General features: G+C 66.0%; 103 protein-coding genes, 5 tRNA genes, 1 pseudogene and 1 riboswitch (2 of these 110 running past the window's edge). Of the genes and pseudogenes, 76 read left to right on the top strand and 33 right to left on the bottom strand.

The features are described 5' to 3' along the window. The 3 genes in view from nadB to BACI348_RS12930 are tightly spaced (at most 4 nt apart) and all read left to right on the top strand, a layout consistent with a single transcriptional unit that may run on beyond the window. On the top strand, nucleotides 1–840 hold the end of the coding sequence (gene nadB / locus BACI348_RS12940; RefSeq protein WP_159826383.1) for an L-aspartate oxidase. The gene continues 1,074 nt to the left of window position 1, outside the view; 840 of the gene's 1,914 nt are visible here — the last part of the coding sequence; its start codon lies off the left edge, out of view; the stop codon is at nucleotides 838–840. Beyond that, the gene (gene nadC / locus BACI348_RS12935) at nucleotides 833–1,753 is read left to right on the top strand and encodes a carboxylating nicotinate-nucleotide diphosphorylase (protein WP_159826382.1); all 921 of its coding nucleotides are present in this window, start codon (nucleotides 833–835) and stop codon (nucleotides 1,751–1,753) included. Before nadB ends, nadC begins: the two co-directional genes overlap by 8 nt. A gap of 4 nt (nucleotides 1,754–1,757) precedes the next feature. Then, nucleotides 1,758–2,912, top strand: coding sequence for a cysteine desulfurase family protein (locus tag BACI348_RS12930; RefSeq protein WP_159826380.1), 1,155 nt, complete (start codon nucleotides 1,758–1,760; stop codon nucleotides 2,910–2,912). A gap of 28 nt (nucleotides 2,913–2,940) precedes the next feature. Here the strand turns inward: BACI348_RS12930 and BACI348_RS12925 are convergent, their stop codons facing one another. Together BACI348_RS12925 and BACI348_RS12920 are read right to left on the bottom strand one after the other, a co-directional pair. After that, entirely contained in the window at nucleotides 2,941–3,786 is an 846-nt protein-coding gene (locus BACI348_RS12925; protein ID WP_159826378.1) for a fumarylacetoacetate hydrolase family protein, read from the bottom strand. Between the two features lie 51 nt (nucleotides 3,787–3,837). After that, nucleotides 3,838–4,500 (bottom strand): DUF1684 domain-containing protein, encoded by a 663-nt coding sequence (locus tag BACI348_RS12920; RefSeq protein WP_159826376.1) that lies wholly within the window; start codon nucleotides 4,498–4,500, stop codon nucleotides 3,838–3,840. A 135-nt stretch (nucleotides 4,501–4,635) separates the two neighbouring features. Here BACI348_RS12920 and BACI348_RS12915 point away from each other — a divergent pair, with 135 nt between their 5' ends. Both BACI348_RS12915 and BACI348_RS12910 read left to right on the top strand, forming a co-directional pair. Further along, complete coding sequence (locus BACI348_RS12915; protein ID WP_159826374.1) at nucleotides 4,636–5,445, top strand: hypothetical protein; 810 nt, start codon at nucleotides 4,636–4,638, stop codon at nucleotides 5,443–5,445. Nucleotides 5,446–5,519: 74 nt separating this feature from the next. Then, nucleotides 5,520–6,326, top strand: a complete 807-nt coding sequence (locus tag BACI348_RS12910; protein ID WP_159826372.1) for a transglutaminase-like domain-containing protein — start codon at nucleotides 5,520–5,522, stop codon at nucleotides 6,324–6,326. A gap of 56 nt (nucleotides 6,327–6,382) precedes the next feature. Here BACI348_RS12910 and BACI348_RS12905 read toward each other — a convergent pair whose 3' ends face one another. The 8 genes from BACI348_RS12905 to bcp form a co-directional block, all read right to left on the bottom strand. Then, complete coding sequence (locus BACI348_RS12905) at nucleotides 6,383–6,853, bottom strand: MarR family winged helix-turn-helix transcriptional regulator (protein WP_159826370.1); 471 nt, start codon at nucleotides 6,851–6,853, stop codon at nucleotides 6,383–6,385. Further along, entirely contained in the window at nucleotides 6,853–7,992 is a 1,140-nt protein-coding gene (locus BACI348_RS12900) for an LLM class flavin-dependent oxidoreductase (RefSeq protein WP_159826368.1), read from the bottom strand. The genes BACI348_RS12905 and BACI348_RS12900 overlap by 1 nt, the downstream gene beginning before the upstream one ends. A gap of 112 nt (nucleotides 7,993–8,104) precedes the next feature. After that, nucleotides 8,105–11,323 carry an efflux RND transporter permease subunit gene (locus BACI348_RS12895; RefSeq protein ID WP_159826366.1) on the bottom strand — a complete coding sequence of 1,073 codons (3,219 nt, stop codon included), beginning with the start codon at nucleotides 11,321–11,323 and terminating at the stop codon, nucleotides 8,105–8,107. 68 nt (nucleotides 11,324–11,391) lie between these two features. Continuing rightward, a complete protein-coding gene (locus tag BACI348_RS12890) occupies nucleotides 11,392–12,894 on the bottom strand; it encodes a malate:quinone oxidoreductase (RefSeq protein ID WP_159826364.1) in 1,503 nt (500 codons plus the stop codon). A 79-nt stretch (nucleotides 12,895–12,973) separates the two neighbouring features. Continuing rightward, entirely contained in the window at nucleotides 12,974–14,644 is a 1,671-nt protein-coding gene (locus BACI348_RS12885) for an ABC transporter substrate-binding protein (protein ID WP_201298423.1), read from the bottom strand. 165 nt (nucleotides 14,645–14,809) lie between these two features. Beyond that, entirely contained in the window at nucleotides 14,810–15,484 is a 675-nt protein-coding gene (locus tag BACI348_RS12880; RefSeq protein ID WP_159826362.1) for a fasciclin domain-containing protein, read from the bottom strand. Between the two features lie 198 nt (nucleotides 15,485–15,682). Further along, nucleotides 15,683–15,764 (bottom strand) — tRNA-Leu (locus tag BACI348_RS12875). Between the two features lie 113 nt (nucleotides 15,765–15,877). Then, a complete protein-coding gene (bcp, locus tag BACI348_RS12870) occupies nucleotides 15,878–16,351 on the bottom strand; it encodes a thioredoxin-dependent thiol peroxidase (RefSeq protein WP_159826360.1) in 474 nt (157 codons plus the stop codon). A gap of 96 nt (nucleotides 16,352–16,447) precedes the next feature. Between bcp and BACI348_RS12865 the strand changes: the two genes are divergently transcribed. After that, nucleotides 16,448–16,906 carry a MarR family winged helix-turn-helix transcriptional regulator gene (locus BACI348_RS12865; protein ID WP_159830083.1) on the top strand — a complete coding sequence of 153 codons (459 nt, stop codon included), beginning with the start codon at nucleotides 16,448–16,450 and terminating at the stop codon, nucleotides 16,904–16,906. 261 nt (nucleotides 16,907–17,167) lie between these two features. Here BACI348_RS12865 and BACI348_RS12860 read toward each other — a convergent pair. The 3 genes from BACI348_RS12860 to BACI348_RS12850 form a co-directional block, all read right to left on the bottom strand. Then, a tRNA-Lys gene (locus tag BACI348_RS12860) sits at nucleotides 17,168–17,243 on the bottom strand. A 116-nt stretch (nucleotides 17,244–17,359) separates the two neighbouring features. Beyond that, on the bottom strand, nucleotides 17,360–18,457 hold the full coding sequence (locus tag BACI348_RS12855) for a PQQ-dependent sugar dehydrogenase (RefSeq protein ID WP_236557552.1): 1,098 nt from the start codon (nucleotides 18,455–18,457) through the stop codon (nucleotides 17,360–17,362). A gap of 10 nt (nucleotides 18,458–18,467) precedes the next feature. Beyond that, nucleotides 18,468–19,574, bottom strand: coding sequence for a sunset domain-containing protein (locus BACI348_RS12850; protein WP_159826356.1), 1,107 nt, complete (start codon nucleotides 19,572–19,574; stop codon nucleotides 18,468–18,470). Nucleotides 19,575–19,901: 327 nt separating this feature from the next. Between BACI348_RS12850 and ilvD the strand changes: the two genes are divergently transcribed. The 12 genes from ilvD to BACI348_RS12790 all read left to right on the top strand — a co-directional run bounded on the left by ilvD (nucleotide 19,902) and on the right by BACI348_RS12790 (nucleotide 36,696). Beyond that, the gene (gene ilvD, locus BACI348_RS12845; protein WP_159826354.1) at nucleotides 19,902–21,623 is read left to right on the top strand and encodes a dihydroxy-acid dehydratase; all 1,722 of its coding nucleotides are present in this window, start codon (nucleotides 19,902–19,904) and stop codon (nucleotides 21,621–21,623) included. A 374-nt stretch (nucleotides 21,624–21,997) separates the two neighbouring features. Then, nucleotides 21,998–23,905: an acetolactate synthase large subunit gene (locus BACI348_RS12840; protein WP_159826352.1), complete on the top strand. Its 1,908-nt coding sequence runs from the start codon at nucleotides 21,998–22,000 to the stop codon at nucleotides 23,903–23,905. A gap of 2 nt (nucleotides 23,906–23,907) precedes the next feature. Beyond that, a complete protein-coding gene (ilvN, locus tag BACI348_RS12835; RefSeq protein WP_079597732.1) occupies nucleotides 23,908–24,420 on the top strand; it encodes an acetolactate synthase small subunit in 513 nt (170 codons plus the stop codon). A 92-nt stretch (nucleotides 24,421–24,512) separates the two neighbouring features. Further along, a complete protein-coding gene (ilvC, locus tag BACI348_RS12830; protein ID WP_159826350.1) occupies nucleotides 24,513–25,538 on the top strand; it encodes a ketol-acid reductoisomerase in 1,026 nt (341 codons plus the stop codon). A 124-nt stretch (nucleotides 25,539–25,662) separates the two neighbouring features. Further along, on the top strand, nucleotides 25,663–27,252 hold the full coding sequence (gene serA, locus BACI348_RS12825; protein ID WP_159826348.1) for a phosphoglycerate dehydrogenase: 1,590 nt from the start codon (nucleotides 25,663–25,665) through the stop codon (nucleotides 27,250–27,252). A 204-nt stretch (nucleotides 27,253–27,456) separates the two neighbouring features. Continuing rightward, entirely contained in the window at nucleotides 27,457–30,255 is a 2,799-nt protein-coding gene (locus tag BACI348_RS12820) for an ABC transporter permease (RefSeq protein WP_159826346.1), read from the top strand. Next, nucleotides 30,252–31,007 carry an ABC transporter ATP-binding protein gene (locus BACI348_RS12815; protein ID WP_159826344.1) on the top strand — a complete coding sequence of 252 codons (756 nt, stop codon included), beginning with the start codon at nucleotides 30,252–30,254 and terminating at the stop codon, nucleotides 31,005–31,007. The genes BACI348_RS12820 and BACI348_RS12815 overlap by 4 nt, the downstream gene beginning before the upstream one ends. Before the next feature lie 33 nt (nucleotides 31,008–31,040). Further along, nucleotides 31,041–32,600: a methionine--tRNA ligase gene (gene metG, locus BACI348_RS12810; RefSeq protein WP_159826342.1), complete on the top strand. Its 1,560-nt coding sequence runs from the start codon at nucleotides 31,041–31,043 to the stop codon at nucleotides 32,598–32,600. A gap of 268 nt (nucleotides 32,601–32,868) precedes the next feature. Further along, on the top strand, nucleotides 32,869–33,483 hold the full coding sequence (locus BACI348_RS12805; protein WP_201298422.1) for a hypothetical protein: 615 nt from the start codon (nucleotides 32,869–32,871) through the stop codon (nucleotides 33,481–33,483). A 162-nt stretch (nucleotides 33,484–33,645) separates the two neighbouring features. Then, entirely contained in the window at nucleotides 33,646–34,365 is a 720-nt protein-coding gene (locus BACI348_RS12800) for a class F sortase (RefSeq protein WP_159826338.1), read from the top strand. Between the two features lie 61 nt (nucleotides 34,366–34,426). Continuing rightward, the gene (locus BACI348_RS12795) at nucleotides 34,427–35,479 is read left to right on the top strand and encodes a 3-isopropylmalate dehydrogenase (RefSeq protein ID WP_159826336.1); all 1,053 of its coding nucleotides are present in this window, start codon (nucleotides 34,427–34,429) and stop codon (nucleotides 35,477–35,479) included. A gap of 104 nt (nucleotides 35,480–35,583) precedes the next feature. Continuing rightward, a complete protein-coding gene (locus BACI348_RS12790) occupies nucleotides 35,584–36,696 on the top strand; it encodes a branched-chain amino acid aminotransferase (RefSeq protein WP_159826334.1) in 1,113 nt (370 codons plus the stop codon). Between the two features lie 84 nt (nucleotides 36,697–36,780). Here BACI348_RS12790 and BACI348_RS12785 read toward each other — a convergent pair whose 3' ends face one another. Further along, complete coding sequence (locus BACI348_RS12785) at nucleotides 36,781–37,377, bottom strand: hypothetical protein (protein ID WP_159826332.1); 597 nt, start codon at nucleotides 37,375–37,377, stop codon at nucleotides 36,781–36,783. Nucleotides 37,378–37,497: 120 nt separating this feature from the next. On the opposite strand from BACI348_RS12785, the gene BACI348_RS12780 reads away from it, so the two are divergent. From BACI348_RS12780 to BACI348_RS12765, 4 genes are read left to right on the top strand one after another with little or no spacing between them, the layout of a single operon-like run. After that, nucleotides 37,498–38,301 carry an MBL fold metallo-hydrolase gene (locus BACI348_RS12780; protein ID WP_159826330.1) on the top strand — a complete coding sequence of 268 codons (804 nt, stop codon included), beginning with the start codon at nucleotides 37,498–37,500 and terminating at the stop codon, nucleotides 38,299–38,301. Between the two features lie 41 nt (nucleotides 38,302–38,342). Next, a complete protein-coding gene (locus BACI348_RS12775) occupies nucleotides 38,343–39,119 on the top strand; it encodes a fumarylacetoacetate hydrolase family protein (protein WP_159826328.1) in 777 nt (258 codons plus the stop codon). A 49-nt stretch (nucleotides 39,120–39,168) separates the two neighbouring features. After that, nucleotides 39,169–40,683, top strand: coding sequence for a glutamate--tRNA ligase (gltX, locus tag BACI348_RS12770; protein ID WP_159826326.1), 1,515 nt, complete (start codon nucleotides 39,169–39,171; stop codon nucleotides 40,681–40,683). Next, nucleotides 40,683–41,420, top strand: a complete 738-nt coding sequence (locus tag BACI348_RS12765) for an HAD family hydrolase (RefSeq protein WP_159826323.1) — start codon at nucleotides 40,683–40,685, stop codon at nucleotides 41,418–41,420. The genes gltX and BACI348_RS12765 overlap by 1 nt, the downstream gene beginning before the upstream one ends. A gap of 69 nt (nucleotides 41,421–41,489) precedes the next feature. Here the strand turns inward: BACI348_RS12765 and BACI348_RS20705 are convergent, their stop codons facing one another. After that, a complete protein-coding gene (locus BACI348_RS20705) occupies nucleotides 41,490–41,804 on the bottom strand; it encodes a hypothetical protein (RefSeq protein ID WP_236557551.1) in 315 nt (104 codons plus the stop codon). A 336-nt stretch (nucleotides 41,805–42,140) separates the two neighbouring features. Here BACI348_RS20705 and BACI348_RS12755 point away from each other — a divergent pair. The 4 genes from BACI348_RS12755 (at nucleotide 42,141) to BACI348_RS12740 (ending at nucleotide 46,088) form a co-directional block, all read left to right on the top strand. After that, a tRNA-Gln gene (locus BACI348_RS12755) sits at nucleotides 42,141–42,212 on the top strand. 138 nt (nucleotides 42,213–42,350) lie between these two features. Continuing rightward, a tRNA-Glu gene (locus tag BACI348_RS12750) sits at nucleotides 42,351–42,426 on the top strand. Between the two features lie 270 nt (nucleotides 42,427–42,696). Next, nucleotides 42,697–44,478, top strand: a complete 1,782-nt coding sequence (locus BACI348_RS12745) for a dynamin family protein (RefSeq protein WP_159826321.1) — start codon at nucleotides 42,697–42,699, stop codon at nucleotides 44,476–44,478. Continuing rightward, on the top strand, nucleotides 44,475–46,088 hold the full coding sequence (locus BACI348_RS12740; RefSeq protein ID WP_159826319.1) for a GTPase: 1,614 nt from the start codon (nucleotides 44,475–44,477) through the stop codon (nucleotides 46,086–46,088). Before BACI348_RS12745 ends, BACI348_RS12740 begins: the two co-directional genes overlap by 4 nt. 12 nt (nucleotides 46,089–46,100) lie before the next feature. On the opposite strand, the gene BACI348_RS12735 is transcribed toward BACI348_RS12740, so the two are convergent. Together BACI348_RS12735 and BACI348_RS12730 are read right to left on the bottom strand one after the other, a co-directional pair. Beyond that, nucleotides 46,101–46,652: a DUF1697 domain-containing protein gene (locus BACI348_RS12735; RefSeq protein WP_159826317.1), complete on the bottom strand. Its 552-nt coding sequence runs from the start codon at nucleotides 46,650–46,652 to the stop codon at nucleotides 46,101–46,103. Nucleotides 46,653–46,705: 53 nt separating this feature from the next. Then, nucleotides 46,706–47,425 carry an IclR family transcriptional regulator gene (locus BACI348_RS12730; RefSeq protein ID WP_066292257.1) on the bottom strand — a complete coding sequence of 240 codons (720 nt, stop codon included), beginning with the start codon at nucleotides 47,423–47,425 and terminating at the stop codon, nucleotides 46,706–46,708. Between the two features lie 113 nt (nucleotides 47,426–47,538). On the opposite strand from BACI348_RS12730, the gene leuC reads away from it, so the two are divergent. From leuC to BACI348_RS12700, 6 genes are all read left to right on the top strand, one after another. Beyond that, a complete protein-coding gene (gene leuC / locus BACI348_RS12725) occupies nucleotides 47,539–48,993 on the top strand; it encodes a 3-isopropylmalate dehydratase large subunit (RefSeq protein ID WP_159826315.1) in 1,455 nt (484 codons plus the stop codon). 9 nt (nucleotides 48,994–49,002) lie between these two features. Further along, on the top strand, nucleotides 49,003–49,605 hold the full coding sequence (gene leuD / locus BACI348_RS12720; RefSeq protein ID WP_159826313.1) for a 3-isopropylmalate dehydratase small subunit: 603 nt from the start codon (nucleotides 49,003–49,005) through the stop codon (nucleotides 49,603–49,605). A gap of 149 nt (nucleotides 49,606–49,754) precedes the next feature. Next, entirely contained in the window at nucleotides 49,755–51,080 is a 1,326-nt protein-coding gene (murA, locus tag BACI348_RS12715) for a UDP-N-acetylglucosamine 1-carboxyvinyltransferase (protein WP_159826311.1), read from the top strand. 10 nt (nucleotides 51,081–51,090) lie between these two features. Continuing rightward, nucleotides 51,091–51,864: a lysophospholipid acyltransferase family protein gene (locus tag BACI348_RS12710; protein ID WP_159826309.1), complete on the top strand. Its 774-nt coding sequence runs from the start codon at nucleotides 51,091–51,093 to the stop codon at nucleotides 51,862–51,864. Further along, the gene (locus tag BACI348_RS12705) at nucleotides 51,854–52,903 is read left to right on the top strand and encodes an NAD(P)H-dependent glycerol-3-phosphate dehydrogenase (RefSeq protein ID WP_159826307.1); all 1,050 of its coding nucleotides are present in this window, start codon (nucleotides 51,854–51,856) and stop codon (nucleotides 52,901–52,903) included. The genes BACI348_RS12710 and BACI348_RS12705 overlap by 11 nt, the downstream gene beginning before the upstream one ends. A gap of 3 nt (nucleotides 52,904–52,906) precedes the next feature. After that, on the top strand, nucleotides 52,907–54,055 hold the full coding sequence (locus BACI348_RS12700) for a D-alanine--D-alanine ligase family protein (protein ID WP_159826305.1): 1,149 nt from the start codon (nucleotides 52,907–52,909) through the stop codon (nucleotides 54,053–54,055). A gap of 28 nt (nucleotides 54,056–54,083) precedes the next feature. On the opposite strand, the gene BACI348_RS12695 is transcribed toward BACI348_RS12700, so the two are convergent. Next, nucleotides 54,084–54,587, bottom strand: a complete 504-nt coding sequence (locus BACI348_RS12695) for a DUF3515 family protein (RefSeq protein WP_159826303.1) — start codon at nucleotides 54,585–54,587, stop codon at nucleotides 54,084–54,086. A 91-nt stretch (nucleotides 54,588–54,678) separates the two neighbouring features. Here BACI348_RS12695 and thiL point away from each other — a divergent pair, with 91 nt between their 5' ends. Genes thiL through rsmD form a run of 4 tightly spaced genes read left to right on the top strand, consistent with a single transcriptional unit; the run spans nucleotide 54,679 to nucleotide 59,651 of the window. Further along, nucleotides 54,679–55,725 carry a thiamine-phosphate kinase gene (gene thiL, locus BACI348_RS12690; RefSeq protein ID WP_159826301.1) on the top strand — a complete coding sequence of 349 codons (1,047 nt, stop codon included), beginning with the start codon at nucleotides 54,679–54,681 and terminating at the stop codon, nucleotides 55,723–55,725. Nucleotides 55,726–55,747: 22 nt separating this feature from the next. After that, nucleotides 55,748–56,734 carry a DAK2 domain-containing protein gene (locus BACI348_RS12685; RefSeq protein ID WP_159826299.1) on the top strand — a complete coding sequence of 329 codons (987 nt, stop codon included), beginning with the start codon at nucleotides 55,748–55,750 and terminating at the stop codon, nucleotides 56,732–56,734. Further along, the gene (locus BACI348_RS12680) at nucleotides 56,724–58,988 is read left to right on the top strand and encodes an ATP-dependent DNA helicase RecG (protein WP_159826297.1); all 2,265 of its coding nucleotides are present in this window, start codon (nucleotides 56,724–56,726) and stop codon (nucleotides 58,986–58,988) included. The genes BACI348_RS12685 and BACI348_RS12680 overlap by 11 nt, the downstream gene beginning before the upstream one ends. A gap of 45 nt (nucleotides 58,989–59,033) precedes the next feature. Beyond that, nucleotides 59,034–59,651 carry a 16S rRNA (guanine(966)-N(2))-methyltransferase RsmD gene (gene rsmD, locus BACI348_RS12675; protein WP_159826295.1) on the top strand — a complete coding sequence of 206 codons (618 nt, stop codon included), beginning with the start codon at nucleotides 59,034–59,036 and terminating at the stop codon, nucleotides 59,649–59,651. Here the strand turns inward: rsmD and BACI348_RS12670 are convergent. Both BACI348_RS12670 and BACI348_RS12665 read right to left on the bottom strand, forming a co-directional pair. Further along, a complete protein-coding gene (locus BACI348_RS12670; protein ID WP_201298421.1) occupies nucleotides 59,648–60,436 on the bottom strand; it encodes a spermidine synthase in 789 nt (262 codons plus the stop codon). The genes rsmD and BACI348_RS12670 overlap by 4 nt on opposite strands. Further along, the gene (locus tag BACI348_RS12665; protein ID WP_236557550.1) at nucleotides 60,436–61,665 is read right to left on the bottom strand and encodes an aminotransferase class I/II-fold pyridoxal phosphate-dependent enzyme; all 1,230 of its coding nucleotides are present in this window, start codon (nucleotides 61,663–61,665) and stop codon (nucleotides 60,436–60,438) included. The genes BACI348_RS12670 and BACI348_RS12665 overlap by 1 nt, the downstream gene beginning before the upstream one ends. A gap of 43 nt (nucleotides 61,666–61,708) precedes the next feature. Here BACI348_RS12665 and coaD point away from each other — a divergent pair, with 43 nt between their 5' ends. The 9 genes from coaD to ftsY all read left to right on the top strand — a co-directional run bounded on the left by coaD (nucleotide 61,709) and on the right by ftsY (nucleotide 72,294). Continuing rightward, nucleotides 61,709–62,209: a pantetheine-phosphate adenylyltransferase gene (gene coaD, locus BACI348_RS12660; RefSeq protein WP_159826291.1), complete on the top strand. Its 501-nt coding sequence runs from the start codon at nucleotides 61,709–61,711 to the stop codon at nucleotides 62,207–62,209. Between the two features lie 123 nt (nucleotides 62,210–62,332). Further along, complete coding sequence (locus BACI348_RS12655; protein ID WP_159830079.1) at nucleotides 62,333–62,857, top strand: YceD family protein; 525 nt, start codon at nucleotides 62,333–62,335, stop codon at nucleotides 62,855–62,857. Nucleotides 62,858–62,893: 36 nt separating this feature from the next. Beyond that, nucleotides 62,894–63,097: a 50S ribosomal protein L32 gene (gene rpmF, locus BACI348_RS12650; RefSeq protein WP_009356569.1), complete on the top strand. Its 204-nt coding sequence runs from the start codon at nucleotides 62,894–62,896 to the stop codon at nucleotides 63,095–63,097. Nucleotides 63,098–63,118: 21 nt separating this feature from the next. Beyond that, nucleotides 63,119–63,844, top strand: a complete 726-nt coding sequence (gene rnc / locus BACI348_RS12645; protein WP_159826289.1) for a ribonuclease III — start codon at nucleotides 63,119–63,121, stop codon at nucleotides 63,842–63,844. Nucleotides 63,845–63,849: 5 nt separating this feature from the next. Beyond that, nucleotides 63,850–64,821: a bifunctional DNA-formamidopyrimidine glycosylase/DNA-(apurinic or apyrimidinic site) lyase gene (mutM, locus tag BACI348_RS12640; protein WP_159826287.1), complete on the top strand. Its 972-nt coding sequence runs from the start codon at nucleotides 63,850–63,852 to the stop codon at nucleotides 64,819–64,821. 131 nt (nucleotides 64,822–64,952) lie between these two features. Then, entirely contained in the window at nucleotides 64,953–66,239 is a 1,287-nt protein-coding gene (locus BACI348_RS12635; RefSeq protein ID WP_236557549.1) for an MFS transporter, read from the top strand. Further along, nucleotides 66,236–67,333, top strand: a complete 1,098-nt coding sequence (locus BACI348_RS12630; protein ID WP_328699954.1) for a TolB family protein — start codon at nucleotides 66,236–66,238, stop codon at nucleotides 67,331–67,333. The genes BACI348_RS12635 and BACI348_RS12630 overlap by 4 nt, the downstream gene beginning before the upstream one ends. 134 nt (nucleotides 67,334–67,467) lie before the next feature. Continuing rightward, complete coding sequence (smc, locus tag BACI348_RS12625) at nucleotides 67,468–71,070, top strand: chromosome segregation protein SMC (protein ID WP_201298420.1); 3,603 nt, start codon at nucleotides 67,468–67,470, stop codon at nucleotides 71,068–71,070. A 24-nt stretch (nucleotides 71,071–71,094) separates the two neighbouring features. Next, a complete protein-coding gene (gene ftsY / locus BACI348_RS12620) occupies nucleotides 71,095–72,294 on the top strand; it encodes a signal recognition particle-docking protein FtsY (protein WP_159826285.1) in 1,200 nt (399 codons plus the stop codon). A gap of 15 nt (nucleotides 72,295–72,309) precedes the next feature. Here the strand turns inward: ftsY and BACI348_RS12615 are convergent, their stop codons facing one another. Then, nucleotides 72,310–73,551: an MFS transporter gene (locus tag BACI348_RS12615; RefSeq protein WP_159826283.1), complete on the bottom strand. Its 1,242-nt coding sequence runs from the start codon at nucleotides 73,549–73,551 to the stop codon at nucleotides 72,310–72,312. 226 nt (nucleotides 73,552–73,777) lie between these two features. Between BACI348_RS12615 and BACI348_RS12610 the strand changes: the two genes are divergently transcribed. Together BACI348_RS12610 and BACI348_RS12605 are read left to right on the top strand one after the other, a co-directional pair. Further along, nucleotides 73,778–75,133, top strand: coding sequence for an ammonium transporter (locus tag BACI348_RS12610; RefSeq protein WP_159826281.1), 1,356 nt, complete (start codon nucleotides 73,778–73,780; stop codon nucleotides 75,131–75,133). After that, nucleotides 75,130–75,468, top strand: a complete 339-nt coding sequence (locus BACI348_RS12605) for a P-II family nitrogen regulator (RefSeq protein ID WP_015937412.1) — start codon at nucleotides 75,130–75,132, stop codon at nucleotides 75,466–75,468. The genes BACI348_RS12610 and BACI348_RS12605 overlap by 4 nt, the downstream gene beginning before the upstream one ends. A 99-nt stretch (nucleotides 75,469–75,567) precedes the next feature. Here the strand turns inward: BACI348_RS12605 and BACI348_RS12600 are convergent, their stop codons facing one another. Then, a complete protein-coding gene (locus tag BACI348_RS12600) occupies nucleotides 75,568–77,001 on the bottom strand; it encodes a glucose-6-phosphate dehydrogenase (RefSeq protein ID WP_159826279.1) in 1,434 nt (477 codons plus the stop codon). A gap of 83 nt (nucleotides 77,002–77,084) precedes the next feature. Between BACI348_RS12600 and ffh the strand changes: the two genes are divergently transcribed. Together ffh and BACI348_RS12590 are read left to right on the top strand one after the other, a co-directional pair. Then, entirely contained in the window at nucleotides 77,085–78,668 is a 1,584-nt protein-coding gene (gene ffh / locus BACI348_RS12595; RefSeq protein WP_159826278.1) for a signal recognition particle protein, read from the top strand. A 101-nt stretch (nucleotides 78,669–78,769) separates the two neighbouring features. Beyond that, nucleotides 78,770–79,504, top strand: coding sequence for an alpha/beta fold hydrolase (locus tag BACI348_RS12590; RefSeq protein WP_159826277.1), 735 nt, complete (start codon nucleotides 78,770–78,772; stop codon nucleotides 79,502–79,504). 4 nt (nucleotides 79,505–79,508) lie between these two features. Here the strand turns inward: BACI348_RS12590 and thiC are convergent, their stop codons facing one another. Next, entirely contained in the window at nucleotides 79,509–81,335 is a 1,827-nt protein-coding gene (gene thiC / locus BACI348_RS12585) for a phosphomethylpyrimidine synthase ThiC (protein ID WP_159826276.1), read from the bottom strand. Next, a riboswitch (TPP riboswitch) is annotated at nucleotides 81,330–81,437 on the bottom strand. (Overlaps the previous gene by 6 nt.) A 78-nt stretch (nucleotides 81,438–81,515) precedes the next feature. Here thiC and BACI348_RS12580 point away from each other — a divergent pair. The 17 genes from BACI348_RS12580 (at nucleotide 81,516) to BACI348_RS12500 (ending at nucleotide 94,876) form a co-directional block, all read left to right on the top strand. Then, a complete protein-coding gene (locus BACI348_RS12580) occupies nucleotides 81,516–82,598 on the top strand; it encodes an amidohydrolase family protein (RefSeq protein ID WP_159826275.1) in 1,083 nt (360 codons plus the stop codon). 105 nt (nucleotides 82,599–82,703) lie between these two features. Further along, complete coding sequence (locus tag BACI348_RS12575; RefSeq protein WP_159826274.1) at nucleotides 82,704–83,579, top strand: VOC family protein; 876 nt, start codon at nucleotides 82,704–82,706, stop codon at nucleotides 83,577–83,579. A 120-nt stretch (nucleotides 83,580–83,699) separates the two neighbouring features. Next, a complete protein-coding gene (locus BACI348_RS12570) occupies nucleotides 83,700–84,140 on the top strand; it encodes a hypothetical protein (protein ID WP_201298514.1) in 441 nt (146 codons plus the stop codon). Nucleotides 84,141–84,338: 198 nt separating this feature from the next. After that, entirely contained in the window at nucleotides 84,339–84,755 is a 417-nt protein-coding gene (gene rpsP, locus BACI348_RS12565; protein WP_159826272.1) for a 30S ribosomal protein S16, read from the top strand. A gap of 1 nt (nucleotide 84,756) precedes the next feature. Next, nucleotides 84,757–84,999: an RNA-binding protein gene (locus BACI348_RS12560; protein WP_013601399.1), complete on the top strand. Its 243-nt coding sequence runs from the start codon at nucleotides 84,757–84,759 to the stop codon at nucleotides 84,997–84,999. Nucleotides 85,000–85,114: 115 nt separating this feature from the next. Continuing rightward, complete coding sequence (gene rimM / locus BACI348_RS12555) at nucleotides 85,115–85,660, top strand: ribosome maturation factor RimM (protein ID WP_159826271.1); 546 nt, start codon at nucleotides 85,115–85,117, stop codon at nucleotides 85,658–85,660. Next, nucleotides 85,661–86,473 carry a tRNA (guanosine(37)-N1)-methyltransferase TrmD gene (gene trmD, locus BACI348_RS12550; RefSeq protein WP_159826270.1) on the top strand — a complete coding sequence of 271 codons (813 nt, stop codon included), beginning with the start codon at nucleotides 85,661–85,663 and terminating at the stop codon, nucleotides 86,471–86,473. Nucleotides 86,474–86,737: 264 nt separating this feature from the next. After that, nucleotides 86,738–87,097, top strand: coding sequence for a 50S ribosomal protein L19 (gene rplS / locus BACI348_RS12545; RefSeq protein ID WP_050054723.1), 360 nt, complete (start codon nucleotides 86,738–86,740; stop codon nucleotides 87,095–87,097). A gap of 84 nt (nucleotides 87,098–87,181) precedes the next feature. Further along, nucleotides 87,182–87,859, top strand: coding sequence for a signal peptidase I (lepB, locus tag BACI348_RS12540; protein WP_159826268.1), 678 nt, complete (start codon nucleotides 87,182–87,184; stop codon nucleotides 87,857–87,859). Then, nucleotides 87,860–88,684, top strand: coding sequence for a signal peptidase I (lepB, locus tag BACI348_RS12535; protein ID WP_159826266.1), 825 nt, complete (start codon nucleotides 87,860–87,862; stop codon nucleotides 88,682–88,684). 2 nt (nucleotides 88,685–88,686) lie between these two features. Beyond that, nucleotides 88,687–89,508, top strand: a complete 822-nt coding sequence (rnhB, locus tag BACI348_RS12530; protein WP_159826264.1) for a ribonuclease HII — start codon at nucleotides 88,687–88,689, stop codon at nucleotides 89,506–89,508. Nucleotides 89,509–89,596: 88 nt separating this feature from the next. Further along, complete coding sequence (locus tag BACI348_RS12525; RefSeq protein WP_013601392.1) at nucleotides 89,597–89,923, top strand: DUF2469 domain-containing protein; 327 nt, start codon at nucleotides 89,597–89,599, stop codon at nucleotides 89,921–89,923. A gap of 123 nt (nucleotides 89,924–90,046) precedes the next feature. Then, the gene (locus BACI348_RS12520; RefSeq protein WP_159826262.1) at nucleotides 90,047–90,403 is read left to right on the top strand and encodes a YraN family protein; all 357 of its coding nucleotides are present in this window, start codon (nucleotides 90,047–90,049) and stop codon (nucleotides 90,401–90,403) included. Beyond that, on the top strand, nucleotides 90,404–91,948 hold the full coding sequence (locus BACI348_RS12515; RefSeq protein WP_159826260.1) for a YifB family Mg chelatase-like AAA ATPase: 1,545 nt from the start codon (nucleotides 90,404–90,406) through the stop codon (nucleotides 91,946–91,948). Continuing rightward, the gene (gene dprA / locus BACI348_RS12510; protein WP_159826258.1) at nucleotides 91,945–93,144 is read left to right on the top strand and encodes a DNA-processing protein DprA; all 1,200 of its coding nucleotides are present in this window, start codon (nucleotides 91,945–91,947) and stop codon (nucleotides 93,142–93,144) included. Before BACI348_RS12515 ends, dprA begins: the two co-directional genes overlap by 4 nt. Before the next feature lie 51 nt (nucleotides 93,145–93,195). Further along, on the top strand, nucleotides 93,196–94,122 hold the full coding sequence (locus BACI348_RS12505; protein WP_159826256.1) for a tyrosine recombinase XerC: 927 nt from the start codon (nucleotides 93,196–93,198) through the stop codon (nucleotides 94,120–94,122). Between the two features lie 250 nt (nucleotides 94,123–94,372). After that, complete coding sequence (locus BACI348_RS12500; RefSeq protein ID WP_041652118.1) at nucleotides 94,373–94,876, top strand: DUF3145 domain-containing protein; 504 nt, start codon at nucleotides 94,373–94,375, stop codon at nucleotides 94,874–94,876. Between the two features lie 143 nt (nucleotides 94,877–95,019). Here the strand turns inward: BACI348_RS12500 and BACI348_RS12495 are convergent, their stop codons facing one another. From BACI348_RS12495 to aceE, 6 genes and pseudogenes are all read right to left on the bottom strand, one after another. Beyond that, nucleotides 95,020–96,255 (bottom strand): beta-ketoacyl-[acyl-carrier-protein] synthase family protein, encoded by a 1,236-nt coding sequence (locus tag BACI348_RS12495; protein ID WP_159826254.1) that lies wholly within the window; start codon nucleotides 96,253–96,255, stop codon nucleotides 95,020–95,022. 162 nt (nucleotides 96,256–96,417) lie between these two features. Next, entirely contained in the window at nucleotides 96,418–96,663 is a 246-nt protein-coding gene (locus tag BACI348_RS12490) for an acyl carrier protein (protein ID WP_009359314.1), read from the bottom strand. A gap of 81 nt (nucleotides 96,664–96,744) precedes the next feature. Next, nucleotides 96,745–97,806 carry a beta-ketoacyl-ACP synthase III gene (locus BACI348_RS12485; protein WP_159826252.1) on the bottom strand — a complete coding sequence of 354 codons (1,062 nt, stop codon included), beginning with the start codon at nucleotides 97,804–97,806 and terminating at the stop codon, nucleotides 96,745–96,747. Further along, the gene (locus tag BACI348_RS12480) at nucleotides 97,803–98,732 is read right to left on the bottom strand and encodes an ACP S-malonyltransferase (RefSeq protein WP_159826250.1); all 930 of its coding nucleotides are present in this window, start codon (nucleotides 98,730–98,732) and stop codon (nucleotides 97,803–97,805) included. Before BACI348_RS12480 ends, BACI348_RS12485 begins: the two co-directional genes overlap by 4 nt. A gap of 88 nt (nucleotides 98,733–98,820) precedes the next feature. Further along, nucleotides 98,821–100,065, bottom strand: coding sequence for a PucR family transcriptional regulator (locus tag BACI348_RS12475; RefSeq protein ID WP_159826248.1), 1,245 nt, complete (start codon nucleotides 100,063–100,065; stop codon nucleotides 98,821–98,823). A 212-nt stretch (nucleotides 100,066–100,277) separates the two neighbouring features. Continuing rightward, nucleotides 100,278–102,495, bottom strand: a pseudogene (gene aceE, locus BACI348_RS12470) (pyruvate dehydrogenase (acetyl-transferring), homodimeric type). 424 nt (nucleotides 102,496–102,919) lie between these two features. On the opposite strand from aceE, the gene BACI348_RS12465 reads away from it, so the two are divergent. The 7 genes from BACI348_RS12465 to BACI348_RS12435 all read left to right on the top strand — a co-directional run bounded on the left by BACI348_RS12465 (nucleotide 102,920) and on the right by BACI348_RS12435 (nucleotide 107,886). Next, nucleotides 102,920–103,339 (top strand): DUF3052 domain-containing protein, encoded by a 420-nt coding sequence (locus BACI348_RS12465; RefSeq protein WP_159826246.1) that lies wholly within the window; start codon nucleotides 102,920–102,922, stop codon nucleotides 103,337–103,339. Next, entirely contained in the window at nucleotides 103,336–103,830 is a 495-nt protein-coding gene (locus BACI348_RS12460) for a peroxiredoxin (RefSeq protein WP_159826244.1), read from the top strand. Before BACI348_RS12465 ends, BACI348_RS12460 begins: the two co-directional genes overlap by 4 nt. Before the next feature lie 7 nt (nucleotides 103,831–103,837). Beyond that, a complete protein-coding gene (locus BACI348_RS12455) occupies nucleotides 103,838–104,755 on the top strand; it encodes an NAD-dependent protein deacetylase (RefSeq protein ID WP_159826242.1) in 918 nt (305 codons plus the stop codon). A gap of 95 nt (nucleotides 104,756–104,850) precedes the next feature. After that, nucleotides 104,851–104,923 (top strand) — tRNA-Val (locus tag BACI348_RS12450). A gap of 101 nt (nucleotides 104,924–105,024) precedes the next feature. Further along, nucleotides 105,025–105,315 carry a hypothetical protein gene (locus tag BACI348_RS12445; protein WP_201298419.1) on the top strand — a complete coding sequence of 97 codons (291 nt, stop codon included), beginning with the start codon at nucleotides 105,025–105,027 and terminating at the stop codon, nucleotides 105,313–105,315. Between the two features lie 270 nt (nucleotides 105,316–105,585). Further along, nucleotides 105,586–106,383, top strand: coding sequence for an IclR family transcriptional regulator (locus tag BACI348_RS12440; protein ID WP_159826240.1), 798 nt, complete (start codon nucleotides 105,586–105,588; stop codon nucleotides 106,381–106,383). Nucleotides 106,384–106,539: 156 nt separating this feature from the next. Beyond that, nucleotides 106,540–107,886: an MFS transporter gene (locus BACI348_RS12435; RefSeq protein WP_159826238.1), complete on the top strand. Its 1,347-nt coding sequence runs from the start codon at nucleotides 106,540–106,542 to the stop codon at nucleotides 107,884–107,886. A gap of 67 nt (nucleotides 107,887–107,953) precedes the next feature. On the opposite strand, the gene BACI348_RS12430 is transcribed toward BACI348_RS12435, so the two are convergent. After that, nucleotides 107,954–109,018 carry a D-2-hydroxyacid dehydrogenase gene (locus BACI348_RS12430; protein ID WP_159826236.1) on the bottom strand — a complete coding sequence of 355 codons (1,065 nt, stop codon included), beginning with the start codon at nucleotides 109,016–109,018 and terminating at the stop codon, nucleotides 107,954–107,956. 55 nt (nucleotides 109,019–109,073) lie between these two features. On the opposite strand from BACI348_RS12430, the gene BACI348_RS12425 reads away from it, so the two are divergent. Together BACI348_RS12425 and BACI348_RS12420 are read left to right on the top strand one after the other, a co-directional pair. After that, nucleotides 109,074–110,003: an NAD(P)-dependent oxidoreductase gene (locus tag BACI348_RS12425; RefSeq protein WP_159826234.1), complete on the top strand. Its 930-nt coding sequence runs from the start codon at nucleotides 109,074–109,076 to the stop codon at nucleotides 110,001–110,003. Then, nucleotides 110,000–110,473: an SDR family oxidoreductase gene (locus BACI348_RS12420; RefSeq protein ID WP_159826232.1), complete on the top strand. Its 474-nt coding sequence runs from the start codon at nucleotides 110,000–110,002 to the stop codon at nucleotides 110,471–110,473. The genes BACI348_RS12425 and BACI348_RS12420 overlap by 4 nt, the downstream gene beginning before the upstream one ends. A 17-nt stretch (nucleotides 110,474–110,490) precedes the next feature. On the opposite strand, the gene BACI348_RS12415 is transcribed toward BACI348_RS12420, so the two are convergent. Continuing rightward, the gene (locus tag BACI348_RS12415) at nucleotides 110,491–111,216 is read right to left on the bottom strand and encodes a FadR/GntR family transcriptional regulator (RefSeq protein ID WP_159826230.1); all 726 of its coding nucleotides are present in this window, start codon (nucleotides 111,214–111,216) and stop codon (nucleotides 110,491–110,493) included. A 200-nt stretch (nucleotides 111,217–111,416) separates the two neighbouring features. On the opposite strand from BACI348_RS12415, the gene gnd reads away from it, so the two are divergent. After that, entirely contained in the window at nucleotides 111,417–112,853 is a 1,437-nt protein-coding gene (gene gnd / locus BACI348_RS12410) for an NADP-dependent phosphogluconate dehydrogenase (RefSeq protein ID WP_159826228.1), read from the top strand. A 160-nt stretch (nucleotides 112,854–113,013) separates the two neighbouring features. Here the strand turns inward: gnd and epsC are convergent, their stop codons facing one another. Together epsC and cysK are read right to left on the bottom strand one after the other, a co-directional pair. Next, nucleotides 113,014–113,598, bottom strand: coding sequence for a serine O-acetyltransferase EpsC (gene epsC, locus BACI348_RS12405; protein WP_159826226.1), 585 nt, complete (start codon nucleotides 113,596–113,598; stop codon nucleotides 113,014–113,016). 40 nt (nucleotides 113,599–113,638) lie between these two features. Continuing rightward, nucleotides 113,639–113,872 carry the end of a cysteine synthase A gene (gene cysK, locus BACI348_RS12400; RefSeq protein ID WP_159826224.1) on the bottom strand. The gene runs 702 nt beyond the window's last position, so 234 of the gene's 936 nt are visible here — the last part of the coding sequence; the start codon falls outside the window, past its right edge; the stop codon is at nucleotides 113,639–113,641.

Raw genomic sequence — 113,872 nt, 5'->3', positions numbered from 1 at the left:
CCCACTCTCACCCAGCGGACGCTCGCCGCCGGCATCGACTGGACCCAGGACCTCGTCCCCGTAGCGCCGGCCGCCCACTACTGGATGGGCGGCGTCGCCACCGACCTCCACGCCCGCACCACCGTGCCCGGGCTCTACGCTGCCGGGGAAGTCGCTTGCACGGGCGTCCAAGGAGCAAACCGGCTGGCCAGCAACTCCCTCCTTGAGGGACTTGTCTTCGGCCGCCGCGCTGTTGAAGACTTCCTGGCCGGGGACTGTGGCTGGGTGTCGACTGATGGCGGTGGCTGGGGGGCGCCGTCCGAGGCTGTTCCTCCGCTCGCTGTCTCGGCCGCGGGCGGCCTCCCCTTGACGCTCGCTTCCGGAACACCCTCGGCCGACGTCGGGCAACCCACCACGGGCGCTGTTGCCTTCCCTGTTGCTTTAGATGGCGATACGGGCAAAACGCATGCTGAAGGCGGAACTCTGCTGGCCAACTTCGGTGGGGACGATGGTGGTGACGGCACTGACCCTACGTTCTCGCGGGATGCTCTCCGGCGGTTGATGACTGCCAAGGCCGGGGTGCTCCGCTCCGGGGAGCTGTTGGACTCTGCTGCCCAAACGCTGGGGCGGTGGGCCGGCGTCGTTCGTCCTGACACTGCTGGTGCTGGGATGGACTGCCACCTGCATGAAGACCGGAACCTGCTGCTCGCCGCGCAGCTGCTCGTGGCGGCCGCCCAGCGGCGCGCCGAGTCGCTCGGGGCCCACTACCGCAGCGATGATCCGGCCGATGCCGCCGGTGTCACCGCCGAACTTGAAGAACCTTCCCGAACCCGCCCGAAAGCGAGCCTCCTCCATGACTGACACCACCGCCCTGACCGCGCCCGTGCGGGCCGGCGTTCTCCGGCTGGACCTGACGCTGCCCTCCGCGCCGGTGCAGGACATCCTGGAGCGGGCGTTCGCCGAGGATGCCCCCGCCGGGGACATCACCTCGCAGTTGCTGATCCCCGCCGAAGCCCGCGCCACCGCCGTGCTCAATGCCCGCGTGCCGGGCGTCCTCAGCGGCGCCACGGTCTTCCGGGACGCCATGCTGCTGGTGGACCCGGAAACGGAGGTGGAACTGCTGCTGGCCGACGGTGAAATGTTCGACGCCGGCACGCACCTTGCGAGGGTCAGCGGCCGCGCCCGCTCGGTGCTGCTCGCCGAACGGGTGGCCCTGAACCTCGTCCAGCGGATGTCCGCCATCGCCACCAGGACCGCAGAATTCGTCCGGCTGACGGAGGGCACCTCCGCCCGGATCACCGACACCCGCAAAACCACCCCCGGGCTGCGGATCCTCGAACGCTTCGCCGTGCGCTGCGGCGGCGGCGCCAACCACCGGTACAGTCTCTCCGACGCCGTCCTGGCCAAGGACAACCACCTCGCCGTGATGACCGGAGGAGACCCTGCGCGGCTGACGGAACTGCTGGCAGCAGCCAAGGCCCAGCTGGGGCACACCACTCACTTCGAGGTGGAAGTGGACCGGATGGACCAGATCGAACCTGTCCTGGCCGCCGGAGTGGACACCATCATGCTGGACAACTTCAGCATTGAAGAGCTGAAGGCCGGGGTGGCCCTCGTGGCCGGGCGGGCCCGGGTGGAAGCCAGCGGCAACGTCAACCTCACTACCGCCGCAGGGATCGCCGCCACCGGCGTGGACGTCATCTCCGTCGGAGCCCTGACCCACACCGTGGCGGCCCTGGACCTCGGCCTGGACGTCGAACTGACGGTGGAGTGACCCCATGATCTTCCTCGACGCCGCCGCCACAACGCCCGTCCGCCGTGAAGTGCTGGACGCCATGTGGCCCTACCTCACCGGCCAGTTCGGCAACCCCTCCAGCCACCACACCCTGGGCGAGGCTGCAGCCACTGCGCTCGCGGACGCGCGGCGTACGGTGGTAGCGGTACTGGGCTGCCGGGCGGGCGAGGTGATCTTCACCGCGGGTGGAACGGAAGCAGACAACCTGGCGGTGAAGGGCATCGCCCTGGCCCGGCAGGCTGCCAACCCGCAGCTCAACCGGGTGGTGATCAGCGCCGTCGAACATCCTGCAGTGGAGGAGTCCGCACGGTACCTGGAACGCTTCCACGGGTTCGCCGTGGACGTGGTTCCCGTTGACGGGACGGGGCGTGTGACGCCCGAAGCCTTCCGCGCAGCCCTTCGGCCGGAGACCGCCGTGGCCAGCGTCATGTATGCCAACAACGAGGTGGGAACGGTCCAGCCCATCGCAGAACTGGCAGCCCTGGCCCGCGAACTGGGCATCCCCTTCCACACCGACGCCGTCCAGGCTGCAGGGTGGCACATGCTGGACACCAAAGCCCTGGGCGTGGACGCGATGAGCATCTCCGGGCACAAACTCGGGGCGCCCAAGGGCTGCGGTGTGCTGTTCGTCCGAGGCCGCACCAAGCTGGAGCCGCTGATCCACGGCGGCGGGCAGGAACGCGGCCGCCGCTCGGGAACAGAAAACGTGGCCGGCGCCGTTGGCCTGGCCACTGCCCTCGCGCTCGCCCAGTCGCGCCAGGAGGACGAACGACGCCGGGTGGCGGCGCTGCGGGACACGTTCATCCATGCTGTACTCACCGCTGTTCCCGGTGCGGTGCTGACCGGACATCCCGTTGAACGGCTGCCATCGGTGGCCTCCTTCTGCTTCCCGGGGACCAGCGGCGAGTCCGTGCTCCTCGAACTGGAACGCCAGGGCGTGATCTGCTCCAGCGGCTCAGCCTGCGCAGCCGGCTCGGACGCACCGTCACCAGTCCTCACGGCCCTGGGCATTCCGGCGGAGGTGGCGCAGACGGCGGTCCGGTTCAGCTTCGACTCAGCGGTGACCGGCGCGGACCTTGCAGCAGCGGCAGCCGCGGTGGAAGCCGCCGTCGGACGGGTCAGGGCGCTCGGCGCCTAACCAAAGCCGGCCTTAGTGCGGCGCCCCGTCAGATCGTCTGCCCGGGCCACGGCGAGGCGACCACCGGGTTCACGAGCTCGCCAATGCCCTGGACCCTGCACGCCACGGTGTCACCCGGGCTCAGCGGCGCACATTCGGCCGGGAACCCGGTCAGCACCAGGTCGCCCGGGTGCAGGGTCATAAAGGACGTCAGGTACACCAGGATTTCGTCGACCTTCCAGCCGAGGTCCTGCGTGCCGGCGGCCTTCAGGGGGGTGCCGTTGAGCACCACGTCCACGGCCAGGTCGGTTTCGTCCAGGCCGGTCACCACCCACGGGCCCGCCGGCGTAAACGTGTCCTGGCTCTTGGCACTGATCCAGAGTTCATCGCTCTCCTGCCGGTCACGGCACGTGACATCGTTCCCGATGGTGAATCCGAGGACAGCGCCGCGGGCATCCGCGAGGGTCAGGCCGCGCGCCGTGCTGCCGATGACGATGGCCAGCTCCGCTTCCGGATCCACCCGGCGCATCCCGTGCGCCAGCTCTATCGCGTCACCGGGCCCGATGACGCTGGTGGCGGCCTTGTGGAACGCCTGGGGAGGCAGGTCCCGGCCCGGCTGGCCGGTATTGTGCGCCATCCCCAGGACGTTCCTGGGCACGCTCGGAGCCAGGAAGGTGAAAGAGTCCTCCCTCACCAGGTCCCCGGGCTCCCACCCCTGCCGCGGCTGGCTTTCTGCGTTGGCCGGGGAGGCCGGAAACGGACTGTCCATGACCGTCCACGTGCTGCCGTCCACGCTGCCAAAGTCCAACGCCCCGCTGGCAACGAAAAACTGTTCCGCCGGTTGGGCAGCGGTCAGGGGACGGACGCGGGCTATGCGGCGGGGGAGGGCAGTCATGAGGGAATCCTACGGTGCTGCGGGAAGCCCTTCGGACCCGTCGCCGTTCGCTCAGTAGAGCTCGCCCACCGGAATCTCCACGGCCAGCCGGTTGGACGGCCCGGGAAGCGGGCAGGCCCAGGCCTCGTTGTAGGCGCAGGACGGGTTGTAGGCGAAGTTGAAGTCCAGCACGAACGTGGCGTCCGGACCTGTGCCGTGGACACCGTGGAACGCGCCCTTGATGGTGTCCAGCAGATACCGCCCCGCCCCGTAGCTGCCGCCGGGCTGGCCGGCAGTGGCGTCGCGGAACGGCACAAAGATGCCGCCGCCGTAACCGTGCAGCTTCCACACCCCGAGCTGGCCCATCTCGGGAAGGTCAAAGGTTCCCAGCCGGACAAACCGGACCACGCCGTCCGTGGCGGTCTCCACGCTCATCTCACGCCCCGCACCTTCCTTGGTCAACGGCACATGGAAGCGGTAGATGGGGTCGTAGTCTGCGGTCTTGAGCCCGGAGAAGTGCGTTTTGTCCTGCAGGGTCAGTGCCGAGGCCGGGTGCGTGGCGAACATCAGGTCGCGTTGGTGCCGCCAGTAGGAATGGGCCTCGGCAGGATTTTCAAGCGAAAGCTTCCGGACGTTGTCGTACAGGGCGAAGGTCCGCAGCCGCCAGTCGGCGATGTCGACGGCGGAGATGTTCGCCAGGGATTCTTCGGCTGCGCCGTGCTGCTCTTCCGCCATGTCCACCAGCCTAGTCCCCGGAAGGGACAGAACCCGTCCGACGGCGACACGGGCTTGGGTGTCTTCGCTGCGGGAGGACAGGAAACGCCCTCCGCCCAGACTTGGCTGCCGGTCACCTCCGGTTAGGCTGGCAGCATGAGAGGCAAGGCGACGACGACGGTGCTGTCCGGTGTATCTCTGTTGCTGGCCGGCGTCCTCCTGACGGGCTGCTCCGGCGGAGAGTCCGGCCAGCCGGGCTGGACAGCGCAGCCGGGCCCCTCCGGCAGTGCCGGCGCCGCCGCGCCCGTTTCGGCGGACGGCTCATCGTCCACGGCCCCGTCCAGCGGGTCCACTGCCACCGCATCCGGCGCGCCACAGGCAGTGGCCACCGCCGCTGCCTGGAAGAGTTTCTCGGACCCCGGTAAAACCGTAAGTTTCGACCTGCCGGAGGACTGGATCGCGCAGTCCGTCACGCCGGAGGAAGGCACCCTGCCCGGGGCGCTGAAGATCGAAGTGAAGAAGCCCGACGGAACATTTATGGCAGCGCTGCGGACCGGGCTGCCGCCGTCGTCCGTGGAATGCCCCGAACCGGCCCGGCGGGCGTACACGGTGGTCAGCAGCGTGCCGGTGGAACTTTCCGCCGCGGGCGGAGAGGGGACCATACCGCCCAGGGTGGTCTTCCGCGTGATCCAGGGATACAAATACTTTGGCTCCTACGGGGTCACGAACTTGGTGGGCGGCGCGGACGGCCAGGCCTGCGAGCTCCGCAACATCCTGCGGGGCCCGGCCGGAAAGGGCGACTACTCGTTCGGCGACGTCGTCTCCGTCCGGGCGTTCGCCCCGGACGAAAAAGTGGCGCCCGCCAAGGCCTTCGACACCCTTGACCAGGCCGCCCGCTATGTCAACGAAGGCAGCGAATTCGCCAACGTCCAGCGGATGCTAATGTCTCTGAAGATCAAAAACTAGTCCTGCGCCCGGCCCCATCCTGCGCCGCGGCAAACCAGGCCCCGTTCTACCGCCCACAACCACCCGAAAGAGCCATGGAACGCAGTGTTTCCGCACGACTGGTCTTCAAGACCGTAGCCAATACCAAGGTGGCGATGGCCGTCGCTGTAGCCAGGAACGGAGGCTACTCCACGTTTGACGAATCCCTTTCCGTTACGGCAGGCGGCGGCCAGGTTCCGCTGACAGAGGTGGAGGACCACCACGGAGGCCGGTTCCACTACATGGAGTTCGCCGAACCCGCAGAGGTGACGGTGGAATATGCCGCCACGGTGGGCGGTAAGGCCGACCCCGAAGAGGCAGAGTTGGCGGACAGGATCCGCTATGTCCGGCCCAGCCGGTATGCCGAGTCAGACCGGCTGCTGCCTACGGCCTATGCCGAATTTGGCGGCGTCCGGGGCGCGGAGCTGCTGCACGCCGTGCGGAACTGGGTTAATGGGGAGCTGCGCTATCTCAGCGGGTCATCGCGGGGAACGGACGGAGCTGTGGAAACCCTCCTCAGCAGGCGCGGCGTGTGCCGGGACTTTGCCCACCTGGCCATCGCACTGTTGCGCTCCAAGGATATTCCCGCCAGGCTTGCCGCGGTGTACGCGCCGGGCCTCAATCCCATGGATTTCCACGCAGTGGCCGAAGCGTACGTCAACGGGGCATGGCATGTCATCGATCCCACGGGGCTCGCGCCCAGGGAATCGATGCTGCGTATCACTGCCGGCAGGGACTCGGCGGATACCGCCTTCCTCTCCACTGTGGGCGGAAGCCTGATCCTTAACCAGCTGCAGGTCACCGCCGTAGTAAACGGTGACCTGCCTGCCGAGGACCCGGCCCGGCTGGTTCAGCTGGGCTGATTCCACAGAGGATTCCCCTCGCTGCGCTTGCCGGACCCTACGGCAACCGCGGGCTCCTACCGGAGGGGCCTGGGCCCCAGGGAGCTCCGCAGCTTCTCGGTGAGCCGCCGCAGCTCCTTCTGCTCTTCCGGGGTCAGTGCCGGCTCCATAAGGCTGGAGATGTCCCGGACGTGCTCGCGGCCGATCTCTTTCTGCAGCTCCCGGCCTGCCTCCGTGAGTTGCAGCAGGATGCCGCGGCCGTCGTCGGGTGCAGGCATCCTGGCCACGAGCCCGCGCTTCTCCAGCCGCTCCACCAGCCTGCTGAGGCTGGACTGGCTCAGGAGCACGTTGTCGTTGAGCTCGTTGAGCCGCAGCCACCCGGTGGGGCAGCGGGACAGCGTGAACAGCACGTCATACTCGTTCACCGCCAGTTTCCGGAACGCCGGACCTGCCTGCAGCTTGCGCATCACCGCCACCTGGGCCCGGAACAAGGACTCCCAGGTCTCTGCCGCCAGGCGGACAGGTGATTCGGAACTGTTGCCGGCCATCATGCCTCCGCGCGGGACTTTTCGGTGTCCTGGGCCCCGGCGTCCTGGCCATCCTGTTCCTGGGCGGCCAGTGCTGCGGCAACCCGGTTGGAGTGGGTGGGCGGTTCCGGCACCTGTGCCGGCTTGAGGGCCGCGTACTCCTTGCGCAGGACGGGCAGGACTTCCTCGCCGAACAGGTCCAGCTGTTCCAGGACGGTCTTCAGCGGCAGGCCGGCGTGGTCGATCAGGAACAGCTGGCGCTGGTAGTCGCCGAAGTACTCCCGGAACGTCAGGGTCTTTTCGATAACCTCCTGCGGGCTTCCGACGGTCAGTGGCGTCTGCGAGGTGAAGTCCTCCAGGGACGGCCCGTGTCCGTAGACCGGAGCGTTGTCGAAGTACGGGCGGAACTCCTTGACGGCGTCCTGCGAGTTCTTCCGCATAAAGAACTGCCCGCCCAGGCCCACGATCGCCTGGTCTGCCGTGCCGTGGCCGTAGTGCTCGTAGCGCTCCCGGTACAGGCCGATCAGCTGCTGGTAGTGCTCCTTGGGCCAGAAGATGTTGTTGGCAAAGAATCCGTCACCGAAGTACGCGGCCACTTCGGCGATCTGCGGCGTCCGGATGGAGCCGTGCCACACAAAGGGTGCCACGCCGTCGAGCGGACGCGGGGTGGACGTGAAGTTCTGCAGCGGGGTGCGGAACTTGCCGGACCAGTTGACGGTGTCCTCGTCCCACAGCTTGCGCAGCAGGCTGTAGTTTTCGATGGCCAGCTCCACGCCGTCCTGGATGTTCTTGCCGAACCAGGGGTAGACGGGCGCCGTGTTGCCGCGGCCCAGGACCAGGTCCACGCGGCCGTCGGCCAGGTGCTGGAGCATGGCGAAGTCTTCGGCGATCTTGACGGGATCATTCGTGGTGATCAGCGTGGTGGCCGTGGACAGGATGATCCGTTCGGTCTGCGCCGCGATGTAGGCAAGGGTGGTGGTGGGGGAGGAAGAGAAGAAGGGCCGGTTGTGGTGCTCGCCGATGGCATACACGTCCATGCCGATTTCCTCGACCTTTTTTGCGATGGCGACGGAGGCCTTGATGCGTTCGTTCTCGGTGGGGGTCCGGCCCGAGGTGGGGTCCGTGGTGATGTCGCTGACGCTGAAAACACCGATCTGCATGATGTGCCCTTCCGTTGCTGCTTGCTGACTTGGTTTAAGTGTAAACCAATTTAGATGCATTTGCATCTATCGCCGCATACAACGCTGCCGCGCCGGAAATATTCCGCTGTTTTTACCCGGGGTTTCCCGGTGCTGCGCGCCGCCCGCTGACCTTGGGGATCATGCCTGTGGTCCAGTCGCGGAACTCCTCGTCGACGTCGGCGCCGGCCCCGAACTCAGGACGCGCCTGCAGGTCCCGGAGCAGTGCTCTCTTTTCGCGGCGCCCTTCCACAAGCCGGTAGAGCACCGGAACCAGGATAAGCGTGAGGGCCGTGGAGGAGACGAGGCCGCCGATGACCACTACGGCCAGCGGCTGCGAAATAAAGCCGCCGCCGCCGGTGAGCCCCAGCGCCATCGGCGTCAGTGCGAAGACCGTGGCAAGGGCTGTCATCAGGATGGGGCGGAGCCGCTGGCGGGCGCCGTGGGTGATGGCGTCAGCAACGGTCATCCCCGGCCGGCCGTCCCGCGGCTGCCGGTACTGGTTGATGAGGTCGATCAGGACGATGGCGTTGGTGACCACGATGCCCACCAGCATCAGCATGCCGATCAGCGACGGCAGGCCCAGTGGGACCCCTGTCACCAGGAGCAGGGCCACCGCACCGGTGGCGGCGAACGGCACCGAAACCAGCAGGATCAGGGGCTGGATGAGGGACTTGAAGGTGGCCACCATAATCACGTAGACAATGGCGATCGCGGCCAGCAGGGCGAGCCCCAGCTGCTGGAACGACTCCTGCTGCTGGGTGGTGGCACCGCCGATTTCGGCGGTGACCCCGGCAGGCAGCCGGACCTCGGAGAGGCGCTTCTGGACTTCGGTGTTGACGGCACCCAGGTTGGATCCCGACGGCGTCACGGACACCCGGGCGGTGCGCTGGCCGTTGCTGGCGGTGATGGAAACCGGCACGTCCACCTGTTCCACCGCGGCGATGCTGCCGAGCGTCACGGGAGCGCCGGCGGCCGGCAGCGGGATTGCCCGAACGGCGTCGATGCTGGTGAACTTTGTTCCCTTGCCGATCTGGACCGGGAAGTCGTTGGTATCGATCCGTACGGTTCCGGCGGGGATGGGGCTGATAGTGGAGGCGAGGACGCCCGCCACCTGTTCCTCGTTGAGCCCTGCCGCCACTGCCTTGGCACGGTCAACCTTCACCTGGACCACCGGCTGGCTCGCCGCCAGGTTGGTGGCCACTTCGCTGGTTCCGGGGACGCCGGTCATGGCCTCCACCATGGCATCGCTGGCTGTCTGGAGGTCCGCGGTGGTGGCGGCCTTGATGGTGACGTCCACGGTGGAGGATGTCCCGAAGCCGCCCTGCTGGGTGCCCACGGAAATCTTGCCGGCATCGGGCACTTTTGCCAGTTCGTCCCGGACGGTTTCCTGCAACTGGTCCTGGTCCGCTTTTTCGTCCGTCACCACGGTGAAGGTGGAGTTGGAGGATCCCGTGGAGGTGAGCGCGGCAAAACCGGCCTGCGCGTTCCCGGACGTTACCTGCACGTCCCGGATGCCGTCGATCCCGCGCAGGACTTCCTCAAGGCGGATGGCGGCGGCGCTGGTGTCCGCGAGGCTGGTGCCGGCCGGCAGGACCTGGCGCACCGTGAGGCTGTTCTGCCCCGAGTTGCCCAGCAGGTTGGTGGCGAGCAGGGGTGCCATGGCCCCGGTGGCGCACAGGACCAGGGCGGCGGCAACCAAAGTGATGACTGGATGCTTCTGCGTCCTGGTGAGAATGGGAAGGTATCCGCGCTGGAGCCTGCTGCGTTGTTCCGCGTCCTGAGCCTTCGCGCGCGCGGCGGCGGCATCGCGTTGGGCTGCCCCGCCGTCGGGCGTGAGGCCGGGATTCCGCAGGAACCAGTAGGCAAGCACGGGAACGATGGTCAGCGAAACCAGCAGTGATGCCAGCAGCGCCATGGTGACGGTGAGGGCGAATGGCCTGAACAGCTCACCGGCGAGTTCGCCCACAAAGGCAATGGGCAGGAAGACGGCCACGGTAGTTAATGTGGATGCCGTGATGGCGCCGGCCACTTCCCGGATGGCGGTCAGGATGGCAGTCACCTTGTCTTCGCCGTAACTGAGGTGCCGCTTGATGTTTTCGATCACCACAATGGAGTCGTCCACGACGCGGCCGATGGCGATGGTGAGCGCACCAAGGGTAAGGATGTTCAACGAATAGCCGGTGGCTGACAGGCCTATGAACGTGATCAGGAGCGAAAGCGGGATGGACACCGCCGTCACCAGGGTGGAGCGGGTGGACATCAGGAAGACCAGGATGACGGCCACGGCGAAACCCAGTCCCAACAGGCCTTCGGTGGTGAGGTCCTTGATGGATTTTTCGATGAACGGGGCCTGGTCGAACACCGGCGTGAACTTGGCGTTGGATCCCAGTTCGGCCTCAAGCCCGTCCAGGGTGTCCCGGACCGCGTGCGAAATGGCCACGGTATCGCCCTCGGGCTTTTTGGTGACGGAGACGGCAAGGGTTTCGGCGCCGTTGGTCCGCGTGATGGAGGTCCGTTCGTCGTCCTTGACGGACACGTCGGCCACGCTGCCGACGGTGGCTGCGTTCTTTGCTCCGGTGAGTGGCAGGGCCTTGACGGCATCCAGGGAATCGACGGGGCTGCCGATCTGCAGCGACAGCGTTTTTCCCTGCTCCTCGAGCGTGCCGGCCGGGATGAGGGCGCCATTGTTCGCCAGGGCGTCCCGGATGGATGTGATGGTGGCACCGGAGGCCGCCATGGCATCGGGGCGGGGGAGGATCTCGATGTGCTGGCTGGCGCCGCCGGTCACTTCGGCGCCGCGGACGCCGTCGATCTTCTGCAGCCGGGGAACGCTCAACCGCTGGAGATCAGCGTTCAGTTCGCTGAGGCTCTTATCCGAAGACACCGCCAAAAACACGATGGGAAAATCGCTGATGCTGCCGGCGATGGCCTGCGGCTGGACGTCCTCCGGGAGGTTTCGTTTGGCGTTGGAGATGGCCCGGTCGATCTGGTTCCGGGCCCGGTCCAGGTTGGAGCCGTACGTAAAGACCATGGTGATCTGGGAAACGCCGTTGCGCGACGTGGAGGAGGTGGATTCCAGCCCCTCCACGCCGTTCAGCGCAGTTTCCAGCGGTCCGCTGACCTGCTTGTCCACCACCTCCGGAGAGGCGCCGGGCATGGCGGTCAACACCGTGATCTGGGGGAACTCGATCGACGGGATGAGCTCCTGCTTCAGCGACGACATGGTGATCACGCCGAACACCGAGGCGAAGACCGTGATGAGTGCGATCAGTGCCCGGTTCGCCAGTGAAAGTTGTGCCAGCCGGAACATCGCATGGTCTCCTGTGGTGTAGTGACTGACTGTTGCGGGCCAAGCAGCCGGCCACCGGCCCCGCAGGGTCAGTGGTTGGCGGTGACGCTTTCCAGCTGGAGGGACCTGGCGGTCGCCTTCTCAAGCTCCGCGGCAAGTTCCGGGTTGTCGTCGAGCTTAACGCCGTAGCCGGGCATCATGTCCTTGAGCTTGGCCTGCCAGCCCTTGAAGTTCTTGGGGAAGGCCTTCCGGAGCAGTTCGATCATGATGGGCACTGCAGTGGAGGCTCCGGGCGACGCACCCAGGAGCGCGCCGATGGAGCCGTCACGGCCGGCAATCACCTCAGTACCGAACTGAAGCACGCCGCCCTTCTGCGGGTCCTTCTTGATGATCTGTACACGCTGGCCGGCAGTAATGAGTTCCCAGTCGCCCGCTTTTGCCTCCGGGTAGTACTCCCGCAGGGCTTCCACCTTGTCCGCGTGCTTTTTGGCAACTTCCTTGACCAAGTAAGCGGTCAGGTCCATGTTGTCCTTGGCGACCGCCAGCATGGGGATGATGTTGCTCGGCCGGATGGACAGCGGCAGGTCCAGGTACGAGCCGTTCTTGAGGAAGTTGGTGGAGAACCCGGCATACGGGCCGAACAGCAGCGAACGCTTGCCATTGACGTACCGGGTGTCCAGGTGCGGCACGGACATGGGCGGGGCACCCACTGAGGCCTGGCCGTATACCTTGGCACTGTGCTGCGCAGCCAGGGTTTCGTCAGTGCAGCGGAAGAACTGCCCTGAGACGGGGAAGCCGCCGTAGCCCTTGCTTTCCGGAATCCCGGAAGCCTGGAGCAGGTGCAGGGCGCCGCCGCCGGCGCCCACAAAAACAAACTTGGCGTGGATCTTGCCGTGTTCGCCGGACTTGGGGTATTTCAGCGAAAGGTTCCAGCCGCCGTCGGACGCCCGGGAGATGCCGGTGACATCGTGGCCGTAGTTAATTTCGACGCCGTTGTTCCCGAGGTAAGTGGTCAGCTCGCGGGTGAGTGCCCCGAAGTCCACGTCGGTGCCCTCGGCGGCGCGGGTGGCAGCGATCCGCTGCTGCGGGTCGCGGCCCTTGACGATCAGCGGAGCCCACTTGCCGATCTGGCCGTGGTCCTCGGAGTATTCCATGCTCCGGAACAGCGGATGTGGCTTGAGGGCCTCGTAGCGGCTCTTCAGGAACCGGGTGTTTTCCTCGCCGATCACAAAGCTCATGTGCGGCACGGTGTTGATGAAGCCCTTGGGCGAACCGATCAGGGACTGGTCCACCAGGTGGGACCAGAACTGGCGGGAAAGCTGGAACTGCTCATTGATCAGCAGCGCCTTGGTTGGGTCCACGGAGCCGTCTTTGGCTGCGGGGGAGTAGTTGAGTTCACAGAGGGCGGCGTGGCCGGTTCCGGCGTTGTTCCACGGACCGGAGCTTTCCAGTCCCGGCTCGTCCAGCCGCTCGAACATGGAGATGGTCCAGTCCGGCTCCAACTGCTTGAGAAATGCCCCCAGCGTGGCGCTCATGATGCCGCCGCCAATCAGGACGACGTCGGCATGTGGGGTCTTGGAAATGAAGGTCACGATCAGTCTCCGATTGCAGCGGCTCTGGCTGTCACAGAATATCCCCGGGCAGCCCTACTACTGAAATTGGGCTGGCCCGTCAAGGCTTCAGTTGTACTTTGGTGAAAACTTCGTTTAAGACAGGCGACGCCGGGTAGCTGACCACACGGTCTGACAGGGCCAGCGCCGAGATGGGGAAGGCGATGGGAACGGCGGGAATGGTGGCTGCGATCTGGGCATTGATGGTGTGATATTGCTCATCGCGTTCCTTGCCCTCCGGCATTCCGCGCGCCCTGTTGATCTTCGAGAAGACTTGCGGGTCCTGGTACCCGAACTCACCGTTCTTCTCGCCGAAGAGGGGGCCCACAAAGTTGTCCGCGTCCGCGTAGGAGCCGTTCCAGCCCAGCAGGTGGAGCCCGTGGTCCCCGGGGGACTGGACCTTTTGCAGGTACCCCTCTGACCAGTCCACCGGGACAGGCCTGATGTTGAACCCCACCGCGGTGAGCTGCCGGCTGATTTCGGCGTAGACCTTCTCCGGGGTGGGGAGGTAGGGCCGGGTGACGTTCAGCGGGTAGTAGAACCTCAGTTCTTCCCCGGCGTACGCGGCCTCTTTGAGGTATTCCTTGGCCTTGGCGGGGTCGTGTCCCAGGGCCGGGGCATTGTTGTTGAACCCGCTGATCTTGGGAGGGACGAACTGGGTGGCAACAGCGGTGTTGTCAATGAAGAACTTGCGGATGAGGGTTTCTTTGTCGATGGCCAGTTCGATGGCCTGGCGTACTTTCTGGTTCTGCAGGATGGGGATTCCCTGGTTGATCCCCAGGTACATCACCGAGAACGGGTCACGCTGGACGATCTGCTTGCCGCGCTTCACCAGCTGATCGAAGTTGCCCACCGTCACGGCGTCATAGCCGTCGATCTTGCCGTCCAGCAGCGCCTGTAGGCGGGCCTGGGGGTGGTTGTACGCAACGAAGTTGATGGTGGCGATCTGGCCGCGGTCTCCCCAGTAGGAGGCGTTGCTGGCCAGGGTGACGCTGGCTTCGTCCCAGGACTTCACCGTGAAGGGCCCGGTGCCCACCGGATTGGCGCCGAAGGCGGAAATGGCCTGGCCGCCGCGGTTCTGGTCCAGGACGTCGGCCTTTCCCGCGGCCAGGGCAGCGGGCGAGGCGATGGCGAAGGCAGGCATGGTCAGGGCCTGCAGGAATGCGGTGAAGCGCTGGGTGAGGTCGATCTGTACGGAATCGGGTCCCAGCGCGGTGCAGCTTTTGAAGATGGACAGCTCCGGCTGGTCCGAGTGCGCCTTGAACACGCCTTTGAAGGAGCTGCCGGGCGCCTGCCGGCGCAGGTCCTCCGAGAACGCGAACCACCGGTTGAAGTTGGTGCACACGGCATCGGCGTTGAACGGGGTGCCGTCGTGGAAGGTCACACCACTGCGGAGCTTGAAGGTGTAGGAGCGGCCCTCGTTCGATTCAGTCCACTCGGTGGCCAGCAGCGGAGTGGGTTTGCCGGTGGTCTGATCCACCCCCACCAGTCCTTCCAGGATCTGCCGCGTGATGCGCTGGGACTCAACATCGCTGGACAAAGCCGGGTCCAGGCCCAGCGGCTGCACTGCGGTGCCGAAATTGAAGACGGCGGTGGGTTCCGTCGTCGTGCTCGGAGAAGGGGAAGCAGACGACGGCGACGGGGCCGGGCTCGCCGTGCAGGAGGTGACGCTCAGCGCCAGGAGGGCGGCGCCGGTCGTGAGGACCGTCCGCCGGGATGGACTGCTGGGCACTCGTTTATCACCTCGGGATCTTGCCGGCGCCGCCGACTGCGGGCCGGGACCAAGTCTAGTTGACCCGGCACTCCCGTTTCCGGTACCCGCGCGGCACAGGCGGACGCCAATTAAGAAGGCCGGGGCCCGTCCTTTGCGGACAGGCCCCGGCCAAGCTGTGCACGATTACTTGGGCATCAGCACTGAGTCGATGAGGTAGACCGTTGCGTTCTTGGTCTTGACGCCGCCGCAAATCACGTTGGCATCATCCACCTTCAGGGCGTCGCCGCTGCCGGTGACGGTGACAGAGCCGCCCTGGACCGTGGCGTGGGTGCCGGCGATCTTGTCAGGGGTGATCTGGCCGGGAACAACGTGGTAGGTCAGGATCTTGCTCAGGAGGGCATCATCGGTCTTCAGGGTTTCGATGGTGGCCGGATCGATCTTCGCAAAGGCGTCGTCCACCGGTGCGAAGACGGTGAATTCTCCGCCGTTGAGGGTGTCCACCAGGTCCACCTTCGGGTTCAGCTTGCCCGAGACCGCGGCGGTGAGGGTGGTCAGGATGGGGTTGTTGGACGCTGCCACAGCAACGGGGTCCAGTGCCATGCCTTCCACGGAGCCTGCGCCCGTGGGGACCTGCTGGGCGTAGGCGGCGCAGCCGGGGCCAACCAGGTTGGCGGCCGGATCCATGGTTTTGGCGGAGGAACTCGCCGACGGGGACGGGGCCATGCTGGTGGCGGAGGGCGCCGCGGCCGTTGCGGAGGAGCTTGAGGTGCCGGCTGAGCCGCCGCATGCTGTCAGGCTGAGCAGAGCTACAGCTGCAACGCCGGCGACGCTGAGAGAGGTGCGCTTGATGGTCTGCATTTCGGTTCTCCTTGGTTGAACATTTTCGCCTGGCCGTGGACGGATGACCGCGGCGCTGTTTCTTCTGGCTGGTGGGCACCTGCCCTTGGCTGGTGTCTCACTGGGTATTCGGCCGGTGCCGGAATGCGGATGGGTCAGATTCAAGGAGGAAATAAAAAAGATCCCCCGGCCTGGGCCGGAGGATCTTTTGCCGTTGAGTGCGCAAGGGGGGACTTGAACCCCCACGCCCGAAGGCACAGGAACCTAAATCCTGCGTGTCTGCCAATTTCACCACTCGCGCGTGGCTGTCCGCACTGTGCGTCAGGCACCTGATTCAGGGCTTAAAACGTACGACGGCGGATGCCAGTATTCATTGTAGCGTCGCCCAGGCGGGACCTGTGTCCGGGGGACGGGTCAGGCGTCCAGCTTCAGGTCCCGGCGAAGCTTGGCCACATGGCCGGTGGCGCGGACGTTGTACTGGGCCAGGGTCACTTTGCCCTCGGGGTCCACCACAATGGTCGACCGGATGAGGCCTTCGTATGTTTTGCCGTAGTTTTTCTTCTCACCCCAGGCGCCGTAGGCCTCGGCCACTGCATGGTCCCCGTCCGAGAGCAGTGGGAAGGTGAGTTCCTCGGTGGCGGCAAATTTTGCGAGCTTTTCCACCGGGTCGGGGGAGATGCCCAGGATGTCGTAGCCCGCCGATTGCAGTGAGGCCAGGTTGTCCCGGAAGTCACAGGCTTCCTTGGTGCAGCCCGGCGTTGCGGCAGCCGGGTAGAAGTAGACGATGGTGCTGCGGCCCGGCCGCGCCGCCAGGCTGACGTCCTTGCCGGTCGAATCCTTCAGGGTGAAGCCCGGTGCTTTGTCACCTGTTACGAGTCTGTCAGCCATTGTTTTTCTCCTTGTTGCGGGCGGGACACACCAGCCTAGTAAGCAGCCCGGAGCAGTGCTAATCGACACTTGGCTATACTTGCTGCTATGCCTGATATGGATCAATGGCCCACTGGGCGCCTCTTGTCCACCGCTGCGCGCCTCGTCGAACATTCCTGGAACGAAAAACTCGGCGCCATCGGTCTCACCCATGCCGGTGTTATTGCCATTGAGGTTCTCAACGCGCAAGGCCCCATGACCCAGGCGCAGCTGGCCCAATATGTGCGCGTGCAGGCCCAGACCATGGGCAAGACCCTGAGCAGGCTTGAGGCCCACGGCCACATCGCGCGGGTCCGCAGCACCTCCGACCGCAGGAGCCACGTGGTGTCCCTGACGGAGCGGGGCAAGGAAGCCGTTGCCGCCGCCGTCGAAATGGAACGCACTGTCCTGGCAGCCGCCACCGTCGATCCGGACGTCCTCCGCCAGGAACTCAAAGCCGTTGTCCGGGAACTTGCAAGCCAGTTCGGATCGTCCACTACAGCGGCGCTGGTAGAGAACCCGTCCATGACCCCGTAAAGGCCGCAAAAGCCATATCTGCCGGCACAGCCGGCCCAGGCGTGATCCCAGCTTCCGGCTGTGGTCACGCTTTATTTTTTCGTGCGGCCCCCTGTGACGCGCACTCACTTGTGGCCGCCGCAAAACGAACGCGCGCTCACGATTGGCGGCAGCACCGCCGTCGAGCCCAGCAATTCAACCCAGCCAGTCACCTTTTACTACACGGGCAAAACAAAACAGCCCCCGGTTTGCGTTTCCGCAAGCCGGAGGCTGTTTTCCCAGTGGTGCACCCCCCGGGACTTGAACCCGGAACCCATTGATTAAGAGTCAATTGCTCTGCCAATTGAGCTAGAGGTGCATCTTTTGTTTCGATCGTTTGGGGCTTTTTCTTTCCCCGTTGATCTCCGCAACGACATGAAACTCTACACGAACTTTTGATGCATGTGAAATCGAGGGCGCCGGGCAGGGTGCTGGTCAGCCTGGAGGGGGCAAAACCAGCACAAAGTCGGGGTTTTCATTGTTTGTCAGCAGCCAAAAACCGCCGTCGGGCGTGTGGATCACGTCCCGGATCCGCCCGAACTCCCGTGTGAAATAGGCCACAGGAGTGCCGGCTTCCTCGCCTGCCAGTGGCACTGTCCACATCCGCTGGCCGCGCAGGGCGCCCAGGTAAGCCGTGGAGCCCACAATTTCCAGGCCGCTGGGAGAGGATTCGCTGGTTGCCGGCCAAACGACTTTTGCGTCGCGGAACTCCGTTCGGTGCGGGGCGCCGGTGACGGCTGGCCAGCCGTAATTTCCGCCGGGCACAATCAGGTTCAGTTCGTCATTGACATCGGGCCCGAATTCGCTGGCCCACAACCGCCCGTCACCGTCCCACGCCAGTCCCTGGACGTTCCTGTGTCCCAGGCTGTAGACGGCGTTGCCGAATGGATTGCCAGGGGCGGGATCGCCGTCGGCTGTCAGGCGAAGGATCTTACCGCCCAGCGCCTCGGGATCCTGCGGCTGCTCCCTGCGCTGGGAGTCCCCGGTTCCGACGTACAGGAAGCCATCCGGGCCGAAACGGATCCGGCCGCCGTTGTGCGTGGAGGCTTTGGGAATCCCGGTAAAGATCACCTCCGGCTCTCCCAGCGAGAGCGTGCCGTCACCGGACGCCGCCAGTTGGAGGCGTGCAATCCTGTTGTCGGATGCGGAGGTGAAGTAGGCGTAGAGGTACCGGTCGGTGGCGAACCCGGGGGAGAGAGCCAACCCCAGCAGGCCGCCTTCGCCGCCGGGAACCACGCCGGGCACTGCACCCAGTTCCCTGGCAGCACCGGCCCGGAATGATTTGAGCAGGGCCGTGTCGCGCTCCGAGATGACCGCCGTACCATCCGGCAGGAATACCGCGGCCCAAGGGATGTTCAGCTGAAGATCCAGGCGCTGCGGCGTTCCCGGCGCCGGATCCGAGGATGCGCTCAGGGACGGACTGCTTCCCGTGGGAGTTTCGTCGGGGTGGCCCGTGCAGGAAGCCAGGAAAAGGGCGGCGCAGGCGGCAACGGCGGCCAGTGCGGATGCACCCGGGGGTAACCGCCGACGCAAACCTGCTGTGCTAGATCCGCCTCCGCCGCGGCGCCCTGAACCCGGCAGCCTCGGCATGGGCGGGCGACTCGAACCACACGTCGGCCCTGGCCTGCTCATACTCAGCGTGTCCCTCCTCGTAGTAGACCATTCCGCCGGCGTCGCCCTTCACGGTGTAATCGGCCGGCCCGCTGCCATCAGCAGCTGCCGACGCCGAGCCCGCACCATAGGGCTCTTCGGCGGCCAAGTGCCCGGTCGATTCCGTGGATCCCTGTTCCGTTGGTGCCTGTACCGCCGGTGCCATCTCCGTGTTAACCGGCCGCGTTTGTGCCGACATCGCCGCAGGGGCCTGGCCCTCTGTCCTGTCCGCTCCCGTTTCCACCAGAGCAGAGGATTGCGTCCGGTCCTGTGTTTCCGCTGCCGCGGCGTCGGTGGGGAGGGCTATGCCTGCGCCGCCGGCCACGGCCGGGGACGCCGTGGCTTCGGTCCGCTTGTCCTCCGGTTCCTCCAAGGCGGCCGTTTCGGCCCCCGGGAGGGTAGGTGCCTGCGGCGCGGTGTACTCGGGGTGGTGAACCACCGGCTGCGGGGCGCCCCCGGCATCATCCTGGTGCGCCGCTCCTTCCCGAAGCGCTGCTCCTTCACGAAGCGTCGCGCTGTCGCGATGGGCCGCGCCTTCAGGGGAGGGGGCTGCGCCCGAGGCTTCAGACCACTGGGTCTCCCATTCAGCGTCGTCCTGCACCCGGTGGTCCGTCCGGGCGGCAGCTTCCGGGCTGCCCGCGGCCCCTGCCGTGCCGGGTGCGTGCGGTCCTTCGCTTCCGCGCTCCGCCCCAGCGGCAGCAGCGTCAGCGGTTGCCCGGGCGGCTGTTTCCGCCGGCTCATCGGCCGTGGTGGGCGCCGCCGGTTCTGCCGGGCGGCCGAAGCCTGCCGCGCTGGCTATGCCGGACGTGCCGGCAGCCTCGGCGGACGCTGCAGCGCTGCCCCCGGAAAGAGCACCGTCGGCCCGGGTTCCCGAGGTGCTGCGGGTCCCTTCAGGTTGGCCGGCGGCCCGGCCGGCATCGGCGGACTTCCTGGCGTTCAGCCTCCACCACACAACACCCACCAGAACAGCGAGCAGAATGATCAGGAAGACGGCTTCCATGGCAATCCCTTCAGACGGTTTGACAAGGTCCTTTGCCCCGACGCTACGTCGGGTCAACATCACTGTCCAGCACTTTGACCTGCCGGGACGCCGTATTTTGGCGGCGCCCGTTCACCCGCTGCTGCCATGGGCCGCGCTAAGGGGGCCCACTGCGGTCCGCATGCGTGACTGACGGGTAACGCAAGCCACAGAAGACAAAGGAGTCGCGGGCCGTCATCTCAATATTCGGGATCGCTGTCCGCCTTTGGTCTGAAATATTCCCGGTTTCCTGCTTAACCGGCCCGAGCCTGTCGTCGCGCTGTTCTGCGGAGCCATAGACTTTCCCCTATGAGTGAGGACACCCAGACCGCAACGGACAGCAAGCCTGACATCAAGCCGCGCAGCCGGGTAGTGACCGACGGCATCCACGCGGCCCCCGCGCGGGGCATGTTCCGGGCTGTGGGCATGGGCGACGACGACTTCGCCAAGCCGCAGGTGGGTGTCGCCAGCTCCTGGAACGAAATCACGCCGTGCAACCTCTCCCTGAACCGGCTTGCCCAGGGTGCCAAGGAAGGCGTCCACGCGGGCGGCGGCTTCCCCATGCAATTCGGTACCATCTCCGTCTCGGACGGCATCTCCATGGGTCACGAAGGCATGCACTTTTCACTGGTCTCCCGCGAAGTCATTGCCGACTCCGTGGAGACCGTGATGCAGGCCGAGCGCATCGACGGCTCGGTCCTGCTGGCCGGCTGTGACAAGTCCCTCCCGGGCATGCTGATGGCGGCAGCCCGCCTGGACCTGTCAAGCGTCTTCCTCTACGCCGGATCCATCATGCCCGGCTGGGTCAAGCTCGAGGACGGCTCCGAAAAGGAAGTCACCCTCATCGATGCCTTCGAAGCTGTGGGTGCCTGCGCCGCGGGCAAGATGAGCATGGAAGACCTGACCCGCATTGAAAAAGCCATCTGCCCGGGTGAAGGCGCCTGCGGCGGCATGTACACGGCCAACACCATGGCCTGCATCGGCGAGGCACTTGGTATGTCCCTGCCCGGCTCCGCCGCTCCGCCCTCGGCAGACCGCCGTCGTGATGAATTCGCACGCAAGTCCGGCGAAGCGGTAGTCAACCTGCTCCGCCAGGGCATCACCGCCCGCCACATCATGACCAAGAAGGCCTTCGAAAACGCCATCGCCGTCACCATGGCTTTCGGTGGCTCCACCAACGCCGTCCTGCATCTGCTGGCCATCGCCCGCGAAGCGGAGGTGGAGCTCACCCTGGACGACTTCAACCGCATCGGCGACAAGATCCCGCACCTGGGCGACCTCAAGCCCTTCGGCCGTTATGTGATGACCGACGTAGACAGGATCGGCGGCGTGCCGGTGATCATGAAGGCGCTGCTCGACGCCGGATTGCTGCACGGCGACTGCCTCACCGTCACCGGCAAGACCGTCGCGGAGAACCTTGAGGCGATCAACCCGCCGGACGTTGACGGCAAGATCCTGCGCGCACTGGACAACCCGATCCACAAGACCGGCGGCATCACCATCCTGCACGGCACCATGGCGCCCGAAGGCGCGGTGGTGAAGAGCGCGGGCTTTGACGCCGACGTCTTTGAAGGCACGGCGCGCGTCTTCGAGCGTGAGCAGGGCGCACTCGACGCGCTGGACAACGGCAAGATCCACGCCGGCGACGTCGTGGTCATCCGGTATGAGGGCCCCAAGGGCGGGCCGGGCATGCGCGAAATGCTCGCCATTACCGGGGCTATCAAGGGTGCGGGCCTGGGCAAAGACGTCCTGCTCCTCACCGACGGGCGCTTCTCCGGCGGCACCACGGGCCTGTGCATCGGCCACGTTGCGCCCGAAGCGGTGGACGGTGGCCCCATCGCATTCGTCCGGGACGGCGACAGGATCCGCGTGGATATCGCAGCCCGCAGCTTCGACCTCCTGGTGGACGAGGCCGAGCTCGAAGCCCGCAAGGTGGGCTGGGAGCCGCTGCCAGCCAGATATACCAAGGGCGTCCTGGCCAAGTACGCCAAGCTGGTGCACAGCGCATCAACAGGCGCATACTGCGGGTGACGTCTTCCCCTTGCGTGGGGCGCTGAGCGCCCGATGCAAGGGCCCCTCGGCATCACCCTTATCAAGCCGTTCCCGGCGTGGGTGGGTCGCTGAGGGTTGATCCCTTCGCTGCTGGGATCAATTAGTGGACAATGGAGTCCACATGGTGAGATCGTGCGATGCCTCGTTGACACGTATCTTGCCCAGAGGGAAAACTGAACGCATGACTTTCGTTACCGCCGGCACCGTCGTCGTCCTTACCAAGCGCGTGGCACATTAGCCTCCACTGGTAACGAACCGTCACGCGCAAACCCCTCGAAGAGCCGCCAGGCTGAGGGGTTTTTTTATTTCCCGCAGTTTCGATGAACCACAGATGATCCACAAGGAAGAGTCCGATGAGCAAAGGATCGCCGATCAGCCCCTCGCTGATGGCTACCAAGTCCGCTGGAGCCCCCAAGGCTCCGGAACGCGCCGACCGCACGGCAGACCACGCCGTCGTCGTCGCCGACCTTGCTGCTGCCTCTCCTGTCCTTGGGCCGAACAACGTTGTACCCCCAACGGTGATGACCGGCTCGCAAGCTATTGTCCGCTCGCTCGAAGAACTCGGCGTCGACGATATTTTCGGTTTGCCCGGTGGCGCGATCCTGCCCACCTATGACCCCTTGATGGCCTCCAGCATGAATCACGTCCTGGTCCGTCACGAACAGGGAGCCGGCCACGCCGCGCAAGGCTACGCCATGGTGACCGGGCGGGTGGGCGTTTGCATCGCCACCTCAGGCCCCGGCGCCACCAACCTCGTAACCGCCATCATGGATGCCCACATGGACTCCGTGCCGCTGGTGGCCATTACCGGCCAGGTGTCCAGCGGTGTGATCGGCACCGATGCCTTCCAGGAAGCCGACATCGTGGGCATCACCATGCCCATCACCAAACACTCTTTCCTGGTGACGGACCCCAACGACATCCCGCATGTGATGGCTGAAGCCTTCCACCTTGCCTCCACCGGACGTCCCGGTCCGGTCCTGGTGGACGTTGCCAAGGACGCCCAGGTTGGCCAGATGACCTTCTCCTGGCCGCCGCGGGTGGACCTGCCCGGCTACCGCCCTGTCACCCGCGGGCACAACAAGCAGGTCCGCGAAGCCGCCAAGCTGATCGCCGCTGCCAGCAAGCCCGTACTGTACGTGGGCGGAGGCGTGGTCAAGGCCCACGCCTCGGCCGAACTGCTGGCCCTCGCCGAGGCCACCGGGGCTCCCGTTGTCACCACCCTGATGGCCAAGGGCGTCTTCCCCGACTCGCACCCGCAGCACGTGGGCATGCCCGGCATGCACGGAACTGTGTCCGCGGTGACCGCCCTGCAGCAGTCCGACCTCCTCATCACGCTCGGCGCCCGGTTCGATGACCGTGTGACCGGTGTCCTGAAGACATTTGCACCCATGGCCAAGGTCATCCACGCGGACATCGACCCCGCGGAAATCTCCAAGAACCGTGCGGCCGATGTGCCCATCGTGGGCTCGGTCAAGGAAATCATCCCGGAACTGACAGAAGCAGTGCGTACCCAGTTCGAGGCCTCCGGCACCCCGGACCTCACCACCTGGTGGGCTTTCCTGAACAACCTGAAGGAAACCTACCCGCTGGGCTGGACCGAGCCGGAAGACGGACTCACCGCCCCGCAGAAAGTCATCGAGCGGATCGGTGCGCTGACCGGACCGGAAGGCATCTACGTAGCAGGCGTTGGCCAGCACCAGATGTGGGCGGCGCAGTTCATCAAGTACGAGCGCCCGCACGCCTGGCTGAACTCGGGCGGAGCCGGCACCATGGGCTACGCCGTCCCGGCCGCCATGGGCGCCAAGGTGGGCGAGCCGGACCGGGTAGTGTGGGCCATAGACGGCGACGGCTGCTTCCAGATGACCAACCAGGAACTGGCCACGTGCGCCATCAACAACATCCCCATCAAGGTTGCCGTCATCAACAACTCCTCCCTGGGCATGGTGCGGCAGTGGCAGACCCTCTTCTATGAGGGCCGCTACTCAAACACCGACCTCAATACCGGCCACGACACCGTCCGCATCCCGGACTTCGTCAAGCTGGGGGAGGCCTACGGCTGCGCGTCCTTCCGCGTTGAGCGCGAAGAGGACATCGATGCCACCATCCAGAAGGCCCTGGAAATCAATGACCGCCCCGTGGTCATCGACTTCGTGGTGAGCCCCAACTCCATGGTGTGGCCGATGGTGCCCGCCGGCGTGAGCAACGACCAGATCCAGGTTGCCCGCAACATGACCCCGGAATGGGAAGAAGAGGACTGACCATGAGCCGCCACACACTTTCCGTCCTGGTTGAAGACAAGCCGGGCGTGCTGACCCGGGTTGCCAGCCTCTTCGCCCGCCGGGCCTTCAACATCAACTCCCTGGCCGTTGGCCCCACCGAAGTTCCGGGCATCTCCCGGATGACGGTGGTGGTCGACGCCGATGGCGACCTCATCGAGCAGGTCACCAAGCAGCTCAATAAACTGATCAACGTCATCAAGATTGTTGAGCTGACCCCCGAATCTTCCGTACAGCGTGACCACATCCTGGTTAAAGTACGTGCGGATGCCGCAACTCGTCTGCAGGTGACCCAGGCCGCAGACCTGTTCCGCGCCTCAGTGGTGGACGTGTCCACCGATTCCGTCGTCATTGAGGCAACCGGCCACCCCGAAAAGCTCACCGCGCTGCTCTCAGTGCTTGAGCCCTTCGGCATCCGCGAAATCGTGCAGTCCGGCACCCTGGCCGTTGGACGGGGATCCCGCTCCATGAGTGACAGGGCGTTGCGCTCCGCGTAGGAACCTGCCGGGCATGCCGCCCGGCAGGGCGCGACGCCCGTAACCGCACCACCGAACACCTATCTACAATCCACTCAAGAGGAGTTACGCAAGTGACTGAAATGTTTTACGACGACGACGCCGACCTGTCGATCATCCAGGGCCGCAAGGTTGCCATCGTTGGCTACGGCTCCCAGGGCCACGCGCACGCGCTGAACCTGCGCGATTCCGGCGTCGAGGTTGTCATCGCGCTAAAGGACGGTTCCAAGTCCGCCCCCAAGGCCGAAGACGCAGGCTTCTCCGTCAAGAACGTCGCGGACGCCGCCGAATGGGCCGACGTCATCATGATCCTGGCGCCGGACCAGCACCAGCGCTCGATCTACAACGACTCCATCAAGGACAAGCTGACGCCCGGCAAGGCCCTCGCCTTCGCGCACGGTTTCAACATCCGGTTTGGCTACATCCAGGCACCGGAAGGCGTTGACGTCATCCTCATCGCCCCGAAGGCTCCCGGCCACACGGTCCGACGCGAATTCGAAGCCGGCCGCGGTATCCCGGACATCATCGCCGTGGAGCAGGACGCTACGGGTTCAGCGTGGGAGCTGGCCAAGTCCTACGCCAAGGCCATCGGCGGCACCCGCGCCGGCGTCATCAAGACCACCTTCACCGAAGAGACCGAAACCGATCTCTTCGGCGAGCAGGCAGTCCTCTGCGGCGGCGTGTCCCAGCTGGTCCAGTACGGCTTCGAAACCCTGACCGAAGCCGGCTACCAGCCGCAGATCGCCTACTTCGAGGTACTCCACGAGCTCAAGCTCATTGTGGACCTCATGTGGGAGGGCGGCATCGCCAAGCAGCGCTGGAGCGTTTCCGACACCGCTGAGTACGGCGACTACGTCTCCGGCCCGCGCGTCATCACCCCCGAGGTGAAGGAAAACATGAAGGCTGTCCTCGCCGACATCCAGTCCGGTGCCTTCGCCAAGCGCTTCATCGAAGACCAGGACAACGGCGGCGTTGAGTTCAAGGAACTGCGCGCCAAGGCTGAGCAGCACCCCATCGAGGCCGTTGGCCGCGAGTTGCGCTCCCTGTTCTCCTGGCAGCAGCAGGACGTGGACTACGTCGAAGGTTCCGCCGCCCGCTAAAGGCCGCCACTGAGGCGCCATCAAGGCAACGTGAGGCCGGGTTCACTCTTAACAATGTGAGCCCGGCCTTTCCGTGGGCCTAGACTTGTTTCCATCCCCAGGACTGCAACGCAGAGGATCAGCCGTGTCAAAACCCGTAGTACTGCTCGCCGAAGAACTTTCTCCCGCCACCATCGAGGCCCTCGGCCCGGACTTCGAAATCCGCCAGACCGACGGCGCTGACCGCGCCCAGCTGCTCTCTGCGATCGGTGACGTTGACGCGATCCTGGTCCGCTCCGCCACCCAGGTGGACGCCGAGGCAATCGCCGCCGCGAAGAACCTGAAGGTCATCGCCCGGGCAGGCGTGGGCCTGGACAACGTGGACATCAAGGCCGCCACCCAGGCCGGCGTGATGGTGGTGAATGCTCCCACGTCCAACATCGTCTCCGCTGCAGAGCTCACGGTAGGCCACATCCTCAGCCTCGCCCGCCACATCCCGCAGGCCAGCGCCGCCCTCAAGGACGGCGAATGGAAGCGCTCCAAGTACACGGGCATTGAACTGTTCGAAAAGAAAATCGGCATCATCGGCCTCGGCCGCATCGGTGCGCTCGTGGCAGCCCGGCTCAAGGGCTTCGACACCAGGATCCTCGCCTACGACCCCTACATCACCTCCGCCCGGGCAGCGCAGCTCGGCGTGCAGCTGGTCACCCTGGACGAACTCCTGGCCCAGTCCGACTTCATCACCATCCACATGCCCAAGACCCCTGAAACCGTGGGCATGCTCGGCGCCGACGCGTTCAAGAAGATGAAGAGCACTGCGTATGTGGTGAACGTTGCCCGCGGCGGCCTGGTGGACGAGGAAGCCCTCTTCACCGCCTTGCAGGACGGCGAAATCGCCGGTGCCGGCGTGGACGTCTTCGCCAAGGAGCCCAGCACGGACCTGCCGTTCTTCAAGCTGGACAACGTGGTGGTCACCCCCCACCTCGGCGCATCCACCGACGAAGCGCAGGAAAAGGCCGGCGTGTCGGTGGCTAAGTCCGTCCGCCTCGCCCTCGCAGGCGAGCTGGTTCCCGACGCCGTCAACGTCGCCGGCGGCGTCATCGCCCCGGACGTCCGCCCGGGCATCCCGCTGATCGAGAAACTGGGCCGGATCTTCACCGCGCTGACCCACGACTCCCTGACCCAGTTCGACGTCGAGGTGGCCGGCGAGATCTCCTCCCTGGACGTCAAGGTCCTGGAACTGGCGGCACTGAAGGGCATCTTCGCCGACGTCGTCACCGAGCAGGTCTCCTACGTCAACGCCCCCGTCATCGCCGAGCAGCGCGGCATCAACGTCCGCCTGATCACCACCCCGGAGACGGAGTCCTACCGCAACGTCCTGACCTTGCGCGGAGCCCTCAGCGACGGCAGCCAGATCTCAGTGGCCGGCACCCTGACCGGACCCAAGCAGATCGAGAAGCTGGTGGGCATCAACGGCTTCGAAGTTGAAATCCCCATCAGTGAGCACCTCGTGGTGGTCGCCTACACCGACCGCCCCGGCGTCATCGGTACCATCGGCCACATCCTGGGCATGAACAACATCAACATCGCCGGCATGCAGGTGGCACGCCACGACCAGGGCGGCCAGGTCCTCGCGCTGCTCACCATCGACAGCTCCGTGCCGCAGCAGGTGCTGGATGCCATCAAGGCAGGCATCGGCGCCGAGATGGTCCGCGAAGTGGACCTGGAGGACTAGGTCCAGCGGGAAACGCCGTAGCGTCGGCCTCCGCTCGGCGCGTCCCGGCGAGGCCACGTATGATTGGCCGGTCTGCTTACAATGGCACGGTCCTGGTTCAGGACCGTGCCGGCAGGCCGGCCAATACCTTTTGCACATCCGTCCGTAATCGTCTACGTCCGCGGACTCGAATGTGCGCACGCAATCCAGGTTTCAGGGAGTTCCATGAACGCCGTCCAGAGGTTCATCAGAAGCAGGGTGCTGCTGTTGACCGCGGCCATCTTGATCGCAGCAATGTGCTTGTCGGTCGTCGTCCAAAGCCAGTCGCAGGCTGCACTCAGCCGGACCGTCGATGAAAATTCACGGGGACTCTACGACGTCCTGGTCCAGGCAAAGGCGCCCTCGGGTGCGCTGCTGCAGCCGGAGATTGCCAACGGCACCGGCGGCATCAGTTTCGAGCAGCTGGACGCCATCAAGAAGCTGTCCGGCACCTCGGTGGCCGCTCCCATCAGCCTGGTGTCCCGCGTGACGCAGAACCTTGAGGCCCCGCGGCTGGACGCCATGGACTACCTGGGCTACAACGCCGGGTTGGCAGGAACCGCGACGGCGGACCAAGCCGCAGGTGCCACCGCTCCGGCCCAGTGGCCCGCGGCAGAGTCCGTGCTGAGCGACCAGACGAAGAAGTACCGCCTCACGGCCAGCGCCGTGAGTTCAGACGGCGTTTCCGAGCAGACGCTGTTCAAGTCCACCGCCGAGGGCAGCCTGGGCAAAGCCAAACTTGTCGAGGAGAAGGCTGCCGGCGGCAGCAGCATCCGCATCGCTGCACCCGAAGGTGAAACGGGCATCAAGTTTGCTGCACCGGCGGGCGGTTCCGAGCACAACCTCTTCAACCTGTCGGTGTCGCTGCCCCTCGCCCCGGAAGTGACGGAGTCTGTGGTGGCCGTCGATCCCGCCGCCGAGCGCGCTCTGCTGGGATCGTCCGGTGATTTCCTGGCTCCGCTCGAAAAGGCTCCGCCTGCCGACGCCCGCAACGCCGGGGCCGTCGGCCGGTACCTGGAAGGCCTCTTCACCAATGGAATCGGGCTGGACCAGCTGGAGGAAGGACCGGACTTTCTGGGCGTGAAGCTCAAATACTGGGCACCGCTGATGACCCAGTACCAGCAGGCCAAGCGCACCGGCCAGCTCACCGCCGATTCCCAGGCCATCCCGCTGGTGGTCCGCTCGGGCACGTCCCTGGACCTTAAGTACAACGTCAAGATCGAGGAAATCGACGACGCCGGCAAGGTAGTCAAGGACGTCGGAACAGTTTCCAGGTCCTTGGGCAAGGACTACCTGCCGTTTGTTTCGAAGGACCCCTTTGTCCTCTCCTGGCCCGGTTCCACCGACCACACCTCACTCCTGGGCGCCACCGGAAACTTCAACCAGGGCCTCTACACCCCGACCACGTGGAGTACCGACTTCGCGGCCGCGCCGCAGTACACCGATGGCAAGACCGAGGCCAACGGTGCCGTGGACAAGACCGCCGTGCCCGGCGAATGGGTCACCGTGAACCGACTGCCCGAGAAGAGCGCCAACGGTGCCCCCGTGGACCAGACCCAGCGCGAACCCGTGGACGAGCGGTCCTACCGGGAAAACCTGGCGACCGGCGGGAAGAAGGCCGCAGCGCCGCTGGCCATGGTTTACGGAACATTCGACCCCTCCGCAGTGGCGCAGGCCGCCGGTGATGTCAACAAGCTTCCCCTGGGCGGCTACGACCCCACCCCCTTCAGCCTGGTCAAGGACGCCGGGGGCAAGGACGTTCCAGCCGCTGAGCTTAAGCCGTCCCTGAGCGCCACCGGGCTCGCCAGCCAGTCCGCCGGTGCCATCACCGATTACTACGGCCTCGCCGCCGCCCGCGGCTACACCCAAAACGCCGCGGTCATCGACGCCGTCCGTGTCCGTGCAGCCGCCCCCGGCAGCTGGAAAGAGGCCCAGCCGGAGGTTGAAAAGCTTGCCGCCGAGATCCGCGGCATGGGCCTGGAATCCACCATTGTGGCCGGCTCCGCCCGCGAGGACGCCAGCATCTTCGTGCCCGGATACTCGAAGGACGGCGCCGGCAAGGAGTCGGCCCTGGGCACCGTCCAGCAGTCCTGGGTCCGGCAGAACGCCGCCGACGCCGTGGCCGGCTCCCTCTCCGGAACCAACATCACGCTGCTGTTCCTGACGCTGTGCGGTGCTGCGCTCCTTACCGGAGCCTCCACAGTCAGCTACATCCGCAAACGGCGGTCCGAAGCTGGAACCCTCCGGGCGATGGGCTGGACCCAACGCCGGATCCGCAGCTGGGTGCTGGAGGAATTCGGGGTGGGCGCTGTCCTCCTTGCCGTGGCCGGCCTGGTCCTGAGCCTGGTCAGCTGGAGCGTGTCCACCGCCCTGGTGTCCGTTTCCGTCCTGGTCCTTTACGCGGCTGCGGCCTTCTTCGCCGCGCAGCAGCTGCGCCACCGCGACGAGATTGACCAGGAACCGCAGCACGACGAGAGGCTCATCCCGGTGGACTCGCCGCTGACCTTCGCGAACCGGCAGCTGGGCACCAATAAGTTCAACACCTTGTCCCTCGCCGTTGCGGTGGGTGTCTTCGGCGCCGCCGTGGGCGGGCTGATCGCACTGCTCATCGACATTCCCCGGGCAGCCGGCGCCAGCGCACTGAGCGGACTCGCCGCTGCCAGCGTTGCCCTGCCCAGCATCCTGCTGGCGCTCTCCGGTGTGGTGGTGGGGCTGGTGCTCACCCTGGTCACCGGGCGTTTTGAACTCAATGCCAAGCGCCAGTACCTTGGCATCCTCGAAGCCATGGGCTGGAACCCGGACATGCTCCGGCAGGTCCGGCTGTTCGAGAATGCGCTGGTGGGAACCGTGGCCCTGCCGCTGGGAGTGCTGGGCGCCTTGGGCATCGGCCTGCTGCTGGCTCCATACGCCGCCCTGTGGGCAGGCGTGGCCGGGCTTGTGGCTGTACTTTGCTGGATACCGATTGCAACGAAAGTGGTCCAATGACAAACCAGACGAATGTCCAGCGGAGCCGCCGGTCCGGCTCCGGCGACGTCCCCCTGCAGACGCGCGCCAACACCATCGTCAAGGCCGCTGACCACGGGACGCCGCTGGAACTGAGCGACATCACCATCCGCTACGGTGGCGGCAAGGGCGGTGCCGAAGCCGTCAGCGTGGTGGAAGGCTTCGACCTGACGCTGCACGCGGGGGAGATGCACTGCGTCGCCGGCCGGTCCGGCTCCGGCAAGACCAGCATCCTGACCGTCAGCGCGGGACTGACCCTGCCGACGTCGGGCCGTGTCTTCTGGGAAGGTGATTCCCTCGAAAGCATGGGCGATGACGAAATCGCCGACCGCCGTCGTGGGCTCATCGGCTACGTGGACCAGGGCGGCGCGCTGATCGACGGAATGAGCGCCCTCGAGAACGTGCTGTTGCCGGCCGTTCCCGACGGCGAAGTGGACCAGCGCCGGGACATGGCCAAGGACCTGCTGGACCTGGTGGGCCTGGGCCGGCGCATGCGGCACCGCCCCGCCCAGCTGTCCGGCGGTGAACGCCAGCGCGTTGCGATCGCCCGCGCACTGATCCTGGGAACCAGGGTCCTGGTGGTTGACGAACCCACCGCGAGCCTGGACCGCGCCTCGGCCAACCGCATCATCAGCATCCTGAAGGACACCACGTCCGACGGGATCGCAGTGCTGGTGGCCTCGCACGACCACGAACTCGTCCGGCTCAGCGATACCCTGACTGAACTGATCTAGCCTGTCCCTCCGCACCGAAGGTAACGTCCGCCCGTGACTGCTTCAGAGAAAACGCCGTTCTACATCACCACGGCCATCACCTACCCCAACGGCGTGCCCCACATCGGCCACGCCTACGAATACATAGCCACCGACGCCATGGCGCGCTTCAAGCGCCTGGACGGCTATGACGTGATGTTCCTGACGGGCACGGACGAGCACGGGATGAAGATCGCGCAGACCGCGGAGAAGGAAGGCATCACGCCCAAGGAGCTGGTGGACCGGAACGCCGAGGTCTACAAGGCTGCGCATTCAGCCCTGGGAATCACCTACGACCGCTTCATCCGCACCACCGACCAGGACCACTACGCCGCCTCGCAGGCCATCTGGAAGAAGATGGAGGCCAACGGGGACATCTACCTTTCCAAGTACGAGGGCTGGTACTCCGTCCGGGACGAGTCGTTCTACGGCGAGGATGAGACCGTGGTCAAGGACGACGGCGTGCGCTACTCGAAGGAGACGGACACCGAGGTCACGTGGACGGCGGAGGAGAGCTACTTCTTCCGGCTGTCGGCCTACCAGGACAAGCTCCTGGCGCTCTACGAGGCACAGCCTGAGTTCGGCGCCCCGCAATACCGCTTCAATGAAGTCATCAGCTTCGTTAAGCGCGGCCTGGAGGACCTGTCCATCAGCCGCACCACCTTCGACTGGGGCGTCCCGGTGCCCGGTAACGACAAGCACGTGATGTACGTCTGGGTGGACGCCCTGACCAACTACCTCACCGGCGTGGGTTACCCGGACATCGACTCGGAGAAATTCCGGAAGTTCTGGCCGGCCGATGTCCACGTCATCGGCAAGGACATCTCCCGCTTCCACGCCATCTACTGGCCGGCCTTCCTGATGAGCGCCGGCCTGGAGCTGCCCAAGCGGGTCATGATCCACGGGTTCCTGAACAACAACGGCGTCAAAATGTCCAAGTCGTTGGGCAACGTGGTGGCCCCGGCCGACTTCGTGGCGCAGTACGGCCTGGACCAGGTGCGTTTCTTCTTCCTGCGGGAAGTCCCGTTCGGCGCGGACGGCAGCTACAACCATGAGGCAATCGTGGGCCGGATGAACGCCGACCTCGCCAACAACTTCGGAAATCTCGCCCAGCGTTCACTGTCCATGGTGGCCAAGAACTGCGAAGGGAAAGTGCCCGTTCCCGGGGCCTTCACTGCTGAGGACAACGCCATCCTTGCCCAGGCGGCCGGTTTGCTGGACGCCGCACGGGCAGCATTTGAAAAGCAGGAGTTCAGCCGCGCCCTCGAAGCCATCTGGGGTGTGCTCGGCGACACCAATGCCTACTTCGCCGAGCAGGCCCCCTGGGTGCTGCGGAAGACCGACGTCGAACGCATGAACACCGTACTGTACGTAACGCTGGAAGTCCTGCGCATCGTCGCTGTCCTGGCCCAGCCGGTAATGCCCACGGCCACCGGCAAGCTGCTGGATGCGTTGGGCCAGGCCGAAGGGGAGGCCCGGCAATTCGCTGCCATCGGCACGCCCATTGTGGCCGGGACTCAATTGCCGGCGCCGACTCCGGTGTTCCCGAAATACGAGGAACCGGCCGAGGCCTAGGCCCGCTGCCCGGGCGGGGGCTTCCCTGCCCGGGCCGCCGCTCCCTCCGTCCAAGTGGTAAGCCCGTCCTGATATGAGTACCGGCTACTGGAGACTGCGAAACAGTACCCAACATAGCCTGTTCCTGTTAGCAAACTGACGATTCGCATCTGGGAGAACCGTCCGCCCCGATGCCGTCTGTTTGCGTTTTTTGGCCGTCACCAGGGGCGGGCGCTTTTCTCCCTTACGTCTGATCAGTTTGACGCAGACGAAGGACGGAGACGGAGAAATGAAACGGATCCTTGCGGTCATAGGTGTCAGCGGCCTCGCATTACTCGGTGCCACGGCTCCCGCCGTAGCGGGTGACGACGAAGAATCTGACCACAAAATCACTATTTGCCACGCGACCGGTTCGGAAAGCAATCCGTATGTATCGGTGACTGTTGACAAGCACTCGCTGAAGGGCCATCTGGACGAGCACGGCGGCGACATCATCCCGTGGCGGCAGAACTGGGACGATGCAGGACGCGCGATCTTCGACAACGGGTGCGAGCCTTGCCCGGTGCCACCGGTTGAAGAACCGGAACCGCCGGTTGTCACACCCGAGGAGCCTCCGGTTGTTGTACCGCCGGTTGTCACACCGGAGCAGCCTCCGGTTGTTGTACCTCCCGTTGTTGTACCGCCGGTTGTCGCTCCCATCGGCGCTGTGGTTGCGCCTCCGGCCGCCCCCGCCAGGGTGGTCAACAACCCGGGGTTCAACGTCCAGACGGCGGTAGCGCCTTCTTCCGGCCCGGCGATTGCTCCTTGGGCCGCGGGCCTGGCGGCGATGTTGCTCTCGGTTGGCGGCTTAGCAGCCCGCAGGGTACTGCTGGCCGGCAGAGGTTCCCTGGCCAGCAAGGTCTGACCCCGGGACCCCGCCCCGGCCAAGGTGCCGGGTAACAATGCGGCAGGCGGTGCACCCCACAAGGCCCGCCGCCTGCCAACAACACGTAAAGTTCCCACCAACGCAGGAGGGAATCAGATGGTCAGCAAACACCAGACACAGCAAGAGGGTGCGCCCCCGACCATGCACCTTCCACTGTCCGATCCTGCCGAGGTGTCCGCTGACGTCCGGCGGGGGAGGATATTGTCTGCCAGGAGCATTCTGTTCGTGTTCCTGTGCGGGTTGCTGGCATATGTTGTCTTCGCTGCCCCTGCCCTCCTCAGCGGGCAAAGTGCGGGACCCGCGGCACCTACCGTCGCGGAGACGCAGTTGCCCGCCGCCACTGCACCGGCGGGCAACACGCCGCTGGCCTCGCCACCGACGGCGACGCCTTCGACGGCACCCGTTCCCGCAGGGCCGCCGGCTGCATCTCCGCAGCACCTTCTTTACCCTGCAGCGGGCATCGACGTAGTGGTCAATCCGCTCGAGCCCACGGCTGAAGACAAGGAAACGCAGACCATCGTTCCCCCGGCCACCATGGACGGGTACTGGCTGACGCCCTACGGAAGCCCCGGGGCAGGGTCAACGAACACCACCTACATCGTGGGCCACAGCTGGCAGGACCGCGATGCGCCTTTCAACCACCTCAGTACGCGCGCCGCCGCCGGAGACAGGCTCACGGTGGCAACCGGCACAGGGGAACTGGTGTACCAGGTGGATTCGGTGACCACCTATGTTAAGTCCGGGTTGAAGGACAGCCCCATCTGGGAAGTCGCGCCCAACAGGATTGTTTTGATCTCCTGCTACACGGACGACCCGTGGGGGACCAACGTGGTGGTGGTGGCTTCGCCCGCCGCCGGGTAGTGCTTGTTCGGATAATGAGACGGCTTGACCAGCATATGGATGACTTGGCTACCCTGAAAGTATGAGCGCATCCTCCATCGATCTTGCAGTTATCCCCGGCGACGGCATTGGCCCTGAGGTCATTGCGGAGGCACTGAAGGTGCTGGAAAAGGCTGTGGCCTCGGAGGGTGTTGAGCTCAAGCAGACGCACTACAAGCTCGGTGCGGAGCATTGGCTGGCCACGGGGGAGACCCTTCCGGACGAGGTCCTGGCGGACCTCCGCACCCGGGACGCCATCCTGTTCGGCGCGGTGGGCGCAGCCCCCGGCGACACCCGTATCCCCTCGGGCATCATCGAGCGCGAAATGCTGCTCAAGCTCCGCTTCAGCCTGGACCACTACGTGAACCTGCGGCCTTCACGGCTCTACGGAACAGTGGGCAGTCCGCTGGCCAATCCCGGCGTCATTGATTTCATCGTGGTGCGCGAAGGCACCGAAGGCCCGTACGTCGGCAACGGCGGTACGCTCCGCGCCGGCACTGCCCACGAGGTGGCCACGGAAGTTTCGCTGAACACCGCCCACGGTGTGGAGCGTGTGGTCCGGGACGCCTTCCGCCGCGCCAGCGCCAGGGAGCGCAAGCACGTCACGCTCGTCCACAAGCACAACGTCCTGGTTTACGCGGGCCACTTGTGGAAGCGCACGGTCGAAGCCGTGGCGCAGGAGTTCCCCGAGGTCACGCACGACTACCTGCACGTTGACGCCGCCACGATCTTTATGGTCACCGACCCGTCCCGCTTCGACGTGATCGTCACGGACAACCTCTTCGGCGACATCCTCACCGACCTCGCCGCAGCCATCACCGGCGGTATCGGCCTGGCCGCCTCGGGGAACATCAACATGGACCGGACCGCGCCGTCGATGTTCGAGCCGGTCCACGGCTCAGCCCCGGACATCGCCGGCCAGGGCAAGGCTGATCCCACGGCCGCCATCCTCTCGGCGGCACTCCTGTTGGACCACCTCGGATACGCGACGGCGGCCCGCAGGATCGAAGCGGCAGTAGTTGCCGACGTCGAAAAGCGCGACGGCAGCGCACGCAGCACAAGCGCCGTAGGCGACGCCATCGCCGCTGACCTCTAGCCGCGCCCGGGACCTGCCGGCAACGGGCGTAAGCTTGTCTCGAATCACCAAATGCCGCCTTGCCGTTCAACGCTGAAACCAAGGCGGCCGATCGTGGAGGAACCATGACTCAGACTGCCCATGGCGTCGAATTTAGCCAGCAGCCCTCGGCCAACCCGAAGTCTGCTGAAGAGCGTGCAGCCATCCTGGCGAACCCGGGATTCGGCAATTACTTCACCGACCACACCGCCATCGTCGACTACAGCGTGGACGAGAACGGCAACGGCGGCTGGCACAATGCCCGTATTGAAGCGTACGGCCCGATCGTCCTGGATCCCTCCGCCGCTGTCTTCCACTACGGCCAGGAAATCTTTGAGGGGCTCAAGGCCTACCGCCACGCGGACGGCTCCATCTGGACGTTCCGCCCCGAGGCCAACGCGGCGCGCCTGAACAAATCCGCCCGCAGGCTGGCGCTGCCGGAACTGCCGGCAGAGTACTTCCTCGGAGCGATCCGCGAACTGGTGGCCGCCGACAGGGAGTGGGTTCCCGGCGGCGACGGCGAGGCGCTGTACCTGCGGCCGTTCATGATCGCCACGGAGGCTTTCCTGGGCGTCCGCGCGGCCCGCGAGGTGTCCTTCCGCGTGATTGCCTCACCCGCGGGCAACTACTTCGGCGGCGAACTGACGCCGGTCTCCATCTGGATTTCCCGCGAGTACGCCCGTGCGGGCCGCGGCGGCACCGGCGACGCGAAATGCGGTGGCAATTATGCCGCATCGCTGATCGCGCAGCAGGAAGCCGAAGCCAACGGCTGCAAGCAGGTTCTTTTCCTCGACCATTTCAATGACGACGCGGTTGAAGAACTGGGCGGCATGAACGTGTTCTTCGTGATGAAGGACGGTTCGCTGGTGACTCCGGCCCTGACCGGCACCATCCTGGAAGGCGTCACCCGGATGTCCGTGATCCAGGTAGCCAAGGACATGGGCCGTGAGGTGACCGAACGCAAGATCACGCTGGATGAGTGGCGCGACGGCGTTGCCTCCGGTGAGATCGCCGAGGTCTTCGCCTGCGGCACCGCGGCCGTGATCACCCCCATCGGCGTGCTCAAGGACACCACCGAGTTCATCGGCTCCGAGGATGCCAAAGCGGGGGAGACCACCATGGCCATCCGCGAGCAGCTGCTCGGCATCCAGACCGGCGCTGTGCCCGACACCCACGGCTGGCTTACGCGCCTCGCCTGATCCGGGGCACTCCTGACGTACGACGGCGGCTGCCGGGCTTTGGTCCCGGCAGCCGCCGTCTGCGTCCATACAGGGAGCGTGGAGTCAGCGGCGGGACGCCTTCCGGGCAGCGTTCTTGAGGGCCTTGCGGGAGACCGGCTTCAGGGCTTTCCGGGCGGCTTCGTCAGCCAGGGCCCTGGTGCGGCGGGCATCGATGATGTCGTTCCACAGGGCTGTTGCAAAGACGCCGCCGTCCTGGGCGTAGACGTCGTAGGGATAGTCGGCCAGGAACGCCGGGGTACTGGAGCCGGTAGCCAGCTCCTTGCCCGTGGCCTTCGCGACGGCGTCACTTACCGCCCAGGTCCGGGTCAGGTGGTGCGTGAGGTTCCCGCCCGCGAACACGGCGGCATCCGGGGACTCCGCGGCACGTTTCAGCAGGGCGTCGAGTTCTTCGGCCAGGAGGGCGGCCGCCTGCTCCTCAGCAGTAACCGGAGCCGCGGACAGGCCCTCCGCAACGCCCTCCACAGCTTCCGTCCAGTCAGCCGTCTCACGGAATTTCTTCCAGGTGGGAAACCAGACGATGCCTCCCGTGGCGTGGTTGTGGATGTGCTGGAGCCCGCTGTTCTTTTCTGTCACGGCATGGTCGTGGCCGGCGGCATCAGCGTGGGCGAGGAGGTCTGCGAGTGTTGTTGTTGCGCTCATGGTGTGCGGGTCCGGCTTCCTGGTGGAGTGATGTGGTCTTCAGTGGAGACAACCCGGCAGGTTGACTGTTCTATTCCAGCCGGATTTCGACGGCGGGCGGCCAGCCGGTGCAAAGATGGGATGGTGACTTCAGCTTCCGGCCCCGTCCTCCAGCGCAGCTCGGCCCTGACGCAGTTCATCCTGGCACCCAACCCGGGGCCCATGAGCCTGGACGGAACGAACTCCTACGTCTTGCGGGCGCCAGGCCATGCAGGTGCGGTGGTGGTGGATCCGGGGCCGCTGGACGAAGCCCACCTCCAGGTCCTTGCCGGCGCCGGATCGGTGGAACTCATCCTCGTCACGCACCGCCACGCCGACCACACCGCCGGTTCTGCCCGGCTGCACCAGCTGACCGGGGCTCCCGTCCGCGCCGCGGACCCCGCGCACTGCCATGGAACAGGGGAGCCGTTGGTGGACGGCGAGGTGATTTCCGCCGCCGGCCTCAAGGTCAGCGTTGTGGCCACGCCGGGGCATACCTCGGATTCCGTGTGCTTCCACCTCCCCGGCGACGGCCCGCACGGTTCAGTTCTTTCCGGTGACACCATCCTGGGCCGCGGCACCACCATGCTCGACTATCCTGACGGGACCCTCGCGGACTACCTCGCCTCGCTGGACACGCTCGAAGCGCTGGGACGTGCAACCGTCCTTCCCGCGCACGGGCCGGTGCTGCCGTCCGTGGCGGACATCGCGCAGGCCTACCGCAGCCACCGCATGGAACGGCTGGCCCAGATCCGCGAGGCCTTGGACGGGCTGGGCCGGGACGCAGCCGCAGATGACGTCACCGACGCCGTCTATGCCGACGTCGACCCTTCCGTCCGGCGTGCCGCTGAGACCTCCGTAGCGGCGCAGCTTGACTACCTGCGCCGGGAAGCGGCCAAGGAGTAGCTTGCCCGGCCGCTGCCGGTCGGGAAGGTAGGGTAGGAGCCATGCGTATTGCCAGGTTTGTCGTCGATTCTGATCCCCTCTACGGCGTTGTTGAAGGTGACACGGGCAGTGAAGTCGTCACTGTCATCCATGGAGACCCCTTCTTCAGCGGGGTGGAGCGTACCTCCGTCCGCCACAAGCTGGAAGACGTCCGGCTGCTCGCCCCCATCATTCCGCGCAGCAAGGTGATCGGCGTCGGCCGCAACTTCGTGGAGCATGCACACGAACTCGGCAACGAAATTCCGGCCCAGCCCCTCCTCTTCCTCAAGCCCAACACCGCCGTCGTTGGCCCGAATGATCCTGTGGTGCTGCCGGAGTTCTCCGAGGAAGTCTCCTTCGAAGCGGAACTGTGCGTAGTCATCGGCCGGATCTGCAAGGACGTGCCCGAGGACCGCGTTGACGACGTCATCTTCGGCTACACCTGCGGAAACGACCTCACCGCCCGGGACGTCCAAAAGAGCGACCTCCAGTGGACCCGCGCCAAGGGCTTTGACACGTCCGCGCCGCTCGGTCCGTGGATCGAGACCGAGCTGGATCCGGAGGACATCCGGATCCAGGCCCGGCTCAACGGCGAACTGCGGCAGGACGGCAGCACCAGCCAGATGATCAGGGGAGTGCGCGAGCTGGTGTCCGTGGTCTCCCAGGCCTTCACCCTGCTGCCCGGCGACGTCATCATGACCGGGACGCCGGCAGGTGTAGGCCTGGTGAGCCCGGGCGACCGCATCGAGGTGGAGATCGAGGGCATCGGACGCCTGTCCAACCCCATCGTCCGCCGCTGACCCCCTGCCGCGGTGGCGGCAGGCGGCAGACGGTAAAGTTGAAGCCACTATGACTATTGCTTCTGCGTCGAATGCTGCCTCCATCCCGCCCGTCACCGCGGAGACGCCCGTCAGGGTGCGCTTCTGCCCTTCGCCTACCGGCACCCCGCACGTCGGGCTCATCCGTACCGCCCTGTTCAACTGGGCCTACGCCCGCCACACCAAGGGCACCATGGTGTTCCGGATCGAGGACACCGACGCGGCTCGGGACAGCGAGGAAAGCTACCACCAGTTGCTGGATGCCCTGAAGTGGCTCGGCATCGACTGGGATGAGGGCGTCGAGGTGGGCGGCCCGCACGAGCCCTACCGGCAGTCGCAGCGCAGCGGCATTTATCAGGATGTGATTGCCCGCCTGCGGGAGGGCGGGTTCATCTACGAGTCCTACTCCACGCCGGATGAAATCGAGGCCCGCCACCGCGCGGCAGGGCGCGACCCCAAGCTGGGCTACGACGGCTTCGACCGCCACCTGACCGAGGAGCAGCTCGCCCAGTACAAGGCCGAGGGCCGCGAAGCTGTACTGCGCCTCCGCATGCCGGACGAGGACATCACCTTCACCGACCTGGTCCGCGGCGACATCACCTTCCGCGCCGGGTCCGTGCCGGACTTCGCCGTGGTCCGCGCCAACGGCGCGCCGCTGTACACGCTGGTCAACCCCGTGGACGATGCCCTCATGGGCATCACCCACGTGCTCCGCGGGGAAGACCTGCTCAGCTCCACGCCCCGGCAGATCGCCCTGTACCGGGCCCTGTATGCAGTGGGTGTGGCGCAGTACATGCCGGAGTTCGGCCACCTGCCGTACGTGATGGGGCAGGGCAACAAGAAGCTCTCCAAGCGTGATCCGGAGTCCAGCCTGTTCCTGCACCGGGAGCGAGGCTTCATTCCCGAAGGCCTGCTGAACTACCTGTCCCTGCTGGGCTGGTCGCTGAGCGCGGATGAGGACATCTTCACCGTTGAACAGCTGGTGGAGCACTTCGACATTCACGATGTGCTCGGCAACCCGGCGCGCTTCGACCTGAAGAAGGCAGAAGCGATTAACGGAACGCACGTCCGGATGCTGGCACCGGAGGTTTTCCGCGACCGCCTGGCCCCGTATCTGCGCGCCGCCGGCCTGGTGGGTGAAATCCTGACCGACCGTGAAGAGCAGATCCTTACCGAGGCAGCACCCCTGGTCCAGGAGCGCATTACCCTGCTGGGGGAGGCGCCCGAAATGCTGGCCTTCCTCTTCAAGGCCGATGACGCCGTCGATGTAGCCGCCGATGCCCTCAAGGGCCTGCCGGAGAACCTGGCGGAAGTCCTGGATGCCGCCATCGCGGCCCTCGAACCCCTTGAGGACTGGTCCCCGGAGACCATCCAGGCCGCCTTGAAGCAGGCCCTCGTCGAGGACCTGGGGATCAAACCCCGCCTTGCCTTCGGGCCGGTGCGCACGGCGGTTTCCGGCCGCCGCATCTCGCCTCCGCTGTTCGAGTCCATGGTGATCCTCGGCAAGGAGTCATCCCTGCGCCGGCTCAAGACGTTGCGCGGCTGATGACGGCTCCCAGCCAGGCAGAGGGCGCCGTCCTGGAGACACCCTTCGGCGCGGTCCGGGGGGTACTCTTCGACATCGATGACACCCTGGTTGACCTCGAATACTCGATGACCACCGCCCTGCGGGAAGTCAGTGAGCACCTCCTCCCCGGCCTGGACCAGGCCGGGTGGGAGCGGTTCGGGCGGATCTTCACCCATGAGACGACGCATTACTACGACCGCTACCTGGCCGGTGAGCTGACGTTCAACGAACAGCGCCTGCTCCGCGGCCGCGCGGCCCTGGGACACTTCGGGGTTGAACTGGCCGAAGGTGAGCAATCACATCAATGGCTCAGCGCGTATATGGAGAAGCAGCCCGCCTACGTGAAGCCGTTTCCGGATGTAATGCCGTTGCTGGACAGGCTGGACCGGGCGGGCATTCCTTACGGCGCGGTCAGCAACAACGTGCACGACTACCAGCGCGCGAAGCTGGACGGGGCGGGACTGGAGCGTGTCCGCCGCCTGGTGGGAACGGACACCCTGGGCGTGGCCAAACCGGATCCGGCCATCTACCTGGAAGGGGTTCGCCTGCTGGGCACGGACCCCGCCCACACCCTGTATGTGGGTGACAACCGGCTGCTGGATGCAGAAGGCTCGACGGCGGCCGGCCTCCTGGGTGTTTGGCTCAACCGCGTGGGGGAGCCGGTAGAGGGGTTCGACGGCGGCATGGTCGCTTCCCTCGCCCAGCTGCTGGGCTGACCTTCGGACCGCAGGGCCGCGGCCTTCATGAAGGGCCGCTGCGCCCGCGTCCACCGGATCGGGTGCTGTTCAGCCGGCCCGCAGCGCTATAGCACGCCGGCGAATGGCCAGGTAGGCCACGACGGCGACGCCCAGCAGGAGTGCCATCAGCAGCAGCGCGATTGCCGGGTTGTCCAGCCAGGACGACGGCGATACGGCAGCCACCTTCGTAGGGAGTTCGCGGGTACCGGCAGCGATCCGTGCATTGCCGTCCGCCAGCATGGACGTGCCCAGCACCACGCCCGGGTTCTGCAGGTCCGTCGCATTGAGCTTCTCAGCCAAAGCCGCGAAGCCCGCCTTCCGCAGGCCCACACCGTCGTTCAACTGGCCGGCACCGGTGTTCAACCTTTCCGTTCCGGCCTTCAGCTGCCCTCTGCGCCGCCGTTCAGCTTTGCTGCCCCTGCATCGGGTTGCCCCGCCCCTGCATAGGCCGGCCGCCGCCGTCGGCCAGCTCGGCGATCTGGTCCTTTGATCCTCGTGGGTGTGTTACCGATGGGTAACGTCTCGAGAGTAGCCATAGGGAGGATGGTGGGCAAGGGTTCGGGTGTATCGCCCGCCGGCTCTGCGCCGGCCCCGGACGACGCCGATTTGTGCGACGGGGAAGTCTCGGGTAAAGTAATTTCTCGTGCTGAGGCGCACGGAGCAGGGAGAACGCCCTGAAAACCGGCCCGAAAGTGCCATTGGGATATGGTGTAATTGGCAACACTACGGTTTCTGGTACCGTCATTCTAGGTTCGAGTCCTGGTATCCCAGCTCTGTTGAGAGCCCAATTATTTGGGACAAAGCAGAAGGTTTCACCCGGTCCGCCGATTTGAAACTGCAGCGAAGTGTGTGAAACAATCATTGAGCTTGACCAGCGGAAACGCCGGTCAGACGTACGGTAAAGTACACGGCCCCATCGTATAGCGGCCTAGTACGCCGCCCTCTCACGGCGGTAACGCGGGTTCGAATCCCGCTGGGGTCACCAGCAAGATGGTCCCGGGCAAACGCCCGGGACCATTTTTTTGTTACCGCCCAACATTCAAAATTTCCTTCGCTCTATTACAACCGCCCGCTCAATTGGTGCGGCTTTTCCTGCGACGCGCGCTCACTGACTGTGCGCTGCCAGGCAGCCGAGAGCGCGCCTCTGGCAAATCCCGACCGGGAGTGCGCGAGCGTTTATCAGATCCGGACCAAAAGTGACCGCGCGTCCGCGGGAAACGGTACCCCCGCGGCCCTGAACTGGCATGATGATCCTGTGACCTCCCGGAACGAGCAGGACCCACCGCACGGCGGACAGCCGGCCCCGCCCACGCTGGCGGCGGTTGCCTTGCTGGAAGAGGTGCGCGGCGACCTTGCAGCCGCGGCGCTGCCGCTGGCCCTGCCCGAAGCGGAACAGGCCCGGCGTGATGCCGCCGGCGCTGTTGCGCAGCTGGACGACTACATCCTCCCGCGGTACCGCAGCCTGGATGCCCCCCTGCTCGCCGTCGTCGGGGGCTCAACAGGAGCGGGCAAGTCAACGCTGGTCAACGCACTGGTGGGCCACCCGGTGACCAGGTCCGGGGCCCTCCGCCCCACCACCCGGCAGCCCATCCTCCTGCACCACCCGCCAGAGGCGGCCTGGTTCGAGGGCCAGCGTGTCCTGCCCACCCTCAGCAGGATCCGCGGATATGTCGCCGCCGGCCCGGTACCGGCAAACAATGCAGGCCCCATCCCTGACCCCGGCGCAATGTCCTCCCTCGTCCTCGTGGCCGACCCTGCGGTTCCAGCCGGAATCGCGCTCCTGGACGCCCCCGACGTCGACTCCATCTCGGATGACAACCGAAAGCTCGCCGGACAGCTCCTCGCCGCTGCCGACCTGTGGATTTTCGTCACCACCGCCAACCGTTACGCAGACGCCGTTCCCTGGAAACTGCTCCTCGACGCCGCCGCCCGGGACATCATGGTGGCAGTGGTGCTGGACCGTGTCCCCGCAGGGGCCGAACAGGATGTGAGCGAGGACCTCCGGGGCCTCCTGGACCGTGAAGGCCTGGGCTCCGCCCAGCTGTTCATCATCCCGGAAACGCCGCTGGACCCGCTGGGCATGCTGCCCGCCGGCACAGTCCTCCCGCTGCGGACCTGGCTGGGGGAACTTGCTGCAGATTCCGCCGGCCGGTCCGCCATCGCCCGGCGCACCCTGAACGGAACCGTCAGGGCACTGTCCGGCCGCGTCGCCGCGGTGGCCCAGGCAGCCCGGGAGCAGCAGCGGGCCGCCGACAACCTCGAAGCCGCCGCTGTTTCGGCCTACAGCGCCGCGGTTGACCGCATCCTCGAAGCCACCAAGGACGGCTCGCTGCTTCGCGGCGAAGTCCTGGCCCGCTGGCAGGACTTCGTGGGCACCGGAGAGTTCTTCCGGAGCCTCGAACAGAACGTTGGCCGCTTCCGCGACCGGCTGGGAGCCTTTTTCCGCGGAGAACCGCCGCCGGCCATCCGGGTCGAAGCGGCCATCGAGACCGGTCTGCAGGCGGTCATCGTGGACGAAGCCGCAATTGCCGCCGAGGACACGGACCAGCGCTGGCGGACCGACCCCGCCGGACGCCACCTGCTGGGAACGGACGACCTCTCCGGAACCACCGCGGGCTTCGAGGAGCGGACAGCTGCTGAAATCAGGGCCTGGCAGGAAGCCCTGATGGAACTGATCCGCACCGAGGGCCAGGGAAAACGCACCCAGGCACGCTGGCTGTCGTTCGGGATCAACGGACTGGGCGCCGCCCTGATGATCGTGGTGTTCTCGATGACCGCCGGGCTGACGGGACTCGAAGTGGGGGTGGCGGGCGGAACCGCCGTGGTGGGCCAACGGCTGCTGGAGGCGGTCTTCGGTGAGGACGCGGTCCGGCGGATGGCCGAAAAAGCGCGCGGGGACCTGCACCTCCGCTGCCAGCGGCTGCTGCAGGATGAACAGCAGAAATTCCTGTCCCGCCTGCCGGAGAGCGCCGACGCTTCCGCCGGGTCCCTCGCCGCCCACGCCGAGGGGCTGGCCCGGCTGGCGGACACCGCGTGAGCCGCCACAGCGACACCCGGGACGCGTCCCGGCTGGACCGGCGGCTTGTTGCCCTCAACGACGCCCGGGAGCTTGCCGAAGGCATCCTTCCCGATGAATCGCTCCAGGAAGTCTTCGACGTGCTCGAGCGTGCCAGCTCCCGGCGGTCGCTGTCCGCGGACCACACAGTGGTGGGATTCTTCGGTGCCACCGGCAGCGGCAAGTCCTCCCTGTTCAATGCGGTGAGCGGCGCGGAAATCGCGACGGCAGCCGCCCGCCGTCCCACCACATCGGAACCTTTGGCGGGGGTATGGGGAGCGGAGGGCAGCGAGCCGCTGCTGGACTGGCTCGACGTCCGCACCCGGCACCATGCGGTACCCGTGGACGGGTTCGCCGACGAGGACACGGGCTTGATCCTGCTGGACCTTCCCGACTTCGATTCCACCAAGGCAGCCAACAGGGAAGTGGTCCAGCGGATGGTGGGACTCGTCGACGTCCTGGTCTGGGTCCTCGATCCCCAAAAGTACGCAGACGCGGCAGTACACAATGACTTCTTGTCGCGCCTGGCCACGCACGGGGCCGTCACGCTGGTGGTCCTCAACCAGGTGGACCGCCTGCCGGCCCACGATGTGCAGCCCGTCCTGGAATCCCTGCGGTCCATCCTCGCCCGCGACGGCCTGGCCAACGTTAGGGTGCTGCCGGCCTCCGCCGTGGCTGGAACCGGCGTGGACAAGGTCCGCGACGCTATCCGGGGCGTTGCGGTGAAGCGCAAAGCCCAGTCGCAGCGGCTCGCTGCGGACATTACCAGGGCTTCTGCGGAGCTGGCCGCAGCGTCCGGCGGCGGAGACGCGGCCGGGGTCCGGTCCGGCGCCAGGTCACGCCTGGCGGAGGAGCTGGCCGTTGCGGCAAATGTGCCCGCAGTGGTCCGGGCCGTGGGCCAGTCCTACCGGCTTGAGTCAGTGAAACGGACAGGCTGGCCCGTCACCCGGTGGCTTTCCCGGTTCCGCCCCGACCCGCTCCGCCGGCTTAGCCTGCGCAGCACCGCACCCTCCGGGCTGAACCGCACCTCGCTGCCTCCTGCCGGCGCGCCGGAACGCGCGCGGACTGATGCGGCGGTACGGGAATTCGCCGACGCCGCCAGCGCCGGCGCGCCGGGTCCCTGGCGGGCAGCCATCCGGAGCGCGGCGAGGGAGGGACGGGAGCGGCTGCCGGATGCGCTGGACCAGGCGATTGCCGGCACCGACCTGGCTGCCAACCGCAAATCATGGTGGTGGGCCCTGTTCAACGTGACTCAATGGCTTGCCCTGCTCGCCGTGCTGGGGGGCCTGGGCTGGCTCGGTGTGCTGGCAGCCCTCGGCTATTTCCAGTTGCCCGTACCGGAGGTGCCCCGGGTGGAGGGCTGGCCGGTGCCTACGCTGATGATCGCTTCCGGGGTGGTCATGGGGATCTTCCTGGCCATCACGGGACGCTTCATTGCGGCGGCCGCCGCCAACGCCCGGGCGGCACGGGCACGGAAGCGGCTGAACACGGCGGTGGCGGCGGTGGCCGGCGAGCTCATTGTGGAACCGGTGGAGGTTGAAGTCAGCCGGCTTGCTGCCTTTCATGCGGCGCTGAAGGCCGCTGCCGGGTAGGAAGCACCGCGGTCAGCTGCCCGCGGCGGCAAGTTCGGCAGCGGCGTCCCTGACCTTGATGAGCGTGCGCAGGTTCCGTGTTGTGGTGGAGGCCTTGAATCTGGTCCTGGCCGTGATTTTGCTGAAGGGGCTGTCGAGCGTTCCGCCGGCGGGTGCCAGCCAGGCAAGCGCTTCCGGGCCCAGCCTCGTTTGCTCTGCCCCCTCGATGGCCGCTCCGGCCGCATGGAGTTCGTCCAGCATCGCCTCGTCCGAGGAGAGCGTGATGTACGTGTGGGTGGTCTTGTCGTCGTCCGGGTAGGGGCAGGCGGCCACCAGCTCAGCCACCCGGGCTGCCTCGAGGACCACCACCCACGCGTCGTAGCCGAAGGCGTCCCGGAGGAATTTTTCGCATGTCCGTTTCAGGGCTGCGGGTTCGAGGCTGCTGGTCAGCACTACGTTGCCGCTGGCAAGCAGCGTGCGGGCGTCCGCGAAACCGGCCGCTTTGAGGCCCTCCCGGAGGTCCGCCATCTTGATGTTGATGCCGCCCACGTTGATGCCGCGAAGAAACACTGCAAAGCTGCCCATGGCGAAATCCTAGCGTCCGCGGAACGGCTGAGAGGGTAAGGCGCTTGGGGACGTCAGTCGTTGTTCTTGCGCAGCGCCTCGGTGAGGATGCGGCCGGCGTTGCAGACCACTTCGGCGTGCAGCCGCCCGGGCTGGCGGGTGAGGCGCTCAATCGGGCCGGAGATGGACACCGCCGCAATCACCCGGCCGGACGGTCCGCGGACCGGTGCCGAGACTGAGGCGACCCCAGGCTCACGTTCGCCGAGGCTCTGTCCCCAGCCCCGCCGTCGTACTCCTGCCAGGACGGTGGGCGTGAAGCGGGCGGACTGCAATCCTTCGAGCAGGCGGTCGTGGTCCTCCCAGGCGAGCAGCACCTGGGCGGCGGACCCTGCTTTCATGGACAGCTGCGTGCCCACCGGAATGGTGTCGCGCAGGCCGATGGGGCGCTCGGCGGAAGCAACGCAGACGCGCCAGTCACCCTGGCGGCGGAAGATCTGCGCGCTCTCGCCCGTGGCGTCGCGCAGCTGCATCAGCACGGGGCCGGCGGACGCAATTAAACGGTCCTCGCCGGCAGCCGACGCCAGTTCAACCAGGCGGCTGCCCAGGACGAAGCGGCCCTGGATGTCACGGCTGACCAGCCGGTGGTGAACCAGCGCCAGGGCAAGGCGGTGGACGGTGGGGCGGGCCAGGCCCGTAGCCGCCACCAGCTGCGCCAGCGTGGTGGGTCCCGCCTCCAGCGCATCAAGCACATGGGCCGCTTTATCTATGACACCGACTCCACTAGAATTGTCCATGTAATGATATTGCCGTCTCATTATCTGAGATGCAAATCTTTCGGCTGGCGCAGTGCGAAGCCGTACTGGTTCAGTGGAACTCATCAGCCAAACAGCAGTGAAGGGAGATGGCCATGGCAAAGACATTGGCCGAGAAAGTCTGGGACGCGCACGTGGTGCGCAAAGGCGACGGCGAAGGCGCCAACGCCCAGCCCGACCTTCTGTTCATCGACCTCCACCTCGTCCATGAGGTCACGTCCCCGCAGGCGTTCGAAGGCCTGCGCCTGGCCGGCCGCAAGCTGCGCCGCGCTGACCTGACCATCGCCACGGAGGACCACAACACTCCCACGCTGGACATCGACAAGCCTATCGCCGATCTCACCAGCCGGACCCAGATCCAGACGCTGCGCAACAACTGCGCCGAGTTTGGCGTGCGCCTGCACTCCCTCGGAGACGCGGAGCAGGGCATCGTCCACGTGGTGGGTCCGCAGCTGGGCCTCACCCAGCCGGGCATGACGGTGGTCTGCGGCGACTCCCACACCTCCACGCACGGCGCCTTCGGAGCGCTGGCCATGGGCATCGGAACCTCCGAGGTGGAGCACGTGATGGCCACCCAGACGCTGTCGCTCAAGCCGTTCAAGACCATGGCCATCAACGTTGAAGGCACGCTCCGTCCGGGCGTTACGGCCAAGGACATCATCCTGGCCGTGATCGCCAAGATCGGCACCGGCGGCGGCCAGGGCTATGTCCTGGAATACCGGGGCTCCGCTATCCGCGCCCTGTCCATGGACGCCCGCATGACCATCTGCAACATGTCCATCGAGGCCGGCGCCCGCGCCGGCATGGTGGCCCCGGATGAGACAACGTACGCATACATGAAGGGCCGTCCGCACGCTCCGCAGGGCGCTGACTGGGATGCCGCCGTCGAGTACTGGAACACGCTGCGTACCGACGACGACGCCACCTTTGACGTCCAGGTGGACCTGGACGCCAACACGCTGGAGCCGTTCGTCACCTGGGGCACCAACCCCGGCCAAGGCGTTTCCCTGTCTGAGGCGGTACCGTCCCCCGAGGACTTCGGCGACGAAAACGCCAAGGCCGCCGCCGAGCGCGCACTGCAGTACATGGGGCTTGAAGCCGGAACACCGATGAAGGACATCCGGGTGGACACCGTCTTCCTGGGCTCCTGCACCAACTCCCGGATGGAGGACCTGCGCGCCGCGGCGGACATCATCCGCGGGCGGCAGAAGGATCCCAACATCCGGATGCTCGTAGTTCCCGGCTCGGCCCGCGTCCGCCTCGAAGCCGAGGCCGAGGGCCTGGACAAGGTTTTCAAGGACTTCGGCGCCGAGTGGCGATTCGCCGGCTGCTCCATGTGCCTGGGCATGAACCCGGACCAGCTGGACGTGGGGGAGCGTTGCGCCTCAACCTCCAACCGCAACTTCGAGGGCCGCCAGGGCAAGGGCGGCCGGACGCACCTGGTGTCGCCGGTAGTGGCAGCGGCCACGGCCATCCGCGGAACCCTGAGCTCGCCGTCGGACCTTGATCCGGCTCCCGAATCCGCCGCCATCCGCACCGACGCAGCCTAGGAGACCGCCATGGAAAAGTTCACCACCCACACCGGAATCGGCGTCCCGCTGCGCCAAAGCAACGTTGACACTGACCAGATCATCCCCGCTGTCTACCTCAAGCGCATCACCCGCACGGGCTTCGAGGACGCCCTGTTCTCGGCGTGGCGCAAGGATCCTTCCTTCATCCTGAACCAGGAGCCCTTCAACGCCGGCTCCGTCCTGGTGGCAGGCCCGGACTTCGGCACCGGCTCCTCCCGCGAACACGCCGTCTGGGCGCTGAAGGACTATGGTTTCAAGGCTGTGCTCTCGTCCCGGTTCGCCGACATCTTCCGCGGCAACTCGGGCAAGCAGGGATTGCTGGCAGCCCAGGTGGCGCAGGACGACATCGAACTGATCTGGAAGGAGCTGGAGAACGCTCCCGGCACGCAGGTCACCGTGGACCTCACCTCCAAGACCGTGGTGTGCGGCAACATCGTGGCGCCGTTCGAGATCGACGACTACACCCGCTGGCGCCTGCTCGAAGGCCTGGACGATATCGGGCTGACCCTGCAGCACGAGTCGGACATCACTGCCTACGAGGCCACCCGCCCTGCCTTCCTGCCGAAAACCCTGCCGGCGCGCCTTTCCTGAGCGGGCGGAAGTACCTCTGACTGTGCGACGGCGGTCCGCCACGCCCTGCCGCCGTCGCCGGCGTATTTCGGTTCGGTAACGCGACCTCCTATGCTTGGTTGGAGCCTTTGCAAGGTTTTGGGGGCTAGTTATCGTGAGGAAACCGGTATATGAGTAGTGTTCTGACAATCCGCGGCGGAGTCCCGCTTACTGGCCGCGTCACGGTCCGGGGGGCCAAGAATCTCGTCCCCAAGGCCATGGTGGCAGCGTTGCTGGGCAACGAACCGTCGGTGTTGCGGAACGTGCCGGAAATCAAGGACGTGGAGGTTGTTACCTCGCTCCTCCAGCTGCACGGCGTCACGGTGGTCAAGGACCCCGTCAACGGGGATCTCACCCTGGACCCGAAGGCAGCCAAGACCGCGTCCAGCACCGCGATCGACGCCCACGCCGGCGACTCCCGGATTCCCATCCTGCTCTGCGGACCCCTGATCCACGCGATCGGCGAAGCGTTCATCCCGGACCTGGGCGGCTGCAAGATCGGCGACCGGCCCATCGACTACCACCTGGACGTCCTGCGCCAGTTTGGCGCCGTGGTGGAAAAGCGTCCCGGCGGCATCCACATCTCCGCGCCCAGGGGACTGCACGGAGCAAAAATTTCCCTCCCGTACCCCTCCGTGGGTGCCACGGAGCAGGTGCTGCTCAGCGCCACCCGTGCCGAAGGCATCACTGAGCTCTCCGGAGCTGCCACCGAACCGGAAGTCATCGACCTCATCGCGGTGCTGCAGAAGATGGGCGCAATCATCAGCGTCCAGACAGACCGCACCATCCGCATCGAAGGCGTCCGCGACCTCGGCGGCTACAACCACAGGGCGCTCTCGGACCGCAACGAATCGGCGTCGTGGGCCTCGGCCGCGCTGGTGACCAAGGGCGACATCTTCGTTGAAGGCGCCTCACAGCGGGACATGATGACGTTCCTGAACACCTACCGCAAGGTGGGCGGCGGCATGGACATCGGTGAAGACGGCATCCGTTTCTACCACCACGGCGGCAAGCTCAACCCCCTGGTGCTGGAAACGGACGTGCACCCGGGCTTCATGACCGACTGGCAGCAGCCGCTGGTGGTGGCGCTCACCCAGGCCGAAGGCGTCTCAATCGTCCACGAGACGGTGTACGAAAACCGGTTTGGCTTCACCGACGCACTGATCCGCATGGGCGCCGGCATCCAGGTGCACCGCGAATGCCTGGGCAGCGTGCCGTGCCGGTTCGGCCAGCGGAACTTCCTGCACTCCGCAGTGATTTCCGGGCCCACCCAGCTCAAGGGAACCGACATCGACGTGCCTGACCTCCGCGGTGGATTCAGCCACCTGATCGCGGCCCTTGCCGCCACGGGAACCTCGCGGGTCACCGGAATCGACATCATCAACCGGGGCTACGAGCGCTTCACCGAAAAGCTGGCCGGCCTGGGCGCCGACTTCGACATCACCACCACGAAGTAGCGGCACCGGCATGAAAGAGTCTGCGAAAAGCAAGGCCACATTCGTGTTCATCGCCGGCGTTGTCCGCCCCCTGATGAACGCCATGATGAACAAGAAGTGGGAGGGGACCGAAAAGCTTCCCGCCGGCGGCTTCATCGCGGCTCCGAACCACTGCACGGAAATCGATCCCCTGGTTGTGGGCCACATGCTGTACAACCAGAAGCGCGCCCCGCACTTCCTGGCGAAAGCGGGCCTGTTCAAGGTGCCCGCCCTGGGATGGCTGCTGCGCGCCACCAAGCAGGTCCCGGTGGAGCGTTCGACGGCGGGAGCGAACCGCTCGCTGCAGGTTGCCCAGGAGATCGTCGCCGAGGGCGGCGCCATCATCATCTACCCCGAGGGCACGCTGACCCGCGACCCGGACCTGTGGCCAATGAAGGGCCACACCGGCGCGGCGCGCCTGGCCCTTGAGGGCGGCATTCCCGTGGTGCCGATCGCGCACTGGGGTGCGCACGAGGTGTTCCCGCGCTACGGCAAGCGGTTCCACCTCTTCCCGCGAAAGACCTCCCGCGTTGTGGTGGGAGACCCGGTGGACCTGAGCGCGTTCACGGGCCGCCCCCTGGACAAGGCAACGCTGAGCGGGGCCACTGACGCCATCATGGACGCCATCACTGCCCTCCTGGCGGAGCTCAGGGGAGAAAAGCCTCCGGCGGTGCGCTGGGATCCGGCCAAGCAACAGCAGGCAAAGCACGGGCGCTTCGTGGAGCGCGGGCAGCAGGCCGGCGAACGGACCCCCGGTGAATCCTGAGGGAAAACAGGCCGGAGCAGCCCGTTCCGTTGCTGTGCTCGGGGCCGGTTCGTGGGGGACCACGTTTGCGAAGATCCTGGCCGACGCCGCTGCGGCCGGCGCGCCGCGAGCCATCCGGCTGTGGGGGCGGCGTGCTGAAGTCGTGGAGGAAATTAACACCTTCCACCGCAACAGCCAATACCTCAAGGACATCGCCCTGCCGGAAAGCATCACGGCGTCCACCGAGGTGGGCCACGTCCTGGCCGGGGCTGACCTGGTGGTCCTCGCCGTACCGGCGCAGTCCCTGCGGCCGCAGCTGCGCGACTGGAAAGACATGATCGCCCCCGGTGCCATGGTGGTTTCCCTGATGAAGGGCCTGGAACTGGGCACCGACGCCAGGATGAGTGAGGTCATCAGCGAGGAACTCGGCGTTCCCACCGAGCGGATCGCCGTCGTTTCCGGTCCCAACCTGGCCATGGAGATCGCCCGCGAGGAGCCCACGGCATCCGTGGTTGCCTGCACCGATTCCGCTGCGGCCGGCTGGATTGCGCGCAGCTGCACAGCGCCTTACTTCCGGCCCTACACGACGGCGGACATTGTGGGCGTGGAGATCGGTGGCATCGTGAAGAACGTGATCGCCCTGGCGGTCGGTATTTGCGAGGGCCGCCAAATGGGCGACAACACCAAGGCCTCCGTCATCACCCGGGGCCTCGCCGAAACGTCCCGCCTGGCGCTGGCGCTGGGCGGCGACGCGAAAACCATGGCCGGGCTGGCGGGCCTGGGCGACCTCGTGGCCACCTGCTCGTCGCCCCTCTCACGGAACCACACCGCCGGGCGGCTGCTGGGCCAGGGCCTGACGCTGGAGGAAGTGGGCCAAAAAATGACCCAAACCGCCGAAGGCATCAAATCCGGCCAGGCCGTGCACGAACTGGCAGCAAAGCTCGGCGTCGAGATGCCCATTACGGCCGCCGTCGTCGCTGTGCTGGCCGGCAAGCTGTCCGTTGACCAACTGGGCCCCGTCCTGCTGGCCCGGGAACTGAAACCTGAAGGCGAAAACTGACCCATGTCCCACCACAAACTGACCGCAGCAGAGCCGGCCGGCGGGGCAAAGCCCCGGGTGGCAGTACTTTTCGGCGGACGCTCCAGTGAACACGCCGTAAGCTGCGTGACCGCTGCCGGCGTCCTGGGCGCCATCAACAAGGACAAATACGAGGTGATCCCGATCGGGATTGCCAAGACGGGCCAGTGGGTCCTCGCCGCGGACGATACCGCGCAGTGGTCCCTCTCCGGGACATCGCTGCCCGAGGTGGTCCCATCGCAGCAGACCGTGACGTTGGCCCAGATCGGCGGTGAACACCAGCTGATCGTGGCTGCCCCGAACGAGGTCCCGCAGGAGCTCGGGGCCGTGGACGTGGTCTTCCCTCTGCTGCACGGCCCGTTCGGGGAGGACGGCACCATCCAGGGGCTGCTGGAACTCTCGGACACCCGGTACGTCGGAGCCGGCGTCCTGGCCTCCGCAGTGGGCATGGACAAGCACTACATGAAGGTGGTTTTCGCAGCCGCCGGCCTGCAGGTGGGCCCCTACATCGCCGTGACCGACAGGCAGTGGCAAAACGACGCCGAGTCCGTGCGCAAACAGGTTGACCGGCTCGGATTCCCCGTCTTCGTCAAGCCTGCCCGGGCGGGATCCTCGATGGGAATTTCCAAAGTGGACTCGCTGGACGGGCTGGACGCTGCCATCGAGGAAGCCCGGCGGCACGACCTCAAACTCGTGATCGAGGCGGGAATTGTTGGCCGCGAGATCGAGTGCGCGGTGCTGGAAGGCAGGGGTGCCGACGCCCCCCGTACGTCCATGCCCGGCGAGATCTCCGTTGCCGGCGGCACCCACGAGTTCTACGATTTCACCGCCAAGTATGTTGAGGACGACGCCGCAGCACTCAGCTGCCCCGCAGACCTTCCTGAGGAAGCGATCACCCGGGTGCGCGAACTTGCGGCGGCTGCTTTTGACGCGGTAGGTGCCGAAGGGCTGAGCCGGGTGGATTTCTTTTACACCCCTGACGGCCAGCTGATCATCAATGAGATCAACACCATGCCGGGCTTCACCCCCAAGAGCATGTACCCGCAGATGTGGGCTGCCTCAGGGCTGGACTACGCGGACCTGATCGACGAACTCATCCACCTGGCGCTGAACCGGAAGACCGGACTCCGCTGAATTTTCGGTGGTCGAACCCGTCGAAACCCTACTGGCTTTGCGGCAGGTTCTGCAGGTCTTCCTGGCCCACGCAGTTCCTGCTGGCCGGAACTTTGGCAGCGCTGGCGGCAAGGTCGGCCAGTACCGTGGCTGAAGAGATCTTGTCCGGGTCCATCAGGATTTCCGTGGCGGGTTCCCGGCCGTAGGTGGTCAGCGTCCACACCGGGTCGCCTTCCTTGATGACCCAGTCGATCCCGTTGACCGTCACGCAGCGGTCCGTGGTGGGGCCGGGCACGTTCACGCCGCAGCGAAGCACCACCAAGGAGGGGTCTCCCCAAGCGGCGGTGGCTTGGCTGTTCGTTTTCCGCAGCCCGGAGTCCCCGATGGCTTCGGGCAGCGCCACCATCATGGGGGCGCACGCCGGGTTCGCGGCATCGGCGGCCGGCGGCACGTCCACCGCCGGCGAGCAGGCAGCAAGCGGGAGGGCTGCGAAAGCCCCGATAAGTGCCATCCTGGCAGCGCGGGCAGTCAGGGAAGCATGGGGGCGGTGCATACTCCAAGCCTATCGCTGCATCCACGCCGCCCGGGACACGGGACGGATGCTGCGGGCAGCCAATGTCGGGGGCCCGCTGTAGCGTAGTGGCGTGCCTGAGAATCGTTTGACCGTCCACCGGCAGCCAGCCTCCGTCGCTGCCCTTTCCGAAGCCGACCTGCTGGCACGGATATTTCCCCGCCTGGCCATGGCAGGGGCCCACTCCGAGGCCACGCTGCTGGGCCCGGGGGATGATGCCGCCGTGGTGGCCGCTCCGGACGGGAAAACCGTCATCAGCATCGACACGCAGGTCCAGGACCAGGATTTCCGCCTGGAATGGCCCAACGGCTATCGGACCACCGGGTTCGACGTCGGCTGGAAGGCCGCCGCACAGAACCTCAGCGATATCAATGCCATGGGCGCCACGGCAACGTCCCTCGTTGTGAGCCTCACCCTTCCGCCCGATACCCCGGTCAGTTGGGTGGAGGACCTGGCGGACGGACTCACGGCCGGGATCACGGGCCTCGGGGCCGCCAGATGTTCAGTGGCCGGCGGCGACCTCGGCCGGGGCCGGGAAATTTCCGTCACCGTTGCCGTCCTCGGCACCCTTGAAGGGAACGCCGCGGTGCTCCGGTCCGGAGCGCGTCCGGGTGACGTCCTGGCACTGGCCGGCACAGCCGGACATGCTGCCGCCGGCCTGGCCCTCCTGGAATCCACCGTCAACGTTGATGCCCTGGGTGAAAGCGAACGGGTCTTCCTGGATTTGCAGTGCAGGCCACGGCCGCCACTGGCGGCAGGCCCCGCCGCTCGGGCAGCCGGAGCCACTGCCATGCTGGACATCTCGGACGGACTGCTCCGGGACGGGTTGCGGCTGGCAACTGCCAGCAAGGCCACCGTCGATCTCGATCCTGCCCGGCTGCAGGCCCTGGCGGAAGTGCTGCGGCCGGCGTCGGTGCTTCTAGGAGCCGATCCGATGGCGTGGGTACTCGGCGGCGGGGAAGACCACGGCCTGCTGGCCACATTCCCTGCCGGCGTTCAGCTGCCTCCCGGATTCGCTGCGATAGGCTCAGTATTAGCATTGGGAAGCAATGAAAGCCCGAGCGTAATGATTGCGGGCCGGCCCGCGGACGCCGGGGGATGGGATCACTTTGCACACTAAGGTTGCCGCCAACGCGCAAGCGATGAAGAGGTGGTTGGGCAAGGCTGAGACCGTTATTGGAAACCACAGCGACCGCCTTAACGCCATCAATATCTTCCCTGTAGCGGACGGGGACACAGGCACCAACCTGTATCTGACCGTCCGCGCGGCCGCCCGGTCTGCGGCCGCAGCTGACCACGAGCCCGCCCAGCTGGATGTCGGCGTCGTCCTGGCCGCCGCCGGGCAGGCCGCCATGGAGGAGGCCCGCGGCAACTCGGGAACGCTGTTGTCCGTGTTCCTGTGTGCCGCGGCGGAACCCCTCGCGGGCCACACCCGGCTGACCTCCACCCTGCTTGCCGCAGCGCTTAACCGGGCCCAAATCAGGGCGTGGTCGGCCCTCAGCGAGCCTGTTCCCGGAACCATGCTTTCCGTGATGGAGGCTGCGGCCCGGGCGGCGGCCGCGGTGGATGCCGGGCAGAACGGCGATGACAGCAACCACGCGCTGGGACTGGCGCTCGACGCCGCCGTTGAAGGGGCCTTGGCCGCTGTGATCCGCACCGAGGACCAGTTGGACGCGCTCACCTCAGCCCGCGTGGTGGACGCCGGCGGTGTGGGGATGCTCCTGATCCTGGATTGCCTCCGTTCGGCAGTCCTGGGCGAGGAACTCCAAAGCGAACTGCTTGACGGACTGCACGGCTATGACGTTTCCGATCCCCACATCCATGCGGCCTTGCCGGATGACGACGGCGTTGAAGTCATGTGCACCATCAACCTGTCGCCGCTTCATGCTGCCACCCTCCGGCAGCAGCTCGACGAGATCGGGGAGTCCGTGATCATGAGCCAGGTGGGCGGCAACGAAGACGCGGACGGAAACTACCGCTGGCGGGTGCACGTGCACGTTCCGGACCCGGAGCCGGCCGTCAGCATCATCAGGGCCCTGGGCGAGCCGTCCCACATCAGTATCAGCGACCTCGCGCTGCCGCGCGAACCCCACACAGATGCAGTGAACTCCAGTGGGCATGACCGCTGAACTTGATCTTGCGCTGGAACGGCGGATCGGCAGGAGTTCCGCAACCGTCATCGAAAAGCACCTGGGCATCACCACGGTTGACGGGCTGCTGAACTACTTCCCGCGCCGTTACATGAGCCGCGGCGAGCTTACGCCCATCAGCGGGCTCCCCCTCGACGAAGAGGTCACCCTCATCGCCAGGGTGCTCTCCAGCACCACCCGGAACATGCAGGCGCGCCGCGGGACCATCACCGATGTCATTGTGTCCGACGACGACGGGAAGCAAGGGCTCCGGCTGGTCGGCGGGACGGACTACCGTGGGAAAGTCCCCGGTACCCTCAAAATCACTTTCTTCAACGGGTTCAAGGCAAAAAAGGATCTCCTGCAGGGGCGCCGGGCCCTGTTCTCCGGAAAAGTGACCAAGTTCAAAGGACAACTTGGCCTCACCAACCCCGACTTCCAGCTCCTGGATGACGACCCCTTCAGCGAGGACAGCCAGGATCCGGAGAAACTCGCCGCCATGCCCATCCCGGTCTACCCGGCAACTGCCAAGCTGCCCAGCTGGAAGATCCAGAATGCCGTTCACGCGCTGCTGGAAACGCTGGACCTGGACGCTTTGCCTGATCCGGTTCCGTCCGCCGTCGCCCGCCGCGAAAAATTCCTGCCCCTGGCCGAGGCATACCGCCTCATCCACGCACCGGAATCCGCCGAGGACTGGCGCCGGGCGCGGGACCGTCTCCGGTACCACGAAGCGCTGGTGCTGCAGTCCGCTTTGGCCCGCCGCCGGGCGCAGCTGGCCGCGGAGGAAGCCACCGCACGGCGCCGGATTCCCGATGGGCTGCTTGCCGCCTTTGACGCGAACCTGCCTTTCACCCTCACTGCCGGGCAGGACGCCATCGGAAAGACGCTGGCATCCGAACTCTCCCGCGACTCGCCAATGAACCGGCTGCTGCAGGGCGAAGTGGGGTCCGGCAAAACCATCGTGGCGCTGCGCGCCATGCTGCAGGTGGTGGACGCCGGGGGACAGGCCGCGCTGCTGGCACCCACCGAAGTCCTCGCCGCCCAGCACTACGAATCCATCCGCCGTTCCCTCGGAGCGCTCTCCAGGGACGGACTGCTGGGCGGCTTCGGCGGCGCCTCGGTACAGGTCACGCTGCTGACAGGTTCCATGCCGGCGTCTGCCCGCAAGCAGGCCCTGCTTGATGCTGCTTCCGGGACGGCGGGGATCATCATCGGCACCCATGCCCTGCTCAGCGGCAATGTGACGTTCTACGACCTCGGCCTGATTGTGGTGGATGAGCAGCACCGCTTCGGTGTGGAGCAACGGGACGCGCTCCGGGCCAAGGCGCGCAAGCCCCCGCACCTGCTGGTGATGACAGCCACTCCCATCCCGCGGACCGTTGCCATGACCGTTTTCGGGGACCTTGAAACGTCCGTGCTGGACGAACTGCCGGCGGGCCGCGCCCCTATCAGCACACATCTGGTGGGGCTGGCCGAAAACCCCGCATGGGCCGGACGCATCTGGGCCCGTTCCCGCGAGGAAATCAACAACGGACACCAGGTGTACGTTGTCTGCCCGAAGATCGGGGCCGACGACGACGGCGACTTCAGTCCGGAGGAAGCTGACGCGGCCGAGGGCCTCGACGGCGAAAACGGGCGCGAACTTGCTTCGGTGACGGCCGTCGTCGAACATCTCCAGTCCGAGCCGGCACTCTCCGGTGTCAGCCTCGCACCTCTGCACGGGCGCCAGCCGCCGGAGGTGAAGACTGCTGTAATGGCAGGGTTTGTTGACAACCAGGTCAAGATGCTCGTCTCCACCACGGTGATCGAGGTGGGCGTTGACGTCCCCAACGCCACGCTGATGGTGATCCTTGACGCCGACCGGTTCGGCATCTCCCAGCTCCACCAGCTGCGCGGCCGGGTGGGCCGGGGCGGGCTCCCCGGCACCTGCCTGCTGGTCACTGCCCTGGAGCCCGGCCACCCGAGCCGGAAGAGGCTGGAGGCGGTGGCTGCCACCACTGACGGTTTCGAGCTTTCCCAGGAGGACCTCAAGCTGCGCCGCGAGGGCGACATCCTGGGCGCGTCCCAGTCCGGCGGCCGCTCCACGCTGAGGCTGCTGCGGGTGCTTGAGCATGAGGCCGTTATCGGCCGGGCCAGGGACGATGCCCAGCAGATCGTGTCCCAGGACCCGTTACTGGCTGCTCACCCGGAACTGGCCGAAGCAATCCACAAGTACCTCAACCCCGAAAAGGAGGCGTTCCTTGAACGCGGTTAGCACGGCGGGACCCCTACGGCGCGGCGGCGGAAACGCAGGCATCCAGTGAGCCGGATCATCGCAGGCGCGGCGGGCGGCACACCGCTGCAGAGCGTCCCGGGCTCCCTGACCAGGCCCACTACGGACCGGGTTAAGGAGGCGCTCTTTTCGCGGCTTGATGCCTTTGACGTCATCAGTGGCGCCAGGGTGCTGGACCTCTACGCCGGCTCAGGATCCCTGGGGGTGGAGAGCGGCAGCAGGGGAGCCCGGTCGGTGGACCTGGTGGAGTCCGACGCGAAAGCGAGTGCCGTCTGCCAGCGCAACGGTGACCTGATCAACGGAGTCCTCGGCCGCAAGGCGGTGACGGTGCACAGGTCCAAGGTGGAACCTTTCCTGGAGCGCGCGGCTGCGTCGGCCGCCTGGGACCTGGTGTTTCTGGACCCGCCCTATCCGCTGGAGGAGGTGGCGTTGTCAGCCGTGCTCGAAAAGCTGGCCGCCCACCTGGCGCCCGCGGCTGTGGTGGTGGTGGAGCGGTCCTCCCGCTCGCCTGAACCGGGGTGGCCGGGCGGGCTGGCGCGGTTTGCGGAGAAGAAGTACGGCGAAACCCGGCTGTGGTTCGCTGAGCCTTTTGTGCCGGACGCCATCGATCCGGAGGCCCTTGGAAGCGAGGACGTGGAGGCTTAGGGTGCGAGGACGTCCAGGTCCACTCCTGCCAGGACCCTGGCCGGATGCGGCCCCCTCATGGCCAGTTCTTCGGACCAGCCGGCAGGCCAGGCTTCCTGGGTACCGGCCAGGATGATGTTCCCGGGGTAGCGGCCCTCGAACATGCCGGCTTCGGCGACGGCGGCCACGGCACCCATGGCCCGCCGCATCGCCGCCACCTGGCTGCGGACGAGGGTGAGGCCGGGCTCGTCGCCCACATTGACGATGAGGATTCCCTGTGGGGCAAGCCGTTCCCTTAGCTCGCCGTAAAACTCCGCGCAGGCAAGGTGTGCGGGGGCTTCCGGGCCGGAGAAGATGTCCAGGATGACGACGTCGAAGCGGAGGCCGGGATTAAGCCCGGTCAGTGCGTCCCTGGCATCCCCGATGATGGTGTGCAGGTCTGTCCCCTCGGGGAGGGGCAGTTGCCGCAGGACGAAATCGAGCAGTTCACGTTCCAGCTCCACTGCGTACTGTAGGGATCCGGGCCTGGTGGCCTGGATGTAGCGTGCCAACGTCAGGGCCCCGGCGCCCAGATGAAGCGCTGTGATCGGTTCCCCTGCGGGGGCCGCCAGATCAACCACGTGCCCGATCCGCCGCAGGTACTCGTAGAAAATCTCTTCCGGGCGCACCAGGTTTACATGGGACTGCTCGGCGCCCCCGATGCTGAGTACGTAACTGCCCTCGGTGAAAGCGTCCGGCTCGATGGAAGCGTGCTGTCCGGTGGTGCGGAGGAACCGCGCAGCGCGCCCCTTGCTGACCGGCTCCATCAGACCAGCCCGCCAAGGGTGGCCAGCCGGGCGGCAGCCTCCTCAAGGACCTCCGTCTTTTTGCAGAACGCGAAGCGAAGCAGGCTTCGTGTCCTCTCCGCGCCTCCCGGGTGGCAGAACACCGGGACCGGGATGGCGGCAACGCCCACCAGGCCCGGAAGCCTGCGGGCCAGGTCCACGGAATCATGGATTCCCAGCGGTGCGGTGTCCACGTTGACGAAGTAGGTACCTTGCGGTGAGAAGACATCGAACCCTGCGGCCTTCAGCCCTTCGCTGAGGATGTCCCGCTTGTGTTTCAAGGTGGCGGCAACCTCGTCGTAAAAGGCATCCGGCAGCCCCAGTGCTGTGGCAATGGCCGATTGGAACGGGGTTCCGGAGCTGTAGGTGAGGAACTGCTTGACCGTGCGGACGGCGGCTACCAGATCCTCCGGACCTGTCACCCAGCCGATCTTCCAGCCCGTGAGCGAAAACGTCTTCCCGGCGGAGGAAATGGTAAGGGTCCGGTCTGCGGCTCCCGGCAGGGAGGCCACCGGTATGTGGCGCGCGCCGAAAGTGAGGTGCTCATACACTTCGTCGCTGATGATCAGGCAGTTGTGCCTGCGGGCCAGTTCAACGATCCGCTCCAGGACGCTCCGTGGAAAGACGGCGCCTGTGGGGTTGTGCGGGTTGTTCAGCAGCACAATCCGTGTCTGCCCGGTGAAGGCCGTTTCCAGGGCGGCCAGGTCCGGCATGAAGTCAGGGGCCAGCAGGGGAGCCGTCACGTGGGTGGCGCCGGACAGCCCGATCACCGCACCATAGGAATCATAGAACGGCTCGAAGGTCAGGACCTCGTCACCGGGACCGGCAAAGGCCAGCAGGGCGGCAGCGATGCCTTCGGTGGCGCCGGTGGTGATGAGGACTTCGGTCTGCGGGTCGGGGGAGAGGCCGTAGAACCTTTCCTGATGCTGAGCCACCGCTTCGCGCAACTGCAGGATTCCCTTGCCGGGCGCATACTGGTTCGCGCCGGCGGCGATGGCGGCGCGGGCAGCTTCCCTGATGTCCAGCGGCCCGTCCTCATCCGGAAAGCCCTGGCCCAGGTTGATGGCACCGGTTTGCGCTGCGAGGGTGGTCATCTCTTCGAAGATGGTGACGCCCAGGCCGCCGTCGGAGCCGAGGAGGTTGGCTCCGAGCGCGGTCCGCTGCCAGGGGGCAGGGGCCGTGGGGGTGGAAAGTTCCCGTCGAGGATGCATCCAGTCATGGTATCCCGGCCTTTTGATGGGGTAGGTTCGGAGCATGAGACGAGCTGTCTGCCCCGGATCCTTTGACCCCATCCACAACGGCCATCTCGAGGTCATTGCACGGGCGGCCGGCCTGTTTGATGAAGTCATCGTCGCCGTTTCCACCAACCCGGCCAAGAACTACAGGTTCGCGCTTGCCGAGCGCCTGGACATGGCACGGGAAACCCTGGCGTCGCTGAAGGGCATTGTGGTGGAGCCTGTCGGGGAAGGACTCCTCGCGGAGTATTGCCGGCAGCGGGGTGTCTCGGCAATCGTCAAGGGCCTTCGTTCCTCCTCTGATTTTGACTATGAACTGCCCATGGCCACGATGAACCGCCAGCTGAGCGGCGTGGAAACGGTCTTCCTCCCGGCGGAGGCCAACTACATCCACCTGTCCTCCACCTTGATCAAGGAAGTCGCCGGCCTGGGCGGCAGCGTGTCCGACTACGTCCCCAGATCCGTGCACCGGCGGCTGTTGTCGGGCGGGTCGGCGGCCGATCAGCAGCCAAGAGGGTAGGCTGTTCAGGTACTTCGGCGGCCACCGCCGGCTGGTTTGAGTCCCCACGGGTCTTCAGGCTAAGATGGTACGTCGGTCATATGTTCAACAGGAGTTCTCATTAAAAGAGATGCTGGTTCGCCCCTGGCGTTCGACGTCAAGGACCTCGGACGCAGTCCGGGAAGCATGCGGACACTGAAGGAACATGTACCCGCACCGGGTGATCTTGGTGTGGCGCTCATTGGTGTTCAGGAAGGCTCGGAGATCGAGCTGGACCTGAGGCTTGAGGCCGTACACGAAGGAATTCTGGTATCTGGAACCGCGCTTGCCGAAGTAACCGGTGAATGCGGCCGATGCCTGGATCCCCTTGCGTATGACCTTGAGGTCAATGTGCAAGAACTTTTCTTCTATGAGGGCGTTGAGCTTTCGGACGGAGAAGATGATGAAGAGCAACGTCGAGTCGAGCACGATGTAATCGATCTTGAACCGGTGTTGCGGGACGCGGTTGTCACCAATCTGCCGTTCCAGCCGGTGTGCCGGGAAGACTGCCAGGGCCTTTGCTCCGAATGCGGAGCTCGCCTGGAAGACGAGCCGGGGCACCACCACGAGGTCTTGGATCCTCGCTGGGCTGCCCTAGCTGATATGGCTAAGCCTGACCGGCAAAATTGATTTGTACGTGTTTGTCTAGAGAGAAATGAGTTAGCCGTGGCTGTTCCCAAGCGGAAAATGTCTCGCTCGAATACCCGCGCCCGCCGCTCGCAGTGGAAGGCGACCGCCCCCCACCTGGTGAAGACCGTGGAGAACGGCCAGGTTACCTACAGCCTGCCGCACCAGGCCAAGGTCGTCACCGACTCGGCCGGTACCGCGCTGTTCCTTGAGTACAAGGGCCGCAAGGTCGCGGACGTCTAATCGGCCCCTCAGGCTGACATGATGTCTTCAACTGAAGAGCTTTTGAAGCGTCTCGGTGTCTCCATTGACGCCGGGACGCTTCGTCTTGCGCTCACACACCGTTCCTACGCCTACGAAAACGGCGGCATCCCCACGAACGAGCGGCTGGAATTCCTGGGTGATTCCATCCTCGGGTTCTCGGTGACGGACGCCCTGTACCGGGACAACCCGGACCTCCCCGAAGGTGATCTCGCCAAGCGCCGCTCGGCGGTGGTCAGCACCCGTGCCCTTGCCGGCATCGGGCGCAGCCTGGGCATCGGCGAATACATTTACCTCGGGCAGGGCGAAAAGCTCACCGAGGGCAAAAACAAGGCGTCCATCCTGGCCGATACCATGGAGGCCCTGATCGGTGCCACCTATGTGTCCAACGACATCGAGACGGCGCGCCAGCTCGTGATGCGGCTGATCGGACCCCTGCTGAAGGACGCGGCTGCCCTGGGCGCCGGGACCGACTGGAAAACCAGCATCCAGGAACTCGCCGCGAGCCGCCAGCTTGGAACCATCCACTATGCCGTGGAGGGCTCCGGCCCGGACCACGCACGGGTGTTTACAGCCGTCCTGCACATCGGCGGTACGGCTTATGGCAGGGGAACCGGCCACTCGAAAAAGGAAGCGGAACAGGAAGCTGCCGCTGACGCCTGGCGGGCACTTTCCGGCACTGGTTCCACCGTGCAGGGCAAGTCCACCGGCTCCGTAGCCGCCAAGTAGGCATTGTGCCCGAACTTCCCGAAGTTGAGGTGGTCCGCCGCGGCCTGGTCAGCTGGGTCCGCGGCCGGACCATCGAATCGGTGGACGTCCTGGACCCACGCTCCATCCGTCGCCACGCGCTCGGGACAGAAGACTTTATAGGGAACCTCGAAGGCGCCACCGTCGCCGACGTCGTACGCCGGGGCAAGTTCCTCTGGCTGCCTTTGCTGGACGCCTCCGCCGGCCCTGCTGCCGGAGGGGCGCCGGCGAACGGACGTCCCGCCATCGCGCTGATGGCCCATCTCGGCATGAGCGGCCAGTTGTTGGTGCAGGACGGCGCCGTCCCGGACGAAAAGCACCTCAAGGTGCGGATCCGGCTGAGTCCCGGCGACGGCCTGCCCGGACAACTGCGGTTCGTGGACCAGCGGATCTTCGGCGGGCTGTTTGTCACCTCCCTGGTGCCGACGGACGACGGCGGCCCCGGCGGACTCGCCGAATCACCCCTCCCGCTGATAGCCGAGGAAGCGGCGCACATCGCCCGCGATCCCTTGGACCCTGCCTTTTCGTTTGACCTTTTTTATCGCCGCCTGCGCAAACGCAAAACGGGATTGAAGCGGGCCTTGCTGGATCAGGGCCTCGTATCCGGCATCGGCAATATCTACGCCGATGAAGCTCTGTGGCGTGCCCGGCTCCACTTCGCCCGGCCCACGGACACCCTCCGCCGGGCTGAAGCGGAAAGGGTGCTGGGCAGCGCCCGCGACGTTATGCTCGATGCCCTTGCCGCCGGCGGGACCAGTTTCGACTCCCTCTATGTCAACGTCAACGGCGCTTCCGGGTACTTCGACCGGTCCCTCAACGCCTACGGCCGGGAGGGGCAGCCGTGCCAGCGGTGTGCCGCTGCGGGAATCCACTCAGTCATGCGCCGGGACCAGTTCATGAACCGTTCCTCGCACACCTGTCCGGTGTGCCAGCCCCGTCCCCGCAACGGCCGCTGGTAGTCCCGCCGCGGCTTATTCTGCGGTTTCTTCGGTTCCGCAATGTGGACCTGGCTGCGACACTTTGTCGATGAAGGCCTGTCGCGGCCCGGCCGCGTATGGCTTCCCTTGGCGGACAAAGGAACGGGCAGCCCTTGTACATCTCAATGTCGGACCGCAAAGGCGGCCAGCAGGACCTTCAGGAAACGGATGGCCGCGCTGCCCTGACAGCGTTCAGGCTGTCTCCGGTGATCATCTGGCTCGGCATCGTGAGCATGCTGACCGACATTTCCTCAGAGTCGGCGGCCGCCATCCTTCCGCTGTATGTCACGGGATTTCTAGGGCTGTCCACCATAGCTTTTGGTGTCATCGACGGCATCAACCAGGGAGCCAGTGCCATTGTGCGGATCGGGGCGGGATGGGTGTCGGACCGTACCGGCCATCCCAAGCGGGTTGCCGTGGCCGGTTACGGCCTCTCTATGGCGGCCAGGGTTGGCTTCCTCTTCGCCGGCGGATTTTGGGCCATCGCCGGAATAGTGACCGGAGACAGGATCGGCAAGGGGATCCGGACCGCCCCCCGTGACGCCCTGATATCGGCAGCCGCGCAACCCGAATACCTTGCGAGGTCCTTCGCGATCCACCGGATGCTGGACAACATCGGCGCCGCCGCCGGACCGCTGATTGCCTTCCTCATCCTGATGCTGATACCCAACGGGTTCAACACGGTCTTTGTGGTGTCCCTGGCTTTCGCCGCGATCGGTGTGGCCGTGCTGGTGCTGGTGGTGCCGGACAAAATCAAGGTCACGGCAAGGCGGGCCGGGGCGACGTCCCGGCCCGCCTTCCGCTGGTACCGGCTGAAGTGGACGTACCTGAAGAAACAGGGCCTGGGCCGCCTGGTGGCAGTCACAGGTCTGCTGGGCCTGCTCACCATTGGCGACGGGTTTGTCTATCTTCTCCTCCAGAACCGGGAAGCCTTTGCCGTCCAGTGGTTTCCGCTCCTTTATGTGGGAACGAATGTGGCGTTCCTGGTCTTCGCGGTTCCCCTGGGCCGGTTGGCTGACCGCTGGGGACGGGTCCCGGTCTTTTTGGCCGGCCACGTCGCACTACTCGTGTGCTACGTACTGGCCGTACTTCCGCTGGGCGGGACCGCCGCCACGCTTGGCTGCCTTTTGCTGCTGGGAGTGTTTTACGCCGCCACGGATGGTGTGCTGTCGGCGCTCGTCAGCCAACTGGCGCCGCCGGAACGGCTGGGAACCGCCCTCGGAACCGCCCAGACAGTGGTGGCACTCAGCAGGATGGCGGCAGCTGCCTGCTTCGGCCTGCTTTGGTACTTGCTGGGGCCCGGTGCCGCTGCGGCCTGCGTGGCAGGCCTGCTGGCGTTGGCAGTACCGGCCGCAGCGGTTGTCCTTCGCGGGTCGGCCGGAAGGCCGGTGGCACCTTGAGCAGGTCCACGGCAGAAACTGCCGCCCGCGTCCCCGAGGCCACAGAGGACAGCAGCCTCAGCGATACACAAGTGTCCGGCACACCCCGACGCCGGCTGCTGCTCCTGCTGGTTGTAGCCGCACTCGCCGTGGCCGGGGCAGGATCCTACGGATTGTCGGCGTTCCTTCAGGAACGGGCCAGCCACGAGGCCGCATCAACGGTGAAGGTGGTTTTGGCCACGTCCTTGCCCGGGGAACCTTTTGTGATGTTCCGCAACACAGCGCCTGGCCAGGGCTACGGGCAGGCTGCCACTGTTGCCCTGGCCGATCCATCCGGCGAACGGGCCTTGAGCGGCCAGGCCTGTGACCGTGTCTACGCTTCAAAGGAGCTGGTCAGCTGCCTCCGGACCATCAACGGGATTCCGACGAAGTACGAAGCGGAAACCTACGATGCGTCGCTGCGGCGCCTTGATTCCTGGACACTGGGAGGCATCCCCAGCAGGACGCGGCTGAGCGGAGACAGTTCGTTGATCGCCACCACGGTCTTTGTTGCCGGGCATTCCTATGCCTCCGCCGGCTTTTCCACCGAAACCGTTATCCGCGGCAGGGACGGTACCGCCCACGGCAACCTCGAAGAGTTTGCCCTGATCTCTGACGGAACACGGATCAAGGCCTCGGACCGGAACATCTGGGGCGTCACCTTCGTACCCGGTGCTCCCACGGGCTTTTACGCCACGGCGTCATCCCAGGGCCACATCTGGCTGGTCCGTGGTGACCTCGCCGCCAGGACCCTGACGGTACTGGCCTCGGGGGTCGAGTGCCCGTCGATTTCACCTGACGGAACCCGGATCGCTTTCAAAAAGAGCACCACCGGCACGCTGGTGGGGCACCGGAACATCGCCGTGCTGGAACTCGCATCCGGGACCCAGACAGTCCTGGCTGAAGAGCGCGACATCGACGACCAGCTGGAGTGGCTGGACAACAGCACAGTTGTCTACGGGGTACCCCGGGATGACGCAGGCCAGGACAGCGATGTCTGGGCAGTTTCCGCCGAGGCCGGGGCAGCTCCCCGGCTGTTCATCGAACACGCCTGGTCTCCCGCAGTGGTGCGCTGAGGGTCAATCCCCCGCCACGGATCCCGGTATCCGGCGGGGAGCGCCCGTAAATCCGGGCCATTCCGACGCGACGCAGTAGATTTGGTGCAGGGAAGAAGCCTTCGCCCCACGCCATCCAGGAGATCCGAAAAGCCTTGCACCTCAAAAGCCTGACCGTCCGGGGGTTCAAGTCCTTTGCGTCCGCCACCACCTTCGAGTTCGAACCGGGTGTCACCGCGGTGGTGGGCCCGAACGGCTCCGGCAAGTCCAACGTGGTGGATGCCCTGGCTTGGGTCATGGGGGAGCAGGGCGCCAAGACCCTCCGCGGCGGGAAGATGGAGGACGTCATCTTCGCCGGAACCTCGGGCCGGCCACCGCTCGGGCGCGCCCATGTTTCGCTGACCATCGACAACACCGACGGCGCCCTGCCCATCGAGTACAGCGAGGTGACCATCTCGCGGACGCTCTTCCGTGCCGGTGGGTCCGAATACGCCATCAATGGGGCAAGCTGCCGCCTGCTGGACATCCAGGAACTGCTGTCCGACTCCGGCCTCGGCCGCGAGATGCACGTGATCGTGGGCCAGGGCCAGCTGGACAGGGTCCTGCACGCCACCCCGGAGGACCGCCGCGGTTTCATCGAGGAAGCCGCTGGCATCCTGAAGCACCGGCGCCGCAAGGAACGGACAGTCCGCAAGCTGGAAGCCATGCAGGCCAACCTGCAGCGCCTCACCGACCTCACCGGAGAGATCCGGCGCCAGCTGACCCCGCTGGGCAAACAGGCTGAGGTGGCCCGCCGTGCCCAGCGCGTCCAGTTCGACGTCCGCGACGCCCGTGCGCGCCTCCTGGCGGACGACCTTGTCCAGCTGCAGCAGGCCCTGGAGCAGGATGTAGCGGACGAAGCCGCACTGAAAACCCGGCGGGCCGCCGTCGAACGCGACCTCGAAAGCGGCCGCCGGCAGCAGGCCGCCCTGGAACAGCTCGCGGCGGAGGCGACGCCGAAACTTAACGCCGCACGCGACACCTGGTACCGGCTCACAGCCACGCGTGAGCGGCTTCGCTCCCTCGGATCCCTTGCCCAGGAACGCAGCCGCCTGCTCGGTTCCACAGAACCCGCCCCCTCCGGCCGGGACCCGGAACAACTGGAACGCCAGGCCGCCCGGGTCCGCGAAGAGCTCGCCGAACTCGAACGCCACATCCTGGACAGGCGCAGCGCCTTGGCGGCCGCCACCGCAGCCAAGGCAGACGCCGAAGCCGCAGCGCTCGCCGAAGACAAGCGGCTGACGGCCGTACTGCGGGCTGCGGCGGACCGGCGCGAAGGACTGGCGAGGCTGGCCGGGCAGGTTTCCGCCGCGCGGTCACGGGTGGAATCCGCGCAGGCCGAGCTGGGCAGGCTCCGGGAATCCCAGGCCGCCGGGCTGGAGCGGCGGGCCCGGGCGCAATCCGAGTTCACGGCGCTCGAAAACCAGGTGGCCGGGGTGGAAGAGGGCGAGGAATCCCTGGATGCCGACTACGAGGCCGCCAGTGCCGCCCTGGACGCCATACTGCAGGAAATCGCCGGGCTGAACGCCGCCGTCAGCGAGGGAATCCGGAAGCGTGACGCCCTCGCGGCGCGGCTGGACGCCCTGAAGCTCGGCCTCACCCGGAAGGACGGCGCCGGGCATGTCCTGCAGGCGGGCGTGGACGGAGTGATGGGAACCCTGGCCGCCGAGCTCACCGTGGAACCGGGCTATGAAACAGCAATAGCCGCCGCCCTCGGCGAGGCGTCGGAAGCGCTGCTGGTCCGCGACGGGCAAGCCGCTGCCGCAGTGGTTCAGGTTCTTAAGGATGACGACGCCGGCCGGGCGTCGCTCCTGCTGGCTTCCGCAGGTGCCGCGTTCCCGGCCGGGGCCCGCCCCGCGGAGGCCCTCCCGGCGCAGGCCCTCCCCGGGGGAGCCGAGTGGGCAACGGGACTCATCAGGAACGCGGGCGGCTTCACCCCTGCGGTGCGGCACTTGCTGGCCGGCGTCGCCGTCGTTGACGGCATCGAGGCGGCCGCCGCCGTGGTGTCGGCCCACCCAACTGTCACTGCGGTGACCCGGGGAGGGGATATTTTCACCGCGGTGTCCGCCGCCGGCGGATCAGCCAAGGCGCCGTCGCTCCTGGAAGTCCAGGCGGCAGTGGACGACGCCGAGGGGCAGCTTTCAGCCGTCACGGCCGGGCTCGAGCGGAACAGGTTCGCCCTGGCCGGCGCGGAGGCCCGGCGGTCTGAGGCCCAGGAACGGGCCGACGCCGCCCTTGACCGGCTGCACGAATCAGATGCACGGCTGGCGGCTGTCGCAGAGCGGCTTGGGCACCTCAATTCCGTCCTCCGCAGCGCCGTGGGTGAAAGCGAACGGCTCGCGGCGTCGCTGGACCGGGCGGAACAGAATGTTGCGGCGGAGGAGGAAGCGCTCGCCGCCGTTGCCACGCGGCTGGCCGCTGCGCAGGAAGCCCCGCTGGAGCAGGAGCCTTCCACCGAACACCGGGACGCCCTGGCCGCGGCAGCATCAACGGCCCGCACCGCGGAGGTCGAAGCCCGCCTCTCGCTGCGCAGTGCCGAAGAACAACTCACCGCCACCCAAAACCGGGTTTCGTCACTGGAACGCGCGGCGGCCACGGAGCGCCGTGCACGTGAAGAAGCAGCCGAGCGGGCCCGCCGCCGCCGTGCCCAGGCCACACGGGCCGCGGCCGTTGCGGCCGCCGTCGAGCTCGCCCTCCGGTACATGGACGTGTCCGTGGACCTGGCACGGCATGAACGCGACCTGGCAGAGGAGAACCGGGAACAAAGGGACCGCGAACTGCTGCAGCTCCGGACCGCCAACGACGCCTTGGCCAAGGAACTGGCTGAGCTGACGGACAACGTCCACCGGGATGAACTGGCCCGCGCACAGCAGCTGGCCAGGATCGAAGCCTTGGAAAGCCGTTCCATTGACGAACTCGGGATCACTCCGGACGCGCTGGTGGCCGATTACGGCCCGGACGTGCCCGTACCCGTTCCGGCCGAAGAAAACGGCGACAAGTGGGCCGCCCTGCGGGCCCCCGTGGACGCCGGCGGAACGGAAATCGTCGAGGGCAAGCCCTACGTCCGCGAGGAGCAGGAGAAAAGGCTTCGCAAAGCCGAACGGGACCTCGCCAGCCTGGGCCGCGTTAACCCCCTGGCACTGGAGGAATTCGCCGCGCTCGAAGAACGCCACCAGTTCCTCAGCACCCAATTGGAGGACCTGAAAGCCAGCCGCAAGGACCTGTTGGACATCATCAAGGAAGTGGACGACCGCGTCCAGCGGGTCTTCACCGAGGCCTTCGAAGACACCCAGGCGCAGTTCATCCGCGTCTTTGCCCGGCTTTTTCCCGGCGGGGAAGGACGGCTGGTGCTCACGGACCCGGCGGATATGCTGACCACCGGCATCGAAGTGGAGGCCCGCCCCGCAGGCAAGAAGATCAAGCGGCTCTCCCTCCTGTCCGGCGGTGAGCGCTCGCTGACGGCTGTCGCCCTGCTGGTGGCCATCTTTAAGGCGCGTCCCTCGCCCTTCTACGTGATGGACGAGGTGGAAGCTGCCCTGGATGACACCAACCTGGGCCGGCTCATCACCATCTTCGAGGAGTTGCGGGAGTCCAGCCAGCTCATCGTCATCACCCACCAGAAGCGCACCATGGAGGTGGCCGACGCACTGTACGGCGTAACCATGAGGGGCGACGGCGTCTCCACAGTGATCAGCCAGCGCCTCGGCGCAGAGGTGTAGACAGCCGTGTGAGAAGCTAGGGGAGTGAATGACATCCTCCCCATAATTCTGTCCATTGTTGCTGCCTTGGCGGTTATTGGCGGGCTGATTCCGGTCCTGCTCAAGACCCGGAAAAACATCAACCAGTACCCGGGGACCCGGGATGCCAACGATCCCGTACTGCCCCGGAGCGGCGGCACTGCGGTTGAGGACAGGGCGGCAACCACAACGGATATCCCGCCCGCCGGCACGGCGGACGTGGACACCGCTACGGTGCCGGACGATGCGGCCGGGCTGGAAGTCATCCCGGTGGAGACACCCCTGCCGGTGGCCGGACGGCTCATGCGCCTCCGTGAACGGCTGGTCCGCTCCAACAACATCATGGGCAAGGGGCTCCTGGCGCTGCTGTCCAGCGACAGGATCGACGAAAACGTCTGGGACGAAGTCGAGGAAACCCTCCTCCTGGCAGACCTGGGAACCGAACCCACCATGCAGCTGGTGGATGCGTTGCGTGAGCGCGTCAAGGTGCTGGGCACCCGGACCCCCGAGCAGGTCAAGGTGCTGCTCCGCGAGGAACTCATCAAGCTCGTTGACCCCTCGATGGACCGTACCCTCAACACCCGGCGCCACGACGACAAGCCGGCTGTGATGATGGTGGTGGGCGTCAACGGCGTCGGCAAGACCACCACCGTGGGCAAGCTTGCCCGTGTGCTGGTGGCCGAGGACAAGGACGTGCTCCTTGGCGCCGCCGACACCTTCCGTGCCGCTGCCGCCGAGCAGCTGGCCACGTGGGGCCAGCGCGTGGGTGTGCCCACCGTGACATCGGATATCGACGGCGCTGACCCCGCCTCGGTTGCCTACGAAGCGGTCAAGGCCGGCATCGACCAGGAGGTGGACGTCGTAATGATCGACACCGCCGGCCGGCTCCAGAACAAGGTTGGCCTGATGGACGAGCTCGGGAAGGTCAAGCGGGTTGTGGAGAAACTGGCAGAGGTGGACGAAGTCCTCCTGGTGCTCGATGCCACCACAGGCCAGAACGGGCTGAACCAGGCACGTGTGTTCTCCGAAGTGGTCAACATCACCGGCATCGTCCTCACCAAGCTGGACGGCACTGCCAAGGGCGGCATCGTTGTCGCTATCCAGCGGAGCCTCGGCGTTCCGGTCAAGCTCATCGGGCTGGGGGAAGGCGCCGACGATCTTGCACCCTTCGAAGCCGAGGCGTTTGTTGACGCCCTGCTCAACTAGTTCCGCCGCAGACCCTCAGGCCTGGACCGGCCTGAGGGTCTCCCTGGTACCGAGCCACACGCAGGCCGCAACCACCATGACCCCGCCGGTCACACCGAAAGCCCAGCCATAACCCAGCCGGTCCGCCAGCAGGCCGGCCGCGACAGGCCCAACGATCGCGCCGACGTCGGACGCCATCTGAAACACCGCCAGTACCTTTCCGCCGGACCGCCCGTTCCCGATAATGTCTGCGACGGCGGCCTGCTGGGCCGGCCCGAACAGCCCGGAGCCGACGCCGGCCACCGCGGAGGCGGCCAGGAACCATCCGAGCTGGTCAGCGAAGCCGATGGCCGCAGTGGCAGTGCCCGCCACCAGCATCCCCGCGATCATCAAGGGCTTGCGCCCCATGCTGTCCGCCAGCCGGCCGGAGAAGGTCAACGCCGCGGCGTTGCCTGCGGCGAAGACGGCCAACGCCAGCCCGGCCGCCTCCGGACCTGCGCCGAAGACGGCAGCGGCCAACAACGGAACGGTGGCCATCCGCACCCCGAAGGTGCCCCAGCCGTTCGCGAAGCTGGACGCCAGCGCGGCCCGGTACGGCCCTGTAGCCAGCGCCTCACCAAAGTTCATGTCCGGTGCACGCCCCTGCGTGTCCGCCGGTCCGCGGCGCTGGTGGCTCAGCTGCGTCTGGACCACCAGCGCGGCAACAATCAGGGCCGCAGCGTACGCCAGGAACGGTATCCGCAGGCCGAACCCTGCCAGCAGCCCGCCCACAATGGGGCCGCACACGTTGCCCACCAGGAACGCCGACGCGTACGCCCCGGAAACCCGGCCCCTGCTCTCCGGCGGTGCCAGGCGGACCACCAGGGCCATGGACGCCACCGTGAACATCACCGAGCCGGCACCGCCGAGCCCGCGGAAGAGCAGCAACTGCCAATAGTCCTGGGCAAAGGCGCAGGCCGCCGTCGACAACGCCACGATCAGCAGGCCTGCCACGTAGACCGGCCGTTCACCCACCTTGCCGATCAGGCTCCCGCCGGCCGGGGCGAACACCAACCGCATGAACGCGAAGATGGCAACTATCACCGACGCCTCGGTGTTGCCCACCCCGAAAGTTGTGGCGAACTGCGGCAATACGGGGGCAACAAGCCCGAATCCCAGCGCAATCAGGAACGCGGCGGCGAGCATCACCTTGATGTCGCGCGGAAGCCGGTCCCGTTGCGGCCTTAGACGGGCCAGGATCCTTGAAGTGGCGCCGCTTCCGCGGGGTGCTGCCGTCATGGTGCGCAATTCCTTGCAGTGGAGGAGGCCGGGTGCCGGCGGAAACGATGAAACACAACCGTAACAAGCGCGATATGCACCATTTACTTCCTAGAGGTTGTTGTAACAGGCCGGCAATCTAAATCCTCCGCGGGCGAAACACGCCGACGACACACTCGTTACAGGACGCAAAAAGGCGTTGGCAGGCGGACGATTCCGCAAGATTCGATGAGAGAGGACGTGCACCATGGAACTTACCGCAGGTCACGTTTGGATTATGGTGGCGGCAGCGCTTGTGCTGTTCATGACACCTGGTCTGGCATTTTTCTACGGCGGCATGACCCGGGCCAAGGCCGCGCTGAACATGATGATGATGAGCTTCATCTCCATCGGCATGGTCGGCGTTGTCTGGGTTCTCTGGGGTGCATCCATGAGCTCCGGCGAAGGCTTCCTGCAGATGGTGGGCAACCCCTTCGCCACCTTCGGCCTGGAGGGGATCGACACCCCTGACGGACTGATCAAGGTTGGCTATGCGGCCACCTTCGCGATCATCACCGTCGCACTGATCAGCGGTGCCATCGCCGACCGTGCCAAGTTCGGCGCCTGGACCGTCTTCGTCCCCGTCTGGGTGACGCTGGTGTACTGCCCGCTTGCCTACATGGTGTGGGGCGGGGGACTGTTCGGCCCCGAAGGCGCGGTGGGACAGGCACTCGGACCCGCCATCGACTTCGCCGGCGGCACGGTGGTCCACATCAACGCAGGCGTCGCGGCCCTGGTGCTGGTCCTCATCATCGGCAACCGCAAGGGCTTCGGTAAGGACCCGAACCACCGCCCGCACAACATCCCATTCGTAATGCTCGGGGCAGCCATCCTCTGGTTCGGCTGGTTCGGCTTCAACGGCGGTGCAGCGACCACGGCAGAGCAGGGTGGCCTGATCTGGATCAACACCCTCGCCGCCCCGGCCGCCGCGATGCTCGGCTGGCTCATCACTGAACGGATCCGCGATGGCCACCCCACTTCCCTGGGTGCTGCCTCCGGCGTTGTCGCTGGCCTCGTCGCGATCACCCCGGCCTGCGCCAACGTCAGCCCGGTCGGCGCCCTCGGCCTCGGCGTGGTAGCCGGCGTGGCCTCCGCCCTCGCAGTGGGGCTCAAGTTCCGGTGGGGCTTCGATGACTCGCTGGACGTCGTCGGCGTCCACCTCGTCTCCGGCATCATCGGCACCGTCGCCCTGGGCTTCATCGCACTGCCCGCCGACGGCGTGGGTGGCGGCCTGTTCTACGGCGGCGGAATGACCCAGATGTGGGCACAGCTCGCAGCAGCCGGCATCGCCATCGCCTACTCAGCGATCCTGACCGCCATCATCGCCCTGGCCATCCACAAGACCATGGGCTTCCGGGTCTCGCAGGAACAGGAAACGGTGGGTGTGGACCTGAGCCTGCACGCCGAGACCGCCTACGAGTTCGGCCTGAGCGGCCACGGCGGAAGCTTCCAGCCGCTGCACGACATGATTACGGGCAAAACGCAGCAGGACTCTGCGCAGGCCGCCCCGGCGGATGCGCAGAAGAAGGAATCAGCAACAGGCAAGGAAAGCGTGGGGGCATGAAACTGATCACCGCAATCGTCAGGCCGGAAAAGCTTGAAGCCATCCGGGAAGGCCTGGAAGCCTACGGCGTACAGGGCCTGACGGTCAGCGCGGCCAGCGGCTACGGCCGGCAGCGCGGCTACACCGAGGTCTACCGCGGCGCCGAGTACAACGTGGATCTGCTGCCGAAGATCCGGGTAGAGGTGCTGGCCACCGACGAGCAGGCCGATGACATCCTGGACGTCATCATCGCCAGCTCGAACACCGGCCGGGCCGGAGACGGCAAGGTCTGGACCATGGACGTCTTCGAAGCCGTCCGCGTCCGCACCGGGGAACGCGGAGTCGCAGCCATTTAGTTGGCAACAGCACAAACCAACCACAAAGGACGGGCAGGAAACCGAAGAGGTTTCCTGCCCGTCCTTTGTGGTTGCCGCTGATCTTCCCCGCCGGGTGGCCTACTGCCCGGCCTCCACGGCTCCATGAGGCTGCCGTGGACGCGCGGAACCTGCCCATGACGCCGGACCGGACGAGCCGGCGTCGTACTCCTCCAGAGGCACCTCACCCCGCTCCCAGGCCTCGAGGACCGGTTCAACGATCCGCCAGCATTCCTCCGCAGTGTCGCTCCGGACGGACAGCAGGGGGTCGCCTGTGAGAACCCCCTCCAGCACTTCACCGTAAGGCAGGAGATCGGAGGCATTCAGCTCCGCTTCCAGCGTGACCCGGTCCAGGCTGAAGATGTTTCCGGGCCCGTTGACGTCGACGTCGAACTCAAGCGTGTCGGGACCGAAACCAATCCGAAGCTGGTTGGGGGAGTCCACGCCGGTGAAGCCCTGGGGGAGATGGGGCACCGGCAGGAAGGTGACAAGGGCCTCCTTGCGCTTAGTACCCAGCGCCTTCCCCGAGCGGAGGATGAAGGGAACGCCCTGCCAGCGCCAGTTGTCGACGTGGACTTCCACTTCGGCCAAGGTCTCGGTGTTCCTCGAGGGGTCCACGCCCGGTTCGTCGGCGTAGCTGGGCACCCTTCGTGCGCCGATGGAGCCGGCGGTGTAGCGTGCACGGCGCGTGCTCATCCTGTACGGCGGCTTGATGCTGCTGGCCCGCAGCACGGTTCCCACGGCCTCGCGGAAATCCCGTTCATTGACCGAGGCAGGCGGCTCAAGAGCCATCAAAGCCATGACTTGGAGCAGATGGCTCTGGATCATGTCGCGGAGGGCGCCCGCACTGTCGTAATAACGTGCCCGGCCTTCCAGGGCCAGGTCCTCGTCAAAGATGATCTCCACCTTTTCGATGTGGTTCCGGTTCCAGATTGGCTCCAGGAAGGTGTTGGCGAACCGAAGGCCCAGGATGTTCAGCACGGTGGCCTTGCCGAGGAAGTGGTCCACCCGGTGGATGTGGTCCTCGGGGACCAGAGTCCGCAGGAGTTCATTCAGCTGTCGCGCGGATTCCTGACTCGAACCGAACGGTTTCTCCATCACCAGGCGGGTTCCGGGCGGGACGTCGTGCGGGTGGAGGACCTCGCAGGCTTTCTGGCTGACCTGCGGGGGGAGGGCGAAATATACGGCTACCGGGGCTTCGAGCCGGGCCAGCAGGGCCGCGAGCAGTCCCGGGGCGGTGACGTCGACCTGGTGGTAGCTCGTCGATTCCAGGACGCGTTTCAGTTCCAGCTTGCCCGCCGCATCGGCGCGGAGCCCGGCGTCAGCGAAAGAGGTGTCCACGCGGTCCAGCCACTGCCCGGGTGTCCAGGGGCTGGAACCCGCTCCGGCGAGCTTCAGCCCGCGTGCCCGGCACGTGGCCACCAACTGGGCCAGGCCCGGCAGGAGGAGCCGGCCGGTGAGGTCACCGGTGGCGCCGAGGATGAGCAGGGTCTTCACAGCAGGTTGGCTCGTCATTTCGCCAGCATGCCACCTTGCGGGCCGGCTTGGTACTCTAGATAGTCGAGTCCCGATCATCCACTGAAAGAAGTGCACGGCACGTGTTCAATTCACTCTCTGACCGGTTGACAGCAACCTTCAAGAATCTCCGTGGCAAAGGCCGCCTCACCGAGGCCGATGTTGATGCCACAGTGCGGGAGATCCGCCGCGCCCTCCTGGACGCGGACGTTGCCGTTCCCGTGGTCCGTGAATTCACGGCCCGGGTGCGCGAACGCGCCCTGGGTGCCGAGGTCTCCGGCGCGCTGAATCCCAGCCAGCAGATCGTCAAGATCGTCAACGAGGAACTCGTGGAGATCCTGGGCGGCGAAACCCGCCGGATCCGCCTGGCCAAAAACGGCCCCACCATCATCATGCTCGCCGGCCTCCAGGGTGCCGGCAAGACCACCCTTGCCGGCAAGCTGTCCAAGTGGCTGAAATCCCAGGGCCACAGCCCCCTTCTGGTGGCCTGCGACCTGCAGCGCCCCAACGCCGTCACCCAGCTCCAGGTAGTGGGCCAGCGGGCCAAGGTGCCCGTTTTCGCGCCCCACCCGGGAGCCACGTCCTCCGAACTGGAGCACCCTGCCGGCGACCCCGTTCAGGTGGCCCGCGCCGGTGTTGAAGAAGCCCGCCAGAAGCTGCACGACGTCGTGATCGTGGACACCGCAGGCCGCCTCGGCGTTGACGCGGACATGATGGAGCAGGCACGCCAGATCCGCCGCGCCATCGTCCCCAACGAAGTTCTGTTTGTCATTGACTCGATGATTGGACAGGACGCCGTGAACACGGCGCTCGCCTTCGACGAGGGCGTCAACTTCACCGGCATCGTATTGTCAAAGCTCGACGGCGATGCCCGCGGTGGTGCCGCCCTGTCCGTTGCGTCGGTCACCGGCAAGCCCGTGATGTTTGCGTCCACCGGCGAAGGCCTGGACGACTTCGAACTGTTCCACCCCGACCGGATGGCCTCGCGCATCCTGGACATGGGCGACGTCCTGACCCTCATCGAGCAGGCCGAGAAGTCCTGGGACAAGGACGAAGCTGCCCGGATGGCGAAGAAATTCGCTGACCAGGAGGACTTCACCCTCGAGGACTTCCTGGCCCAGATGCAGCAGATCCGCAACATGGGCTCCATGAAGAAGATGCTCATGATGATGCCCGGCGCGCAGAACATCCGCCAGCAGCTGGAGCAGTTCGACGAACGTGAAATTGACCGCGTCGAAGCCATTGTCCGGTCCATGACGCCGCACGAGCGCCTGGCACCGAAGATCATCAACGGCTCGCGCCGCGCCCGCATCGCCCGTGGCTCCGGCGTTCACGTTTCCGAGGTCAACGGCTTGCTGGAGCGTTTTGCGCAAGCCCAGAAGATGATGAAGAAGATGGCCCAGGGCGGAATGCCAGGTATGCCGGGGATGCCTGGTATGCCGGGTGCCGGCGGCGGGGCCCGCAAGAACGCGAAGAACGCCCCGAAGAAGAAAGCCAAGTCGGGCAATCCGGCCAAGGCGGCCCAGGAGCGCAAGGACGCCGAGGCCCGCCGCGCCAACGCCGCCAAGGCCCTGCCCACCGGTGCCGCTTTTGGCCAGCAGGGCGGCGACTTCGACCCCTCGCAGCTGAACCTGCCCAAGGGTTTCGACAAATTCCTCGGCAAGTAGCCCCAGGGCCCAATTAAGCAGCGCCAAGTGTCGTTTTGAACCGTCAACGACACTTGGCGCTACTCACTTAAGATGTCGGTGCAGTGGAATAGGGTTGGGTCATGTTCAAGCAGAGGGTAGTGTTCGTGCACGGTGCCGGCAGTTTCGGCTCCGCGGCCTGGCCGCGCCAGCACGGTATGGCACTGTCCCATGACGCCTTGTTCCTCCGCCGCTACGGCTATGATCCGGTGGCCGAGCCCGTTGAATCCTCCTTCGAAGAGGACGCCGGGATTGTGCTGCGGTCGCTGGCCGACGACGGCCGGGGCGCCGCGGGCGGGCACGTCGTTGCACATTCCCAAGGTGCCATCCCGGCCATGCTGGCCGCCGTCGAACGCCCTGACCTGGTCTATTCCCTGACGCTGGTGGAACCGGCGTGCCTCTCGCTCACCGCCGAACTCCCGGCCACCGCAGCCCACATCGGCCTCATGCAGCCGTTGTTCGATGCGCGTCACCGGATGAGCGACCAGGATTTCCAGCGCGAGTTCGTCCGGCGCGTGTATGCCACCGACCTGCAGCAGCCTGCCACCGCCGAGGAGAAGCGTTCCGCCAGGCGGCTGCGGCTTCAGGCCCCGGCATGGGAGGCCCCGCTGCACATTGTTCCCGGCGTGCCCACCCTGGTCCTCACCGGCGGATGGGAGCCGCTCTACGAAGAGATCGCTGGATACCTGCGCGAGACCGGTGCCCTGCACCGCACTGCGGCGGGAGGGCACCGGCCCCAGGACTCCATGGAGGGGGACCGCATCATCCGTTCGTTCATCCGGGATGTGGACAGAATCCAGTCACTCCGGGCATCCTGACGTCCTACTTTCCGGCAGGAACGTTCAGCTCCGGCAGGTAGACCTTGCCGCCGGCCGCCAGGAATTCCTCACTCTTGCCGCGCATCCCTGCGGCAGCCTCGGCCAGCGCCGCCTGGGATTCGGCGGAACCGTATTCGTCCCGGATGTCCTGGCTGATTCGCATCGAGCAGAACTTGGGTCCGCACATGGAGCAGAAGTGGGCCGTCTTGGCCGGCTCGGCAGGAAGCGTTTCGTCGTGGAAGGCCTCGGCCGTCACCGGGTCAAGGGACAACGCGAACTGGTCGCGCCAGCGGAACTCGAAACGAGCCTTGGACAGGGCGTCATCGCGTTCATGCGCGCCGGGGTGGCCCTTGGCGAGGTCTGCCGCGTGCGCTGCGATCTTGTAGGTGATCACCCCGGTTTTGACGTCGTCCTTATTGGGCAGGCCCAGGTGTTCCTTGGGGGTGACGTAGCACAGCATCGCCGTGCCGTACCGGGCGATCTCGGTGGCACCGATGGCAGAGGTGATGTGGTCGTAGCCGGGCGCGACGTCGGTCACCAGCGGCCCAAGCGTGTAAAACGGGGCGCCCTTGCACAGTTCCTGCTGGCGCTCCACGTTCTCGCGGACCAGGTGGAACGGAACATGGCCAGGTCCTTCGACCATTACCTGGACGTCATATTCCCACGCCCGCTGGGTCAGCTCAGCCAAGGTGTCCAGCTCGGCGAACTGCGCCGCATCGTTGGCATCCGCTGTTGCCCCCGGGCGCAGTCCGTCGCCCAATGAAAACGCGACATCGTACTTGGCGAAGATTTCGCAGAGCTCGTCAAAGTGCGTGTAGAGGAAGTTCTCCTGGTGGTGTGCCAGGCACCAGCCGGCCATGATCGACCCGCCCCGGGACACAATCCCGGTCACCCGGTTGGCTGTCAGGGGAACGTACCTGAGCAGGACTCCGGCGTGGATGGTCATGTAGTCCACACCCTGTTCGCACTGCTCGATGACGGTGTCGCGGAAAATTTCCCAGGTCAGTGCGTTCGCTTCGCCGTTGACCTTCTCGAGCGCCTGGTAGATGGGGACGGTTCCAATCGGCACCGGGGAGTTGCGGATGATCCATTCCCGGGTGGTATGGATGTCATCGCCTGTGGACAGGTCCATCACCGTGTCCGCGCCCCACTGGGTGGCCCATTGCAGTTTGTCCACTTCTTCGGCGATGGAGCTGGTGACCGCCGAGTTGCCGATGTTGGCGTTGATCTTTACCAGGAATGCCTTGCCGATGATCATCGGCTCGGATTCGGGGTGGTTGATGTTGTTGGGAATGATGGCCCGGCCCGCAGCGACCTCACTGCGGACCAGTTCGACGTCACAGTTCTCCCGCAGGGCCACGAACCGCATCTCCGGGGTGATCACGCCCTGCCGCGCATAGTGCATCTGCGTCACGGTCCTGCCGTCGACGGCGCGGCGGGGCACCGGCCGGCCGCCCTTCCACTCCGCGCTGGCGGCCCCGCGCCGCACCGCCGACCGGCCGTCGTCGAGCAGGTTCCGCCCGCGGCCGCCATAGGTTTCGGTGTCGCCGCGGGCTGCTATCCACTCCGCGCGGAATGGCGTGAGGCCGCGGACCGGATCACTGCCCGGCCCGGCGGTGCGGTAGACGCGGAAGGGCCCGTTGGGCTGCCCATTGGGTGACTCCGCCAGTGCTATCTCCGTGACGGGTACCCGGATTTCAGCGGCTGCATCCTCGACAAACGCCAGGGAGTGGGACTTCAGGGATTGCGTGACAGGCGGCGTTTCAAGGCCTTCGGAGGCGGCGCCGGACTGAATTTGGGCAGGGTCAAGCCGTGCATTTGATGTACTCAAGGAATACTCACTTCCTTCGCCGGCATTACCCGGACAGGTTCAACGGTCGCAGGCTGCGTCAGCCCGATCTCAGCCCCTGCAAGGGCACCCGTGTGGTCACAAAGAAGCTACCACAGCTGTCCGTAGGGGCCCTGTCACATTCGGCGGTGCTAGCCTGTCGGGGCGGGAAAGAGGCAAACCATGGCAGAAATTATCCAGTTCAACGGCGCCGTCCTGACCGGCCCCGACGCGGAGGAGCGCGGGCTATGGTCCGTGGACGGCAGGCTGACGTTCCGCCGGCCGGCCGCGGAACCGGACAGGTTCCTGGAGGGCTGGGTGCTGCCGGGGTTCGTTGACGCCCACTGCCATATCGGCTTGGGCCCCGGAGGCGCCGTGGATGAAGCCACCGCGGAGGAACAGGCACGAACGGACCTGACCGCCGGCACGCTGCTGGCAAGGGATGCCGGTTCGCCCGCGGATACGCGTTTCCTCCAGGGCAGCCGCGGCGCCCCGCTGCTGATCCGCGCCGGAAGACACGTCGCCCGGACACGGCGTTATCTTCGCGGCTTTGCCGAAGAGGTGGAACCCGACGCGCTGGTCGAAGCCGTCCGGAAGCAAGCACGCGAAGGCGACGGCTGGGTCAAACTTGTGGGGGACTGGATCGACCGCGACGCCGGTGACCTGGCGCCGTCGTTCCCTGCCGCCGTCGTCAGGGACGCGGTCCAGGCAGTGCACGACGAAGGTGCCCGGATCACTGCGCACTGCTTCGCCGAGGAAACCCTTGACCAGATGCTGGACGCGGACATCGACTGCATCGAGCACGCCACCGGCCTGCTGCCGCGCCACCTGCCGCGGTTCGTGGAACAGGATGTTCCCATCGTGCCCACCCTCATCAACATCGCCACATTTCCTGACATAGCCGCGCAGGCGGACGCGAAGTTCCCCCGGTACGCGGCACATATGCGCGCGCTGTGGGAACGCCGCGCCGAGCGGGTGCTGGAGGCCTTCGAAGCCGGGGTAGGGATCTACGCGGGCACGGACGCGGGCAGCGTCATCAGGCACGGACGGATCGGTGATGAAATCCTGGCCCTCCATCATGCCGGCCTGCCGATGACCGCGGCCCTCGACGCCGCGTGCTGGGGCGCACGGAAGTGGCTGGGCGCCGAGGGGGTTGAGGAAGGCTCCCGGGCCGACGTCGTGGTGTGCCGGGAGGACCCGCGGCAGATACCGGAGACGGTGCGGGATCTGGACCACGTGGTGCTCGGCGGCCGCCTCGTCCGCTGAGAGATGGACAACGCCAAACTGCTACTTGGAATAAATTGAAGCTTCAAGTAATTTTAATAGTGACAGGCCCACCAACCCGACGGGCCACAGCACCGGGAGTTTTCAATGACTGCAGAAGCCGCCACCCAGGATCTTCTTCCTGCCGACCTCACCATGGGCACCGTGATGCTCAAGGTGGGCGACATGAAGGTCATGACCGATTACTACCAACGTGCCCTGGGGCTTGACGTTGTTGCCGAACAGGACGGCGGGCTCTACCTCGGCCGGCTCCGGAAGCCGCTGGTCCACCTCGCGCCGGCTCCCGGCCTGAATCTTCCCGGCAGGGGAGAAGCGGGACTCTTCCATACGGCACTGCTGTTTGAGAACCAGACAGACCTCGCCGCCACCATCGCCACTGCCGCGCAGTTCGAGCCGCGCTCGTTCACCGGCAGCGCGGACCACCTCGTCAGCGAGGCCTTCTACTTCACCGATCCCGAAGGCAACGGTGTTGAGCTCTACTGGGACCGCCCGCGGAGCAACTGGTCGTGGAACGGCACCGACGTGGTGATGGACAGCCTCGCCCTGCCGCCGCAGAGGTACCTTGAGCAGCACCTCACCGAAGAATCCCTGGAAGGCCAGCGCGGAGCCGTGGCGGGGGTGGGGCACGTCCACCTCCAGGTGGGCGATGTCCAGTCTGCCCGCGACTTCTATGTCGGAATCCTCGGCTTTGAAAAGACCGCCGGCTGGCATGGGCAGGCATTGTTTGTCTCCGCGGGCGGGTACCACCACCACATGGCGATGAACGTCTGGAACAGCCGGGGTGCCGGCCCCCGCAAGGACACGTTGGGCCTGGGTGAGGTGCTCATCGAGGTGCCGTCGGGGGACGACGTCGGTGCGCTGGCAGACCGGCTGAAGGTCGCCTCGGTGCCGGCCCACCATACGGGTGCGGAACTGCGGTTCGAGGATCCGTGGCGGAACAACATCCGGGTCGCCGTCCGCTGAACCTGGCCACGTGGCGCCGTGTGAAAGCCGGGCCGTGTACTAGGCTGATGCCGAACGGCCGGCGCGGCAGGCGCCGCTTGCAGGAGCGGCCGTACCGTCGACGGAATGAGGGCACTTCCCATGGGCTTCACCGAGATCTTTGTTGCCGACCATGCAGGCGCATTGAAGCGCGCCGGTGTATTGGACCAGGGCAGCGGCCAGCCCGCCGCCCAGGCGGTGCGCATCCCGGACATCAGCGACTTCGAAGTTGAGCAGCTCGGTGACCTTGCCGGCACTGCCGTGCACGCCGGCGGGGCGGACTACGAGCTGACTATGGTGGACGTGGCCAGCGACTCGCTCCTGGCGGTCCCACCGGCCATGGTCCGTGCGCTCGCGGACCTGCTGACCTACGAGATCGAAGGGGAAGGCAATGTCCTGGACGACGTCGCCGAACAATGGGCGGCCCAGGAGGACATGCCCTTCGATTCCGCCCAGGCACGGGCCTACGTGCGGCAGCTGGCGGAACTCGCCGGCGGAATTGACGACTCTGAACGCAGCGGCCTGTACGTCTGGACTTCCTGAGCTTCGTGCCTCGCGGGCACGGGGCGGGGTGTCAAGTCGAAATCCGGGCGCTCATCTGGCACAATAAACAGGTACTCGATCTGCGTGGCCCCTCTCTCCGCGTCCGGATCCTGTCCTTCGAGCCCGCAAGTACGGCCCGCCCCACGGGTGCAGAACGCCGGGTTCACCCCCTTTTCTGAAACAGGAGTGACCACAAAAGTGGCCGTAAAGATTCGCCTTAAGCGCTTTGGCAAAATGCGCGCACCGTACTACCGCATCGTCGTTGCAGACTCACGCACCAAGCGTGACGGCCGCGCCATCGAGGAAATCGGCAAGTACCACCCCACCGAAGAGCCCTCATACATCGAGGTTAACTCCGAGCGTGCCCAGTACTGGCTGTCCGTCGGCGCCCAGCCGTCCGAGCAGGTTGCCGCGATCCTGAAGATCACCGGTGACTGGCAGAAGTTCAAGGGCCTGCCGGGCCAGGAAGGCACCCTCCGGACCAAGTCCGAGAAGGCAGCCTTTGTTGCTCCCGAAAAGGGTTCTGTGATCATCCCGGAAGCCATCACCAAGAAGGCATCCAAGTCTGACGCAGCCGAGGCGCCGGCCGAAGCAGAGACCACCGAGGCTGAGTAAATTGCTGGCAGAGGCGCTGGAACACCTGGTCCGGGGAATCGTTGATTCGCCGGACGACGTCAAGGTCAGCTCCAAGAGCAACCGCCGCGGGGATACCCTCGAGGTGCGCGTTCACCAGGACGACCTCGGAAGGGTGATCGGCCGCCAGGGCCGCACGGCACGCGCACTGCGCACCGTTGTGGCAGCCCTGGCCGGGGGCGAGCCGGTAAGGGTCGACGTCGTCGACACAGACCGCCGCCGCTGAGCGCTCGGCTACATCAGCTTTGCTCCGGCCCCTCCACCCATGGTGGAGGGGCCGGAGTGCTTTCACCGGATACCCGCGCTCCACACGGAACAGACACATCGGAACAGAGGAACACATGCAGCTTCAGGTGGCACGAATCGGAAAACCCCACGGCATCCGGGGTGAAGTAACGGTCCAGGTCCTGACCGACGCACCTGAGGACCGGTTTGTGCCGGGCACCGAATTTGTGGTCGAACCGGCCTCCGCAGGCCCGCTGATCGTCAGCAGTGCCCGCTGGAACAAGGACATCCTCCTGCTGGGCTTCGAGGAGATCGCCACCCGCAATGACGCCGAAACCCTCCGTGGCGCGAAACTCTTCATCGAGACCGAAGAGCTGGACGAAGATGACGACGAAGGCTGGTACGAGCACGAGCTGGTGGGGCTTGAGGCCCGGGTGGGATCGCAGGTAGTGGGCAAGGTCGCCGCGCTGAACACCATGCCCGTCCAGGACCTGCTGGTGGTCACTACCCCCGGCGGGGAGGAGATCCTCATTCCTTTCGTTGAGCAGATCGTGCCCGAGGTCAACATCGAGGAAGGGTTTGTGCTCCTCACCCCGCCGGACGGCCTGTTCGAGCTGAACTCGGACCAGGACGCCGGCGCCGGCCCGGAAAGCAAAGCCTAGATGCGGGTCGACGTTGTCAGCATCTTTCCCGAGTACCTGGCACCCCTGGAACTCTCCCTGATCGGAAAGGCCCGCCAGGACGGGCTGCTGGACCTGCACGTCCATGATCTCAGGGCCTTCACCACCGACAGGCACCGGACGGTCGATGACACGCCTTACGGCGGCGGTGCCGGCATGGTGATGAAGGCCGAGCCCTGGGCGCAGGCCCTGTCGTCGATCGCGGAGAAACGGCCGGAGGGCCCAGGCAAGCCCGTCCTGATCGTCCCGTCGCCGGCGGGGGAGCGGTTCACCCAGGCCCTCGCCTACGAATTGGCCGAAGAGAAGCACCTCGCCTTCGCTTGCGGACGCTACGAGGGCATTGACGAGCGGGTCATCGAATGGGCCCATGAACATTTCACCGTCCGACCCGTCAGCTTGGGGGATTATGTCCTGAACGGCGGCGAGGTGGCGGTCCTGGCCATGGTTGAGGCTATTGGAAGGCTCCTGCCGGGCGTGGTGGGCAACCCGGAGTCGCTGGTGGAGGAATCCCACTCCGACGGGCTGCTGGAGTACCCGGTCTACACCAAGCCCTCCGTCTGGCGCGAGCGGGAAGTGCCGCCGGTCCTGCTCAGCGGCAACCACGGAAAGATCGCCCAGTGGCGCAGGCACGAACAGTTCCGGCGGACAGCGGAACGCCGCCCCGACCTGCTCGAAGCGTTCGACGCCGGAAAGCTGCCCCGTGCCGACCGCACCGCCCTGCAGGACCTGGGATACGTCGTCGTCAACGGCCGCCTGCAGCCCCGCCCCGCGCGGCCGGAAGAGCAGCAGGACTGACCGGCTTCCCTTGCGCCGCCTGCCGACGCTGCCCGGGATTGGCTGTCCGCCGCGGACTGTGGCAAAATTAGTCCTTGTGTCTGCTGGGTCCGCACCTGCCACAGGGGGAGCGCAACCAACAGCTAAGGCAACCGGCCACGTCAATCAGTGAAGCGGCCGGACCACCAAACTTTCGGCAGCAATCTCCGGTCGCCCAACAGCGTCCGGGCTTGGCCGCCGTGACCCAAAGTGAATGACCTGTGGCGTTCACCAGGAGTGCACATCATGCATATTCTCGACTCCGTAGATGCAGCCTCGCTGCGCACCGACGTTCCGGCGTTCCGCGCGGGTGACACCCTCAAGGTTCACGTGAACATCATCGAAGGCAAGAACACCCGTGTCCAGGTATTCCAGGGCTTCGTCCTGGGCCGCCAGGGCGAAGGCGTCCGCGAGACCTTCACCGTCCGCAAGGTTTCCTTCGGTGTAGGCGTGGAGCGTACCTTCCCGGTACACTCCCCGATCATCGAAAAGATCGAGGTCGTTACCAAGGGTGACGTCCGGCGCGCCAAGCTTTACTACATGCGTGCACTGCGCGGTAAGGCTGCGAAGATCAAGGAAAAGCGCGACTTCAGCACCGCCAAGTAAGTCCTTTACGGACCTACCGAGGCAGGGCCGCAGCCGTAACCGGCCAGCGCCGGAGCCATGCACCAGCGCCCAGGATACGGACTAATGGACCAGACAAAACGCCAGCCCCCAAAAACGGGCTGGCGTTTTGTGTTCCTGGCCCTGGTGCTGGCGGTCGCGGTCAGCGGCCTGGTCCGCTCACTCTGGCTCGACGTCTATTACATTCCGTCCGAGTCCATGGAACCGGTCCTCCAGGGCGGGGACCGGATCCTCGTCTCACGCACGGATTTCCAGGCGGGGCCCGTCCGGCGCGGGGACATCGTGGTCTTCGACGGCCGGGGAACCTTCGCGCCGCTCAACAGCGGCAAAGGCCCGTTTGTGGATGCCGCCGTGGGAATCAGCCAGTGGCTCGGCCTCACGGGCAGCGACACCACGTACGTAAAACGCGTCATCGGTCTGCCCGGGGACACCGTGGTCTGTTGCGACTCCGGTGGCAAAATCACCGTCAACGGCGCGCCGCTGGACGAACCCTACGTGTTTCCCGGCGATGTGCCCAGTACCCAGAGGTTCAGCGCCGAAGTGCCGGCCGGGCGCTTGTGGCTCCTGGGCGACCACCGTTCCGTGTCCGCCGACTCCCGGAGCCTGCTCGGCGCCCCGGGCGGGGGAATGGTGCCAGTGGACAGGGTGATCGGCAGGCCGGTCCAGATCGTCTGGCCGCTTGATAGATTTGCTGCAGTACCTCGGCCGGCAGCGGCAGGACCCACAACAGAGAACGGACAGTAGATGCCCGAGAACCACCCGCGGACCCCCGAGCCGCGTCCGGACGGCGCCCCGGATTCCCCGGCCAACGCTGTGCCGGAGGCAGCCGCGGGTCCCGAAACGCCTGCCCCGGCCGCAGGCAGCCGGGCCGAAGCCAAAGCCGCGGAGGAAAAGGCCGGCGGCAGCCAGGTGCTCGCCTGGTTGAAGGAGATCGCCACAGTGGTGGTCATCGCCGTCGTGCTCTCGTTCCTGATCAAGACCTTCCTGTTCCGGGCGTTCTTCATCCCCTCCGAATCCATGGTCAACACGCTGGATGTTGACGACCGGATCTTCGTTAACCTCCTGGTGCCCGAACCCTTCGCACTGAGCCGTGGCGACGTTGTGGTGTTCCGCGACACCAAGGGCTGGTTGCCCCCGGCACCCGAGAAGAGTGAGGGGCCCTTCACCTGGGTGCAGGACGGCCTGACGTTCGTTGGCCTCCTGCCGGACAACTCCGAGCAGCACCTCGTCAAAAGGGTCATCGGGCTGCCGGGGGACCATGTGGTCTGCTGTGACGCCGGCGGTAAACTGACCATTAACGGGACCGCCATCGACGAAAAATACATCAACGCGGCAGAGGTCCCGCAGGTCCGCAACTTCGATGTCACTGTCCCCGAAGGCAAGGTGTGGGTGATGGGCGATAACCGGAACCACTCCGCCGACTCCCGCGCCCACATGGACGCCGACGGCGGCTTCATCGACATCGCCGACCTCGAAGGCAAAGCCGCCGTCATCGCCTGGCCGCTGAACCGGATCACAACATTGGACAACTACCCGGACGTGTTCCGGACTGTCCCGGCGGCACCCTGACCATGACCCCTGCAGTCAAAGCCGGCCCTGCAGTGGCCGGCACGGTAAAGGGGCGGACCGGTGCCGCCAAGGTGGCCCGTCCTGCGAAGGCTCCCACCCTGCGGCACGAACGGACCTTCAAGGCCCAGGGCGTGCGCCTCGTCGCCGGCGTGGACGAGGTGGGCCGAGGCGCCCTTGCCGGACCCGTCAGCGTGGGCATCGCCGTCGTGGACCTGGAGCGCCAGCGGCCACTGGCCGGCGTGCGGGACAGCAAACTCCTCAGCCCGGCTGAACGGGAACGGCTTGACCCGCTGGTCCGCCGGTGGAGCGTGGCATCTGCCGTGGGCCACGCGTCAGCAGAGGAAATTGACGCCCTGGGCATCATTGCCGCGCTGCGCCTGGCCGGGACCCGTGCATGGCAGGAGATTCTTGCCGGTGGCGTGATCCCGGACATGGTGCTCCTGGACGGCAGCCACAACTGGCTGTCCCCTGCAGAACAGTTGTCCCTGTTTGACGAGCCGGTACCCGAAGCCGTGTGCGATGCCCCGGTGCACACCAAGGTCAAAGCCGATATGCAGTGCCTCAGCGTGGCCGCAGCAAGTGTGATCGCCAAGGTGGAGCGTGACCGGAAAATGCGGGAACTGCATGCCGAATACCCGGACTTCGGATGGGACATCAACAAGGGCTACGCCACTGTGCTGCACCGGGACGTCCTTCGTGCGGCGGGGCCAACCCCTTACCACCGGGTGAGCTGGCGCCTGCTCGGCGGGGAGCTGCTGGACGGCGGAGTGGACATCGTTCCCGATGACGCGGACAGGGACGACGCCCCCTCAGTGCAGGACTAAGCCGCGGCCGCGACGGGGTCCATGGCCAACACGGCTCCGTGCCAGGTCCGCGGCGCCAGTTGCGCCGGACATGGTGCAAGATGGAAGCATGAGTGCTGAGGATCTTGAAAACTATGAAACCGACATGGAGCTGCAGCTCTATCGTGAATACCGCGACGTCGTCGGATTGTTCAGCTACGTTGTCGAGACCGAACGGCGTTTCTACCTGGCCAACCACGTGGACCTGCAGGCCCGCAGCGCTGACGGCGAAGTCTACTTCGACCTGACCCTGCAGGACGCCTGGGTGTGGGACGTCTACCGCTCGGCGCGGTTCGTCAAGAGTGTCCGGGTCCTGACCTTCAAGGACGTCAACGTGGAAGAGCTGCCCCGCAACGAGGAACTGGCCCTGCCGAAGGACGTTGACCTCGGCCAGTAGTACCTGGCGGGCTGCCGGCGACTGGTCCTCCACATTTCCGGTCGGCCGCTGATTTGTGCACATACGGGTTGGGCTCCCTTACCTCCGCAACCCCGCGGCCGCAGGCTGGTTGCGGAGGTAGAAATGAAATCGAAAGACCTGTTGGGCCGCCGCGGCGAGGACCTCGCCGCCGGCTATCTTGAGTCCCTTGGAATGCTGGTGGTGGAGCGCAACTGGCGCTGCACCGAGGGCGAAATCGACATCGTGGCCCTGGACGGCGATGCCCTGGTCATTGCCGAGGTGAAGACCCGCCGGTCCCTGGACTACGGCCACCCCTTTGAGGCCGTGGGCCCGCAGAAGCTCGCCCGCCTGCACCGGCTCGGCTCTGCCTGGTGCCGCGACCGTGAGCTGCGGATGCCGCTGCGGCGGGTGGACGTCATCGCCGTAGTAGACGACGGCGGCGGCGAACCGTTGGTGGAGCACCTCAAGGGGGTGGGGTGAATGGCCCTGGGCAGGACCTATTCCATCGCCCTGGTGGGGCTGAACGGCTACATCGTGGAGGTCGAGGCGGACATCGGCCAAACGCTTCCTGCCTTTATCCTCCTGGGGTTGCCGGACGCCTCGTTGAATGAGGCCAAGGAGCGTATCCGGTCGGCGGCGAAGAACTCCGGGATTCCGCTGAGTCGCCGGAAGATTACTGCCAACCTCATCCCGGCATCGCTGCCCAAACGGGGTTCGGGTTTCGACCTGGCCGTCACCATGGCCGTGCTCCGTGCGGCGAATGACATCAAGCAAACCGGCAAGACCGTTTTCATCGCGGAGCTGGGGCTCGACGGCAGGCTGCGCCCGGTCCGCGGTATCCTGCCGGCCGTGATGGCGTCCGTACAGGCCGGCTACCCGGACATTGTAGTGGCCCAGGCCAACCTTGCTGAGGCTGCCCTGGTTCCCGGCGCGAAAGTCAGGGGTTACCGCACCCTGGCCCGCCTTGCCCTGGACTTTGGGGCGGACCCGCAGGAGCTTGCCCTGGATTTTGAACCGGAGGATCCCCACCTTCCGGCCGATGAGCAGGAGGACGGCGGGATTTTCCCTGACATGGCTGACGTTTCCGGCCAGGGCGATGCACGCCGGGCCCTTGAGGTGGCAGCCGCGGGCGCCCACCACCTCCTCCTCATGGGTCCGCCGGGCGCAGGTAAGACCATGCTGGCCGAGCGGCTCCCCGGCCTGTTGCCGGACCTCGCCGACCACGAAGCCATGGAGGTCACCGCCATCCATTCGTTGTGCAGCCTGCCGTCTTCCTCAGCCCAGCTGCTGCGCCGGCCGCCCTTTGAAAGCCCGCACCATTCGGCCACCGCCGCCGCCATCATCGGAGGCGGCTCGGGCCTGCCGAGGCCGGGGGCGGCCTCCCGCGCGCACCGCGGCGTGCTGTTCCTCGACGAGGCACCCGAGTATGAGCGCCGCGTCCTTGACGCCCTGCGCCAGCCGCTGGAGAGCGGCGAACTGGTGATTCACCGGTCCGCGGGCACCGCCGCCTACCCTGCCCGGTTCCAGCTGGTCCTGGCAGCCAACCCCTGCCCCTGCGGCAAGGCGTCCGGGAAGGGGCTGGACTGCACCTGCACACCGATGATGCGGCGGCGGTACCTGGCCAGGATGTCGGGCCCGCTGCTGGACCGGGTGGACATCCAGCTCCAGGTGGAGCGGGTTTCCCTCGCGGAGTTCGGCCAGGGTGGCGCCGAGGAGGACACGGCCTCCGTTGCCGCACGGGTGTGCGACGCACGCAGCCGGCAGCGTGAACGGCTGGAGCCCTTCGGACTGGAAACGAATGCACAGGTACCCGGGCGGGTATTGCGCGGAGAGCTGCGGCTTCCACCGGCATCCACCCGCATCCTCGACCATTCCCTGGAACGCGGGGTCCTCACCGCCCGCGGCTATGACCGGGTACCTCGGCTGGCCTGGACCATGGCGGATCTCGGGCACCGGGAACGGCCGGACACCAACGATATCGGCCAGGCGCTGGGGTTGCGGCAGGCCGCGGCGGTGGCGGCATGAGGGAGCCAAAGGTCGACGCAGAAAGACTGTCCCGCGCCGCACTCGCCCGGCTGATGGAGCCCCAGGACGCCGCCGGCCTCGCATTGGTGCAAATCTGCGGCGCCGTGGATGCGCTACGGATCGCCACCGGGCAGGTTGCTGCCGGACCTGACCTGGAACGCGGGATCACCTCGCTCCTCATGGACAGCGGCTCCGCCAGCACGTGGTCCGGAATGGCCTCCTCCCTCAAGCGCTGGCAGCCCCGGATTCCGGACCTGGCCCCGGAGCGGGACCTAGCCACGATGGCGAGGCTCGGCGGCAGGCTCATCATCCCCTGCGACGACCTGTGGCCGGCCCAGCTCGCCGACCTGGGGATCCAGGAACCCATCTGCCTCTGGTGGCGGGGACAGGAACAACCTCTTCCCGGCGCGGACAAGTGCATCGCCCTCGTCGGGTCGCGGGACAGCACCAGCTACGGCGCATCGGTAACGGGAGACATCGCCTATTCGTTGGCGCAACGGGGCCTGACCATTGTGTCCGGCGGCGCGTACGGCATCGATGCACACGCGCATCGCGCTGCGCTTGCCGGGGCTTCGGCCGCGATGCCCACCATCGCGGTCATGGCCGGAGGTGTGGACCGGTTCTACCCTTCCGGAAACGAAGACCTGCTGCGCGCCGTCTGCAACCAGGGTGCCGTCATCGCGGAAGTTCCTCCGGGGTCTGCACCTACCCGTTACCGGTTCCTGCAACGGAACAGGCTCATCGCCGCCATGTCCGGGGTGACGGTCGTCGTGGAGGCGAGGTGGCGGTCCGGGGCATTAAACACCGCCCACCACGCAGAGACGCTCGGCAGGGCAGTGGGCGCCGTTCCCGGATCGGTCCACAGCGCCAACTCTGCAGGCTGCCACCGGCTCCTTCGGGACGGCGGTGCTGTCTGTGTCACCGACGCAGCAGAAGTCGCCGAGCTGGCCGGGCCAAGCGGGGCGGGCCTTCCCGAGCTCCGCCAGGGCGCATCCCAAGTCCAGGACGGGCTCACCCTGGAGGACCTGATCCTCCTGGATGCGCTGCCCCTGAGGTCCACCACGTCCGTGGAGAAGCTGTGTACCGTGGCAGGCCTCGGGCCGGAATCAGTGCGGGCAGGACTGGGCCGGCTGGGGCTCCTTGGGCTGGCGGTCTCGGAACGGGGCGGCTGGAAACGCGGCAAAGACCACGCCTGACGGGACCGTGTCAGGCGGGGGATCGGAGGCAACGCCTGAGACAGTAGGAGGGTGGAGAAGCAGGAATTGCCCCGGGAACTCAGCCAGGCGCTGACCGCCTTCTCGATATACCTTTCGGGGGAACGGGCCTTGTCGCCGCATACGCTGCGCGCTTATGAGGGAGACCTGCGCAGCCTGCTGTCCCACGCCGCATCCGAAGGCGCAACCCGCCTGGCAGACCTGGAACTCGGGACCCTTCGGCGCTGGCTGGGTGTGCAGAGCCAAGCGGGCGTCGCACGCTCCACCCTGGCACGCCGGGCCGCCACGGCCCGCGCCTTCACGGGGTGGGCCCTCAGGGAAGATCACATCGCCGCGGACCCTGCTTTGCGGCTCAAGGCACCAAAGAGCGATCAGTCCCTGCCCGGCGTCCTGCAGTCCCAGCAGCTCACCCGGCTCCTGGCCGGGCTGGAGGCAGATGCCGCGGACGGCGGGCCCCTGCCCGTGCGCAACCGGGCCATCGTGGAACTACTCTACGCCACGGGTGTCCGCGTCGGCGAGCTCACCGGGCTCGATATCGACGACCTCGACCCGGACCGGCGCACTCTGCGGGTCCTTGGAAAAGGCAACAAGGAACGCACCGTCCCTTATGGCGTCCCCGCTGCGCTTGCGCTGGACGACTGGCTCCGGCGGGGCAGGCCCAAGTTCGCCAAAGACAACAGCGGTCCGGCCCTGTTCCTGGGCCCGCGCGGCGGCCGGGTGGACCAGCGCCAGGTCCGGTCCCTGGTCAACACACTGTTCGAAGCGCTGGGGGACACTTCGGCCTCGGGCCCGCACGCTCTCCGGCACTCGGCAGCAACCCACCTGCTGGACGGCGGCGCCGACCTGCGGGCCGTCCAGGAGATCCTGGGGCACAGCAGCCTGGCCACCACGCAGATCTACACCCACGTCTCCGTGGACCGGCTGCGGAAAAGCTACCAGCAGGCACACCCCAGGGCGTGACCGGACCAAGAGGACCACACAGGAATCGCACTGGCGTAATTACGCGGCGTACGGCACAATAAGAGTCACGTCCGGCAACTTTCAAGTCCCGCTTGAAGCTCCATGGCTTCCCGCGGACCAGCAAGTACCGGACACCGCTTAATCTGAACTGAATATTGAGGCAGGGAAACAGGCCCGCAGTGCACGGCACAGCAGTTCCATCCAGGCAGAGGTCGTTGGGGAAGACGTACCTAGAGCTATGGAGGATGGAATGTCTGTTGCAATGACCCGCGGTGTGCTGTTTGTTCACTCAGCCCCGACTGCTTTGTGCCCGCACGTTGAGTGGGCCATCGGCTCCGTCGTTGACAAACGGACGGATCTTGAGTGGACCCCTCAGCCGGCCGCGCCCGGAATGTTCCGGGCGGAGCTGTCCTGGACCGGTGCCCCCGGGACAGGATCGAAGCTTGCCTCGTCGCTGCGTGGGTGGGCCCACCTCCGCTACGAGGTCACCGAGGAACCAAGCCAGGGCGTGGACGGCGGGCGCTGGTCCCACACCCCCGAGCTTGGCATCTTTCACGCCGTCACGGACGTCCATGGCAACATCATGGTGTCCGAGGACAGGATCCGCTACGCCTATGAATCCGGTGCGGGCGATCCTGCGGCTGTTTACCACGAACTCTCCCTGGCACTCGGCGAGGCCTGGGATGAGGAACTCGAGCCCTTCCGGCACGCTGCCGAAGGCGCTCCCGTCCGCTGGCTGCACCAAGTGGGGTAACTGCCGCACAACGCAAGGCCAGTTGCCGCCGTTGCTGTAAAGCCACAGCAAGCCACACCAAGAAGTCTCCATAGCAAAACAGGAGGCCCCGCCTGCGGGCGGGGCCTCCTGTTTGGTGTCCGACGGTAGTCTCCGGCGAATTGCTACACGCTGCGGACGGCCACCACTGCGTTGTGGCCGCCGAAGCCGAAGGAGTTGCTCAGCGCCACGATGCTGCCGGCGGGCAAGTCCCTGGGGGAGGTGACCACGTCGAGCGGGATCTCCGGGTCCTGGTTCTCAAGGTTGATCGTCAGCGGCGCCTTGCGATCGTAAACGGCCAGCACGGTGAGCACCGCCTCAACAGCACCGGAGGCACCCAACAGGTGACCCATCTGCGACTTCGTGGCAGAGACCGCCACGTTGTCCACGTGGCTGCCCAGGGCGGCGCGCAGCGCGGTATATTCGGGCTTGTCTCCCACCGGGGTGGAGGTGGCGTGTGCGTTCACGTGCACCACGTCCTCGGCCTGGACCCGGCCATCGAACATCGCTGCCTTGAGCGCCCGGGTGGCGCCCAGGCCTTCGGGGTCCGGGGCGGTGATGTGGTAGGCGTCGGCCGTGACGGAAGTGCCGGCGAGTTCACCGTAAATGCGGGCACCACGGGCGAGGGCGTGCTCTTCGGCTTCGAGGACCAGGGCGCCTGCGCCCTCGCCCATCACAAAGCCGTCGCGTGCGGTGTCATAAGGGCGCGAGGCGCCCTGGGGATCGTCATTTCGGCGGGACAATGCCTGCATGGAGGCGAATGCGGCAAGCGGCATCGGGTGGATGGCGGCTTCGGCGCCGCCACACATCACCACGTCCGCCTTGCCGGAGCGGATCAGTTCCAGGCCCAGGTGCAGGGCTTCGGTGCCGGATGCGCAGGCGGATACGGGGGTGTGGGCACCGGCGCGGGCGCCGAGGTCCAGGCTGACGGCGGCGGCAACACCGTTGGGCATCAGCATGGGTACAGTCATGGGCAGGACGCGGCGGGGGCCCTTTTCCTTCAGCGTGTCCCAGGCGTCCAGCAGGGTCCACACTCCGCCGATCCCGGTGGCGAAGGCCACTGCCAGGCGGTCCTTGTCGAATTCTGTGATGCCGGAGTCGGCCCAGGCTTCGCGGGCGGCAATGACGCCGAACTGGGTGGAAGGGTCCATCCGCTTGGCCTCAACACGGCTGAGCACTTCCAGGGCAGGAGTGCTGCAGCGGGCTGCGAAGTGGACAGGAAGTTCGTACTTGGCTACCCAGTCGTCCTCCAGGGTGCGGGCACCGGAGACCCCCTTGAGCGCGTTGTTCCACATCGTGGGTACATCGCCGCCGATGGGTGTGGTGGCACCCAGACCGGTAATGACTACTTTGCGTGTCATGGGATCACTCTTTCGTCGGTGGGAATCCGTCTGCCGGAGGGTCCCGCGTTTTGATAGTCGGCCCACCTGCGCGCGCAGGGTGCCGGAAAAAGCGGCGGGCTGCCGGTCCGGTCATCCGGGACCGGCAGCCCGCCAGGCCGTAGTTACGGCGAAAGCCTGTGGCTAGGCCTGGGCTCCAGCGATGAAGCTGACGGCGTCGCCGACGGTCTTGAGGTTCTTGACCTCTTCGTCGGGGATGCGCACGCCGAACTTCTCTTCAGCGTTGACCACGATGGTCATCATGGAGATGGAGTCGATGTCCAGGTCCTCGGTGAAGGACTTGTCCAGCTCCACAGCCTCGGGGGCCAGGCCGGTTTCTTCGTTGACGATTTCAGCCAGGCCGGCCAGGATCTCTTCGTTGCTAGCCATGTGATGGCTCCTTTTCTTGTATTGCCGGCAGAGGATGCCGGAAATGGTTCAGGACGCGGTTGCGGCCTGTTGGGGGCGCTTCTAGGGAAGGACAACTACCTGGGCGCCGAAGACCAGCCCGGCGCCGAACCCGATCTGCAGGGCCAACCCGCCGCTCAGCTCCGGATTTTCCGCCAGCAGGCGGTGGGTAGCCAGCGGGATGGACGCCGCAGAGGTGTTTCCTGCGTCGGCGATATCCCGTGCCACTGTAACTGTCTCGGGCAGCTTCAGTTTCTTCACCATCTCGTCGATGATGCGCATGTTGGCCTGGTGGGGGATAAACGCCACCAGGTCCTCGGCCTCCACACCGGCCGCGTCCAGGGCCTGCTGGGCCACTTTCGCCATCTCCCAGACAGCCCACCGGAACACCGTCTGGCCGTCCTGGCGAAGCGTGGGGTAGAGCTCCTGTGCTTCTTCGAGCAGGGCAAGGTCACCGGTGGAGTCGGACTGCCGGGCAGCCATGCCGAGGTCGCGTACATCCAGCATGGACCGTGTCATGCCGATGGCGTCCCACTTGCTTCCGTCCGAGCCCCACACTGAGGGCGCGATTCCGGGGGTATCGGAAGGGCCGATGACGACGGCGCCGGCACCGTCCCCGAGCAGGAAGGAAATAGTGCGTTCACGGTTGTCGATGACGTCCGAGAGCTTCTCGGCACCCACCACCAGAACGTACTTGGCGGTTCCCGAGCGGACCAGCGCGTCACCCTGGGCGATGCCGTAGCAGTATCCGGCGCAGGCGGCGGAGATATCAAAGGCAGGTGCCGGGGTGGCGCCGAGGCGGTCCGCGAGGCTTGCAGCGGCCGACGGCGTCGCGTAGGGATGGGTGACAGTGGAGACGATGACGGCACCCAGGTCGGAGGCTTCAATCCCAGCCTTCTCCATCGCCTCGCGGGCCGCGCCCTCAGCCATGTCGATGACGCTGACATCGGCGGGTGCACGGTGGCGGGTGACGATGCCGGTGCGCTGCCGGATCCATTCATCCGAGGAGTCGATCCACTGGCAGACGTCCTCGTTGGTGACGATCACGTCAGGACGGTACGCCCCCAGACCAAGGATCCGGGTGTGCTCCTGAAGGGGAGCCTGCTTCAGCGTGGGGACGCTCATGCGTTGCCCTCCAGTTCTGCGAAAAGCGCCAGGGCGGCGGAAAGGTCATCGGGGGTCTTGACCGCTACGGTCTTGACGCCCGGCATGCCCCGCTTGGCCAGGCCGGCAAGGGTGCCTGCGGGAGCCAGTTCTATGACGCCGGTGACGCCCCGCTGGAGGAGGGACTCCATGCAGAGGTCCCAGCGGACCGGGCGGGACACCTGGGCAATCAGGGTTTCGACGGCGGCACCGCCGTCGGTGACCTCCCCGCCGTCGTAATTCGACAGCAGGGGAACCTTCGGGGCCTGCGGCTTCAGCTGCGGCTCCAGCGCCTTGAGTGTGGCGACGGCCGGAGACATGTGGCTCGTGTGGAAGGCGCCGGCCACTTTCAGCGGAATAACGCGTGCCTTGGCCGGCGGGTTGTCAGCGAGGGCCTTGAGCTGTTCGAACGTCCCGGCGGCGACCGTCTGGCCCGCACCGTTGACGTTTGCGGGGGTGGCGCCCGCTGCTTCGATGGCGGTCAGGACCTCCGCGGGGTCCCCGCCCACCACGGCGCTCATGCCGGTGGGAGTGACTGCCGCGGCGGCGGCCATGCTGTTGGCACGCTCGCGGACAAAGGTCATGGCTTCCTGCTCGGTGAGGACACCGGCCAGTGCCGACGCCGTGATTTCACCGACGGAGTGTCCGGCCAGGATCACCGGCAGGGAGTTCAGCTCGACGTCGAAGAGGGACGCGGCGGCCACCAGGCCGGCGGCAACGATCAGGGGCTGCGCCACCGCAGTGTCCTTGATGGTTTCTTCGTCCGAAGTGGTTCCATGGGCGATCAGGTCAATGCCTGCGATGTCGCTCAACGCGGCCAGCTGGCCTGCCACCGGGGGCAGTTCCAGCCAAGGGGCCAGAAAACCCGGGGTTTGCGAGCCCTGTCCAGGGCAGACTATTGCAAGCACTTAACCAGCTTTCCAAATTACTGTGTGATCGAGCGGTGTTTGTCCGCACCAAGCTCACGGGGTCAGGTTGTAGGAAGTCTACAACGCCTTAGGGCTGGTTCCGCGACGGAAGGCGCTCCGCGGCCGCTTTGGGCGGGGCTGAAAGACGGCCCACCACGAGGGCCGCCTGGAGGACAAAGGCCTCCCGCGGCAGGAGTGGATCCCAGCCAGTGACGTCGCAGACACGCTTCAGCCGGTACCTGACGGTGTTGGCATGGACAAAAAGTTCCCGGGCGGTGGCTTCGAGGGAATGGCCCAGTTCCAGGTAGGTTCCGAGCGTTTCCACCAACCCGTTGGACGCTGCCAGAAGTGGTCGGTAGATGTTTTTGACGAGGGAGCGCCGGGCGGCATCGTCACCGGAGATCACGCGCTCGGGAAGAAGGTCGTCGGCCGCAACCGGCCGCGGGGCGGACGGCCACGCACGGGCGGCGGTCAGGCCGGCGAATGCGGACTGGGCCGAGCCGCTGGCCTCCAGCAGGGAGCCGGCTTCGGGCCCGTACACCACAGGGCCCGGGGCGAACATGTCGCTGAGCTTCACGTAGGCGGTTTCCCGGTCTGAAACGCCGCCCAGGATCAGGATCAGCCGGTCGCCCTGGATCCCCACCAGCGCATCCTCGGCGTAGCGGCCCGCCATCCGCCGCAATTCGCTGACGTAACTGGCGCTCGGTTCCGAGGGGGAGTTGCCCACCATCACCGTGAAGCGTTCCTGCGCTTTCCAGCCCAGGGCGGCAATCCGGGAGCGCAGGGCATCGGTGTTTTCGCCGCGCAGGATCGCATCCACGATCAGCGCTTCCAGCCGGGTGTCCCAGGAACCGCGGGACTCAGCCGCCCGGGCGTAGACATCCGCTGCGGCGAAGGCCACTTCACGAGAGTAGCGGAGCACGGCCTCACGCAGGGATGGCTGGTCAGCCTCGGGTGCGATCACCGGCACCTGGTCTTCCACCACTTCCACCACGATCCGGATCAGCTGCAGCGCTTTCTGCAGGCTGATGGACCGAGTCAGCTCGGTGGGTGCGGTGCCGAAGACGTCCGTGAGGATCCATGAGGGCGAACTGGGGCGCTCGTACCAGGTGACAAAGGCTGCGATGCCGTTCTGCGCCACCATTCCGAGGGCGGAGCGTTCGTCCGAGCTGAGCCGGCTGTACCAGGGCAGCGATTTTTCCAGCTCCCGCATGGTGGTGGTGGAAAGCTGGCCCACGTTGGCGCGCAGTTTTTTCAGGGTTTCGGACTTTTCCGGAGTGACCCTGGGCAGTGTCTGTTTGCGTTTCGCGGACGGTGTGGCTGGTGCTGGCATTCTTTGAGCATACGGCCACTGCCCGGCAAGCTCCATTTGTGCGAAGGCTACAATCCGGTTGGTTGTGCGTCACAGCCGGTTCCCTGCAGAACAGGCGACGGCGGCCCCCGCCTTTCGGTGGGAGCCGCCGTCGTTCTCTGCTTGCCGAAGAGTTTTTATCCAGTTCCGGGGCCCGGAAGCCGGCGTTTTGGACAGAAACTCCAGGGAGGTGTCTAGGCCTCGCCGCCGGCGTTGCCGGTGGAACCGGCGTTCACGTTGTGCAGCCGGTACTTGTCGATCGCCTTGTTCGGTGCCTGGGCGTCAACTTCGCCGCGGCGGGCCAGCATCTCCAACGAACGGACCACGATGGAGTGGGTGTCGTTCTTGAAGAACCGGCGGGCTGCGGCGCGGGTGTCGGAGAAGCCGAAGCCGTCGGCGCCGAGGGTGGCGAACTCGTTGGGCACGAACTGGCGGATCTGGTCCGGGACGGCCTTCATGTAGTCGCTCACGGCCACGACGGGGCCGGTGGCGCCTTCGAGCTGCTTGGCGACGAAGGGGACGCGGGCGGGCTGGCCGGGGTTGAGGAATGCTTCCTCTTCGGCTGCCATACCGTCGCGGCGCAGTTCGTTCCAGGTGGGTGGCGTAGGCGGTTCCGGCGGCGGTGAACGCTGCCACGGCGCCGGCTTCGTTGATGCCGGGGTGGATCAGCTGGCCGGCGGGGGATTCCTTGTAGGCCAGGACGAGGTCCCGGTCCACGGACAAGTAGTTCTGGCCCTTGGGGTTGTAGATCTTCGCCGTGGGGAAGAACGCGTCCATGCCAAACGTGCGCGCCTCATCCGGGATGATCGGGGCGATGTGCTTGCCGAACTCCTTGTCCCGCATCAGGTCCTTGAGCAGCCGGACAAAGGCCATGGTGGTGGCGGCCTGCTGCTTGCCCGAACCGCGCTTGGCCACCTCGTAGGACTTCGCGTCCGGCAAGGTGATCGCGGCGTGCTTGCTGCGGCGCTCCGGTACCGAACCGCCCAGGGCTGCCCGGCGCTCCATCATGTACTGGATTTCCGGGGCATCAGTACCCGGGTGGTAGTACGGCGGCTGGTACAGATCCTTTTCCAGCTGCTCGTCAGTGACCGGAATCCGCAGGTGGTCGCGGAACTTCTTCAGGTCGTCCAGGGTGAGTTTTTTCATCTGGTGGGTGGCGTTGCGGCCTTCGAAGTGGGGTCCGAGTCCGTAGCCCTTGACGGTTTTGGCGAGGATGACGGTGGGTTTGCCCTTGAATTCGGTGGCGGCCTTGTACGCGGCGTAGACCTTGCGGTAGTCGTGGCCGCCGCGCTTGAGGTTCCAGATCTGGTCGTCGGTGAGGTCCGCGACGAGGTCTTTGGTGCGGGGGTCCTTGCCGAAGAAGTGTTCGCGGACGAACCCGCCGGATTCGGCCTTGTAGGTCTGGTAGTCACCGTCGGGGGTTTCGTTCATGATCTTCACGAGCGAGCCGTCGGTGTCCTTGGCCAGCAGGTCATCCCATTCCCGGCCCCAGACGACCTTGATGACGTTCCAGCCCGCGCCGCGGAAGAACGCTTCGAGTTCCTGCATGATCTTGCCGTTGCCGCGCACCGGCCCGTCCAGGCGTTGGAGGTTGCAGTTGATGACGAAGTTCAGGTTGTCCAGGTTCTCGTTCGCGGCGAGCTGGAGCAGGCCGCGGGATTCGGGCTCGTCCATTTCGCCGTCGCCCAGGAACGCCCAGACCTGCTGGTCGGAGGTGTCTTTCAGGCCCCGGTTGTGCAGGTACCGGTTGGACTGGGCCTGGTAGATCGCGTTCATCGGGCCGATGCCCATGGACACGGTGGGGAATTCCCAGAACTTGGGCATCAGCCTTGGGTGCGGGTAGGAGGACAGGGCGTGGCCCTCCTTGGACTTTTCCTGCCGGAACCCGTCCAGGTCCTCCTCGGACAGGCGGCCTTCCATGAACGCGCGGGCGTACATGCCGGGGGAGGCGTGGCCCTGGAAGAAGACCTGGTCCCCGCCGCCGGGGTGGTCCTTGCCGCGGAAGAAGTGGTTGAACCCGACCTCGTACAGGGTCGCAGCCCCGGCATAGGTGGAGATATGCCCGCCCACGCCGATGTTCGGCCGCTGCGCACGGTGGACCATCACCGCGGCGTTCCACCGCATGTAGGCCCGGTACCGGCGCTCGTATTCCTCGTTGCCCGGGAACGGTGCTTCCTGGTCCACCGGGATGGTGTTCACATAATCGGTGGTGGTCACCATCGGCACCCCGACGCTCTGCGCACCGGCACGCTGCAGCAGGCTCCGCATGATGTATTGGGCACGCTCGGTGCCCTGTTCCCTGATCAACGAATCCAGGGACTCAACCCACTCGGCGGTCTCTTCCGGATCACGATCAGGCAGCTGGTTAGTCAACCCGCTGAGGATATGGGAGGTATCTTCTCCTGCAGCCACGTCCAACCTCTCTTTGCGCGCATTGAGGCGCACTCAGGCCGGGCAGGGTGACCGCCCGGCGTACATACGCCGTGTGCGACGTATCGGTTACAACAGCCCGGTCATGTGTGCCGGGCAGGGTCCTAGCATTCCTACGTCTGCAATGGAGTTACAGGGTTGTTGCCCCTGCAGGCATAGTTGTCACCTGCCACTCTAACTCTCACGTCAGCGCGATGCGTAGCCGCGGGTTGGGCGGCCGGGTTGTATTTCGCCGTCATACTGGTTGTGTGACGAAAAGCCGCTGCGACGCGGTTGCCGGTCCCGGTGTGACGCAGAATATGCCCGTCACCGGGGGCGGCAGCTTGAAGCGCAGGCACAAAGGGTGTTGGCTTGGGAGTAATGGAAATCACTATGCGCACCGCATAATGAGGCATTGGAGGAACACGTGAGCGAGGCCGACGCCGCCACTTCGGTAAATGTGGCGGAAAAATTGGGTTTCAAGAACGGGGATCTGATTCAGGAGTTCGGTTACGACGACGATGTCGATTTCGACTTGCGTGACGATATTGAGGAGCTCACAGGCTCCGAGTTGCTGGACGAAGACGACCATGAAGTGGCGGATGCCGTCATCTTATGGTGGCGCGACGGCGACGGGGACCTCGTGGACAGCCTGATGGATTCGTTGACCACCCTGGGTGAAAACGGCGTGGTCTGGGTGCTTACCCCGAAGTCCGGCCGGGACGGCTACGTGTCGCCGGCGGATATCCAGGAAGCTGCGCCCACCGCGGGCCTCCACGTGACAACTTCCGCGGGAGTCTCGAAGGACTGGAGCGCTGCCCGCCTGGTGAGCAGGAAAAACAAGTGACCGCAGCGCTTGGCGCTGCCTCTTCAACGGTGCCCGGGTTGGGCGTGCCGGCACCGGACTTCGAGCTCGCCAACCAATACGGCGAGCCGGTCCGGCTGTCATCCTTCCGCGGCGGGAACGTGGTCCTCGTCTTTTATCCGTTTGCTTTCTCCGGCATCTGCACGGGGGAGTTGTGCGAGATACGGGACAACCTGTCCTTGTTCGAGAACGCGGACGCCACGGTCCTGGCCGTGTCCGTTGACAGCAAGTTCAGCCTCCGCGCCTACGCCGGGCAGGAGCAGTACGGCTTTGATCTGTTGGCGGACTTCTGGCCGCATGGCGAGGTAGCCCGTGCTTACGGAGTCTTTGATGAAGACAGCGGCATGGCCAGGCGCGGCACCTTTATCATCGATGCGGCCGGAATGGTCAGGTACTCCGTGGTGAACCCGCGCGGCCAGGCCCGGGACCTGCAGGAATATCGTGTCGCGCTGGCGGGCCTGGGGCAGGCCTGAGCATCCCATGACGCAGCGGGCGGGGGTGGGGCTGACAGGTTTTGCCAGCATGCCTCCCGTGGCTGCAGCGAATCCCTCCAGCGAGGAGCTCGAGGTCCTCCTCCGGATCCGGGATGTGCTGGCAGGCAGGCGGTTTGCCCTGCTCACCGGCGCGGGACTGAGCACGGATTCAGGAATCCCTGACTACCGCGGGCCCGGCTCGCCGCCCCGGGCGCCCATGACCTACCAGGAGTTCGTCAAGGAGGCCGCCAACCGTCAACGCTACTGGGCGCGGAACCATATCGGCTGGTCACACCTGCGGCACGCCGATCCTAACCAGGGCCACTTTGCGGTCGCAGAGCTTGAGCGCCGCGGCTACCTCACGGGCTTGATCACCCAGAACGTCGACCGGCTCCACGAAGACGCCGGGAGCATCAATGTGGTGGACCTGCACGGCAGGTATGACCAAGTGGTGTGCCTGGCGTGCAGCCGCACGTACTCCAGGCGCCTCCTGGCAGGAGTGTTGGAGGAGCTCAACCCCGGTTTCCTGTCCCGTGCGGAGGAATCCGGCCTGGTGGAGATGGCCCCTGATGCAGATGCCACCGTGGAGGACCAGGCGCTGATCAGCAGTTTTGTTGTTGCCGTCTGTCCCGCCTGCGGCGGAACGCTCAAACCCGACTTCGTCTTCTTTGGTGAAAACGTACCCAAGGACAGGGTTGAGCGGTCGTACCGGATGGTTGACGAGGCGGCAGCCCTGGTAGCCGCGGGATCATCGCTGATGGTGATGAGTGGACTGCGCTTTGTCCGCCACGCGGCCAAGGATGGAAAGCCTGTTGTCATCATCAACCGCGGGATCACCCGCGGCGACGACAAGGCAGCCATCAAGCTGGAAGCAGGCGTCAGCGAAGCCCTGACGTGGCTTGCCGCAGGGCTTCCGCCGCTCTAAGGGTGTGCCCGGCCCGCCGATTCGCGTTTGGCGGCATGGGTCAGGTAGAGTCTATGTTCGTTGGTTGCGGCGTTGAAGCGCCGGTGCAACGCTTTGGGTCTTTAGCTCAGCTGGTAGAGCGCCACGTTTACACCGTGGATGTCATCGGTTCGATCCCGGTAGGACCCACAAGGAAACCCTGTTGTTACCGCCCCAGTGCGGAAGCAACAGGGTTTTTTCGTACCGGAAGGCCGCCCGCGAATGTCAGTGCCTGCCCGTAGCTTGCAGGTATGGAACATGTGATGGTGCGGACGGGAATTAACGGAAGGCCGACGACGGTCGTCAGCAAGGGCAGGGAATGGGCCGTGGGTGCCGAACCGGTCCGCTGGTTCGAGCGCGTCAACTGGTGGGAAGTTAACCGGAGGATGCCGAAGGGCCGCAGCCGCGTGGATGTGGAGGTCCTCCAGCTCCAGGTCAGGCTGGGGAGCAACAGCGGCTCAGCCCTCACCACCTTGCTGTTGGAACGGGACGGGCTCGGCGGCGGATGGCGTGTGCGGCAGGCCGTGGCAGACGCGGCCTGAGATGAGGCCCCGGCGACTGCCACGCTGGGCGGCGTGTGTGGCCGGGCATTGGAAAACCCTCCACCGCGACTATTGGGGGATGCCGCGGTGGAGGGCCTGACATGAATATACCGTGAACTGCCGGAAACATGAAGTTGCCCAAAAGTGTGCAGGGCGGCGTGGCAGGCAGTCGGCGAATGGCATCAGCGTCGGCCGGGCGCCAGCCATTATGATGGTTAGTGTTCAGCTGGATGAACAGCACAACAGCGCAGCGCCAACCTAAGGAGAATCATGGCCGATTCCCGCAACTCCCGATCCTCAGACGGCCTGGGAAGCGCCTCGCCGGCGCCAGCCGTCACCCGTGCAGCCGCTGTGCTGGACGCCCTCGCTGCCTCGGCGACCGGAAGACTGACCCTCAGCGACCTCGCCCGCGAACTCGGTATCCCCAAGTCCTCAACATCCAACCTGCTCCTCGCGCTGGAGGAAGCCCGCCTGATCAGCAGGCAGGGGGCCGAGTTTACCCTTGGCCGCAAACTGGTGGAGCTTGGTGCCGCATACCTGAGCAGGCTGGACGAGGTGCAGGAGTTCTACCGGTACTGCGAACAGGCTCCCACGCTGTCCAGGGAAACAGTCCGGATTGCTATGCTGGACGGAACGAACGTCATCTACCTTGCCCGCTACGAAGGCCATCCCGCTGTCCGGCTGACCTCCAACATCGGCGACAAGATGCCGGTGTCGCTGTGCGCGGTGGGCAAGGCGTTGATCGCCCGGCTGAACGTGCACGACATCGATGACATGTTCCCCGATGATGCGCAGCTGCCCGTTATGACGCCCAAGTCCCTGCGGACCGGCGAAGAACTCAAAGCCCAGCTGCGCACCATCCGCGAGCAGGGCTACGCCTTTGAAGACGAGGAGTCCACCACGGGAGTGGTGTGCCTTGCGGTGTCCGTGCCCACGAGGGGAGCCCACGGTCCCAGCCTGGGACTTTCTGTTACCGCCCTCAAGGCGACCTATACCGATGAGCAAGGGTCCCAGATGGTCAAGGAACTGCGGGAACTGGCCCGTTCCCTCGGAAATCCCATGGGCTAGGCCGAGGCCGAAAACCAGCTACAACAGGTCACCACTCCAAGGCATTTGCAAGCTGTTCAACTTGCTGTACTCTGTTCAGCATAGTGATCCGCACAATACGTGCCGTCACTGACCCACCAGGCCAACGGGGGCCTGGAGTGTGATGAGGGAGTTCTTGTGACATCTCGTACTACAGCACCGCAGGCCGCGGACGGCGCCGTCGTCGAACCGGATCAGCTGCGAAGGGCAACTCTTGCCAGTTCCGTGGGCTCCGCACTGGAGTATTACGACTTCTACATCTATGGCCTGGCCTCGGCGCTGATCTTCGGGCCGCTGTTCTTTGCTCCGCTCGGCGAGAGCGGAGCGGTCATTGCCTCCTTTGCCACCTACGGCGTCGGATTCGCAGCCCGCCCGTTCGGCGGGGTGGTGTTCGGTTACATCGGGGACAGGTTCGGCCGCAAAATGGTCCTGATCCTCACCATCGGCCTGATGGGCATGGCCAGCTTCGCCATCGGCCTGCTGCCCACCTTTGAACAGGCGGGCATGCTGGGCGCAGTCCTCCTGGTGGCGCTGCGCATCGTCCAGGGCCTGGGTGCCGGCGCTGAGCAGGCCGGCGCCACCACGCTGATCTCGGAAGTCGCCCCGCGCCGCCGTCGTGGTTTCTTCGCTTCGCTTCCGTTTGTCGGCATCCAGCTGGGCACGCTCCTTGGCGCCGGCACCTTTGCCCTGATGGCGCTGGCTGACAAGGCCGTCCTGCAGGGCTGGTTGTGGCGGGTGCCGTTCCTGGCCAGCTTCATCCTGATTGTGATTGCCGTCTTCATCCGGCTCCGCCTCAAGGAAACTCCGGTTTTCCAGGAGCTTGAGAAGCACAAGGCCGTGGTGAAGAACCCCGTGGGCCAGATCTGGAAGCACTCCAAGAAGAGTGTCCTGGTGGGGATCGGCCTGCGGATGGGCGAGAACGGCAACTCCTCCATTTACTCCGCGCTCCTGGTGTCATTCATCAGCATGCCTGCCGGTGTGTTCGCCGGTGACAAGTTCATCGGCCCCACCGGCCTGCTGATCGCTGCCGGGTTCGCTGCGGTAATGGTGGTGACCTTCGGCGCCCTCTCCGACCGTTTTGGCCGTGTCCCCGTATACAGGTACGGCGCACTGTTCCAGGCGGTCATCGCCCTCCCGGCCTTCTACCTCGTGACGCTGGGCAACGTCACCCTGGTGTGGGTGGTCATGGTGGTGGGCATTTCCCTGGGGGTGCAGTCGATGCTTGGCCCGCAGTGCGCCCTGCTGCCGGAACTGTTCGGCTCCCAGCACCGCTTCACCGGCGTGGCCTTGAGCCGGGAACTGTCCGCAGTACTCGCCGGAGGCTTTGCCCCCATGATCGGCGTCGCCCTCCTGGCCGCGACCAACCACTCGTGGCTGGTTCCGGCTATCTATTCACTGGTCCTGGCGTCGATCTCCTTCGTGGCCACGTTCTTCACCCCTGAAACCGTGGGCCGTGACCTGCTCCTGGTGGAGGACGCCAGCTAGGTCCGGAGACAACAAAAGGGCGGCTCCCCTGCTGGGGAGCCGCCCTTTGCCGTGCCGGGTTGCAGGATCAGTAGAAGTGCACGGTGTCCACAAGGTGGGGGAGCTCGCCGCCGTCAAGGAAAATCCGAAGGTTGCCGCAGAAGCGACCGGTGATCAGGCGGTTTTCGGCTGCGCTGAGTGCGGAGGTGTGGGGCGAGACCAGTACGTTCGGGTGGCTCCACAGCGGGCTGTCCTGGGGGAGCGGTTCCACCGCGAAGACGTCCAGGCAGGCGTAGGAGACCTGGCCGTTGTCCAGGGCCTCAAGCAGCGCTTCCTCATCCACCACCGTTCCCCGTCCGACATTGACGAACACGGTGCCGGGCTTCATGGCAGCGAACACGTCGCGGTTAAAGAGCTTCTCCGTGTACGGCGTGCCGGGCAGTGTGTTGACCACGGCGTCGGCGCCGGCGAGGAGGGCGGGAAGGCCGTCATTGGTGGATACCTCGTCGATCCCCGCCAGTGGTTCAACCGTCCTTTTGGTGCCGATGACCTTCATCCCCAGCGCGCGGGCGAGGCGGGCGGTTTCCAGTCCAATTTCGCCCAGGCCGGTAACAACAAGCGTCGAGCCGCTCATCAGCCGCGTGGGGATCCGGAGCTCAGGCCAGACCTTGGCTTCCTGGTCCCGGGCCAGCTCCGCGGTCCGTTTGAAGCCGTTAAGGATGCCCATCGTGGCGAACTCGGCCAACGGCAGTGCGTGTACTCCAGCCGAAGTTGTCACTTTGAACTTCTGCAGGGTTTCCTGGTCAAGCCCGGATGCCTTGACCGCTCCGCCGGCTCCCGCTGCCATGGCGTGAACCCACTGCAGGTGCGGGTTGCCGCGTGCCACGCGGGCAAGGCCGGCAGGGCTCTCGTTGGGCAGGCCGTAAAGGACCTGGGCTTGGTTGACCATGGCCCAGTAGCGCTCCTCCTGCTCGGGCGTCCGCCGGAACGCGGGATCACCGGCGTGGTCTGCGGGAAAGCGCTCCGGCGGCAGCAGTTCGGGGTCGTAAAGCACAGTGACGGAAGGGTCGACGGCGCGGATGCGGTCCACCAGCTCAGCCTCGAGCGGGACGGCAATGGCCACAGTGATAGGAGGAGTCATAGTGTTCATCATACTGAATAGCGGCTAGGATATTGAACACCTTGTAGGCACAACGACGGGCTGGCGAATGCAGGACAAGAGGGCGGGCTTTGTGGGCCTGGGGTTGATGGGCTTACCCATGGCAACGAACGCCATCAGCAAGGGGTGGCCGGTCCTGGGCTGGAACAGGTCGCCGGGGCCGCTCCGTGAGCTCCAGCGGCTTGGCGGGGAAACCCTGGTCCGGGTGGCCGACATGCGCGACCTGCCGGTAATCATCTTTATGCTGCCGGACCTTCCGCACATCGAGGAGGCCGCCGCCGGCCTGCTCGAGAGCTGGGAACGCCGGCCACCGGCCACCGGGACCACCGTCCTGGTCATGAGCAGCGTCTCGCCCACCCGCGTCCAGGACTTCGGGCGCCGGGTAACAACCCTGACCTCCGGCAACGCGCAGGTGGTCGACGCCCCCGTCAGCGGCGGAACAAAGGGAGCAGTGGATGGCACCCTGGCCATCATGGCAGGTGGAAGCGAAGCGGCCTTCCGCAATGTTGAACCCTTGCTGCAGTCCATGGGCACCACCGTGCGGCACCTGGGCCCGCTGGGTGCCGGATCGCTCGCCAAAGCATGCAACCAACTCGTGGTCGGAACCACGACGGCGGCGCTCGCCGAGGCGGCTGAGCTCGCCGGGCGTTCCGGGCTCGATCCTGCAGCGCTCTTCGAGGTGCTCGCCGGCGGCCTGGCCGGAAGCCGGGTCCTGGACGTCGTGGGACCGCGGCTGGTCAGCAAGGACTACACGCCCACAGGGCCTGCCAAGTTTATGCACAAGGACCTTTCCTTCGTCCTGGAAGCAGCCCGCGCGGCAGGAACGGCTGTCCCCATGGCGACGGCCGGCGTCGAACTTTACGCGGAACTCAAGCGTCAGGGCCTCGGCGAGCAGGACCTCGCCGCAGTGCGCCAGGCCATCTCCCGGCTCAGCCAGGCAACTCCGGAAGCCGCGGCGGAAGGATCAGTTGCACCATGAGTTCACTTTTTGACCTGACGGGCCGGGTTGCGCTGGTCACCGGTTCGAGCCGCGGGATTGGCTGCGCGCTGGCAAGGGCACTGGCCGACGCCGGTGCAACAGTGGTGCTGAACGGTGTTAATGAGGAGCGGCTGAAGTCCGCCGCGGCGGCGATGGCTGCCGGCTTCGCGCCGGGCCGCGTTCACAGTGTTGCGTTTGATGTCACCAGCGATGCTGAGGCTGCCCGCGGCATTGCCTGGGTGGAGGAGCATGTTGGCCCGCTGGAGATCCTGGTGAACAACGCCGGGATCCAGCACCGGGTGCCGATGCTGGACCTGGACGTGAAGGACTGGGAGCGGGTGACCCCGGCCAACCGGTGGGGGACCGTGCAGGACCTCGCCGGACCGGCCGTGTGGCTGGCTTCCAGCGGTTCTGACTTCGTGAACGGGCAGACCATTTTTATCGACGGCGGAATGACGGTGGTGGTCTAAGGGGACCATGCCCGCCGTCAGTGGCGCACCGGAATGAAAACCCTTGGCTGCTCGGTCCACGTATCCGACATCTGGGACATGGTCCGGCGCATGATCCGGTCCGAGGCGTCCCGTGCCGCGGCAGAGTCGCCCCTGGAGATGGCTTCCGCAACATCCACGTGCCATTGCAGGGCGGCCTCGTGGGGATGGTCGGGCATCAGGCCGTGTACGGTACGGCCGGTCAGGGTTTCGGCAACCTGGCCCATCAGGTTGGCGAACATCTCATTACCGGACCCGGAGAGCAGCAGGGAATGGAACTGGATATCCAGCTCCAGGAAGCGTGGCACCTCACCGTTGTGTCCGGCGTCGCGCATGGCATAGGCCACGTCCACCAGCTCAAGGCGCAGCGGCGCCGGTGCGTTTTGGGCCGCCAGTTCCGCAGCCGCGGGCTCGACGGCGGCACGCAGCTCTGCCAGTGAGCGCAGCTGGGCGCCGCGGGCGTCACTGGCGAGGCGCCACCGGATCACCTGCGGATCAAAAGGGTTCCAGCGGCTGGGCGGCAGCACCCGGATGCCCACCCGTTTGGTGGTTTCCACCAGGCCCAAGGACTGCAGAACCCGGACCGCCTCCCGGATCACCGACCGCGAGACCTTCAGTTCAACCTCCAGCTGCTCCGCCAGCATAACGTGGCCTGCGGGCAGGTTGCCCGAGACGATCCGGGTGCCAAGATTCTCGATGGCACGGTGGTGCAGGCTGGTGGTCATGGTGCTAAGCCTAGTGGGACCAGGTATCCGGACTCCCTTTTATGCTGGACGCCCAGTGACACAAAGGGTTCCAATAGGTGGCGTTACTTTCCTGTTACCGGCCGAATATATATGCTTTATTCAGACCCTAGGTCTGCAACCGTGCTTCCGCGCAAAGGGAGCCACTGCACATCCATCGCACAGTATGAATTGGAGTTTTGATGTCTGCACACATCGGTGTCACCGGCCTTGCGGTGATGGGTGCCAACCTGGCCCGCAACCTCGCGCGGAACGGCTTCACGGTCGCACTGCACAACAGGTCAGTGGAGAAGACCGACGCCCTGCTCGAACGGTACGGCTCCGAGGGTGACTTCGTCCGCACCGAAACCCTGCAGGAACTCGTGGACTCCCTGGAGAAGCCGCGCCGCGTCCTGATCATGGTCAAGGCCGGCAAGCCGGTTGACTCCGTGATCGAACAGCTCGAGCCGTTGCTCGAACCTGGCGACATCATCATTGATGCCGGCAACTCCCACTACGAGGACACCCGCCGCCGTGAAGCAGCCCTGGCCAAGAAGGACCTGCACTTCGTGGGCGTTGGTGTTTCCGGTGGGGAAGAAGGCGCACTGAACGGCCCGTCCATCATGCCCGGCGGCTCCAGGGAGTCCTACAAGGCCCTGGGCCCGATGCTGGAAAGGATCGCCGCCAAGGTTGACGGCGAGCCGTGCTGCGCGTGGGTGGGAACTGACGGCGCCGGCCACTTCGTGAAGATGGTCCACAACGGCATCGAATACGCGGACATGCAGGTGATCGGCGAAGCTTTCGACCTGCTGCGCTCCGGCGCCGCCATCGAACCGGCCGAGCAGGCCAGGATCTTCTCCGAGTGGAACAAGGGTGAACTTTCCTCGTTCCTGATCGAGATCACCTCCGAGGTCCTGGGACACGTCGACGCAAAAACCGGCAAGCCCTTCGTGGACGTGGTGGTGGACGCCGCGGGCCAGAAGGGCACCGGCCGCTGGACAGTCATCTCGGCCCTGGAACTCGGCTCCCCGGTTTCCGGCATCGCCGAATCCGTCTTCGCCCGTGCACTGTCCTCCCAGACCGGCCAGCGCAAGCTGGCCCAGGAACTTCTGGCCGGCAACGAAGCCTCCGTGGAAATCCCGGAGACCTTCATCGAGGATGTCCGCCAGGCGTTGTACGCTTCCAAGCTGGTTTCCTACGCCCAGGGCCTGGACATGCTGACGTCGGCATCCAAGGAATACGGCTGGGACCTCAAGCTCGATGAAATCGCATCGCTGTGGCGTGCGGGCTGCATCATCCGCGCCGAACTGCTCAAAGACATCACCAAGGCCTACGCTGCCGATGAGAAGCCCGCGAACCTGCTGTTCGCCCCGACCTTTACCAAGGCCATCGCAGAGGCACTTCCGGCCTGGCGCCGTGTTGTTGCCACCGCCGTCCAGCTGGGCATTCCGGTTCCGGTGTTCTCCTCGTCGCTGGCATACTACGACGGCCTGCGCCGCAAGCGCGTTGCCGCTGCCCTGATCCAGGGCCAGCGCGACCTCTTCGGCGCCCACACCTACGGCCGTGTTGACGCCGAGGGCACGTTCCACACCCTCTGGGGCGAGGACAAGTCCGAGATTGAAGCAGTGGACACGCACTAGGGCTTGACCCGCAGCAGCAACGGCCGGCGCCCCGCGGGTTCATCCGCGGGGCGCCGGCCGTTTCCGTGTGCTGCCACCACACCAGGGGCATAACAAAGCCCGGGACCACCGCCACATGGGCGGCAATCCCGGGCCAATGCCCGGACACCGGAGGCTGAGCCTAGATCCGGTATTCGATGTCGTATTCAGCCGGGTCCACGGCAGGCTTGGTTTCCCGCTGGGCGTCCCGGTGACGCCACTTGGCAGGGATGCCGGTGACGATGGATTCCGGCGGTGCGTCCTTGACCACCACGGCGTTGGCGCCCACAGCGCTGTCACGTCCGATGGTGATTGGCCCCAGCACCTTGGCGCCGGCACCGATGGTCACCCGGTCTCCGATGGTGGGGTGCCGTTTGATCTTGGCCAGGGAACGGCCGCCGAGCGTGACGCCGTGGTAGATCATCACGTCTTCGCCGATCTCGGCGGTCTCCCCAATCACCACCCCCATGCCGTGGTCGATAAAGAACCTGCGGCCGATCGTGGCACCGGGATGGATCTCTATCCCGGTGAGGAAGCGGCCCAGCTGGGAGATCAGCCGCGCCGGAAAACGCAGGCCGGGGGTCTGCCACAGGCGGTGCGTCACCCTGTGGATCCAGATGGCATGCAGGCCGGAATAAGCGAAAAAGTTCTCAAAAGAACCTCGAGCCGCCGGGTCGTGGGACCGGGCGGCGTCGAGGTCTTCCTTCAGTCTTGCGAAAAAGCCCACAAAGTTCTTTCTACAGGAAACGGGCGGACGGCGGTTCTCATCAGCCGCGGATATCGTCATAGAGCACGGTGGAGATGTAACGCTCGCCGAAGTCGCAGACCACTGCAACGATCAGCTTGCCCGCGTTCTCCGGGCGCTTGGCCAGTTCCAGGGCGCCCCAGACAATGGCACCGGAGGAAATGCCGCCCAGGATGCCTTCCCTGACGCCGAGATCACGGGCTACGCGGACTGAGTCCTCCAGGGTGGCGTCCAGGACTTCGTCGTAGACGTTGGT

The organism is Arthrobacter sp. 9AX (assembly GCF_902506095.1).
Taxonomy (GTDB): domain Bacteria; phylum Actinomycetota; class Actinomycetes; order Actinomycetales; family Micrococcaceae; genus Arthrobacter.
Note: the sequence above shows the minus strand (reverse complement) of the source record. Positions and strands in the feature narration are given on the sequence as shown.

Excerpts from the sequence above, each read along its gene's own strand:
- nadC (WP_159826382.1), top strand. The coding sequence starts at position 833 with ATGACTGACACCACCGCCCTGACCGCGCCCGTGCGGGCCGGCGTTCTC.
- BACI348_RS12930 (WP_159826380.1), top strand. The coding sequence starts at position 1,758 with ATGATCTTCCTCGACGCCGCCGCCACAACGCCCGTCCGCCGTGAAGTG.
- BACI348_RS12925 (WP_159826378.1), bottom strand. The coding sequence starts at position 3,786 with ATGACTGCCCTCCCCCGCCGCATAGCCCGCGTCCGTCCCCTGACCGCT.
- BACI348_RS12920 (WP_159826376.1), bottom strand. The coding sequence starts at position 4,500 with ATGGCGGAAGAGCAGCACGGCGCAGCCGAAGAATCCCTGGCGAACATC.
- BACI348_RS12915 (WP_159826374.1), top strand. The coding sequence starts at position 4,636 with ATGAGAGGCAAGGCGACGACGACGGTGCTGTCCGGTGTATCTCTGTTG.
- BACI348_RS12910 (WP_159826372.1), top strand. The coding sequence starts at position 5,520 with ATGGAACGCAGTGTTTCCGCACGACTGGTCTTCAAGACCGTAGCCAAT.
- BACI348_RS12905 (WP_159826370.1), bottom strand. The coding sequence starts at position 6,853 with ATGGCCGGCAACAGTTCCGAATCACCTGTCCGCCTGGCGGCAGAGACC.
- BACI348_RS12900 (WP_159826368.1), bottom strand. The coding sequence starts at position 7,992 with ATGCAGATCGGTGTTTTCAGCGTCAGCGACATCACCACGGACCCCACC.
- BACI348_RS12895 (WP_159826366.1), bottom strand. The coding sequence starts at position 11,323 with ATGTTCCGGCTGGCACAACTTTCACTGGCGAACCGGGCACTGATCGCA.
- BACI348_RS12880 (WP_159826362.1), bottom strand. The coding sequence starts at position 15,484 with ATGCAGACCATCAAGCGCACCTCTCTCAGCGTCGCCGGCGTTGCAGCT.
- bcp (WP_159826360.1), bottom strand. The coding sequence starts at position 16,351 with ATGGCTGACAGACTCGTAACAGGTGACAAAGCACCGGGCTTCACCCTG.
- BACI348_RS12865 (WP_159830083.1), top strand. The coding sequence starts at position 16,448 with ATGGATCAATGGCCCACTGGGCGCCTCTTGTCCACCGCTGCGCGCCTC.
- BACI348_RS12850 (WP_159826356.1), bottom strand. The coding sequence starts at position 19,574 with ATGGAAGCCGTCTTCCTGATCATTCTGCTCGCTGTTCTGGTGGGTGTT.
- ilvD (WP_159826354.1), top strand. The coding sequence starts at position 19,902 with ATGAGTGAGGACACCCAGACCGCAACGGACAGCAAGCCTGACATCAAG.
- BACI348_RS12840 (WP_159826352.1), top strand. The coding sequence starts at position 21,998 with ATGAGCAAAGGATCGCCGATCAGCCCCTCGCTGATGGCTACCAAGTCC.
- ilvN (WP_079597732.1), top strand. The coding sequence starts at position 23,908 with ATGAGCCGCCACACACTTTCCGTCCTGGTTGAAGACAAGCCGGGCGTG.
- BACI348_RS12820 (WP_159826346.1), top strand. The coding sequence starts at position 27,457 with ATGAACGCCGTCCAGAGGTTCATCAGAAGCAGGGTGCTGCTGTTGACC.
- BACI348_RS12815 (WP_159826344.1), top strand. The coding sequence starts at position 30,252 with ATGACAAACCAGACGAATGTCCAGCGGAGCCGCCGGTCCGGCTCCGGC.
- BACI348_RS12805 (WP_201298422.1), top strand. The coding sequence starts at position 32,869 with ATGAAACGGATCCTTGCGGTCATAGGTGTCAGCGGCCTCGCATTACTC.
- BACI348_RS12800 (WP_159826338.1), top strand. The coding sequence starts at position 33,646 with ATGCACCTTCCACTGTCCGATCCTGCCGAGGTGTCCGCTGACGTCCGG.
- BACI348_RS12795 (WP_159826336.1), top strand. The coding sequence starts at position 34,427 with ATGAGCGCATCCTCCATCGATCTTGCAGTTATCCCCGGCGACGGCATT.
- BACI348_RS12790 (WP_159826334.1), top strand. The coding sequence starts at position 35,584 with ATGACTCAGACTGCCCATGGCGTCGAATTTAGCCAGCAGCCCTCGGCC.
- BACI348_RS12785 (WP_159826332.1), bottom strand. The coding sequence starts at position 37,377 with ATGAGCGCAACAACAACACTCGCAGACCTCCTCGCCCACGCTGATGCC.
- BACI348_RS12780 (WP_159826330.1), top strand. The coding sequence starts at position 37,498 with ATGGTGACTTCAGCTTCCGGCCCCGTCCTCCAGCGCAGCTCGGCCCTG.
- BACI348_RS12775 (WP_159826328.1), top strand. The coding sequence starts at position 38,343 with ATGCGTATTGCCAGGTTTGTCGTCGATTCTGATCCCCTCTACGGCGTT.
- gltX (WP_159826326.1), top strand. The coding sequence starts at position 39,169 with ATGACTATTGCTTCTGCGTCGAATGCTGCCTCCATCCCGCCCGTCACC.
- BACI348_RS12765 (WP_159826323.1), top strand. The coding sequence starts at position 40,683 with ATGACGGCTCCCAGCCAGGCAGAGGGCGCCGTCCTGGAGACACCCTTC.
- BACI348_RS12735 (WP_159826317.1), bottom strand. The coding sequence starts at position 46,652 with ATGGGCAGCTTTGCAGTGTTTCTTCGCGGCATCAACGTGGGCGGCATC.
- BACI348_RS12730 (WP_066292257.1), bottom strand. The coding sequence starts at position 47,425 with ATGGACAATTCTAGTGGAGTCGGTGTCATAGATAAAGCGGCCCATGTG.
- leuC (WP_159826315.1), top strand. The coding sequence starts at position 47,539 with ATGGCAAAGACATTGGCCGAGAAAGTCTGGGACGCGCACGTGGTGCGC.
- leuD (WP_159826313.1), top strand. The coding sequence starts at position 49,003 with ATGGAAAAGTTCACCACCCACACCGGAATCGGCGTCCCGCTGCGCCAA.
- murA (WP_159826311.1), top strand. The coding sequence starts at position 49,755 with ATGAGTAGTGTTCTGACAATCCGCGGCGGAGTCCCGCTTACTGGCCGC.
- BACI348_RS12710 (WP_159826309.1), top strand. The coding sequence starts at position 51,091 with ATGAAAGAGTCTGCGAAAAGCAAGGCCACATTCGTGTTCATCGCCGGC.
- BACI348_RS12700 (WP_159826305.1), top strand. The coding sequence starts at position 52,907 with ATGTCCCACCACAAACTGACCGCAGCAGAGCCGGCCGGCGGGGCAAAG.
- BACI348_RS12695 (WP_159826303.1), bottom strand. The coding sequence starts at position 54,587 with ATGCACCGCCCCCATGCTTCCCTGACTGCCCGCGCTGCCAGGATGGCA.
- BACI348_RS12685 (WP_159826299.1), top strand. The coding sequence starts at position 55,748 with ATGAAGAGGTGGTTGGGCAAGGCTGAGACCGTTATTGGAAACCACAGC.
- BACI348_RS12680 (WP_159826297.1), top strand. The coding sequence starts at position 56,724 with ATGACCGCTGAACTTGATCTTGCGCTGGAACGGCGGATCGGCAGGAGT.
- BACI348_RS12670 (WP_201298421.1), bottom strand. The coding sequence starts at position 60,436 with ATGGAGCCGGTCAGCAAGGGGCGCGCTGCGCGGTTCCTCCGCACCACC.
- BACI348_RS12665 (WP_236557550.1), bottom strand. The coding sequence starts at position 61,665 with ATGCATCCTCGACGGGAACTTTCCACCCCCACGGCCCCTGCCCCCTGG.
- coaD (WP_159826291.1), top strand. The coding sequence starts at position 61,709 with ATGAGACGAGCTGTCTGCCCCGGATCCTTTGACCCCATCCACAACGGC.
- rnc (WP_159826289.1), top strand. The coding sequence starts at position 63,119 with ATGTCTTCAACTGAAGAGCTTTTGAAGCGTCTCGGTGTCTCCATTGAC.
- BACI348_RS12615 (WP_159826283.1), bottom strand. The coding sequence starts at position 73,551 with ATGACGGCAGCACCCCGCGGAAGCGGCGCCACTTCAAGGATCCTGGCC.
- BACI348_RS12610 (WP_159826281.1), top strand. The coding sequence starts at position 73,778 with ATGGAACTTACCGCAGGTCACGTTTGGATTATGGTGGCGGCAGCGCTT.
- BACI348_RS12605 (WP_015937412.1), top strand. The coding sequence starts at position 75,130 with ATGAAACTGATCACCGCAATCGTCAGGCCGGAAAAGCTTGAAGCCATC.
- BACI348_RS12600 (WP_159826279.1), bottom strand. The coding sequence starts at position 77,001 with ATGACGAGCCAACCTGCTGTGAAGACCCTGCTCATCCTCGGCGCCACC.
- BACI348_RS12590 (WP_159826277.1), top strand. The coding sequence starts at position 78,770 with ATGTTCAAGCAGAGGGTAGTGTTCGTGCACGGTGCCGGCAGTTTCGGC.
- BACI348_RS12580 (WP_159826275.1), top strand. The coding sequence starts at position 81,516 with ATGGCAGAAATTATCCAGTTCAACGGCGCCGTCCTGACCGGCCCCGAC.
- BACI348_RS12575 (WP_159826274.1), top strand. The coding sequence starts at position 82,704 with ATGACTGCAGAAGCCGCCACCCAGGATCTTCTTCCTGCCGACCTCACC.
- BACI348_RS12570 (WP_201298514.1), top strand. The coding sequence starts at position 83,700 with ATGGGCTTCACCGAGATCTTTGTTGCCGACCATGCAGGCGCATTGAAG.
- rimM (WP_159826271.1), top strand. The coding sequence starts at position 85,115 with ATGCAGCTTCAGGTGGCACGAATCGGAAAACCCCACGGCATCCGGGGT.
- trmD (WP_159826270.1), top strand. The coding sequence starts at position 85,661 with ATGCGGGTCGACGTTGTCAGCATCTTTCCCGAGTACCTGGCACCCCTG.
- rplS (WP_050054723.1), top strand. The coding sequence starts at position 86,738 with ATGCATATTCTCGACTCCGTAGATGCAGCCTCGCTGCGCACCGACGTT.
- lepB (WP_159826268.1), top strand. The coding sequence starts at position 87,182 with ATGGACCAGACAAAACGCCAGCCCCCAAAAACGGGCTGGCGTTTTGTG.
- lepB (WP_159826266.1), top strand. The coding sequence starts at position 87,860 with ATGCCCGAGAACCACCCGCGGACCCCCGAGCCGCGTCCGGACGGCGCC.
- rnhB (WP_159826264.1), top strand. The coding sequence starts at position 88,687 with ATGACCCCTGCAGTCAAAGCCGGCCCTGCAGTGGCCGGCACGGTAAAG.
- BACI348_RS12525 (WP_013601392.1), top strand. The coding sequence starts at position 89,597 with ATGAGTGCTGAGGATCTTGAAAACTATGAAACCGACATGGAGCTGCAG.
- BACI348_RS12520 (WP_159826262.1), top strand. The coding sequence starts at position 90,047 with ATGAAATCGAAAGACCTGTTGGGCCGCCGCGGCGAGGACCTCGCCGCC.
- BACI348_RS12515 (WP_159826260.1), top strand. The coding sequence starts at position 90,404 with ATGGCCCTGGGCAGGACCTATTCCATCGCCCTGGTGGGGCTGAACGGC.
- dprA (WP_159826258.1), top strand. The coding sequence starts at position 91,945 with ATGAGGGAGCCAAAGGTCGACGCAGAAAGACTGTCCCGCGCCGCACTC.
- BACI348_RS12500 (WP_041652118.1), top strand. The coding sequence starts at position 94,373 with ATGTCTGTTGCAATGACCCGCGGTGTGCTGTTTGTTCACTCAGCCCCG.
- BACI348_RS12495 (WP_159826254.1), bottom strand. The coding sequence starts at position 96,255 with ATGACACGCAAAGTAGTCATTACCGGTCTGGGTGCCACCACACCCATC.
- BACI348_RS12490 (WP_009359314.1), bottom strand. The coding sequence starts at position 96,663 with ATGGCTAGCAACGAAGAGATCCTGGCCGGCCTGGCTGAAATCGTCAAC.
- BACI348_RS12485 (WP_159826252.1), bottom strand. The coding sequence starts at position 97,806 with ATGAGCGTCCCCACGCTGAAGCAGGCTCCCCTTCAGGAGCACACCCGG.
- BACI348_RS12475 (WP_159826248.1), bottom strand. The coding sequence starts at position 100,065 with ATGCCAGCACCAGCCACACCGTCCGCGAAACGCAAACAGACACTGCCC.
- BACI348_RS12455 (WP_159826242.1), top strand. The coding sequence starts at position 103,838 with ATGACGCAGCGGGCGGGGGTGGGGCTGACAGGTTTTGCCAGCATGCCT.
- BACI348_RS12445 (WP_201298419.1), top strand. The coding sequence starts at position 105,025 with ATGGAACATGTGATGGTGCGGACGGGAATTAACGGAAGGCCGACGACG.
- BACI348_RS12440 (WP_159826240.1), top strand. The coding sequence starts at position 105,586 with ATGGCCGATTCCCGCAACTCCCGATCCTCAGACGGCCTGGGAAGCGCC.
- BACI348_RS12430 (WP_159826236.1), bottom strand. The coding sequence starts at position 109,018 with ATGATGAACACTATGACTCCTCCTATCACTGTGGCCATTGCCGTCCCG.
- BACI348_RS12425 (WP_159826234.1), top strand. The coding sequence starts at position 109,074 with ATGCAGGACAAGAGGGCGGGCTTTGTGGGCCTGGGGTTGATGGGCTTA.
- BACI348_RS12420 (WP_159826232.1), top strand. The coding sequence starts at position 110,000 with ATGAGTTCACTTTTTGACCTGACGGGCCGGGTTGCGCTGGTCACCGGT.
- BACI348_RS12415 (WP_159826230.1), bottom strand. The coding sequence starts at position 111,216 with ATGACCACCAGCCTGCACCACCGTGCCATCGAGAATCTTGGCACCCGG.
- gnd (WP_159826228.1), top strand. The coding sequence starts at position 111,417 with ATGTCTGCACACATCGGTGTCACCGGCCTTGCGGTGATGGGTGCCAAC.